The 113,934-nt window shown below is 72.1% G+C and carries 110 protein-coding genes, 2 tRNA genes and 1 pseudogene (1 of these 113 only partly in view); 50 read left to right on the plus strand and 63 right to left on the minus strand.

Annotated features, from left to right (window positions below; all coding sequences use genetic code 11):
- Positions 1-67, plus strand: partial view of an aminoglycoside phosphotransferase family protein gene (locus tag QSK15_RS13470; protein ID WP_285794563.1) — the 3' portion only. Its footprint begins 815 nt before the window's first position; only the last 67 of its 882 coding nucleotides appear in the window; the start codon falls outside the window, past its left edge; the stop codon is at positions 65-67.
- A gap of 26 nt (positions 68-93) precedes the next feature.
- Here QSK15_RS13470 and QSK15_RS13475 read toward each other — a convergent pair whose 3' ends face one another.
- Positions 94-903, minus strand: a complete 810-nt coding sequence (locus QSK15_RS13475) for an Fpg/Nei family DNA glycosylase (protein WP_285794564.1) — start codon at positions 901-903, stop codon at positions 94-96.
- A gap of 279 nt (positions 904-1,182) precedes the next feature.
- On the opposite strand from QSK15_RS13475, the gene QSK15_RS13480 reads away from it, so the two are divergent.
- The 3 genes from QSK15_RS13480 to rocD all read left to right on the plus strand — a co-directional run bounded on the left by QSK15_RS13480 (position 1,183) and on the right by rocD (position 4,645).
- A complete protein-coding gene (locus tag QSK15_RS13480; RefSeq protein ID WP_285794565.1) occupies positions 1,183-2,079 on the plus strand; it encodes a thrombospondin in 897 nt (298 codons plus the stop codon).
- Positions 2,080-2,615: 536 nt separating this feature from the next.
- The gene (gene ddaH / locus QSK15_RS13485) at positions 2,616-3,431 is read left to right on the plus strand and encodes a dimethylargininase (RefSeq protein ID WP_285795113.1); all 816 of its coding nucleotides are present in this window, start codon (positions 2,616-2,618) and stop codon (positions 3,429-3,431) included.
- Positions 3,431-4,645, plus strand: coding sequence for an ornithine--oxo-acid transaminase (gene rocD, locus QSK15_RS13490; protein WP_285795114.1), 1,215 nt, complete (start codon positions 3,431-3,433; stop codon positions 4,643-4,645). The genes ddaH and rocD overlap by 1 nt, the downstream gene beginning before the upstream one ends.
- Positions 4,646-4,733: 88 nt before the next feature.
- Here the strand turns inward: rocD and QSK15_RS13495 are convergent, their stop codons facing one another.
- From QSK15_RS13495 to QSK15_RS13520, 6 genes are all read right to left on the minus strand, one after another.
- Positions 4,734-5,888: an FHA domain-containing protein gene (locus tag QSK15_RS13495; protein WP_030333055.1), complete on the minus strand. Its 1,155-nt coding sequence runs from the start codon at positions 5,886-5,888 to the stop codon at positions 4,734-4,736.
- 222 nt (positions 5,889-6,110) lie between these two features.
- A complete protein-coding gene (locus tag QSK15_RS13500) occupies positions 6,111-7,163 on the minus strand; it encodes a fatty acid desaturase family protein (protein WP_285794566.1) in 1,053 nt (350 codons plus the stop codon).
- A 136-nt stretch (positions 7,164-7,299) separates the two neighbouring features.
- Positions 7,300-10,758 (minus strand): SCO7613 C-terminal domain-containing membrane protein, encoded by a 3,459-nt coding sequence (locus QSK15_RS13505; protein WP_285794567.1) that lies wholly within the window; start codon positions 10,756-10,758, stop codon positions 7,300-7,302.
- Between the two features lie 47 nt (positions 10,759-10,805).
- Positions 10,806-11,126, minus strand: coding sequence for a divalent-cation tolerance protein CutA (cutA, locus tag QSK15_RS13510; RefSeq protein ID WP_030336735.1), 321 nt, complete (start codon positions 11,124-11,126; stop codon positions 10,806-10,808).
- Positions 11,127-11,377: 251 nt separating this feature from the next.
- Positions 11,378-12,382, minus strand: coding sequence for a 1-acyl-sn-glycerol-3-phosphate acyltransferase (locus tag QSK15_RS13515; RefSeq protein WP_285794568.1), 1,005 nt, complete (start codon positions 12,380-12,382; stop codon positions 11,378-11,380).
- Positions 12,382-13,215, minus strand: a complete 834-nt coding sequence (locus QSK15_RS13520) for a patatin-like phospholipase family protein (protein WP_210862176.1) — start codon at positions 13,213-13,215, stop codon at positions 12,382-12,384. Before QSK15_RS13520 ends, QSK15_RS13515 begins: the two co-directional genes overlap by 1 nt.
- Positions 13,216-13,380: 165 nt before the next feature.
- On the opposite strand from QSK15_RS13520, the gene QSK15_RS13525 reads away from it, so the two are divergent.
- Positions 13,381-14,859 (plus strand): serine/threonine protein kinase, encoded by a 1,479-nt coding sequence (locus QSK15_RS13525; RefSeq protein WP_285794569.1) that lies wholly within the window; start codon positions 13,381-13,383, stop codon positions 14,857-14,859.
- A gap of 17 nt (positions 14,860-14,876) precedes the next feature.
- Here the strand turns inward: QSK15_RS13525 and QSK15_RS13530 are convergent, their stop codons facing one another.
- From QSK15_RS13530 to QSK15_RS13570, 9 genes are all read right to left on the minus strand, one after another.
- A complete protein-coding gene (locus QSK15_RS13530) occupies positions 14,877-15,932 on the minus strand; it encodes a glycosyltransferase family 4 protein (RefSeq protein ID WP_285795115.1) in 1,056 nt (351 codons plus the stop codon).
- Positions 15,933-16,089: 157 nt separating this feature from the next.
- On the minus strand, positions 16,090-16,761 hold the full coding sequence (locus QSK15_RS13535; protein WP_285794570.1) for a BON domain-containing protein: 672 nt from the start codon (positions 16,759-16,761) through the stop codon (positions 16,090-16,092).
- Positions 16,762-16,942: 181 nt separating this feature from the next.
- Entirely contained in the window at positions 16,943-18,556 is a 1,614-nt protein-coding gene (locus tag QSK15_RS13540) for a trypsin-like peptidase domain-containing protein (RefSeq protein ID WP_285794571.1), read from the minus strand.
- A gap of 62 nt (positions 18,557-18,618) precedes the next feature.
- Positions 18,619-20,181 (minus strand): sensor histidine kinase, encoded by a 1,563-nt coding sequence (locus tag QSK15_RS13545; protein ID WP_285794572.1) that lies wholly within the window; start codon positions 20,179-20,181, stop codon positions 18,619-18,621.
- Positions 20,178-20,879 carry a response regulator transcription factor gene (locus QSK15_RS13550; protein WP_030336721.1) on the minus strand — a complete coding sequence of 234 codons (702 nt, stop codon included), beginning with the start codon at positions 20,877-20,879 and terminating at the stop codon, positions 20,178-20,180. Before QSK15_RS13550 ends, QSK15_RS13545 begins: the two co-directional genes overlap by 4 nt.
- 72 nt (positions 20,880-20,951) lie before the next feature.
- Positions 20,952-21,563 carry a PadR family transcriptional regulator gene (locus tag QSK15_RS13555; RefSeq protein ID WP_285794573.1) on the minus strand — a complete coding sequence of 204 codons (612 nt, stop codon included), beginning with the start codon at positions 21,561-21,563 and terminating at the stop codon, positions 20,952-20,954.
- On the minus strand, positions 21,560-22,384 hold the full coding sequence (locus QSK15_RS13560; RefSeq protein WP_285794574.1) for a DUF4097 family beta strand repeat-containing protein: 825 nt from the start codon (positions 22,382-22,384) through the stop codon (positions 21,560-21,562). The genes QSK15_RS13555 and QSK15_RS13560 overlap by 4 nt, the downstream gene beginning before the upstream one ends.
- Positions 22,385-22,526: 142 nt before the next feature.
- Positions 22,527-23,465 (minus strand): lysophospholipid acyltransferase family protein, encoded by a 939-nt coding sequence (locus QSK15_RS13565; protein ID WP_502889582.1) that lies wholly within the window; start codon positions 23,463-23,465, stop codon positions 22,527-22,529.
- Entirely contained in the window at positions 23,462-24,253 is a 792-nt protein-coding gene (locus tag QSK15_RS13570; RefSeq protein WP_285794575.1) for a GNAT family N-acetyltransferase, read from the minus strand. The genes QSK15_RS13565 and QSK15_RS13570 overlap by 4 nt, the downstream gene beginning before the upstream one ends.
- A 160-nt stretch (positions 24,254-24,413) precedes the next feature.
- Here QSK15_RS13570 and QSK15_RS13575 point away from each other — a divergent pair, with 160 nt between their 5' ends.
- The 7 genes from QSK15_RS13575 (at position 24,414) to QSK15_RS13605 (ending at position 34,747) form a co-directional block, all read left to right on the plus strand.
- A complete protein-coding gene (locus QSK15_RS13575; protein WP_285794576.1) occupies positions 24,414-25,061 on the plus strand; it encodes a hypothetical protein in 648 nt (215 codons plus the stop codon).
- A gap of 141 nt (positions 25,062-25,202) precedes the next feature.
- The gene (locus QSK15_RS13580) at positions 25,203-26,138 is read left to right on the plus strand and encodes an ABC transporter ATP-binding protein (protein ID WP_285794577.1); all 936 of its coding nucleotides are present in this window, start codon (positions 25,203-25,205) and stop codon (positions 26,136-26,138) included.
- Positions 26,135-26,947: an ABC transporter permease gene (locus tag QSK15_RS13585; RefSeq protein ID WP_285794578.1), complete on the plus strand. Its 813-nt coding sequence runs from the start codon at positions 26,135-26,137 to the stop codon at positions 26,945-26,947. Before QSK15_RS13580 ends, QSK15_RS13585 begins: the two co-directional genes overlap by 4 nt.
- Positions 26,948-27,238: 291 nt before the next feature.
- Positions 27,239-31,027 carry a multifunctional oxoglutarate decarboxylase/oxoglutarate dehydrogenase thiamine pyrophosphate-binding subunit/dihydrolipoyllysine-residue succinyltransferase subunit gene (locus QSK15_RS13590; protein ID WP_285794579.1) on the plus strand — a complete coding sequence of 1,263 codons (3,789 nt, stop codon included), beginning with the start codon at positions 27,239-27,241 and terminating at the stop codon, positions 31,025-31,027.
- A gap of 141 nt (positions 31,028-31,168) precedes the next feature.
- Complete coding sequence (locus tag QSK15_RS13595) at positions 31,169-31,354, plus strand: DUF6104 family protein (RefSeq protein ID WP_110561692.1); 186 nt, start codon at positions 31,169-31,171, stop codon at positions 31,352-31,354.
- Positions 31,355-31,565: 211 nt separating this feature from the next.
- Complete coding sequence (pta, locus tag QSK15_RS13600) at positions 31,566-33,635, plus strand: phosphate acetyltransferase (RefSeq protein ID WP_285794580.1); 2,070 nt, start codon at positions 31,566-31,568, stop codon at positions 33,633-33,635.
- The gene (locus QSK15_RS13605; protein WP_285794581.1) at positions 33,632-34,747 is read left to right on the plus strand and encodes an acetate/propionate family kinase; all 1,116 of its coding nucleotides are present in this window, start codon (positions 33,632-33,634) and stop codon (positions 34,745-34,747) included. The genes pta and QSK15_RS13605 overlap by 4 nt, the downstream gene beginning before the upstream one ends.
- A gap of 3 nt (positions 34,748-34,750) precedes the next feature.
- Here the strand turns inward: QSK15_RS13605 and QSK15_RS13610 are convergent, their stop codons facing one another.
- A complete protein-coding gene (locus QSK15_RS13610) occupies positions 34,751-34,918 on the minus strand; it encodes a hypothetical protein (RefSeq protein ID WP_285794582.1) in 168 nt (55 codons plus the stop codon).
- A gap of 164 nt (positions 34,919-35,082) precedes the next feature.
- On the opposite strand from QSK15_RS13610, the gene QSK15_RS13615 reads away from it, so the two are divergent.
- From QSK15_RS13615 to QSK15_RS13635, 5 genes are all read left to right on the plus strand, one after another.
- Positions 35,083-35,976 (plus strand): alpha/beta hydrolase family protein, encoded by an 894-nt coding sequence (locus tag QSK15_RS13615; protein WP_502889614.1) that lies wholly within the window; start codon positions 35,083-35,085, stop codon positions 35,974-35,976.
- 215 nt (positions 35,977-36,191) lie between these two features.
- Positions 36,192-36,635, plus strand: coding sequence for a hypothetical protein (locus QSK15_RS13620; protein ID WP_285794584.1), 444 nt, complete (start codon positions 36,192-36,194; stop codon positions 36,633-36,635).
- 293 nt (positions 36,636-36,928) lie between these two features.
- On the plus strand, positions 36,929-37,474 hold the full coding sequence (locus QSK15_RS13625) for a nucleotidyltransferase domain-containing protein (RefSeq protein WP_285794585.1): 546 nt from the start codon (positions 36,929-36,931) through the stop codon (positions 37,472-37,474).
- Entirely contained in the window at positions 37,471-37,650 is a 180-nt protein-coding gene (locus QSK15_RS13630; RefSeq protein ID WP_285794586.1) for a hypothetical protein, read from the plus strand. The genes QSK15_RS13625 and QSK15_RS13630 overlap by 4 nt, the downstream gene beginning before the upstream one ends.
- 76 nt (positions 37,651-37,726) lie before the next feature.
- The gene (locus QSK15_RS13635) at positions 37,727-38,692 is read left to right on the plus strand and encodes an alpha/beta hydrolase family protein (protein WP_285794587.1); all 966 of its coding nucleotides are present in this window, start codon (positions 37,727-37,729) and stop codon (positions 38,690-38,692) included.
- 156 nt (positions 38,693-38,848) lie between these two features.
- Here QSK15_RS13635 and QSK15_RS13640 read toward each other — a convergent pair whose 3' ends face one another.
- From QSK15_RS13640 to QSK15_RS13650, 3 genes are all read right to left on the minus strand, one after another.
- Positions 38,849-39,811 carry a zinc-binding dehydrogenase gene (locus QSK15_RS13640; RefSeq protein ID WP_285794588.1) on the minus strand — a complete coding sequence of 321 codons (963 nt, stop codon included), beginning with the start codon at positions 39,809-39,811 and terminating at the stop codon, positions 38,849-38,851.
- Between the two features lie 131 nt (positions 39,812-39,942).
- Entirely contained in the window at positions 39,943-41,121 is a 1,179-nt protein-coding gene (locus tag QSK15_RS13645) for an NAD(P)-dependent malic enzyme (RefSeq protein ID WP_285794589.1), read from the minus strand.
- 145 nt (positions 41,122-41,266) lie between these two features.
- The gene (locus QSK15_RS13650) at positions 41,267-41,647 is read right to left on the minus strand and encodes a S26 family signal peptidase (RefSeq protein ID WP_377617207.1); all 381 of its coding nucleotides are present in this window, start codon (positions 41,645-41,647) and stop codon (positions 41,267-41,269) included.
- Between the two features lie 53 nt (positions 41,648-41,700).
- Here QSK15_RS13650 and sodN point away from each other — a divergent pair, with 53 nt between their 5' ends.
- The 3 genes from sodN to QSK15_RS13665 are packed head-to-tail and all read left to right on the plus strand — an operon-like array spanning position 41,701 to position 43,087.
- A complete protein-coding gene (gene sodN, locus QSK15_RS13655) occupies positions 41,701-42,105 on the plus strand; it encodes a superoxide dismutase, Ni (protein ID WP_030490383.1) in 405 nt (134 codons plus the stop codon).
- The gene (locus tag QSK15_RS13660) at positions 42,102-42,647 is read left to right on the plus strand and encodes a GNAT family N-acetyltransferase (RefSeq protein WP_285794591.1); all 546 of its coding nucleotides are present in this window, start codon (positions 42,102-42,104) and stop codon (positions 42,645-42,647) included. The genes sodN and QSK15_RS13660 overlap by 4 nt, the downstream gene beginning before the upstream one ends.
- Positions 42,648-42,679: 32 nt before the next feature.
- Positions 42,680-43,087: an ATP-binding protein gene (locus QSK15_RS13665; RefSeq protein ID WP_030336681.1), complete on the plus strand. Its 408-nt coding sequence runs from the start codon at positions 42,680-42,682 to the stop codon at positions 43,085-43,087.
- Positions 43,088-43,109: 22 nt separating this feature from the next.
- On the opposite strand, the gene QSK15_RS13670 is transcribed toward QSK15_RS13665, so the two are convergent.
- Complete coding sequence (locus QSK15_RS13670; RefSeq protein WP_210862675.1) at positions 43,110-43,499, minus strand: hypothetical protein; 390 nt, start codon at positions 43,497-43,499, stop codon at positions 43,110-43,112.
- A 43-nt stretch (positions 43,500-43,542) separates the two neighbouring features.
- Here QSK15_RS13670 and QSK15_RS13675 point away from each other — a divergent pair, with 43 nt between their 5' ends.
- The gene (locus tag QSK15_RS13675) at positions 43,543-44,493 is read left to right on the plus strand and encodes a diacylglycerol/lipid kinase family protein (RefSeq protein WP_279519135.1); all 951 of its coding nucleotides are present in this window, start codon (positions 43,543-43,545) and stop codon (positions 44,491-44,493) included.
- 447 nt (positions 44,494-44,940) lie between these two features.
- Positions 44,941-45,198: a WhiB family transcriptional regulator gene (locus QSK15_RS13680; protein WP_007072794.1), complete on the plus strand. Its 258-nt coding sequence runs from the start codon at positions 44,941-44,943 to the stop codon at positions 45,196-45,198.
- A gap of 79 nt (positions 45,199-45,277) precedes the next feature.
- Here the strand turns inward: QSK15_RS13680 and QSK15_RS13685 are convergent, their stop codons facing one another.
- From QSK15_RS13685 to QSK15_RS13705, 5 genes are all read right to left on the minus strand, one after another.
- Entirely contained in the window at positions 45,278-46,111 is an 834-nt protein-coding gene (locus tag QSK15_RS13685) for a sirohydrochlorin chelatase (protein ID WP_285794592.1), read from the minus strand.
- A complete protein-coding gene (locus QSK15_RS13690; protein WP_285794593.1) occupies positions 46,093-46,860 on the minus strand; it encodes a phosphoadenylyl-sulfate reductase in 768 nt (255 codons plus the stop codon). Before QSK15_RS13690 ends, QSK15_RS13685 begins: the two co-directional genes overlap by 19 nt.
- On the minus strand, positions 46,857-47,018 hold the full coding sequence (locus QSK15_RS13695; protein ID WP_285794594.1) for a hypothetical protein: 162 nt from the start codon (positions 47,016-47,018) through the stop codon (positions 46,857-46,859). Before QSK15_RS13695 ends, QSK15_RS13690 begins: the two co-directional genes overlap by 4 nt.
- Positions 47,015-48,727 (minus strand): nitrite/sulfite reductase, encoded by a 1,713-nt coding sequence (locus tag QSK15_RS13700; protein ID WP_285794595.1) that lies wholly within the window; start codon positions 48,725-48,727, stop codon positions 47,015-47,017. The genes QSK15_RS13695 and QSK15_RS13700 overlap by 4 nt, the downstream gene beginning before the upstream one ends.
- Before the next feature lie 292 nt (positions 48,728-49,019).
- Positions 49,020-49,931 (minus strand): ArsR/SmtB family transcription factor, encoded by a 912-nt coding sequence (locus QSK15_RS13705; RefSeq protein WP_285794596.1) that lies wholly within the window; start codon positions 49,929-49,931, stop codon positions 49,020-49,022.
- A 63-nt stretch (positions 49,932-49,994) separates the two neighbouring features.
- Here QSK15_RS13705 and QSK15_RS13710 point away from each other — a divergent pair, with 63 nt between their 5' ends.
- Both QSK15_RS13710 and QSK15_RS13715 read left to right on the plus strand, forming a co-directional pair.
- Positions 49,995-51,020, plus strand: a complete 1,026-nt coding sequence (locus tag QSK15_RS13710) for an aldo/keto reductase family protein (RefSeq protein ID WP_285794597.1) — start codon at positions 49,995-49,997, stop codon at positions 51,018-51,020.
- A 36-nt stretch (positions 51,021-51,056) separates the two neighbouring features.
- The gene (locus tag QSK15_RS13715) at positions 51,057-52,562 is read left to right on the plus strand and encodes a glycosyltransferase family 39 protein (protein WP_285794598.1); all 1,506 of its coding nucleotides are present in this window, start codon (positions 51,057-51,059) and stop codon (positions 52,560-52,562) included.
- A gap of 149 nt (positions 52,563-52,711) precedes the next feature.
- On the opposite strand, the gene QSK15_RS13720 is transcribed toward QSK15_RS13715, so the two are convergent.
- Positions 52,712-54,304 carry a PAS domain-containing sensor histidine kinase gene (locus QSK15_RS13720; RefSeq protein WP_285794599.1) on the minus strand — a complete coding sequence of 531 codons (1,593 nt, stop codon included), beginning with the start codon at positions 54,302-54,304 and terminating at the stop codon, positions 52,712-52,714.
- 25 nt (positions 54,305-54,329) lie between these two features.
- Positions 54,330-55,361: an SIS domain-containing protein gene (locus QSK15_RS13725; RefSeq protein ID WP_210858365.1), complete on the minus strand. Its 1,032-nt coding sequence runs from the start codon at positions 55,359-55,361 to the stop codon at positions 54,330-54,332.
- 187 nt (positions 55,362-55,548) lie between these two features.
- On the opposite strand from QSK15_RS13725, the gene QSK15_RS13730 reads away from it, so the two are divergent.
- Positions 55,549-57,390 (plus strand): tetratricopeptide repeat protein, encoded by a 1,842-nt coding sequence (locus QSK15_RS13730; protein WP_285794600.1) that lies wholly within the window; start codon positions 55,549-55,551, stop codon positions 57,388-57,390.
- A 28-nt stretch (positions 57,391-57,418) separates the two neighbouring features.
- Here QSK15_RS13730 and QSK15_RS13735 read toward each other — a convergent pair whose 3' ends face one another.
- Positions 57,419-59,008: an MDR family MFS transporter gene (locus QSK15_RS13735; RefSeq protein ID WP_285794601.1), complete on the minus strand. Its 1,590-nt coding sequence runs from the start codon at positions 59,006-59,008 to the stop codon at positions 57,419-57,421.
- A 111-nt stretch (positions 59,009-59,119) separates the two neighbouring features.
- Here QSK15_RS13735 and QSK15_RS13740 point away from each other — a divergent pair, with 111 nt between their 5' ends.
- The gene (locus tag QSK15_RS13740; protein ID WP_285794602.1) at positions 59,120-59,698 is read left to right on the plus strand and encodes a TetR/AcrR family transcriptional regulator; all 579 of its coding nucleotides are present in this window, start codon (positions 59,120-59,122) and stop codon (positions 59,696-59,698) included.
- Between the two features lie 69 nt (positions 59,699-59,767).
- On the opposite strand, the gene QSK15_RS13745 is transcribed toward QSK15_RS13740, so the two are convergent.
- Together QSK15_RS13745 and QSK15_RS13750 are read right to left on the minus strand one after the other, a co-directional pair.
- On the minus strand, positions 59,768-60,277 hold the full coding sequence (locus QSK15_RS13745; RefSeq protein WP_285794603.1) for a GNAT family N-acetyltransferase: 510 nt from the start codon (positions 60,275-60,277) through the stop codon (positions 59,768-59,770).
- Positions 60,274-60,495 (minus strand): biotin/lipoyl-binding carrier protein, encoded by a 222-nt coding sequence (locus tag QSK15_RS13750; protein ID WP_208648903.1) that lies wholly within the window; start codon positions 60,493-60,495, stop codon positions 60,274-60,276. Before QSK15_RS13750 ends, QSK15_RS13745 begins: the two co-directional genes overlap by 4 nt.
- 221 nt (positions 60,496-60,716) lie before the next feature.
- On the opposite strand from QSK15_RS13750, the gene QSK15_RS32610 reads away from it, so the two are divergent.
- Positions 60,717-60,791, plus strand: coding sequence for a 50S ribosomal protein bL37 (locus tag QSK15_RS32610; protein WP_369814844.1), 75 nt, complete (start codon positions 60,717-60,719; stop codon positions 60,789-60,791).
- Between the two features lie 112 nt (positions 60,792-60,903).
- Here the strand turns inward: QSK15_RS32610 and rsrA are convergent, their stop codons facing one another.
- From rsrA to QSK15_RS13780, 5 genes are all read right to left on the minus strand, one after another.
- Entirely contained in the window at positions 60,904-61,191 is a 288-nt protein-coding gene (rsrA, locus tag QSK15_RS13760) for a mycothiol system anti-sigma-R factor (RefSeq protein ID WP_030336658.1), read from the minus strand.
- Between the two features lies 1 nt (position 61,192).
- The gene (locus QSK15_RS13765) at positions 61,193-62,020 is read right to left on the minus strand and encodes a sigma-70 family RNA polymerase sigma factor (protein ID WP_030336656.1); all 828 of its coding nucleotides are present in this window, start codon (positions 62,018-62,020) and stop codon (positions 61,193-61,195) included.
- A gap of 235 nt (positions 62,021-62,255) precedes the next feature.
- A complete protein-coding gene (locus QSK15_RS13770) occupies positions 62,256-62,873 on the minus strand; it encodes an alpha/beta hydrolase family protein (protein WP_285794605.1) in 618 nt (205 codons plus the stop codon).
- Positions 62,874-62,924: 51 nt separating this feature from the next.
- Positions 62,925-63,317: a WhiB family transcriptional regulator gene (locus QSK15_RS13775; RefSeq protein WP_030336652.1), complete on the minus strand. Its 393-nt coding sequence runs from the start codon at positions 63,315-63,317 to the stop codon at positions 62,925-62,927.
- Positions 63,318-63,513: 196 nt separating this feature from the next.
- Positions 63,514-64,224, minus strand: coding sequence for an SOS response-associated peptidase (locus QSK15_RS13780; RefSeq protein WP_285794606.1), 711 nt, complete (start codon positions 64,222-64,224; stop codon positions 63,514-63,516).
- A 103-nt stretch (positions 64,225-64,327) separates the two neighbouring features.
- On the opposite strand from QSK15_RS13780, the gene aroA reads away from it, so the two are divergent.
- The 4 genes from aroA to QSK15_RS13800 are packed head-to-tail and all read left to right on the plus strand — an operon-like array spanning position 64,328 to position 68,520.
- Positions 64,328-65,629, plus strand: coding sequence for a 3-phosphoshikimate 1-carboxyvinyltransferase (aroA, locus tag QSK15_RS13785; protein WP_285794607.1), 1,302 nt, complete (start codon positions 64,328-64,330; stop codon positions 65,627-65,629).
- Positions 65,599-66,759: a ribosome small subunit-dependent GTPase A gene (rsgA, locus tag QSK15_RS13790; protein WP_285794608.1), complete on the plus strand. Its 1,161-nt coding sequence runs from the start codon at positions 65,599-65,601 to the stop codon at positions 66,757-66,759. Before aroA ends, rsgA begins: the two co-directional genes overlap by 31 nt.
- 28 nt (positions 66,760-66,787) lie before the next feature.
- Positions 66,788-67,606: a histidinol-phosphatase gene (gene hisN, locus QSK15_RS13795; protein WP_285794609.1), complete on the plus strand. Its 819-nt coding sequence runs from the start codon at positions 66,788-66,790 to the stop codon at positions 67,604-67,606.
- A 59-nt stretch (positions 67,607-67,665) separates the two neighbouring features.
- Complete coding sequence (locus QSK15_RS13800) at positions 67,666-68,520, plus strand: hypothetical protein (protein ID WP_285795117.1); 855 nt, start codon at positions 67,666-67,668, stop codon at positions 68,518-68,520.
- 173 nt (positions 68,521-68,693) lie between these two features.
- Here QSK15_RS13800 and QSK15_RS13805 read toward each other — a convergent pair whose 3' ends face one another.
- Positions 68,694-69,893 carry a glycosyltransferase gene (locus tag QSK15_RS13805; protein WP_285794610.1) on the minus strand — a complete coding sequence of 400 codons (1,200 nt, stop codon included), beginning with the start codon at positions 69,891-69,893 and terminating at the stop codon, positions 68,694-68,696.
- Positions 69,894-70,117: 224 nt separating this feature from the next.
- On the opposite strand from QSK15_RS13805, the gene QSK15_RS13810 reads away from it, so the two are divergent.
- The 3 genes from QSK15_RS13810 to QSK15_RS13820 all read left to right on the plus strand — a co-directional run bounded on the left by QSK15_RS13810 (position 70,118) and on the right by QSK15_RS13820 (position 72,646).
- A complete protein-coding gene (locus QSK15_RS13810; protein ID WP_285794611.1) occupies positions 70,118-71,116 on the plus strand; it encodes an SDR family oxidoreductase in 999 nt (332 codons plus the stop codon).
- Positions 71,116-71,937 (plus strand): ATP-binding protein, encoded by an 822-nt coding sequence (locus QSK15_RS13815; RefSeq protein WP_285794612.1) that lies wholly within the window; start codon positions 71,116-71,118, stop codon positions 71,935-71,937. Before QSK15_RS13810 ends, QSK15_RS13815 begins: the two co-directional genes overlap by 1 nt.
- A 136-nt stretch (positions 71,938-72,073) precedes the next feature.
- Positions 72,074-72,646 carry a DUF5709 domain-containing protein gene (locus tag QSK15_RS13820; protein WP_030336635.1) on the plus strand — a complete coding sequence of 191 codons (573 nt, stop codon included), beginning with the start codon at positions 72,074-72,076 and terminating at the stop codon, positions 72,644-72,646.
- A 27-nt stretch (positions 72,647-72,673) separates the two neighbouring features.
- Here the strand turns inward: QSK15_RS13820 and QSK15_RS13825 are convergent, their stop codons facing one another.
- Positions 72,674-73,321 (minus strand): response regulator, encoded by a 648-nt coding sequence (locus QSK15_RS13825; RefSeq protein WP_285795118.1) that lies wholly within the window; start codon positions 73,319-73,321, stop codon positions 72,674-72,676.
- 14 nt (positions 73,322-73,335) lie between these two features.
- Positions 73,336-74,469, minus strand: coding sequence for a MacS family sensor histidine kinase (gene macS, locus QSK15_RS13830; RefSeq protein WP_285794613.1), 1,134 nt, complete (start codon positions 74,467-74,469; stop codon positions 73,336-73,338).
- Between the two features lie 119 nt (positions 74,470-74,588).
- Here macS and QSK15_RS13835 point away from each other — a divergent pair, with 119 nt between their 5' ends.
- The gene (locus tag QSK15_RS13835) at positions 74,589-75,044 is read left to right on the plus strand and encodes an ATP-binding protein (RefSeq protein WP_285794614.1); all 456 of its coding nucleotides are present in this window, start codon (positions 74,589-74,591) and stop codon (positions 75,042-75,044) included.
- Positions 75,045-75,170: 126 nt separating this feature from the next.
- Here QSK15_RS13835 and QSK15_RS13840 read toward each other — a convergent pair whose 3' ends face one another.
- Positions 75,171-76,109: a ribose-phosphate diphosphokinase gene (locus tag QSK15_RS13840; RefSeq protein WP_030336628.1), complete on the minus strand. Its 939-nt coding sequence runs from the start codon at positions 76,107-76,109 to the stop codon at positions 75,171-75,173.
- Positions 76,110-76,210: 101 nt separating this feature from the next.
- Between QSK15_RS13840 and glpK the strand changes: the two genes are divergently transcribed.
- The gene (glpK, locus tag QSK15_RS13845) at positions 76,211-77,695 is read left to right on the plus strand and encodes a glycerol kinase GlpK (protein WP_285794615.1); all 1,485 of its coding nucleotides are present in this window, start codon (positions 76,211-76,213) and stop codon (positions 77,693-77,695) included.
- Positions 77,696-77,697: 2 nt separating this feature from the next.
- Here the strand turns inward: glpK and QSK15_RS13850 are convergent, their stop codons facing one another.
- The 3 genes and pseudogenes from QSK15_RS13850 to QSK15_RS13855 all read right to left on the minus strand — a co-directional run bounded on the left by QSK15_RS13850 (position 77,698) and on the right by QSK15_RS13855 (position 79,007).
- Positions 77,698-77,862: a DUF397 domain-containing protein gene (locus tag QSK15_RS13850; RefSeq protein ID WP_347663237.1), complete on the minus strand. Its 165-nt coding sequence runs from the start codon at positions 77,860-77,862 to the stop codon at positions 77,698-77,700.
- 97 nt (positions 77,863-77,959) lie between these two features.
- Positions 77,960-78,079 (minus strand): annotated as a pseudogene (locus QSK15_RS32530) (helix-turn-helix domain-containing protein); the annotation flags it as partial.
- Positions 78,080-78,173: 94 nt separating this feature from the next.
- Complete coding sequence (locus tag QSK15_RS13855) at positions 78,174-79,007, minus strand: phosphoribosylaminoimidazolesuccinocarboxamide synthase (protein ID WP_285794617.1); 834 nt, start codon at positions 79,005-79,007, stop codon at positions 78,174-78,176.
- Between the two features lie 138 nt (positions 79,008-79,145).
- On the opposite strand from QSK15_RS13855, the gene QSK15_RS13860 reads away from it, so the two are divergent.
- Complete coding sequence (locus QSK15_RS13860) at positions 79,146-80,465, plus strand: ABC transporter substrate-binding protein (RefSeq protein ID WP_285794618.1); 1,320 nt, start codon at positions 79,146-79,148, stop codon at positions 80,463-80,465.
- A gap of 56 nt (positions 80,466-80,521) precedes the next feature.
- Here QSK15_RS13860 and QSK15_RS13865 read toward each other — a convergent pair whose 3' ends face one another.
- Positions 80,522-80,770 (minus strand): hypothetical protein, encoded by a 249-nt coding sequence (locus QSK15_RS13865; protein ID WP_030336617.1) that lies wholly within the window; start codon positions 80,768-80,770, stop codon positions 80,522-80,524.
- Positions 80,771-80,982: 212 nt separating this feature from the next.
- On the opposite strand from QSK15_RS13865, the gene QSK15_RS13870 reads away from it, so the two are divergent.
- Entirely contained in the window at positions 80,983-84,717 is a 3,735-nt protein-coding gene (locus QSK15_RS13870) for a S8 family serine peptidase (RefSeq protein WP_285794619.1), read from the plus strand.
- 119 nt (positions 84,718-84,836) lie between these two features.
- Here QSK15_RS13870 and QSK15_RS13875 read toward each other — a convergent pair.
- From QSK15_RS13875 to QSK15_RS13900, 6 genes are all read right to left on the minus strand, one after another.
- Positions 84,837-84,913, minus strand: a tRNA-Met gene (locus QSK15_RS13875).
- 136 nt (positions 84,914-85,049) lie between these two features.
- Positions 85,050-85,123, minus strand: a tRNA-Met gene (locus QSK15_RS13880).
- A gap of 72 nt (positions 85,124-85,195) precedes the next feature.
- Entirely contained in the window at positions 85,196-86,122 is a 927-nt protein-coding gene (locus QSK15_RS13885) for a hypothetical protein (protein ID WP_285794620.1), read from the minus strand.
- A complete protein-coding gene (locus tag QSK15_RS13890; RefSeq protein ID WP_285794621.1) occupies positions 86,112-86,621 on the minus strand; it encodes an RNA polymerase sigma factor in 510 nt (169 codons plus the stop codon). Before QSK15_RS13890 ends, QSK15_RS13885 begins: the two co-directional genes overlap by 11 nt.
- Before the next feature lie 187 nt (positions 86,622-86,808).
- Entirely contained in the window at positions 86,809-89,793 is a 2,985-nt protein-coding gene (locus QSK15_RS13895) for a UPF0182 family membrane protein (protein ID WP_285794622.1), read from the minus strand.
- A 96-nt stretch (positions 89,794-89,889) separates the two neighbouring features.
- The gene (locus QSK15_RS13900) at positions 89,890-90,903 is read right to left on the minus strand and encodes a YlbL family protein (protein ID WP_285794623.1); all 1,014 of its coding nucleotides are present in this window, start codon (positions 90,901-90,903) and stop codon (positions 89,890-89,892) included.
- A gap of 184 nt (positions 90,904-91,087) precedes the next feature.
- On the opposite strand from QSK15_RS13900, the gene QSK15_RS13905 reads away from it, so the two are divergent.
- Positions 91,088-92,344, plus strand: a complete 1,257-nt coding sequence (locus tag QSK15_RS13905; RefSeq protein WP_285795119.1) for a zinc-dependent metalloprotease — start codon at positions 91,088-91,090, stop codon at positions 92,342-92,344.
- A 119-nt stretch (positions 92,345-92,463) separates the two neighbouring features.
- On the opposite strand, the gene QSK15_RS13910 is transcribed toward QSK15_RS13905, so the two are convergent.
- Positions 92,464-93,123 (minus strand): hypothetical protein, encoded by a 660-nt coding sequence (locus QSK15_RS13910; RefSeq protein WP_285794624.1) that lies wholly within the window; start codon positions 93,121-93,123, stop codon positions 92,464-92,466.
- A gap of 224 nt (positions 93,124-93,347) precedes the next feature.
- Positions 93,348-93,869, minus strand: a complete 522-nt coding sequence (locus QSK15_RS13915) for a M48 metallopeptidase family protein (RefSeq protein ID WP_285794625.1) — start codon at positions 93,867-93,869, stop codon at positions 93,348-93,350.
- A gap of 512 nt (positions 93,870-94,381) precedes the next feature.
- On the opposite strand from QSK15_RS13915, the gene QSK15_RS13920 reads away from it, so the two are divergent.
- The 3 genes from QSK15_RS13920 to QSK15_RS13930 all read left to right on the plus strand — a co-directional run bounded on the left by QSK15_RS13920 (position 94,382) and on the right by QSK15_RS13930 (position 97,232).
- A complete protein-coding gene (locus QSK15_RS13920; RefSeq protein ID WP_167457767.1) occupies positions 94,382-94,552 on the plus strand; it encodes a DUF5679 domain-containing protein in 171 nt (56 codons plus the stop codon).
- A 224-nt stretch (positions 94,553-94,776) separates the two neighbouring features.
- Positions 94,777-95,889, plus strand: coding sequence for a TOMM precursor leader peptide-binding protein (locus QSK15_RS13925; RefSeq protein ID WP_285794626.1), 1,113 nt, complete (start codon positions 94,777-94,779; stop codon positions 95,887-95,889).
- Entirely contained in the window at positions 95,886-97,232 is a 1,347-nt protein-coding gene (locus QSK15_RS13930) for an ABC1 kinase family protein (RefSeq protein ID WP_285794627.1), read from the plus strand. Before QSK15_RS13925 ends, QSK15_RS13930 begins: the two co-directional genes overlap by 4 nt.
- A 332-nt stretch (positions 97,233-97,564) precedes the next feature.
- Here the strand turns inward: QSK15_RS13930 and QSK15_RS13935 are convergent, their stop codons facing one another.
- The 3 genes from QSK15_RS13935 to QSK15_RS13945 form a co-directional block, all read right to left on the minus strand.
- Entirely contained in the window at positions 97,565-97,930 is a 366-nt protein-coding gene (locus QSK15_RS13935; protein ID WP_030337583.1) for a WhiB family transcriptional regulator, read from the minus strand.
- Between the two features lie 130 nt (positions 97,931-98,060).
- Positions 98,061-98,309 (minus strand): hypothetical protein, encoded by a 249-nt coding sequence (locus tag QSK15_RS13940; RefSeq protein WP_285794628.1) that lies wholly within the window; start codon positions 98,307-98,309, stop codon positions 98,061-98,063.
- 121 nt (positions 98,310-98,430) lie between these two features.
- Positions 98,431-100,596, minus strand: a complete 2,166-nt coding sequence (locus QSK15_RS13945; RefSeq protein ID WP_285794629.1) for an ATP-dependent DNA helicase UvrD2 — start codon at positions 100,594-100,596, stop codon at positions 98,431-98,433.
- A 92-nt stretch (positions 100,597-100,688) separates the two neighbouring features.
- Between QSK15_RS13945 and QSK15_RS13950 the strand changes: the two genes are divergently transcribed.
- The gene (locus QSK15_RS13950) at positions 100,689-100,931 is read left to right on the plus strand and encodes a mycoredoxin (RefSeq protein WP_030337579.1); all 243 of its coding nucleotides are present in this window, start codon (positions 100,689-100,691) and stop codon (positions 100,929-100,931) included.
- Here QSK15_RS13950 and QSK15_RS13955 read toward each other — a convergent pair.
- Complete coding sequence (locus QSK15_RS13955) at positions 100,921-102,294, minus strand: MFS transporter (RefSeq protein ID WP_502889586.1); 1,374 nt, start codon at positions 102,292-102,294, stop codon at positions 100,921-100,923. The genes QSK15_RS13950 and QSK15_RS13955 overlap by 11 nt on opposite strands.
- A 213-nt stretch (positions 102,295-102,507) precedes the next feature.
- Between QSK15_RS13955 and QSK15_RS13960 the strand changes: the two genes are divergently transcribed.
- The 3 genes from QSK15_RS13960 (at position 102,508) to QSK15_RS13970 (ending at position 104,312) form a co-directional block, all read left to right on the plus strand.
- Entirely contained in the window at positions 102,508-103,488 is a 981-nt protein-coding gene (locus QSK15_RS13960; RefSeq protein WP_285794630.1) for a helix-turn-helix domain-containing protein, read from the plus strand.
- A gap of 73 nt (positions 103,489-103,561) precedes the next feature.
- On the plus strand, positions 103,562-103,801 hold the full coding sequence (locus QSK15_RS13965; RefSeq protein ID WP_030337575.1) for a DUF397 domain-containing protein: 240 nt from the start codon (positions 103,562-103,564) through the stop codon (positions 103,799-103,801).
- A 235-nt stretch (positions 103,802-104,036) separates the two neighbouring features.
- On the plus strand, positions 104,037-104,312 hold the full coding sequence (locus QSK15_RS13970; protein WP_030337574.1) for a hypothetical protein: 276 nt from the start codon (positions 104,037-104,039) through the stop codon (positions 104,310-104,312).
- A gap of 126 nt (positions 104,313-104,438) precedes the next feature.
- Here QSK15_RS13970 and nudC read toward each other — a convergent pair whose 3' ends face one another.
- Genes nudC through QSK15_RS13990 form a run of 4 tightly spaced genes read right to left on the minus strand, consistent with a single transcriptional unit; the run spans position 104,439 to position 108,250 of the window.
- On the minus strand, positions 104,439-105,398 hold the full coding sequence (nudC, locus tag QSK15_RS13975; protein WP_285794631.1) for an NAD(+) diphosphatase: 960 nt from the start codon (positions 105,396-105,398) through the stop codon (positions 104,439-104,441).
- On the minus strand, positions 105,395-106,735 hold the full coding sequence (locus QSK15_RS13980) for a M16 family metallopeptidase (RefSeq protein WP_285794632.1): 1,341 nt from the start codon (positions 106,733-106,735) through the stop codon (positions 105,395-105,397). Before QSK15_RS13980 ends, nudC begins: the two co-directional genes overlap by 4 nt.
- Positions 106,732-108,042, minus strand: coding sequence for a M16 family metallopeptidase (locus QSK15_RS13985; RefSeq protein WP_285794633.1), 1,311 nt, complete (start codon positions 108,040-108,042; stop codon positions 106,732-106,734). The genes QSK15_RS13980 and QSK15_RS13985 overlap by 4 nt, the downstream gene beginning before the upstream one ends.
- Positions 108,043-108,052: 10 nt before the next feature.
- Entirely contained in the window at positions 108,053-108,250 is a 198-nt protein-coding gene (locus tag QSK15_RS13990; RefSeq protein WP_285794634.1) for a hypothetical protein, read from the minus strand.
- A gap of 145 nt (positions 108,251-108,395) precedes the next feature.
- Between QSK15_RS13990 and QSK15_RS13995 the strand changes: the two genes are divergently transcribed.
- The 4 genes from QSK15_RS13995 to QSK15_RS14010 are packed head-to-tail and all read left to right on the plus strand — an operon-like array spanning position 108,396 to position 111,558.
- Positions 108,396-109,460 (plus strand): ABC transporter substrate-binding protein, encoded by a 1,065-nt coding sequence (locus QSK15_RS13995; RefSeq protein ID WP_285794635.1) that lies wholly within the window; start codon positions 108,396-108,398, stop codon positions 109,458-109,460.
- Positions 109,457-110,236: an ABC transporter ATP-binding protein gene (locus tag QSK15_RS14000; RefSeq protein ID WP_285794636.1), complete on the plus strand. Its 780-nt coding sequence runs from the start codon at positions 109,457-109,459 to the stop codon at positions 110,234-110,236. Before QSK15_RS13995 ends, QSK15_RS14000 begins: the two co-directional genes overlap by 4 nt.
- Complete coding sequence (locus QSK15_RS14005) at positions 110,226-111,110, plus strand: ABC transporter permease (RefSeq protein WP_285794637.1); 885 nt, start codon at positions 110,226-110,228, stop codon at positions 111,108-111,110. Before QSK15_RS14000 ends, QSK15_RS14005 begins: the two co-directional genes overlap by 11 nt.
- Before the next feature lies 1 nt (position 111,111).
- Positions 111,112-111,558: an RrF2 family transcriptional regulator gene (locus QSK15_RS14010; RefSeq protein ID WP_285794638.1), complete on the plus strand. Its 447-nt coding sequence runs from the start codon at positions 111,112-111,114 to the stop codon at positions 111,556-111,558.
- 94 nt (positions 111,559-111,652) lie between these two features.
- Here QSK15_RS14010 and QSK15_RS14015 read toward each other — a convergent pair whose 3' ends face one another.
- The 3 genes from QSK15_RS14015 to cspE form a co-directional block, all read right to left on the minus strand.
- On the minus strand, positions 111,653-111,853 hold the full coding sequence (locus QSK15_RS14015) for a hypothetical protein (RefSeq protein ID WP_285794639.1): 201 nt from the start codon (positions 111,851-111,853) through the stop codon (positions 111,653-111,655).
- 227 nt (positions 111,854-112,080) lie between these two features.
- On the minus strand, positions 112,081-113,394 hold the full coding sequence (locus QSK15_RS14020) for a DEAD/DEAH box helicase (protein WP_285794640.1): 1,314 nt from the start codon (positions 113,392-113,394) through the stop codon (positions 112,081-112,083).
- 223 nt (positions 113,395-113,617) lie between these two features.
- A complete protein-coding gene (gene cspE, locus QSK15_RS14025) occupies positions 113,618-113,821 on the minus strand; it encodes a transcription antiterminator/RNA stability regulator CspE (protein ID WP_007464836.1) in 204 nt (67 codons plus the stop codon).
- Positions 113,822-113,934: the final 113 nt, after the last annotated feature.

Consider the following 113,934-nt stretch of genomic DNA (forward strand, 5'->3'; position numbering starts at 1 on the left):
CGTCGCCGACGACGTCGTCTTTGCGCAGAATATCGAGGTGGTCCGCTGGCTGCTCGACGCCGGCTGAGGCCCGGAAGCGCCGGGGCGACCGGCTCAACCCACCTGACAGGTACGACACCAGTAGAGGTTGCGCCCGGCAAGCTCACCACGGCTGACCTCGGTGCCGCAGACGTGGCAGGGCGCCCCGGGGCGGCGGTAGACGTACACCTCGCCACCGTGCCGGTCCACCCGGGCCGGGCGGCCCATCGCCTCGGGCAGGTGCGCATCGCGAACCGTGTCGATGCGGCCGTGCTCCACGGCGAGCCGCATCAGCCCGACCAGGTCGGCCCAGAGCGCGTCCCAACCGGCTCCGGTCAGCTGCCGGCCGGGCATCGTGGGCGGCAGCCCGGCCCGGAACAGCGCCTCGGTCACGAAGATCAAGCCGGTGCCGGCCACCACCGACTGGTCCAGCAGCAGCGCGGCGAGGGGTGTGGCACTGCGCGAGATCCGGGCGTACGCCCGCTCCGGGTCGGCGTCGTCGCGTAACGGATCCGGGCCGAGGCGGCCCCGCAGTGCCGCCACCTCGGGCGGCGTGAGCAGCTCACAGGCTGTGGGGCCGCGCAGGTCGAGCCAGTGCCGGTCGCTGGCCAGCCGCAGCCGCACCTGGCCGACCGGCTCCGGCGGCTCCCCCGGCCCGTCGGCGAACTTGCCGTACAGCCCGAGGTGTACGTGCAGGGTCAACTCGCCGGCGTAGTGGTGCAGCAGGTGCTTGCCGTACGCCTCGGTGGCCTCCAGCACGGTCCCGGAGAGCCGGGCCGCACCCTCGGCGAAACGACCCTGCGGGCTCGCGGCGTGCAGCTTGTCCCCGGCGAACAGCTCGGCGTGCCGGGCCGCCAGGCGGTGGATCGTGTGTCCCTCTGGCACGGGTGCCAAGGATAGCCAGTCCCGCCCGACCCGGCCGCGCGCTGATCGGCCGCGCTGTTCGGGTCGGCCCGCCCTGTTGATCGACTCGGCTTTCAGGAAACCGGGGTCTCCCCGTAGGCGGGACACCGCGACCTTCAAAAGGCCGAGTTGATCAAGGCCGGCTCGGCGCTCGTACCCAGGATTGGTGTCAGGAAACGCCCAGGTGGGTATCTGAGGTGCGAACCCGCGTGGGTGCCACCCTTTCCCGTCGGCCACCACGCATTCATCAGGAGGTGTGTAGTGGTCAGGATTCCTTCGCTGTCCCGCCGGTCCGAGCCGGCACCGACGCGGGACGAGAACCTCGACGGCCGCGTCGACGGCCGCGACACCGCGGTCACCGAGACCGGCCCGACCAGTGACGACGCCGGCCGGCCGGTGGTCACCGACCGCGACGCCGACCAGACGACGTACCGCAGCGCCGGTAAGACCGACGGCCAGACCAGCGAGGCCGAGCGGCGGGCCAACGAGCGGGCGGCGGTGGCCCGCGCCGCCACCGCACGGCCGGTGGAGCCCGAGCCCCAGGCCGGCACCGCCCGCCCCGTTGCGCCCGAACCGTCGAACGGCGCCACCCGTCCCGTCGCACCCGAGCCCGTGCACGGCACGACCCGCCCGGTCGCCTCCGAGCCCCGCACCGGCACCGCACCGGCTGTTCAGACCGACTCCCGGCCCGCCGCCGCCCCGAGCACGTCGCGCACCGCCGAGCGCGACAGCGTCACCCGGCGGCCCGACACCACCGACCGGGTCACCACGGACCGCCCCGTCGACCCGACCCCGGGCGTCGCCACGCCCGAGCCGCCGGTGACGCGTGGCCCGAAGCCGCGGGCCAGCCTGCTCGCCACCCTCGGCCTGATCGTCTCGGTCGCCGGCGCGATGTTCGTGCTGACCGGCACCCTGGCCGGGTACGGCATCGGCCTCGGCGCGTTCGGTGCGGTGCTCGCCGTGCTCGGCCTGATGGCCACCCGCCGTCGGCACGTCGCCGGCACTACCGACGCGCTCTTCGGCGTGCTGATCGGGTTGGCCGCGGTCGTGATCGGGGTGCTCGCGATGACCGGCCAGTTCGACTGGCCGACCACCGACGGCGACTGGGTGCAGCGCTTCCGGGAGTGGCTTGACTCACAGTTTGTCGATCGTTTCTAGCGGGCACTGTTCCGCTCGCCGGTGATGCACCGGCGAACAGCCGGCGGTTCGCCGGCAGCCCGACCAGTCCGGTGGTTCACCGGCCGGGAGACACCCTTTCAGGGGCGGCGGTTCGCCGCCCCTGAAGTGTGTCCGGGGTCTGGCAGTGCCTTTCCTCGGGATGGCTCGCCGGCCCGAGCTGAAGCCCTGCGGACAGCGACGGGGCCGCGCACCCCTGCCTGCCACCTTTGCTCTGCTGCCCCCAATGCGCCACTCGCAGGCCCGACGCCCGGGCCCGCGGGCTGGCGCACCTAAGGCAGCAGAGCAAAGGCCCTGCGAAGGCCCTGCGGCGGGTGGCCGGAAACACGAAACCCCAACCCGCGCTGCCACCGCGCAACGATTGGTAGCTCCGTGCCGCTCAGACGCAACGAATCTTCGGTCTGCGCAACTCTCGGTGGTGGATCCTGCCGCTGACGCCGCATAACGTTGAGCCACGGCGCCAGCCCGTGGGCCACGGTGGCCGGGCGCGCCCGACCCCTGGGAGCAGGACAATGACGATGGACGCCACCAGCCAGCGCCTGTTGATGTGCCGGCCGACGTACTTCGCCGTCGACTACGCCATCAACCCCTGGATGGACCCGAGCGCGCCGGTCGACGCCGCGCTGGCCGTGCGGCAGTGGGAGCAGCTGCGCCAGACGTACCTTGACCTGGGCCACACCGTCGAGGAGATCACTCCGGTGCCCGGCCTGCCCGACATGGTCTTCGCCGCCAACGGCGGCACCGTGATCGACGGCAAGGCGATGGCGGTGCAGTTCCGTGACCCGCAGCGCGCCGACGAGGCGCCGGCGTACCGGGCCTGGTTCGAGGCCGCCGGCTTCGAGATGTACGACCCGAAGCACGTCAACGAGGGTGAGGGCGACGTCCTACTGGCCGGTGATTACCTGCTCGCCGGCACCGGCTTCCGCACGGCACACGCCGCACACGCCCAGTTGCAGGAGGTCTTCGGCTACCCGGTGATCACCATGCAACTGGTCGACCCGCGCTTCTACCACCTGGACACCGCGCTGACAGTGCTCGACGAGCGGACCGTGGCGTACCTGCCCGAGGCGTTCTCCCCGGGCAGCCGGGCGGTGCTGCGCAGGCTCTTCCCCGACGCGGTGCACGCCACCATGGCCGACGCCGAGGTGCTCGGGCTGAACGCGGTCAGCGACGGACGGCACGTGGTGCTGCCCGCGCAGGCCACCGACCTGGCCGCCAAGCTGCGCGACCGGGGCTACGAAACCATCGGTGTCGACCTGTCCGAGCTGCGTAAGGCCGGCGGCGGACCGAAGTGCTGCACACTGCGACTCCGTCAGGGAAAGGCAAGCAAGTGATCGTGGATGACATCCTGCGGACGCCGGGAGCGGTCCGGGACGCCGAGCGCTGGACGGCGCACAACTACCACCCGCTGCCGGTGGTGATCTCGTCGGCGGAGGGCGCGTGGCTCACCGACGTGGACGGCAAGCGCTACCTGGACTGCCTCGCCGGCTACTCCGCGCTGAACTTCGGTCACCGGCACCCGCAGCTGATCGCCGCCGCGCACGCCCAACTGGACCGGCTCACGCTGACCAGCCGGGCGTTCATCCACGACCAGTTCGCCGACTTCTGCCGGGAGCTGGCCGAGCTGTGCGGCAAGGACCTCGTGCTGCCGATGAACACCGGCGCCGAGGCGGTGGAGACCGGCATCAAGGTGGCCCGCAAGTGGGGCTACCAGGTCAAGGGCGTGGCCCCCGGTCAGGCCAACATCGTGGTCGCCGAGGGCAACTTCCACGGGCGGACCACCACCATCGTCAGCTTCTCCACCGACGAGGACGCCCGCGCCGACTTCGGGCCGTACACCCCGGGGTTCACCGTCGTGCCGTACGGCGACCTGGACGCGCTGACCGCGGCGATCGACGAGAACACGGTGGCCGTGCTGCTGGAGCCGATCCAGGGTGAGCAGGGTGTGGTGGTGCCGCCGGAGGGCTACCTGCCCGGCGTACGGCAGATCTGCACCGAGCGCGACGTGCTGTTCATCGCCGACGAGATCCAGTCCGGTCTGGGGCGTACCGGCGCGACCTTCGCCTGTGACCACGAGGGCGTCGTGCCCGACATGTACCTGCTGGGCAAGGCGCTGGGCGGCGGCATCGTGCCGGTGTCCGCGGTGGCCGCGAACGCGGACGTGCTCGGCGTGCTCAAGCCGGGCCAGCACGGCTCCACCTTCGGCGGCAACCCGCTTGCCTGCGCGGTGGCGATCGAGGTGGTCCGGCTGCTGGCCACCGGCGAGTTCCAGCGCCGCTCGGCCGAGCTGGGTGAGCGGTTGCGGGCCGGCCTGGAAGGGCTGGTCGGCAAGGGCCTGGTCGGGGTTCGCGTCCGTGGCCTGTGGGCCGGTCTGGACATCGACCCGGCGCTGATGAGCGGCCGGGAGGCGTGCGAGCGCCTGATGGAGCGCGGCGTGCTGGCCAAGGACACCCACGGCTCCACCATCCGACTCGCCCCACCGCTGGTGATCACCGAGGAGGAGATCGACCTGGCGGTGACCGCCCTCGCCGAGGTGCTGGCCGGGTAACCCCACGTTGATCATGAAGTTGTTGCCCGGCACCGCGGCGTGTCGTGGCAACAACTTCATGATCAACCGGGTTGGGCGTCCGGAGGGGTTAGGGGCGGGGTAGGCGCATGGCCATCGTGGGGGCCTCGGCCATCACCGAGGTGGGGGTGAACGGGGCACCGGTGGGCAACTCCTCGGCGCGGCCGATCTGCACGCCGGGGTACAGCTCCACCATGTCGTTCTCACCGAGCACCCGGGACTGCTGCGGGGCCAGCGGAATCCGGTCCGACTCGGCCATCGAACCGGCCGGGCGGATGCCGGAACCGTTGGTGCTGACGTCGGTCACGATGACCTCGCCGACCCGCAGCTCGAAGCGGACGTGACCACGGCTGATCCAGCGTCGGGCCTCGTCGTTGAGCCACTGCCCGAGCATGATCCCGCCGTCCTGCTCGGGGGCCCGGCCAGCCACCACCGGCTGCTCCTCGCTGAGCACGAACCGCCGCCGGACGAGGCCGCCGACGCGCACCGCGAGCACCTCGGTACGCGGGCGCGGCCCGGCGTCGCCGAGCCGTGCGCCGTGCCGGGGGCAGGTCGGCACGCCGTTGCGCAGCGCGGGCGGCGGCTGCGCGGCAGGGCTGCGGTCGGCGCCGCCGGCCAGGTCGGCGAACGCGCCGCCCCCACCACCACCGCCGAACAACGCGCAGCCCGACTCCGGGCAGCGCCACTGGCGGGCCAGCAGCTTTACGCCGGTCGGCGAACGCTTGCCGGCCACCGGCGCGTGACCCCCGCCGACGTGCGCGATGAACACCGGCCCACCGGCGCCGGGCACCGGAGCGACCACCCGACCGGGCTGCTCGACCAGCCACGGGAACCGACCGCGCAACCCGTCGAAGCGGACCCGGCTGAGCACCGGCAGACCGAGTAGGTCGGCGACCTCCAACATCCGGTCACCCGGGTTGTCGAGCACCTCGACGAGCCCGTCGTCGGCCCAGCGCCGGACCACCATCCGCTCGTTGGAGGTGAGGTCCGCGTCGGAGAGCAACGCCCGGTGCACCACCGCGTAGACCTGGACGCTGTCTTCCTCCAACTCGCGGGAGAGCGCGTCGATGACCATGCCGAGGCGCAGCAGGCTGGCCGGCCGACCACCATCGATGTCCTGGTAGCGGATCACCTCGGCCAGGTCGACCACGGCCCGGGCCAGCGACGGGTCGGTGCAGACCCGCCCCTCGATGGCGTCCAGCACCTTGCTGATCTCGAATCTCATGCCGCACTCCCGACGATGTCGTCGATCCGCCGGGTCGGGGACCAGCCCGTCAGCCCGCCCAGCTCATCTCGCACCGCTCCCGCGGTGAGCAGGTCTGCCATGCGCCGACCCTACCGGGGACGACGGACGGCATCGACCAGCGGTAGCAGGGTGTCGATCGACCCGGTACGCGCAGGCGGGGGCGGTGCCACCCGGCACCGCCCCCGCCTTCCCCTGGTGTGTTCAGCCGCGCAGCGGCCGCCCCACCTCGTGCAGATGACCGAGTGCCTGCCGGTACGACTCGACCAACCCGGTCTCGGCGTACGGGATGCCCTGCTCGACGCAGTAGGCACGGACGATCGGCTGGGCCCGGCGCAGGTTGGCGCGCGGCATGTTCGGGAACAGGTGGTGCTCGATCTGGTAGTTGAGACCGCCGAGCGCAGTGTCCACCAGCCGGCTGCCCCGCACGTTGCGGGAGGTCAGCACCTGCTTACGCAGGAAGTCCAACTCGTCCTCGGCGGTCGGCATCGGCATGCCCTTGTGGTTCGGCGCGAACGCGCAGCCCATGTAGAGGCCCCACAACGCCTGGTGCACGACGGCGAAGAGCAGCGCCTTGACCGGGGACATGACGGCCAGCAGCAGCGCGATGTAGCCGACGGTGTGCGCGAGGAGCAGCGCCGCCTCGGCCGCCCGGTGCCGCATCGGGACGGTGTACCCGCCGTTCGGCTCCCGGCCGACGATCGCCCGGATGCTCGACACGTGCAGGTTCAGCCCTTCCAGCAGGAGCATCGGGAAGAAGAGGTACGCCTGCCGCTTGGCCATCCAGCGACCGATCCCCCGGGTCTCCAGCGCCTGCTCGGGCGTCCACACCAGGGCGCCCGCGCCGACGTCCGGGTCCTCGTCCTCGTGGTTCGGGTTGGCGTGGTGCCGGTTGTGCTTGTCGACCCACCAGCCGTAGCTGAGCCCGACCGCCGCGTTGCCGGCGAACAGACCCACCAGTTCGCTGGGACCACGCCGACGGAACATCTGGCGGTGCCCGGCGTCGTGGCCGAGGAACGCGACCTGGGTGGTGGCCACCGCCATCACCGCCGCCAGCGGGAGCTGCCACCAGGAGTCGCCGAGCAGGAACACGGCCACCCAGCCGGCCACGAACGCACCGAGGGTGAACACGATGCGGGTGGCGTACCAGCCGGGGCGCCGCTCCAGCAGGCCCGCCTGACTGATCCGTCGTGACAACTGTGCGTAGTCACTTCCTCGCCGTCGTACCGGCGGTTCCGCCACCGCTCCGAGCGCCATCGCTGCTCCCGTTCCGCTTGCGCCCGTACCGGGGTGGTTCGGGCTTATTGTCAAGTCTCCCGGTCGCGGTAGCGCTGAGTAACCCCGACAGCCCCCGAATGGGGGGTAGGGCAGGCCCTACCCCTAGTGGGCCGGCTCAGTCCAGCCGGCCCACCGCGGCGCGCAGTCGGGCCAGGTCACGTCGCCGCCGCTCGTAGGTCGCGGCAAGCCCGACCAGTGCCAGCCCGCCGACCCCCAGATAGATCCAGCGGGGCAGCAGATCCCACCCACGGGCCAGCTCGTGCAGCGCCAACAGCGTCAGCACCCCGCCGCCGAGCAACACCGGCGCCTGCCAGCGGCGGTTCGCGCCGGCCAGCACCACACCGACCGCCGCCGCGCCGAGGAGCAGTCGCCGCCACGGCTGCGGGTCCGGCCCGGCCAGCACCGACACGAGACTGGGCAGCAACGCCGCCACCAGCCCCGGGCCGAGAGCCGGCCAGCTGGTCAGCCCTGGCCGGGTGCGCAGCGCCAGCAGACCCGCGCCGACGGCGAGCGCCGCAGCCGGCAGCGTGTACGCCTCCAGCACCGTCACCCCACCGGCAGCCAACAGCACCCAGGCCCCGAGCAACTCGCTGCCGGCGGCGATCCCGGCGAACGCCCACCGCCGACCGGCCGGTTCACCCCGGCGCAGCAGTCGCAGCGCGACGGCGACACCCCAGAGCACGCAGACGGTGGCGAGATGCCGTGCCACCTCGACGGCGAACACCGCCGCCACCAGCGCGACAGCCTGCGCGGCGGCGTCCAGCACCCGTCCCGGCCGGGCCCGGGCCGGGGTGACCGCCGCAGCGGCCAACGTCACCGCGGCCACCGCCAGCAGTGGGTACGCGGCCACCCGCAACGGCAGCCCGCCGGCGAGCGGGGCGGTCACCGCCAACGCGGACGCCGCACCCACGGCGGCGAGAGAACCGACGACTCGTACCGCGGACCTGCGCGCCCCGACGGCGACCGCGGCCGCCGCGACCAGCAGCACCCCCTCGGCCGCGAGCGTCGCCGCCCGGGTGGCCAGCAGACCCGCCACACCGGAGGCCACCAGCACCACGCCCACCGGTACGGCGACCGGGGCGAGCGCCGGGCGGGGCGGAGCCAGCGCGGTGAACAGCAGCGCGGCCAGCCCGGCGAGCAGAACGGCGGCCGGCAGCACCGGCCAGGGCGCCCCGATCGCGATGAGCAGCACCGGCAGCGCCGCCGCGACGAACGGCAGGGCGGCCGGCACCGGCAGCCCCACCCGCCGACCGGCCAACGCCCCGGCCACCGCCAGCACGACCAGCGCGAACCCCACCGGGAGCACCGTCGGGTCGGCGACGACAGTCGGAACCCCCGACCACAGCCGGCCCCGCCCGTCGTGCGGCGATCCGAGCGCGGTCAGCACCGTCGGCAGGACCACCAGCACGGCCACCGCCGCCAGCGTTCCGCCCGCAGCCAGCGACAGTGCCGACCGGGCCGGCCCGCGCTCGGCCGCCGAAGGCGGGTCCCCGAGGGCCGCCTGACCGGAGTCGCTCACCGACGGCACCCGGCAGGCGACGAACACGACGCCCAGCGCCGCCAGCGCGGCGTACAACGCGAGCGGTTCGTCACCGGCCCCGACCAGCGGCGCGAGGGCGGGCACGGCCACCGCGACGACGGCCCCGGTCTCCGCGTACCCGATCAGCTCCACCCGGTGACGACGCGCCGCGAGCGCCGCGACCAGCGACAGCCCGGCCCCGGCCAGCGCGAGCCGGGCCTGCCACCACGGTGGGGCGCCCGCGGCGAACAGCGCCACCCCCGCGATGGCGGGCAGCGTGAGCTGCCCGACCAGCAGACCCGCACCGGCCACCGCCCGGTACGCCCCGGCCTCCCGTCGTACGCCCAGTGCCAGCCCGAGCGCGGCGAGAACGCCGAGTGCCACCAGGACGCCGGTCGGGGCGGCCAGTGCGACGAGCAACCCGTGCCCGAGCAGGACGGCACCGCCGAGCGCACGGGTGAGCAGGACGACCGGCGGGGTGGCCGGGCGGGCCAGCACGGCGAGCAGCAGCGCGACCCCGCCGACCAGGTCGACGGCGACCACCTGAGGCCAGGAGGCCGTCCAGCCGGCGGGCACGGCGAACAGCACCGCCACCGCACCGGCCGTGCCGAGCACCGCCCGCGCGTTGCGGGGCAGCAGGAGCACCGCCGCACCGACCGCCAGCGCCACGGCGGGCGCCAACTGCCAGCCCCAGCGCAGGTCCGATCCGAGTCCAGCCCCACCCCACGGTGGCAGTGACCGGCCGACGGCGGCGGCCGCCAGCCCGATGGTGATCAGCACGGTCACCTGTGCCGTGCCCGCCGCGACGAACAGCGCACCGGCCCGCGCACCGGCCCGCCAACCGTCGCCACCGCGCACCGCCGGCAGTAGCCGCACGGCAGCGGCCAACCCGAGCGCCACCGCCGCCGTGGCGAGCAGCAGCACTGACGGCCGCAGCTCGGCCACCGGACGCAGCACTGTGCCGGCGAGGACCGGCACCAGCAGCCCCGCCGCCACCGCCCGCAGCGCCCGCCCCCCGACGAGCCAGGCCGCACCGAACCCGACCAGCGCGACCAGCAACAGCGGCACACCGGCCAGCAGCGCGGAGCCCTCCGCCCGCCCGCTGACCAGCGGCACCAGCGCGCACGCCGCAGCACCCAGCAGCGCGGCGACATGGGCGATGCCGGCCAGCACCCGGCCGACGAGCTGCGCCGCCCCTTCCCGGCCGCGCAGCGCGGCAAACACGGCCAGGTTCAGCAACGCCACCCCGAGCAGGATCACCGCCCACCCGGCCGCCCCCGCCCCGGTCTCGGCGGCGAGCAGCGGCAACGCCGGCTGGGCGGCCACCAGGGCGGCGAACCACGGCCCCGTCAACCCGCTCCACCTGCCGTACGCCACGGCGACCGCCGCGCTGGCCCCCCCGACCAGCGCGGCGTACCGGCTGCCCGGCCAGCCGGCCACGCCGGCCAGGTCCACCGACCAGGCCGCGTAACCGTCCAGCACCACCAGCAGCAACCCCACCGCGGCGAACGTCTCCGCCGTACCGCGCAGCCCTCGGCGGACCGCCAGCAGCGGCACGCCCAGGGCGAGCGCGGTGAACGCGGTCAGGATCAACGCCCGCCCGCCAACCCCCACCGCCGCCCAGGCGACAGCCGTGAACACCACCGCCGCCGTGCCCAGCAGGAGTCCACCGAGGACGAAGAGCAGACCCTGGACCGCCCGCGTCGAGGTCTCCGCCGCACCCGGCCGTGAATTCGCCCCGACGCCAGGGCCCGGACCGATGGCCGGCGCCGGCCCGACGAGCGACGGCGGGCGCGCCACGACCGGGGCAGCCAACCCGGCACGGACGACCGCCGCCAGTTCGGCCCGCCGCCGCGACACGGCCGTCAGGCGTCCGGCCAGCTCGGTGTACGCGCGGCGAGCCCGCTCCACCTGCGGCTCCAGCTCGGCGACCTCCCGGCTCAGCCGGACCACCTCGGCGGCGATCGGGTCGGGCGCGCGCCGGCAGCCGGAGCAACCGGCACTCAGATCGGCCGGCGCACCGCAGGCGGGGCAGGGGTAACGGGTGTCGTCCACCCGGTCATCATCGACAGCGCCCGGGGTACGCCCCAGAGTGCGCGTACTCAGGAACGGGTGTGCTCGTACACCCAGGTGGCGTAGTCGGGGTTGCCGCTCTCCACCCTGGACACCAGGATCTCCGGCACCTCGTACGGGTGACTCACCCGGATCTGGTCCAGCAACGCGGCGAGCCGGTCCGGTGCGGTCTTGAACTGCACCGACCATTCGGTGCTCGTCTCCATTCCGGACCGCCACCAGTAGGTGCTGTCCACCTGACCACCCACCTGGGCGCAGGCGGCGAGCCTGCCGGCGACGGCCGCGGCCGCCAGCACATCGGCGACCGAACGCGCGTCAACCACAGTTGTCACCACGCAGATCTCGTCCACGCCCGCACCCTACGCGGCCGTACGCCGCTGAGCCCGCCTTTCGCTCGCGGCCTTTACGCTCCGCATCGCCGCGCTCACCAAACCTCGCTTTCGCTCGCGACTGCGGGGCTCCGCTTCGCTGCACTCCTCGCGCTCACCGGATCCTGTTTTCGTTCGCGACTGCGGGGCTCCGCTTCGCTGCACTCCTCGCGCTCACCGGATCCTGTTTTCGTTCGCGACTGCGGGGCTCCGCTTCGCTGCACTCCTCGCGCTCACCGGTTCGCGGCGATCCAGGAGTCGATCTGCGCCCACCAGTCGAAGAGCCAGTCGATGCGGTCCTGCCGCCCGGTCGGAACCTCCTCCGGCGGCACCGACCAGAACCGCATCACGATCCGCTTGTCCATCGGCAGCTCCCGCCACACGTCGGCGACGGTGAGCATCCGGTCCAGTCCGGTGTGGGCGACGAAGATGACCCCGGCGTCCGGTGCGGCCTCCAGCGCGGCGAGCATCCCACCGGGCTGCGGGGCGAGCACGTGGCGCATCCGCTCGGCGCGCAGCGCCATCCGTTCCAGGCCGAGTGAGCGCAGTCGGGCGATGGCACGCAACCGCCGCTTGGGGGTGAAGTTGCCACCCTCGGGGAAGATCACGAACGCGTCGTTGTCGTCCAGGCCGCTGGCCAGGTGCCCAACCTGGCGGACCGTCTCCTCGCCGCGCTCCGGGGTCGGCGCGATGAACCGGTTGGGCAGCCGGTTGAGCAGCACGTCGACCGCTGGATCCCACTGGAGACTGTCCTTGAGGACGATGCGTGGCTCCCGGTGGAACCAGTTGACCAGCCCGTGGATCAGGATGAACGAGTCACCCGGCCCGGCGTGCCGACAGAGCACCACCTCGGGCCGGCCGGGCAGCGCGGTGTCCGGGTCCGTGCCCACCACGTCGATGCTCAACCGCAGCGTCCACCGTGCCTGCCAGAACAACACCCGCAGGAACCAGCCGGCCAGCACGTAGTGCGCGCGCTGGAAGGCCGGCGACCGGGTGCGCCAGCCGAAGCCGGAGACGACCCAGAGCACGAAGAGGGCGAGTAGCGCCGCAGCGTCCCACACCAGGTAGAAGCAGCCGATCCAGAGCAGCCGCAGCGGGCGCAACCGGCCCGGGACCAGCGGGGACGCGGCCGCGGCGAGCAGTGCCCAGACCGGCAGCGTGGTGACCACAAGGAAGGCGAGCAGTACGACGGCGGGGGCCAGCAACAGCCGACGCAGCCACCGGGGAGGCAGCGGCATCACCGCTCCGCGTGGGTGGCGAGGTAGCGCCGGGAGGCGGTGTACGCGCGGCTGATCCGCCGTCCCACCGCCGCCATGTCCCGGTACGCCCACGGCGTGTCGTCGCGGGGGTTCAGCCCGCCGGTCGGCAGGACGTGCACCTCCACCCCCTCGGGCAGCGCCGCCATCTCCCGGAAGAACCGGTGCCGGCGGGAGATCTCGAACGCGACCTGCGCGATCTCCCACGGCCGGCGGGGCGGGGTCAGCTCCCGTTCGATCCGGCCCACCTGGAGGACGTAGATCCGACGGGCACCGACGGCCACCGCCTCGCCGATCGGGATGGAGTTGACGATCCCGCCGTCCACGTAGTGCGCGCCGTCGATCTGCATCGGCGGAAGCAGACCCGGCACCGACGCCGACGCCATCACCGCCGGGACCACCGGACCGCTGTCGAACCAGTGCTCGGCGGCTCGCTCGATGTGGGCGGCGCAGCAGCGGAACGGAACCCGCAGGTCGGCGAAGGTGGTGTCCACCCCCAGCTCGGTTTCGAGCAGACGGCGCAGCGGCCGGGGTGAGTGCAGATGGGTTCGGGCGGCGAAGCGGCGCAGTTGCCGGGCGACCGAGTCGCCGTACACCTCGCTCGCCTCCGGCGAGGCCCACAGCCGGACCAGCCGGTCGGTCACCGCCTCCGACGGGTCGGCGGCGACCAGCGCACCGTTCACCGCGCCGATCGAGGTGCCGAGCACCATGTCGGGTTGGATGCCGGCGCGGAACAGCGCGCGCAACATGCCGACCTCGACCGCGCCGAGCACTCCCCCGCCGCCGAGCACGAACGCCACCGGTCCCCCCGCCATGTCTCCCATCCTGGCACGGGCCCGCCGCCGGCCGTTGGGGCGTGGTCAGCCGACGGTCACCGCACGGCAGGGACCGTCCGCCGACGGCCGGCGGCGACGGCGTTGACAGGCCGGACACATTCGCGCAACCTGATACCGCTCCCACCCCTGAGGCAGGTGCGATCCGTGAAGGCAGCACTGCATCCGGGCCGATTGCTGGCTCGCAGATACCGACTTCTGGACCAGATCGGCGCCGGCGGCATGTCGGTCATCTGGCGTGCCCGGGACGAGGTGCTGGACCGGGTGGTGGCGCTCAAGGTGCTCGCCCCGTCACTCGCCGCCGACGCACGGTTCCGCGGCATGGTGCGCGAGGAGGCGCGGGCCGCCGCCCAGTTGGTGCACCCGCACCTGACCTCCGTGCACGACTACGGCGAGACTGTCGACCCGGACGGCTCGATCACCTCGTTCGTGGTGATGGAGCTGCTCAGCGGCGAGGAGTTGAAGCTCCGGCTCACCGAGGGGCCTTTGCCGTGGACCGAGGCGGTCCAGGTGGGCGCGCAGGTCGCGGACGCGCTGGCCGCCGCGCACCGCCTCGGCATCGTGCACCGGGACATCACCCCGGCCAACGTGATGATGACCGGGACGGGCGCCAAGGTGCTCGACTTCGGCATCGCCACCCGGATCGGCGCACCCGACGAGGATGAGGACGGCGAGACCTTCGGCACCCCGGCGTACGTCGCCCCGGAACGCCTCGACGGCGTGCCGGCCCAGCCGTCCACCGACGTCTACTCACTCGGCGTACTGCTGCACGAGGCGCTCACCGGCCGGGTTCCGTACCCGGCGGACACCTGGGAGCAACTCAGTTCCGCGTTGGCCAGCGGTCCTGCGCCGACGCTCGCCGATCTGCCGGACCTGCCCCCGACAGTGGCCCAGATCTGCCTGCGCAGCCTCGCCCGGAACCCGGCCGACCGGCCGACCGCCCGGCAGGTCGCCACCGCGCTGCGCGACCACTCGCTGCCGGCCGAGCCTCCGACCGCGGCCATCCGGGTGCCCACCGAGCCCTCGCCACCGCCGTCTCCGGCCGTGGCGACGGCCGGTTTGGCGACGGCCGACGGGGCAGGGGACGGCGGGGCCTCCGCCGCGCCGGGCGAGCCGGTGACCGGGGCCGGCTGGTCCCGGCGGCGGCTGGTGTTGTTGCTGGTGCTGGCCGTCGGGGTGACGCTGGCCGGGGTGGCTCTGCTGCCCGAAGAGCAGCCGACCCGCCGGGCGCAACCCTCCGCCGCGCCGGTGGCGACCCCGTCGGCCGACCCGTCGGCCCCCGGGTCGTCCGCGCCGACCCCACTGACCGCATCCCCGTCGGCGAAGCCGACGACCGGCGCGCCCACCTCGAACCCGGGCACCCTGGCCGAGGCCGCCAACCGGGTCGACGGGTTGATCACCGCCGGGTTGAGCGCCGGGGAGATCCGCGAGGACGTGGCCCTCGACCTGCGCAACGAGCTGCGCAACCTGACCGCGGCGGTCAGCTCCGGCCGAGAGAAGCTGGCCCCACCGGTGGCTCGGCTGCGCACGAAGGTCACCGTCCGCGTCGGTGAGGGCGGCATCAGTCCGGCGTACGCGGGTCGGCTCGACGCCGCCATCGCCGAGCTGGGCGCGACCGGGGCCTGACCGGGCGGCACGGCCGGTCAGCGCACCGGCACCCGGACCGGTTCGCGGACGTCGTGCCGGCCAAGGGCGAAGCGCCGGTAGACCTCGGCGTAGCCGCTCGCCATCCGGTCGACCGAGAAGTTCTGCGCAACGTGCGCCACGCAGTCCTCGGGGTCGAGTCGTTCCGCCGCGAGCAACGCCGCGGGCAGTTCCTCCGACCGCTCGACGACGAGCCCGGTCAGCCCCGGCCGGACCAGCTCCGGCACCGCACCCCGGTTGAGCGCGACCACCGGCGTGCCGGTCGCCATCGCCTCCAGCATCACCATGCCGAACGGCTCGTCCCACTGGATCGGCATGATCAGGCAGCGGGCGTCGACCAGCATCCGCAGCGTTGCCGCGCGGTCCGCGTTGAGCACGACTGTCACGTCATCGCCGACCATCGGCGCGACAACCTGCTCGTAGTAGCGGCGCTCGGCCGGCTCGTTGCACTTGCCGGCCAGCAGCAGCGGCAACCCGGCGGCCCGGCACGCCCGGATGGCGGTGTCCGGGCCCTTGTCCGGGCTGAACCGGGCCAGCCACAGCACCGGCCCCGCGCCGGGCGTGTGCTTACGCGGAAAGCCGCGGATGTCCAGCGCGTTATGCACCGTCCCGGCCCACTGCAGATTCGGGTTCAGCCGGCGCTGGGCGTGCGAGATCGCCACCAGGGCGACCCCCGCGTCGACGTCGCTCAGCACGTCGCCGTACTCCCCCACCGGGTTTCCGTGCACCGTCGCGACCGTCGGCACGGCCCGACGACCGGCGACCAGCGGGCCGATAGTGGTGTGGTCGTGGATCACGTCGAAGTCGGCAGCGCTGATCAACCGTCTCACCCGGGCCAGGTGAGCCAGCTCCGGCAGTGACTCGCCGAGCCGCTCGTACTGGACCTCGGCGACGGTGGAGACGAAGCCGCCGGCTGCCGTGCCGTGGTCACCGCCGGCGCCGAAGAGGGTCACCGCGTGCCCCTGCCGGCAGAGCGCGTCCACCAGGGCGGCCACGACCTGCTCAAGGCCGCCGTAACCGGGCGGAGGTACGGACAACCACGGCGGAACCACCATCGCGATACGCAGCGACCGCTCCTCCGGGCGGCCCGCAGGCGGGTGGTTCACGGCCACGAATCCTCCCCGTTGGTCCCCGGTGCGGTGACACGGCCGGTCAAGCCGGTCGGCGGCGGGTTCCCCGTGGTGTCCCCGGTAAACCGGACACGACGGACGATCACCCGCCCACCAGAAGCTGGTCGTGGACCGACCGCACCCCCGGCGCGGACCACGCCACCCGCTCCACCTGGTCGCGTTCCCACCAGGACCGGACCACTCCGGCGAGGACCAGCGTGTCGCCGTCCACCTCGACGGTCACCCGCTCGCCGCCGAGGGTGCGCGCCAACGCCCGCTGGACGTCCTGCCGCAGCCGCTCGCCGGCCGGTGGCGCCGGGGGTCGTACCTCGATCAGGTTGGTGATGCCCCGGATGCCGTCGAGGCGACGCACCTCACCCTCGGCGGCCCGTCGCTGCCACCCGAACTCGACCTCGCCGCGCAGCATCAGCCAGCCGTTGGCCACTGTCACGTCCAGCCGCTCGGCGGGCACGAAACTGTCCCACTCCAGGGCGCGGGTGGCGGCGATGGCGACCTCGGCGTCGGTACGCCCCGGGGTGCCGGGCAGCCGCACCTCCATCTCGTCGGCCACCGCCCGTACGCCGCGAACCCGCTGCGCACAGCGGGTCGCGGCCCAACCGCGAGCGGCACCGTCCACGAATCCGGTCAGGGTGACCACGCCCTGGTCGACGGTCACCCCGATCTCGTTCGGTTGCAGCTGGGCGTCCCAGGCCAGCTCGGCCAGGACGTCGCGTTGGATCCGCTGGTCGTCACGCACACCCACCACCTCGGTCATGGCACCCACCCCCGGTTCCGGTCGCCGAGACTCGCCCACCGAACCTGCCGGGCAGACGGGTGACGGCGGTTCACCCGATCCGGGTGAACCGCCGTCCGGGCGGAAAAGCGGCGGGTGACGGAGCCGACCCCCTCGGCCCCGCCACCCGCCGCCGGAGGGAGGAAGCAGGTTCAGGTAGTGATCAGGACGTCTCGGCGAGCGTGACGGTCACCGACTTCTCGGCGCCGTTGCGCTTGAACTGCACCTCGACCCGGTCGCCGACCTTGCCGGCCTGCACCGCGCCGACCAGGTCGTCCGAGTCGTTGACCGGCTTGTCGCCGAACCGGGTGACGACGTCGCCGCGCTGGAGGCCGGCCTTCTCCGCCGGGCTGCCCGGGGTGACCGACGCGACGAGCGCGCCGCCGCCCTCAGCCTGGTTGACGCCGACCCCGAGCGACGGGTGGCTGACCTTCTCGCCACGCTGGAGCTTGCCGGCGACGTCCTTGGCCTTGTTGCTGGGGATGGCGAACCCGACGCCGATGTTGCCGGTGCTCTGCCCGGAGGTCGCGATGGCGGTGTTGACGCCGATCACCTCGCCCCGGGTGTTGACCAGCGCGCCGCCGGAGTTGCCGGGGTTGATCGGCGCGTCGGTCTGGAGCAGGCCGGAGATCGAACTGACGGTCTGGCTCTGCTGCTGGCGCGGGTCCTGCGGCTGGCCCTCACCGGCGCGGATGGTGCGGTCGCGGGCGCTGAGGATGCCCGAGGTCACCGAACCCTGCAGGCCGAGCGGGCTGCCCAGGGCGAGCACCTGGTCGCCAACCTGCATGGCGTCGCTGTCACCGAACTTCGCCGGCTTGAGGTCGCTCACCCCGGTGGCCTTCACCACGGCCAGGTCGGTCTTCGGGTCGGTGCCGATGATCTTCGCGTCGGCGGTCTTGCCGTCGGCGAAGACCACCCGTACGGCGTCACCGGCGGCGGACGCGACCACGTGGTTGTTGGTCAGCACGTACCCGTCGGCGCTGAGCACCACCCCGGAGCCCTCACCGCTGTCGGTGGTGATCGAGACGACGCTGTCCTGCACCGACGCGGCGATCTTCGGCAGGTCCGCGCCATTGATCACGGGGGCTGCGGAGTAGGTGCGGGTGATGCCACCGCTGTCGCCGTCGAGGGCCAGCGCGAGCGCCCCACCGGCCACGCCGGAACCGAGCATCAGCGCGAACACCGCGACGCCGGCACCGGCGAACTTGGCGATCCGGCCCGGTCGGGGACCGCTGCCGGGCGGCGCGACCTGCGGGCCCCACGGCGGGACCGGCTGGCCGGGGTGCTGAGCGTGCAGACCGGGGTGCTGAGGGTGCTGCTGGTGCTGGTGCTGCTGGTGCTGGCCGTACGCCATGCCCGGCTGGCCCCCGCCGGCCCAGCCGGACTGCTGGCCCGCGTACCAGGGGGCACCGGGGTAGTGACCGGCGGCCGGCTGTGGGTAGCCGGGCTGGCCGGGCGCGGGGTGACCCGAGACCGGGTACGGCGGCGCAGACGGGGTGGCGGCCGGGCGCTCGTAGCCGGTCGGCGGCTCGTACCCGGTCGACGGGACGGCGGCCGGAGCACCGGCGGGCGCGGCGGCCGGGGTGGCGGCCGTGGTCTCCGGGTCAGCGGCGGTCGAGACGACCGTCGGGTCACCGTCGGTCGACACGGACTGCATGGGGGTGGTCGGGGAGTCGGACTGCACGCGCTCGTCGCGCGGCAGCTCGGCGGTGGGGTGCGACGGCTCGGCGTCGGTGGGGGCCGGCCGGCGCTGCGGGTCGGACTCGAACTCGGTCATGGCACTACCTTCTCCCCCAGCACTGCAATCAAGCTGGAACCGTCCTGGAAGTTGGCTGAAAGTCACTCGGCCGCGTCGTCGACCTGTGGCAGCAACGGCAGCCGGACCCGGAAGGTGGCCCCACCGCCGGGCGTCTCGGTCACCTCGACCGAGCCGTGGTGGGCGGCGACCAGGGCGGCCACGATGGCCAGGCCGAGACCGGTGCCGGTGTTGCCGTCGGCCCGCCGCGTACGGGCCGCGTCGGCCCGGTAGAACCGCTCGAAGACCCGCTCCGCCTGCTCAGACGAGAGACCGGGGCCGGTGTCGGCCACCTCCACGACGGCTAAGCCGCCCGGCTCGGCACGCAGGCGTACCCGGATCTCGGCCTCCGGCGGGGTGTGGGTGAGCGCGTTGGTGACCAGGTTGCCGATCACCTGCCGCAACCGCGCGTCGTCGGCGGAGACGACCAGCGGACCCGATTCGGGCTCGATCTCCAGCTCGATCCGCCGGTCCGGTGCCATCGCCCGCGCGGCCTGCACGGCGTCGGAGGCGAGCACCGGCAGCTCCACCGGGGTCAGCGCGAGCGGCCGTTCCCGGTCCAACCGGGCGAGCAGCAGCAGGTCCTCCACCAGCAGCCCCATCCGGGCCGCCTCGTCCTCGATCCGGCGCAGCAGGCCGGCGGTCTGCTCCGGCGCGCGGGCCGCACCCTGCCGGTACAGCTCGGCGAAACCACGAATGGTGGTGAGCGGGGTACGCAACTCGTGGGAGGCGTCGGCGACGAACTGCCGCATCCGCTCCTCGGAGCGGATGGCCCGCGACTCGGACGCCTGAGCGGCGGCGGCGGCGTCGCGGGCGGCGCTCTCCGCCCAGCGGGCCGAGGTTTCCGAGGCGGCCCGGGCGGTGAACGCCGCCTCGATCTGGGTGAGCATCGCGTTCAGCGCACGGGAGAGCCGGCCCAGCTCAGAGGTCGGATACTCCTGCCCCTCCTCCGGGTCGGGCACCCGGCGGGTCAGGTCACCGCCGGCGATCGCGGCGGCGGTGCGTTCGATCTCCACCAACGGTTTGAGGCTGGTCCGGACGATCGCCGCGCCGACCGAGGCCAGCATGATCAACACCGCACCGCCGACCAGTAGGTCTATCCAGGCCAGCCGTTTCACGGCGAGGTCGACGTCGGTCAGGTGCTCGCCGATCGCCGCCATCTGGCCGTTCGGCAGCTCGGTGTAGAGCACTCGCCAGCGCAGCGAACTGTCCCGCGCGCGGACGGTGCGTGGCTTGCCGTCCTGGGCCTTCTCCTGCTGCTCGAATCCGGCCGCGTTGCTCGGCCAGGGCGGCAGATCCGCCGTCGTGAAGCGGGACTTGTCGTACGCGAAGTCCATCACCTGGCCGGTTGTCGTGCTGGTCAGCACAACCACGTAATCGCTGGGCAGCGAGACGACGTTCGACGAGGGCATCATGGACTGGATGCGGCCCGCCGAGTCGCGCAGCTCAAGGTCGATCTGCTCAACCAGATAGTTGTGCAGGAAGTAGGCGGTCGAAACGCTGATCACCACCAGGGCGCCGGAGACCAGCGCCAGCACCGAGGCGACCAGCTTGATCCGCAGGGGTACGCCCCGTACCCGACCCTTCGCCTGCTGGACCGCGTTCACGCCGCCGGCTTGCGCAGCACGTATCCCACCCCGCGGAGAGTGTGGATCAGCCGGGGCTGGGTGGTGTCGACCTTGCGCCGCAGGTACGAGATGTAGGACTCGACGATGTTGTCGTCGCCCCGGAAGTCGTAGTTCCAGACGTGGTCGAGGATCTGCGCCTTGGACAGCACCCGGTTGGCGTTGAGCATCAGGTACCGCAGCAGCTTGAACTCGGTCGGCGACAGCTGCACGCGCTGGCCGGCCCGGTGCACCTCGTGGGTCTCCTCGTCCAACTCCAGGTCGGCGAAGGTGAGCCGCGACGGGGCCTGCTCGCCGGTCGTGGTGCGGCGCAGCACGGCGCGGATCCGGGCGGTCAGCTCCTCCAGGCTGAACGGCTTCGTGACGTAGTCGTCACCGCCCAGGGTCAGCCCACGGATCTTGTCGTCGGTGGCGTCCCGGGCGGTCAGGAACACCACCGGGGTACGCGTGCCGCCCTCGCGGAGCATCCGGATGACCTCGAAGCCGTCCAGGTCGGGAAGCATCACGTCGAGCACCACCAGGTCGGGCCGGTGGTCCTTGGCGGCGTTGAGCGCCGCGCTCCCGCTTGTCGCGGTGGCCACGTCGAAGCCCGCGAACCGCAGGCTCGCGGAGAGCAGTTCGAGGATGTTGGGGTCGTCCTCGACGACAAGCAGTCGCGCCTCGGTCTGGGTAGCGGGCATGTGCCCATCATCGGTGACGTCACTGCGCCAGCGCTGGACGCTTCCTGCAAAAAGGCTGTGAGTCGCCGTCGGTCAGCGCAGCAGGCGACGCAGCCCATCGAGGGCGCCGTCGAGCAGCCGGATCGCGGTGCGCAGCTGGGTGTCGCTGAACTGCCGGGCGCGCATCAGCCGGCCCACCTCGGCGGTGAACGCGGCCAACCGCTGGTCGAGTTCGTCGATCAGCCCGGCCTGCGGGCCGGTGGTCGACGTCGGGCGGGGCGGCGGCGCGGGCGCCTCCCACCGGGCTCGCCGGGTCTGCCGGGTGGCCTCGCTCAGCTCCCGTTTGAGGTCGCGCACCGATCCGCGTACCTCGCTGCGGATCTCGCCGGCCAGGCTGGAGAGATCCGCCACGGAGGCGGCGATGTCCGCCTCCAGCGCGGTCAGCTCGCCGGCCCGCTGGCGCAGCTCGGCACGCCCGGCGTCGGTGATCTCGTACGTCTTGCGGCCACCGGCCGCGGTGTGGCTGACCAGCCCTTCGACCTCCAGCCGTTGCAGCCGGGGGTAGATGGTGCCGGCGCTGGGCGCGTACAGCCCGAGGAACCGGTCCTCCAGCAGTCGGATCAGCTCGTAGCCGTGCTTCGGGCCGTCGTCGAGGAGCTTGAGCAGGTAGAGCCGGAGCCGACCGTGGCTGAACACGGCGGTCACGGCAGCTCCTCCCCGTCGTCGTCGACCGCTCGGGCGAGCAGGGCGATGCTCCCCGAGGTCGCGGAAGCCCAGAGCTTACCCTCGCCGGCGCCGAGCACCCCTTCGCTGCTGGGCAGCGGGAACGTCGAGGTGTGCACCTGCGGAAAGCCGCTGGTGATCCGGCCGGAGGCGGTGTTCAGCCGGACGGTGAGGTCGCTGTCCTCCCGGACCCGGACGGTGATGCTGCCCGAGATGGTGGTCAGGGTGATGTCGCTGCGCCGGGGATTGTCCAGGTCGCAGGTGATGGCGCCGGACACGGTCTGGGCGCGCACCCGCTCGGCGGCGCTGTCGGCGAGGATCACCTCCCCGGAGACCGTCTCGAGGCTGAGGTCGCCACGGACGCCGAGCGCCTCCACCGGCCCGGAGGTGATCGTCGCTGTGGTGTTGCCGCGCAGGGCCATCAGGGTGATCTGACCGGCGACGACGTCGACCCTGGTCTGCCGGCGCAGGCCGGACGCGACGAGCTGGCCGGCGACCAGGCTCAGGTCGGCGAGGGTGTCGGCGGGCACGGCCACGGAGACGTTCACCCGCGGGAAACGGTGCATCGACCGGAACCACCCCAGCACGCCCGACCAGCCCCGGCCGCGCTCCTGGCGGATGACGAGCCGGCCGTCGGCGTGGTCGATCAGGACCGGGCGGCGGCCGACCTGGGTGACGTCGATCCGGGCCGGACCGTCGGTGGCGACCACGTTGAGCCGTCCACTGATCAGTCGGACGTCCAGCCTGACGACCGGATCGTCCACTGTGAGCCGCTGCGGGCTCTCGATCGTCCATCCGGCCATGGCGTCCCCCTCTCGCCGACGCGCGGACGCACGCCGAACACGCGAAGAATGTAACGCGATACATCGCGACACCACAAGACAGTCGCGAGTGTCGGGCGCCTCCGCACGGAGCGGGCGCGGAGTACGGGCGCGGACCTCTCCCTCAGGCCGCCAGGTCCAGCTCCCGATCGGGGGTGTGCGTCGGCACCGGAACAGTCGGGGTCGCTGTGGGGACCGCCCGCAGCCGGGCCGGCGTCCGGGCACCCGCGACTGGCAACAGGTGTACGGCCGACTCGGCGGCCCGGGCCAGCCACCGCCGGTCGGCGCCACGGGCCGGGTGCAGCGCTCCGGCGATCGTCACCGAGACCACCAGCTCCCGCGCCGCGACCACCCGGGCCACCGAGCGCAGCAGGGTGTCCGCGCCGAGGAAGGCGGCGATCGTGGTGGTCGACCCGGTGGCCGCGCAGCGGTAGCTGAGCCGCAGCGGCACCACCGGACTGCCGGTGTCGATGGCCGCCTGGAACGTCGCGGGCCGGAAACCACCGCCGGGGCGGCAGTCGGTCGCGTTGCTTCCGGCGCACCACGTCGTACCCTCCGGAAAGACCGCCACCGACCGCCCGGCGCGCAGCGCGTCGGCGACCCGGCCGACGGTGGTCGGCAACGCCAGCGGCCGGGACCGGTCCACGAAGACGGTGCCCGCCGCCGCGGCCAGCAGCCCGAGTACCGGCCACGAGCGGACCTCCCGCTTCGCGACCATCCGGGTGGGCGCGACCGCCAGCACCGCGAGGATGTCCAGCCAGGAGACGTGGTTGGCGACCAGCAGCGCGCGCCGCCGGGGCAGCCGCCCCTTCACCACCAGGCGGACACCGAAGGCGCGCACGGTGGCGCGGGCCCAACCGCTGATCAGCGTCTGCCGCTCCCGGGTGGGAAGCACCGGCGACAGCAGCGCCACCGGGATCCCGGCCAGCAGCATGCCGAGCGCGGCGACCAGCCGGAGCACCCGGCGGGCCACCGGCACGGTGGGCACCTCTCCGGCCATCGGCAGGCAGTCGTCGTCGCAGCCCGAGGAGGGCCGCCACAGGTCACGCGGCACGCCGGTCACCGCTGCTCCCCGCCCAGGAAGTGCCGCAGGTAGCGCGGGTTCATCCGGTCCAGGGAGAAGAGGACGTAGAAGTCCGCGCAGCCGAAGTCGCTGTCGTACGACGGCTCGCCGCAGATCCACGCGCCCAGCCGGAGATAGCCCCGCAGCAGTGGCGGAATGGTGACGCGCCCGGCGGCGGTGACCGGGCCGGTGGCGGTGGGGAGCGGGCCGGCTGCGGAGGCGGCCTCGGCGAACCAGGGCCGCAACGGGCGGACCCGCAGCGGCGGCGGCGACAGGTGGCGGGCCTGGGCCTGGGCCCACACCTCGGCGACCGTCCGCCCGCCGTCGGCCACCGGCACCGACGCACAGCCGCCGAGCCAGCGCGAGCCACGCAGGTGCAGGTAACGGGTGAGGCCAGCCCACATCAGGTTGATCACCGCCCCGGAGCGATGGTCCGGGTGCACACAGGACCGGCCCGTCTCGACCAGGTCGTCACGGAGCGGGTCGAGCGCGGTGAGGTCGAACTCGTTCTCGGCGTACCGCCGAGCGGTGCGTCCCGGTGGCAGCAGCCGGTACGTGCCGACCACCTCGCCGGTGCTGTCCTCGCGGACGATCAGATGGTCGCAGTACGCGTCGAAGGGGTCCACGTCCAGCCCGGCCTCGCCGGGAAGGAGGGTGGCGCCCAACTCGGTGGCGAACACCTCGTGGCGCAGGCGTTGCGCGGCCGCGACCTGGATGGGGTCGTCGGCGATCAGCAGGGTGTATCCGCTGGTCGTCAAGGGTGCGCCAGCGGCATGCAGAACGGCCATGGGATCTGTGTAGGTGCCCGGGTTGCCATCCACGGGGACCACTGGTGTCGATCGGGTGAACGCCGGCCGGCGAGACCGCTGGCGACGCCCGGCGGAGACCGTGCGAGGCTGCCCGGGGCAGGCTGGCGACGGCGCCGACACGCACCATCGGAGGTCGACGATGCGCATCGAGTCCCGATACAACGGGCCGGCCGGTTCCGGCAACGGCGGCTGGAGCGCCGGGACCTTCGCCACCGCGGCGGGCGGCAGCGGGCCGGTCGAGGTGACGCTGCGCCGGCCACCACCGCTGGAGACCGAGCTGACCCTGATCGACGGGAAGGTCCGGGACCCGACCGGTGAACTGGTGGCCGAGGTGCGCGCGGCCGGGGTGGTCGATGCCGTCGTACCCCCGGTCGACCTGGAGACGGCGGTGGCCGCCGCGACCCGCTACCCCGGCCTGGTCGAGCATCCGTTCCCCAGCTGCTACGTGTGCGGACCGCAACGGATCGACGGGCTGCGGATCTTTCCCGGCCGGCTGCCGGACGGGCGGACCGCCGCGCCGTTCCGCGCGCCCGCGCAGGTCAGTGAGGCCACGGTCTGGGCGGCGCTGGACTGCCCCGGCGGCTGGGCGGTGCTCGCGCCGGGCCGCCCGTACCTGCTGGGCCGCATCGCCGCGGCGATCGCGGCGCTGCCGCGGCCGGGCGACGAGTGCGTGGTGACCGGGGCGTTGCTGCGCGTCGATGGCCGCAAGGCGCTCGTGCACACCAGCCTGTACGGGCCGGACGGCGCGCTGCTCGGCGCGGCGCGGGCAACCTGGATCGCCCGCTGAACCCGGCGGTAGTCCGCAGGGAGGAGTCGCCTCCGCCCTGCGACGGATCAGGACATACGGACCGCGCCTGATTGACCTTGTTGCATTGGGCCGTCACGCTGTGCCACGGCGTACCTCGACGCCACACACGGGAGGAGAACGATGACTGACGGGCAGCGAAGCCCCACCAGCGACGGTCAGATCGTGGTGTCCGGTCTGACGAAGCAGTACAAGAACGTCCGGGCGGTGAACAACCTGTCCTTCACCGTGGCACCGGGACGGGTGACCGGCTTCCTCGGCCCGAACGGCGCCGGCAAGACCACCACGCTGCGCATGCTGCTGAACCTGGTCACGCCGACCGCCGGCACGGCCACCATCAGTGGTCAGCGGTACGTCGACCTCAGCAACCCGCTGCGGCACGTCGGCGCGGTGCTGGAGGCGTCCAGCGCGCACAAGGGCCGTACCGGCGTCAACCACCTGCGGGTGATCTGCGCGGCGGCCGGGCTGCCCAAGGAGCGGGCCGACGAGGCGCTGGCCCTGGTCGGGCTGACCCCGGCGGCGAAGCGCAAGTTCAAGGGTTACTCGCTGGGCATGAAGCAGCGGCTGGGCATCGCCGCCGCGATGCTCGGTGACCCCCGGGTGCTGATTCTCGACGAGCCGGCCAACGGGCTCGACCCGGAGGGCATCCGGTGGATGCGCGGATTCCTCAAGAACCTCGCCCACGAGGGCCGTACGGTGCTGGTCTCCAGTCACCTGCTGTCGGAGATGCAACTGCTCGCCGACGACGTGGTGATCATCGCGGCCGGGCAGCTGGTCCGGCAGGGTCCGGTCGACCAGGTGCTCGGGTCGATGGCCCAGGGTGCCCGGGTTCGGGTCCGCACCCCGCAGGCCGAGGCGTTGACCGCCGCCCTGAAGGCGCAGTCGGCGACAGTGGACGTCGACGAGCACGGCGTGCTGCTGGTCGCCGGGGTGGACGCCCCGACGATCGGTCGCGCCGCCCTCACCGCCGGTGTGGAGCTGCACGAACTGACCACCGAACGGCCCGATCTGGAACGGGTCTTCCTGGAGCTGACGGCCGGAAAGGCGGGCATCCGATGAACCTGGTCCGATCCGAGCTACTCAAGATCCGCACCACCAGCACCTGGTGGTGGCTGGCTCTCGGCGCGTTCCTCTCGATCGCGCTGGCGTTCGCTGTCAACGCGTGGCTGGCCGTCACGGCGCTCGGCGGCGACGCCGACGAGATCGGCATCAGCGCCGAGCAGGCGACCGCGCCGGCGCAGGCGGCGAACCTCTACACCTCGGGCCAGTACCTCGGGCTGATGTTCGTGATGCTCATCGGCATCCTGATGGTCACCAACGAGTTCTTCCACCAGACCGCGACCACGACGTTCCTGACGACTCCGCGGCGAACGTCTGTCATCGTCAGCAAGCTCGTCGCCGCGAGCCTGCTCGGCTTCATGTTCTGGCTGGCCACCACGCTGATCGACCTGGCTGCCGGCTCGATCTTCCTGTCCGCGAACGACTACGGCACCCAGCTCGGTGAGTGGCCCGTGCAGCGGGCACTGCTGTTCAACCTGCTCGCCTACGCCATCTGGACGATCCTGGGGGTGGGCATCGGCACGCTGATCACCAACCAGCTCGGAGCGGTGATCACGGCTGCCGTGCTCTATCTGATCGGCACCCAGGTGGTGGGTCTGCTGTTCCTGCTCCTGTCGAACCTGCTCGACAGCGAGGCGGTGCTCAAGTGGCAGGTGATCTGGCCCGCTGTGGCATCCCAGGTCATGATCACGGAGGGCACCTCGGAGTTCACCCCGTCCTGGTGGGTAGGCGCCCTGGTGCTGATCGGCTACGCGCTGGTCAGCGGGGTTGTCGGTGTCCTGCTCACCCGGCGGCGCGACATCGCCTGACAGCGCACCCGACCCCGGGGTGGCCGTGACAAGCTGGCCGCTCCGGGGTCGTCACCGCCATCGGCGGCCCGGGGACATCGTGGACCTGACGCGCTACCAGCTCTCCACCAGACGCGCAGCGGTTGCCGAACTTCTGGCATCTTCTGTGAAACCGGCCACGGGACCGAGGCGGAAATGCCTGCGGGATCGGTACGGCGTAGCCTGGGAGCCGTTCAGTCCGTGCTCCTAATCGGGCGCGACAGGACACACCGCGTGCCACACAAACCCGCGTGAAAGAGGCGATTACCGGCCGTGTCGACCCAGCAGACTTCGCAGGAGAACCCACTGGCGGGTTTCGGCCCGAATGAGTGGATCGTCGAGGAGATGTACCAGCGTTACCTCGCCGACCCATCGAGCGTCGATTCGGCCTGGCACGACTTCTTCGCCGACTACCGGCCGGCACCAGGTGCGGGCACCCCGGGCGGTGCCGAATCGTCGGACAAGCCGGCCGCAGCCCCCGAGCCGGACGGTCAGCCCGAGGCCGCCGTCACCGTCGCCCAGCCGAGCGCCCCGGCCAAGCCGGCGACCGCGAGCAAGCCGGCTGCGCCGAGCAAGCCGGCCGCCGCCCAGCCGGCATCGACCAAGCCCGCCGCGCCGGCCGCGCCCAAGGCCGCCCCGGCGAAGGCGGCACCAGAGAAGGCAGCCCCGGCCAAGCCGGCCGCGAAGGCCACCGAGCCGAGCGCCGACGGCCCGCAGACCACCCCGTTGCGGGGCGTCGCCGCGAAGATCGTCCAGAACATGGACGCCTCGCTGAGCGTGCCCACCGCGACCAGCGTGCGCGCGGTTCCGGCCAAGCTGCTCGTGGACAACCGCATCGTGATCAACAACCACCTCGCCCGGGGGCGGGGTGGCAAGGTCAGCTTCACCCACCTCGTCGGTTACGCGATGGTGCGCGCGCTGGTCCAGCACCCGGAGATGAACAACTCCTTCGCCGAGGCCAACGGCAAGCCGGCGGTGGTCCGCCCGGCACACGTCAACCTCGGCATCGCGATCGACCTGGCCAAGCCGGACGGCAGCCGCAACCTGGTGGTCCCCTCCATCAAGGGCTGCGAGCAGATGGACTTCCGGCAGTTCTGGCAGGCGTACGAGGACGTGGTCCGCCGGGCCCGGCGCAACGAGCTGACCATGGAGGACTACTCCGGCACCACGATCTCGCTGACCAACCCGGGCGGCATCGGCACCGTGCACTCGATGCCGCGGCTCATGCAGGGGCAGAGCGCGATCATCGGTGTCGGCGCGATGGAGTACCCGGCCCCCTACCAGGGGATGTCCGAGGCCACCCTGGCCGAGCTGGCGGTCAGCAAGATCATCACGCTGACCAGCACGTACGACCACCGGATCATCCAGGGCGCGCAGTCCGGCGAGTTCCTCAAGGTGATGCACGAGCTGATCCTGGGCGAGCACGACTTCTACGACGAGATCTTCACCTCGCTGCGCATCCCGTACGAGCCGGTGCGGTGGATGCGCGACGTGGCGGTCAACTCCGAGGGTCAGATCAACAAGACCGCCCGGGTGCACGAGCTGATCCACGCGTACCGGGTGCGCGGTCACCTGATGGCTGACACCGACCCGCTGGAATTCAAGATCCGCAAGCACCCCGACCTGGACGTCCTCCAGCACGGGCTCACCCTGTGGGACCTGGACCGCGAGTTCCCGGTCAACGGCTTCGCCGGTCGGCAGCGGATGAAGCTGCGCGAGATCCTCGGCGTGCTGCGCGACTCGTACTGCCGCCGGGTCGGCATTGAGTACATGCACATCCAGGACCCGGAGGAGCGCCGCTGGGTCCAGGAACGGATCGAGCGCAAGTACGAGAAGCCGTCCGCCGACGAGCAGAAGCACGTGCTCAACCGGCTCAACGCCGCCGAGGCGTTCGAGACCTTCCTGCAGACGAAGTACGTCGGCCAGAAGCGCTTCTCGCTGGAGGGCGGCGAGTCGCTGATCCCGCTGCTCGGTGAGGTGCTGGAGTCGTCCGCCGAGAGCGGGCTGGACGAGGTCGTCATCGGCATGGCCCACCGGGGTCGGCTCAACGTGCTGGCCAACATCGTCGGCAAGCCGTACGAGAAGATCTTTTCCGAGTTCGAGGGCCACCTGGACCCGCGCTCGACGCAGGGCTCCGGCGACGTGAAGTACCACCTGGGTCAGAACGGCAAGTTCACCACCCCCGACGGCGAGCACGCGGTCAAGGTGTCGGTGGTGGCCAACCCGTCGCACCTGGAGGCCGTCGACCCGGTGCTGGAGGGCATCGTCCGGGCCAAGCAGGACCGGATAGACCTCAAGCTGGAGGGCTACACCGTGCTGCCGCTGGCGGTGCACGGTGACGCCGCCTTCGCCGGGCAGGGCGTGGTGGCCGAGACGCTGAACCTGTCGCAGCTGCGCGGCTACCGCACCGGCGGCACCGTGCACGTGGTGGTCAACAACCAGGTCGGCTTCACCACCGCCCCGGAGTACAGCCGGTCCAGCCTCTACAGCACCGACGTGGCCCGGATGATCCAGGCGCCGATCTTCCACGTCAACGGCGACGACCCGGAGGCCGTGGTCCGGGTGGCCCGGCTGGCGTTCGAGTACCGGCAGACGTTCAACAAGGACGTCGTGATCGACATGGTCTGCTACCGCCGGCGCGGGCACAACGAGGGCGACGACCCGTCGATGTCCAACCCGCAGATGTACAAGATCATTGACTCGAAGCGCTCGGTCCGCAAGCTCTACACCGAGGAGCTGATCGGTCGCGGCGACATCACCGTGGAGGACGCGGAGGAACTGCTGCGCGACTACCAGGCGCAGCTGGAGAAGGTCTTCAAGGCCACCCGGGACGCCGCCTCGGCACCGCGCCAACTCAACCGGCCGCGCCGCGAGGAGGAGCCGGAGCCGCAGGTCGACACCGCCACCGACGCGTCAGTGGTCAAGGCCATCGGCCAGGCGCACATCAACCTGCCGGAGGGCTTCACCCCGCACAAGCGGATCCAGCAGCTGCTGGACCGGCGGGCCAAGATGTCCGTCGAGGGCAACATCGACTGGGGCTTCGGCGAGATCATCGCGCTCGGGGCGCTGCTGCACGACGGGGTCACCGTCCGGCTCGCCGGGCAGGACTCGCGTCGCGGCACGTTCGTCCAGCGGCACGCCTCGGTGGTCGACTCCCGCACCGGCGACGACTACCTGCCGTTGAAGTCGCTCACCGGCGACGGCGACCGCTCCCGGTTCTTCGTGCACGACTCGCTGCTCAGCGAGTACGCGGCGATGGGCTTCGAGTACGGCTACTCGGTGGAGAACATCAACGCCCTCGTCGCCTGGGAGGCCCAGTTCGGCGACTTCGTCAACGGCGCCCAGTCGGTGATCGACGAGTTCATCTCGTCCGGTGAGGTGAAGTGGGGTCAGCGTTCCGCCATCACCCTGCTGCTGCCGCATGGCCACGAGGGTCAGGGCCCGGACCACACCTCCGGCCGGCCGGAGCGGTTCCTGCAGATGTGCGCCGAGGACAACATGCGGGTGTCCATCCCGACCACCCCGGCGAACTACTTCCACCTGCTGCGCCGCCAGGCCCTGTCGCCCAAGCGCAAGCCGTTGGTGGTGTTCACGCCGAAGTCGCTGCTGCGGCACAAGCTCTGCGTCTCGCCGGTGGAGGACTTCACCACCGGCACCTTCCAGCCGGTGCTGCGCGACACGGCCGCCCCGGCGCCGGAGGCGGTGAAGCGGGTGCTGCTCTGCTCCGGCAAGGTCTACTACGACCTGTTCCAGGCCCGGCAGGAGCGCGGCGTCACCGACACCGCCATCATCCGGCTCGAGCAGCTGTACCCGCTGCCGGTGGAGGAGATCCGGGCCGCCCTGGCGCAGTTCCCGAACGCGGAGGACTTCGCCTGGGTGCAGGAGGAGCCGGCCAACCAGGGCGCCTGGTCGTTCGTCGCGCTCAACCTGCTGGAGCACCTCACCGACGTTCGGCTGCGGCGGATCTCCCGCCCGGCCGCAGCCGCCCCGGCGGTCGGCTCGGCCAAGACCCACGAGGTCGAGCAGAACGCGCTGATCGAGGCGGCACTCCCGCGCCCGTGACCTGACCTGAGCACGGCAGCCGGGGCAGGGCCGTTTCACCACGGTCCTGCCCCGGCTCTCGTAGGTCCCCCGGTCGATCACCCACCCACCGGCCTACCCCACCCGCCCGGCCCGAGCCGGGCCGAGCACGAGGATGTACCCATGTACTTCACCGACCGTGGCATCGAGGAACTGGTCGAGCGCCGGGGCGAGGAGCAGGTGACCCTGGAGTGGCTCGGCGAGCGTCTGCGCGACTTCGTCGACCTCAACCCCGACTTCGAAACCCCCATCGAACGCCTCGCCACCTACCTGGCCCGCCTCGACGACCCCGACGACGACGACGCCTAACCCCCACCCCCACCCCACCCCCACCCCACCCCCGCGCCCCCCGCGCGTTGATCATGAAGTTAGCCGCGCGTGTCGTCGGCGTGTCGGGCGTTAACTTCATGATCACCGGGCGAGGGCGGGGGCGGGCGAGGGCGGGGGGCCGGGCCAGGGGGGCTGGGGGCAGGGTCGGAGGGCCCGGGTGGCGGGGTTCGCGATCTTCTAGGGTGGGGCTGTGGCCCGAAGTGTGTATCTGACTAGCGTGGGGTCCGGCGGGGGCAAGTCGACGATCGCCCTTGGGTTGGCGGAGTTGCTGTCCCGCCAGGTGGGGCGGATCGGCGTGTTCCGGCCGCTGGTCGCCGACACCGGGCAGGATCCGATCCTCGCCCTGCTCAGCGAGCGGTACCGGGTCGAGGTGCCGCTGGCCGAGCTGGCCGGGGCGAGCTACGCCGAGGCTGCCGCGCTGGTCGCGGACGGCCGACGGGAGCAGCTGATCTCCGCGATCGTCGAGCGCTACCGGGCGGTGGAACGGCAGTGCCCGGCGGTGGTCGTGGTGGGCAGCGACTTCGACGACCCGGGCGACCCGGCCCGCCCCCGCGAGCTGGCCTTCAACGCCCGGCTGGCCACCGAGTTCGGCAGCGTGGTGGTGCCCGTGGTGGACGGCTTCGGGCAGGAGCCGGCGGCCGTGGCAGCGGCGATGCGAGGGGCGTACCACGATCTGGCCGACCTGGGCGCGACAGTGCTCGCGGTGATCGCCAACCGGGTGTCCGAGCCGATGACGCTGCCCGACCTGCCGGTGCCCGCGTACGCCATCCCGGAGGTGCCGAGCGTGTCGGCGCCGACGGTGGCCGAGGTGGCGGCGGCGCTCGGCGCCACCCTGCTGGCCGGGGACGACGCCGCGCTCGGTCGCGACGTGCTGGATTTCGTGGTCGGCGCGGCGCATGTGCCGACCCTGCTGGGCCACCTCACCGAGGGCGCCCTGGTGATCACCCCCGGGGACCGGGCCGACCTGCTCGTCGCCGCGAGCGCCGCACACGTGGCCGGGCAGGTGTCGGTGGCTGGGCTGGTGCTCACCCTCGGCGAGCAACCCGACCCCCGGGTCATGCGACTGGTGGAGGGGCTCAACACCGGGCTGGCGGTGCTCTCCGTGCGCAGCGACAGCTACGACACGGTGGCCGCGTCCAGCCGCATCGAGGGCCGGCCCAGCGCGGCCAATCCCCGCAAGGTGGAGGCCGCGCTCGGCGCGTTCGAACGCTGCGTCGACACCGACGACCTGGCCCGCCGGCTGCGGGTCAGCCGGTCGGCGCGGGTCACCCCGCTGATGTTCGAGAACGAGCTGATCGACCGGGCCCGTTCGAAGCCCCGCCACCTGGTGTTGCCGGAGGGCACCGACGAGCGGATCCTGCGCGCGGCGGAGATCCTGCTACGCCGCGGAGTGGCCGAGCTGACGCTGCTCGGCAGGCCGGACGACATCGCCCGGCGCACCCGCGAGCTGGGCATCGACCTCGGCGACGCGCACCTGGTCGACCCGGTCACCAGCGGGTGGCGCGACGACTTCGCCGCCGAGTACGCCGGGCTGCGCGCCCACCGGGGCGTCACCGCCGAGTTGGCGCACGACATCGTGGCGCAGCCCAACTACTTCGGCACGCTGATGGTGGCGACCGGCCGAGCCGACGGCATGGTCTCCGGCGCGACGCACACCACCGCCGCGACCATCCGGCCCGCGTTCGAGATCATCCGTACGCTGCCGGACGTCTCGGTCGCGTCCAGCGTCTTCTTCATGCTGCTCGCCGACCGGGTGCTGGTCTACGGCGACTGCGCGGTCAACCGCGACCCGGACGCGGCCCAGCTCGCCGACATCGCGATCTCGTCGGCGGACACCGCCGCCCGGTTCGGCATCGAACCCCGGGTGGCCATGCTGTCGTACTCCACCGGCAGCTCCGGTGCCGGCGCGGACGTGGAGAAGGTCGCCGCGGCCACCGCGCTGGTCCGGGAGCGGCGGCCAGACCTGCTGGTCGAGGGGCCCATCCAGTACGACGCGGCGATCGACCCGGCGGTGGCGGCGACGAAGCTGCCGGGCAGCCCGGTCGCCGGCCACGCCACGGTCTTCATCTTCCCGGACCTGAACACCGGCAACAACACGTACAAGGCGGTGCAACGTTCCGCCGGGGCGGTCGCCGTCGGCCCGGTCATGCAGGGCCTACGCCGACCGGTGAACGACCTGTCCCGGGGCGCGGGAGTGCCGGACATCGTCAACACGGTGGCGATCACCGCCATCCAGGCGGCCACCGAGGAGGCGTCGTGAGTCAGGTGCTGGTGCTCAACTGCGGGTCGTCGTCGGTGAAGTGGCGCCGCTACGACGGTGACCGGGCACTCGACCACGGCACCGTCGAGCGGATCGGTGAGCCCGGCGGCGGCCCGAAGGACCACACCGAGGCGGTCAAGCAGATCCTGGACGGGTTGGACCTGACCGGGTTGGCGGCGGTCGGGCACCGGGTGGTGCACGGCGGCCGGAAGTTCAGCGCGCCGGTGCTGATCGACGACGCGGTGCTGGCCGCGATCCGCGAGCTGATCCCGCTCGCCCCCCTGCACAACCCGGTCAACCTGGCGGGCATCGAGGTCGCCCGCGCGGCGCTGCCGGACGTCCCGCAGGTCGCCGTCTTCGACACCGCGTTCCACCACACCCTGCCGGAGGCCGGCGCGACGTACGCGATCGACCGGGACACCGCCGAGCGGTACGGCATCCGCCGGTACGGCTTCCACGGCACCTCACACGCGTACGTGTCCCGCCGCACGGCGGAACTGCTGGGCCGGCCGTACGAGCAGGTCAACACGATCACCCTGCACCTGGGCAACGGGGCCAGCGCGTGCGCGGTCGAGAACGGTCGCAGCGTCGCCACCTCGATGGGCATGTCCCCCCTCGAAGGGCTGGTGATGGGCACCCGCAGCGGCGACATCGACCCCACCGTGATCTTCCACCTGCGCCGGGAGGGCGGGCTGTCGGTGGACGACATCGACGACCTGCTCAACCACCGCAGCGGCCTGCTCGGGCTGACGGGCGTCAACGACATGCGCGAGGTGCTTGAACGCCGGGCGGCCGGTGACCGGGCGGCGGCGCTGGCCTTCGAGGTGTACTGCCGGCGCATCACCGGCTACGTCGGGGCGTACTACGCGCTGCTCGGCCGGGTCGACGCGATCACCTTCACCGCCGGGGTCGGCGAGCACGCCGCGCCGGTGCGGGCCGCCGCGCTGGCCGGCCTGGGCCGGCTCGGCATCAGCGTGGACGACGCCCGCAACGACGGTGACGGCGACCGGGTGATCTCACCGGATGGCGCCGAGGTGAGCGTCTGCGTCATCAGCACCGACGAGGAGCGGGAGATCGCCCGGCAGACTCGGGACCTGGTGGGGAAGCTCTAGGGGCTAGGCGAGCCAGACGGCCAAGGCCACCAACAGCACCACGACCACCGCCGCGCCGACGATGAGCGGCAGCCGGGACGGCGCGTCGGCCGGGACGGTGGCCTCCGGCGTCTGGGTGAAGGCACGGAACGCCTCGGTGTTGCCGCTGGGGTCGGTGTAGTTCTCAGCCATGCCGGTGACCCTAGCGAAGCCGTACCCGATGCACCGCCCCCCACCTCCGCGATCCCATCGGTCGAACCGCCCGGCGGAGGCGACTCGACCAGGTGGGGGGGCAGAGGCAGGCCGGACGGCGGGGCCGCCGCGCAGGTCCCGACGCCTACGGTGAGAGCGTGGGCGTGGGGGCGGGGCGGCTGGTCGCCGTACTGGTGACAGCGTTGCTGGCGGGGTGCGCGCCGGTCTCCGCCGTGGCCGGCGGGTCGACCGGTTCACCGGCCGCGCGCCGAGCGCCCGAGGGGTCGTACACCGTCGGCGTGCGTACGCTCACCCTCGATCCGCGCTCGGCGCGCCCCCTGCCGGTGACCATCTGGTACCCGCTGGACGCGGACCGGGTGGCCGCCGGGCGGTTCCCGGTGGTCGTCTACGGCCACGGGCTGCACAGCCGGCCCGAGCTGCACGCCGGGTTGATCACCCGTTGGGCGGCCGCCGGTTTCGTGGTGGCCGCGCCGGCGTACCCGCACACCCGCGCGGACGCCGCGCACTTCACCCGAGCCGACGTCCGCAACCAGCCCGCCGACGGTTGGCGGGTGATCCGGCACCTGGGCCGGCTCGACCGCGACCCGGGCGACCCGCTCGCCGGCCACCTGGATCTCACGGCGGTCGCCGCCGCCGGTCACTCGGCGGGCGGCTTCACCACCTCCGGCATGTTCACCGAGGGTCATCCGAGCCAGCTGCGCGCGGGCATCGTGATCGCCGGCGGCGGCCTGCCCGGTAGCTTCGCCGGGCCGACCGCCCCGGTGCTGTTCGTGCACGGCACGGCCGATCCGGTGGTGCCGGTGACGGTCGGCCGGGCGGCGTACGCGCGCACCCGGGGTCCGGCGGCCTTCCTCAGCGTCGTCGGTCAGGGGCACGGCGAGTACCTCACGCCGGACCGCCCCGGGTTCGCGCCGGTGTTGGCCACGACGACCGACTTCCTGCGCTGGACCCTGTACGGCGACGGCGCGGCCGGCGCGCGCCTCCCCCTCGACGCCCGCACGGCGCTGACCCGCTACGAGTCACGGGCGGCCCGCTGAGGAACCCGAGCGGCGCGAGGTTGCGCGAGCCGTCGGCCACGCTGAGGCTGGCGTCTCGACCTCGACCAGGGCGCCATTTCGACGCCCCCACCGCGCACGCTAATGGTGTTAGCGTGCAGGCCTCACTGCGAGCCAGAATGAACGGGGGCCACGTGAAACCTGTCCGTGCCACTGCGAACCCACACGCCCGACGCCCATTGATACGCCTCTTAGCGATGGCAATGGCGACCCTGCTGGCGATTGTCGGCATGCCACAGGCAGCCTCCGCCTCCCCTGGATGGCAGCAATACACCGCGACGTCGAAGTGGCACTGCGGCGACTACTACGTGGTCGACCAGATTGCCGTCTTCCAGGCATGCGTCGTCGTGAACGGAAATGCTACACAGGCGGTCATCACCGTCCGCAACAACACCTCCACGACGATCCAGATCGGCCTACCGTCCTTCAACCTCTACGGAGCCGGAAGTTCGGTGTACATGGAGCACTGCAACGACAGCTGGCTGAGCCCAGGCGCCAACGCCGCCTGCTTCGGTGCCACCGTGAGCCGGGCCTGCGGCACCTACGTGCAGGCCCGGGGAACTGTGTACGCCCGTTATCCGGAAGGACGCTGGGGCTACATTAGCAACGCCTGGTCCGTATCCACCAAGATGTGCACCTGACGTCAATATAGAGTGCCGGCTGGTCGCTGCGTTCGAACGCGTTTCATCGGAGGCGCTTCAACGCAGCGTCCAGCCGTTCCTCACGGCGTGATTACCACTGCAATGATGATGCGCGGCAGCACTTCGGCAGCCGCCGCGAAGGCGCGAAACGAGCAACCTTCGACGCGCTCCCGGCCCGCGCGAATCCGTCCGCCGAGCCATTCCGGCCGAGGTTGATCCGGTTAACCGATTCGCAAGTCCACCGCATACGCGCACGGGCAGACCTGCCAGCACACCGCCGGTACGGTGGCCCGATGGACGATCTCGCGCAGCGCCAGTTGGCGAGCATCGCCGAGCTGGTCGAGGTGTCCGCGTCGGCTGGTATCGCGGTGTGGCTGCGCGGTGGCTGGGCGATGGACTTCCATCTCGGCGCGGTAACCCGCCCGCACGTCGACGTCGACTGGTACTGCTGGAGCGAGGACGCACAGCGGCTGGCCGCGCTGCTGCTGGCCCGGGGTTGGCGTCCCGACCCGAGGATGCCGCCGGAGCTACAGCTCGACCTGTTCGCGGGTGACGTGGAGGTCAGCGTCGCGTACCTGGGCCGGGACGACAGCGGTCGGCCGACTGTGGGCACCGGCCCCTGGGCGGGCACCCCTCTGCCGGTCGGGATGCTGGACGCGCCGCCGGGCCGGATCGGTTCGTTGGCCGTGCCGACGATCTCGGTGGCGGCCCAGATCGAGTTCAAGCAGATGTACCCGGTGTGGATGCCGGAGCGTCCCCGCCGTCCGAAGGACGCGGACGACCTGGCTCGACTGCGCGCTGGGCCTCGTCGAGCAGGCCCTCGTACAACCCGACCTTGAAACCGATCAGGTCCAGGCACTGCGTCACCCTCACCCTGGACGACGCGACCCTCGACCGGATCGACGAGATCGTGCCACCCGGAACCAACCGGTACGAGCCCAACGACGCCTTCCCCCCGCGCTCCCTGACCGAACCAGCGCGGCGGCGTCCACTCTCCGAACGCGCTGCGGCCTGAGACGACCGGCACCAGCGTGGCCGTGGCACGCCGGACCGCGCCGGAGTCACCGGCCCGGCAGGGCACAATTACCTTCATGTCGCGTCGTGTCACCCCCGCGCTGCTGGCCAGCGCCCTGCTCCTGGCCGGTCTGGTCGGCTGCTCCACGGACGCCCCGAAGAAGCAGACCGCGCCGGCCGCCGTCGAGCCGCCGCCGGCCGCCACGCCGACACCGCAGGTACCCGCCGGGTCCGCGCCCGAGAATGCCTTCGGCGTCGGCGTACGCCAGCTCAAGCTGAACCGGGACGGCCGTGCGCTGCCGACGACGCTCTGGTACCCGGCGGCCGGGCAGTCCGGCGGCGCGGCCAAGCGGTCGGCGACCGCGGCGGAAGGCCGGTTCCCGGTGGTCATGTTCAGTCACGGCCTGGGTGGGCGGCCGGACGACTACGCCACGCTACTGACCCGCTGGGCGGCGGCCGGTTTCGTGGTGGCCGCGCCGGCGTTCCCGCACACCTCCCGGGGCGCTGACAACAACGTCCTCGACGTGCTCAACCAGCCCGCCGACGTGTCGTACGCGTTGGATCAGGTGTTGGCGTTGGACGGCAAGGCCGGCGACGCGTTGCGCGGCCGGTTGGACGGCGAGCGGGTGGCCGCCGCCGGGCACTCGGCGGGCGGGGTGACCACCATCGGCCTGTTCACCGCGAGCCGGGACGAACGGCTGGACGCGGGGGTGGTGTTCGCCGGCACGGCGCTCGGGGTGGGCACCGCGTTCGCCGGTGCCGCCGCCCCGCAGTTGTTCGTGCACGGTGAGCTGGACGAGGTGGTCGAGTACGCGGCCGGCAAGGCCGCCTACGACAAGGTGCCCTGGCCGAAGGCGATGCTGAGCCTGCCGAAGGGGGACCACGGGCGGGCGCTGCTCAGCGACGGCGCGACGCTGCGGGTCGTCTCGGACACCTCGGTCGAGTTCCTGCGCTGGTCGCTCTACGGCGACCCGGACGCCAAGAAGCGCATCTCCACCGACGCGACGCGCGGCGACATCGCCACCTTCGACGACCACCTCTGACCCCGCACCCCGCACCCCGCACCCGGATCCGCGCCCAAGATCTGCGCAACATCGGGGATGTTGCTGCCTCGGCACGCCGGGATGCAGCAGTTTCCCCGATGTTGCGCGGATCTTGGGGCCGCGGGGCGCGCGGCGCGCGGGGCGAGCGCGGCGGCGTTAGGCCTCGTGGTCGATGACGACCTTGCCGAAGGCGTCGCCGGAGTGCAGTCGGGCGAAGGCCTCCTCGACCCGGCTGAACGGGATGACGCAGTCGACAACCGGGCGCACCTCGTTGTCGGAGCAGAACGCCAGCAGCTCGTACAGCTCACCGGGCGTGCCCATCGAGGTGCCCAGGATCTCCAGCTGCATGGCGAAGACCCGGCGCAGGTTGACCGACGGCTCGTGCCCGGCGGTCGCGCCGGAGACCACGATCCGGGCCATCGGCGCGGCCGACTTCAGCGAGTGGTCGAAGGTGGCCGCGCCGACCGTCTCGATCACCACGTCGACCCGCTCCGGCAGCCGGGCGCCGGGCTCCACGGCGGTGGCGCCGAGGGCGGAGATCCGGTCGCGCTTCACGGCGTCGCGGCTGGTCGCGTACACCCGCTTGCCCATCGCGACGGCGAGCGCGACGGCCGCGGTGGCCACCCCACCGCCCGCGCCCTGGACCAGCACGCTGTCGGCGTCCGCGACGCGGCCCTTGGTGGTCAGCATCCGCCACGCGGTCAGCCAGGCCGTGGGCAGGCACGCCGCGTCGGTCGCCGCCATGCCGTCGGGCAGCGGGATCAGATTCGACCGGGGTACGACCACCCGCTCGGCGAGCGTCCCGGCGAAGTGCTCGGAGAGGATGGAGACCCCGCGCGGGTCACCCGGGGTGACGACCACCGGGTAGACGACCACCGGGTGCCCCTCGGGGTCCACCCCGACCGCGTCGCAGCCGAGGATCATCGGCAGCTGGGCCTCGGTGAGCCCCACCCCGCGCAGCGACCAGAGGTCGTGGTGGTTGAGCGAGGTGGCCCGCAACTGCACGGTCACCCAGTCGTCCGCCGGAGGGGTCGGCTCGGGCCGCTCGCCGACGGTGAGCGCGGCGAGCGGGTCGGCGTCGTCGAAACGGGAGGCAAAGGCAGCACGCATGATCGGCACGGTAACAAGCTGAGCGCTCGTTAAGAAGACGTGCGCGTAGGCCAGCGGCCCAAGCTGCGCCGCAGCGCCCCCGGCCCAAACGTGCGCACAAGCCGGCGGCGCGAGCTGCGCCCCCGGCCGACGCGTGCGTCCTAGCGGCGGGCGACGCCGTCGCGGCGGGCGGCTTCGGCGACCGCCTCGGCCACGGCCGGCGCGACGCGCGGATCGAGCGGGGACGGCACGATCGCGTCGGCGGTCAGCGACTCGGCCACCACACCGGCGATGGCGTCCGCGGCGGCGACCTTCATCGCCTCGGTGATCCTGGTGGCACCGGCGTCCAGCGCACCGCGGAACACCCCAGGGAAGGCCAGCACGTTGTTGATCTGGTTGGGGTAGTCACTGCGCCCGGTGGCGACCACGGCGACGTGCCGGGCGGCCACTTCGGGGTGCACCTCGGGGGTGGGGTTCGCCAGCGCGAACACGATTCCGCCGGGCGCCATCTGAGCCACCGCCGCCTCGGGGATCTGCCCGCCGGAGACCCCAACCAGCACGTCCGCGTCGCGCAGCGCCTCGGTGATGTCGCCGTGCCGGCCGTCGGCGTTGGTGCTCGCCGCCAACTCGGCCTTGGTGCCGGTCAGCTCGCTGCGGTGCCGGCCGATGATTCCCTTGGAGTCACAGACCACCACCTGGTCGGGGTTGACGCCCCCGGCGATCAGCATCTTCGTCACCGCCACGCCGGCCGCGCCCGCGCCGCTCACCGCCACCCGCAGGTCACCCAGCTTACGATCGAGCAACGTCGCGGCGTTGCGCAGCGCGGCGAGCACCACGATCGCCGTGCCGTGCTGGTCGTCGTGGAAGACCGGGATGTCCAACGCCTCGTCGAGTCGGCGCTCGATCTCGAAGCAGCGCGGGGCGCTGATGTCCTCCAGGTTGATCCCACCGAACGAGGGTGCCAACGCCCGCACCACCGCCACGATCTCGTCCACGTCCTGGGTGTCCAGGCACACCGGCACCGCGTCCACGCCGCCGAACTGCTTGAACAGCACGGCCTTGCCCTCCATCACCGGCAGCGCGGCCCGGGGGCCGATGTTGCCCAGCCCGAGCACCGCCGAGCCGTCGGTGACCACCGCGACCGTGTGCGACACCCAGGTGTAGTCGTCCACCAGGGCGGGGTCGGCGGCGATCGCCTCACACACCCGGGCCACCCCCGGGGTGTACGCCAGGGAGAGGTCCTCCCGGCTGGTGAGCGGCACGGTCGAGGTGACGGCCATCTTGCCGCCCCGGTGCAGTTGGAAGACGGGATCAGCGGGGTCCACGGTGGACGAAGACATGGTGGTGACTCCAGGATCTGTCGAGCAGATGTGAGGCGGCCTGCCCCGCCGCGAGGTGGGCGGCGGGCGGTGGCACGCGGTGCGGGGGGTCACCCGGGCACTTTCCGAGCATAGTGTCGACACCACCCCTCGGATGTGAGCAGGGTCATAACTGCCGACGAGGTACCCGTCCCGGGCGCGGCCAGTAGCGGGCCACCACCCGTCCGCGCACGTCGGCCACCCCGTACGCCCGGGAGTCGTCGGTGATCAGGTCGTTGTCGCCCCGCAGCCACCAGCCGCCGTCCTGCGATCGGACCGCACGCTTCACCACCAGCAGGTCGGGCCGGGTCCGGAAGACCGCGACCACCACGTCACCGGGCCGGATCGGGCGGCCACCGACGCGAACCAGCACCGCGTCGCCGTGCCGCAGCGTCGGGGCCATGGACGGGCCGGTCACCAGAACGGCGGTCAGCGGCCTCCGCAGCCGGGGCGCCTCAGCCGGGTGATCGGCGGTCACTGGTTTCACCTCAACCGGTTGGGGGAGCATCTCCAGGAGTAATGTCGCCTTTGATCATCGCAAACTTCCCATGGAGGATCCCGATGCGACTTCCGCGCATCCTTGCGCCCCGCGTCACCGCGAGCGCTCACTGCGACCTGCCGTGCGGTGTCTACGACCCGGCCCAGGCCCGGATCGAGGCCGAGTCGGTCAAAATGATCTGCGAGAAGTACCAGTCGAACACCGACCCGGAGTTCCGCACCCGCGCCGTCATCATCAAGGAGCAGCGCGCCGAGCTGGTCAAGCACCACCTTTGGGTGCTCTGGACCGACTACTTCAAGCCCCCGCACTTCGAGAAGTACCCGAACCTGCACAGCCTGTTCAACGAGGCCACCAAGCTCGCCGGCGCCGGTGGCGTCAAGGGCAGCCTCGACCCGGCCACCGCAGACAAGCTGCTCGCGAAGATCGACGAGATCTCGAAGATCTTCTGGGAGACCAAGAAGGCGTGACCTCTCCGGTCATCCCGACGATCCGGCCGGCACGTCCCGAGGACGTGCCGGCCGTCGTCGCCATGGTGCACGAGCTGGCCGAGTACGAACGCGCGCCGGAGCAGTGCCACCTCACCGTCGAACAGTTGACCTCGGCCCTGTTCGGTCCCGGCGCGGCGTCGGAAGAGCCGAGCGCTCCGGCCCTCTTCGGTCACGTCGCGGTGGATGAGCAGGACCAACCGGTCGGCTTCGCGCTGTGGTTCCTCAACTTCTCCACCTGGGCCGGCGTGCACGGCATCTACCTGGAGGACCTGTACGTCCGGCCGGCCGCCCGGGGCACCGGCGCCGGTCGACTGCTGCTCGCCACGCTGGCCGACATCTGCGTACGACGCGGCTACCGACGGCTGGAGTGGTGGATGATCGACTGGAACCCGGCCGCCGGCTTCTACGCCTCGATCGGCGCCGAGCAGATGAGCGAGTGGGTTCCCTACCGGCTCAGCGGCGACGCGCTCCGCCAGCTGGCCGACCACGTCACCACCGCCGGCACGCGTACGGGCGACTGACCGGGTAGAGTCCCCGACCGGGGGGATGAGGCGTGACTCAACTGACTGGCCAGCCAGCGACCGACGATGACGTGGTGCACCTCACGGTGCCCGCCGACGGCGGTTACCTCGGCGTTCTTCGCACCGCCACCGCCGGTCTCGCGGCCCGGTTGCAGTTCGCGCTCGACGAGATCGAGGATCTGCGGATCGCTGTCGACGAGGCGTGCGCCATGCTGCTCGCCATCGCCACCCGCGACGCCGAACTGGAGTGCCGCTTCGCGGTCACCGAGGACGCGCTCACCGTCGAGGTGACAGTGCCGACCGTGCGCGGTGCCACCCTGCCCGCCGAGTCGTCCTTCGCCTGGAAGGTGCTCACCGCGCTGACCACGTCGGCGTCCGCCACGTCGGCCGACGGCCGGGCCACGATCGCGCTGCTCACCCGCCGCTCCGGCGGCTACTGACCGACCCGGCCCACCCTGGCGGTCACTGGAAGCCGAGGGCGCGGGTCGTCGGAGGGCAGACCAGCAGCCAGCCCACGCCCAGGCCGAGCGCCATCAGCGGCACGCCCAGCCAGCCCAGCCCCGCCTGGATCATGAACCAACCGATTGGCAGCAACATCAGCTGAAGCACGATGGCGGGGGCGCGTGCGCCCGCCTGACGGCGCAGCAGCGCGCGTCCCAGCGCCCAGAGCACGACGGCCGCGCCGATGGCGAACCCGGTCACCAGCAACGCCGCCAGCAGGTCGGTGCGGGTGGCCGTGAGGTCGGCCCAGATCAGCCAGACGGCGATCAGCCCGACGACTGCCGCCTCTGCCCACAGCAGCCGGACCGCCCAGCGGAGCGTGACGGGGATCGGGTCCGAGTCGATGGTCACGCGCGCCACGATACCCGGGCTGCCGGCAGGTACAGTGCCGCCCATGCGGGCCGTCCTGGTGGTCAATCCAAAGGCCACCACCACCAGCGAACGCAGCCGGGACGTGCTTGTCCGGGCGCTGCGCAGCGAAGTCGATCTCAACGTGCGCTACACCCGTCGGCGCGGGCACGCCGTGGCGCTCGCCCGGGAGGCAGCCGCGGAGGGGGTCGACCTGGTCGTCACCCTGGGTGGCGACGGCACGGTGAACGAGGTGGTGAACGGCCTGATGACGGCTGAGCCGCCGACTCGCGCCGGTGATGCGCCGATGGCCGAGCGACTGCCCGCGCTGGCTACCGTCCCCGGTGGTTCGACAAACGTGTTCGCCCGCGCGGTGGGACTGCCCCGGGAATGGCCGGAGGCGACCAGCATGATCCTGGAGGGGCTGCGGCTGGGCCGCAGCCGGACGGTGGGGCTGGGCCGCGCCGACGACCGCTACTTCACCTTCTGCGCCGGGTTCGGCCTGGACGCCGCGGTGATCCACCGGGTGGAGCAGGCCCGGCGCAAGGGGCGGGTGTCCACGCCGTCGCTCTACCTGCGTTCGATCATGAACCAGTACTTCCTCGCCTCCGACCGGCGGCACCCGGCGATCGTCCTGGAGCGTCCGGGCGAGCCGGCGGAGGCCGAGCTGGCCACCGTCATCATCCAGAACACCGCCCCCTGGACGTACCTGGGCGACCGGGAGGTCAACCCGAACCCGGAGGCGTCGTTCGATCTCGGGCTGGATGTGCTGGCGTTGCGTCAGCTCCGGGTGGCTAGCACAACACGGACAGTGACGCAGTTCCTGTCCCGGCAACCGAATCCGCGCGGTCGGCAGGTGTTACGACTCCATGACACGGCGGAGTTCACCCTGGTCTCCAGCCGCCCGCAGGCGTTCCAGCTGGACGGCGACTATCTCGGCGAGCGGGAGAAAGTCAGATTCACCTCCGTTCCGGCCGCACTGAGAGTAATCTGCTAGGTCTCGGGTACCGCAGTTGGTCGACACGGTGGCCACAACCGATCGGCCGGGTCGCCGCCACACCGAGGGGCAGGTGCCGGAAATGTCAGCAATGTCACGCGGACTGTACTATATTGATCCTCGACTGTGGCACGCCGGGTAACCAGGAAGGCGCGGAAACCCGGACAAACGGGTTGTGGGCTTGCTCACCGCCCGGAGTTTTTCCGAGCGTCACCCTTGACATCACGACTGTTCGTGAAAGTATTCACAAGCGAACTTGAGTTACCGGGACATTGCCTGGATATGCTCGTCAGGTTGAGCTGTTCCAGCCGGTCCCCGGCGCTAACCGCCTGCTCACGCACTGCCGAATGGACGAACGCTAACTGTCACCTCGGCACTGCGGATGCATATAGGGAAAGCACGACAAGCAATATTTGCCACCCATCCAGAATGAGGAGTGTTGCCGCCATGGACTGGCGTCACCATGCTGTCTGCCGCGACGAGGACCCGGAGCTGTTCTTCCCGATTGGGACGTCCGGACCGGCTCTCCTGCAGGTCGAGCAGGCCAAGGCCGTCTGCAGGCGCTGCTCCGTGACCGACCAGTGCCTGCAGTGGGCACTCGAGTCTGGTCAGGACGCCGGCGTCTGGGGCGGAATGAGCGAGGAGGAGCGGCGCGCTGTCAAGCGGCGCGGCGGTCTCCGGGTGCTGCGCGCTCACTCCGCCTGATCCCCAACGACACAGCTGTACGCCCCGGTGGGTTCGCCCACCGGGGCGTTCCGCTGTCCGGCACCGGGCCGGCACGGGATCAGCCCGTCGACGCCAGCACGGGCCGAGCGTCGACCCGACGCAGCACCAACTCGACCAACTCCGGGGCGTCGGTCAACGGCGCGGCAACCGCCACCGCACCCGCTGCCCCGGCCGCCTCGGCCACCGCGTCGTGGAACAACCCCGGCGCCAGGAAGTACGCGGACACCGCGACCCGGCGCGCGCCGGACGCCCGCAACCGGGACACCGCCACGTCGGCCGCCGGTGGAGCCGCCGACGCGTACGCCACCCGGCAGGGCACCCCGAACTCCACGCCGAGCGCATCGGCCACCCGGCCCACCGAGCGGCGCGCCCGCGCGTCCCGGGTGCCCGCAGCAGCCAGCACCAAGGCGTCGAACCGGCCCGGACGCGACGCGTCCAAACCACCCCGACGCGACGCGTCCAAACCACCCGGCCACGCCTCACCCAGCCGACGGCCCAGCCCGGCCAGCAGCGCCGGATCAGGGGTGTCGTCCGCCGGGCCGAGCACGTCGGTCACCCGTACCGCCAGTGGCGGCCCGGACCGGGTCGCCGCGGCGACCGCCGCGGGAATGTCCACCCGATGGTGGTACGCGGCGGTCAGCAGCAGTGGCACCAGCACCGCCCGACGGTGACCGGCCATGGCCAGCTGACGCAGCACCTCGGTCGGCCCCGGCTCGGTGTGGTCCAGCCAACTCGCCCACACCGGCGTGCCGGGCCGGGCCGCCGACACCGCCCGAGCCAGCGCCCGGGTGGCATCGGCCGCTCGCGGATCACGGCTGCCGTGCGCGACGAGCACCACCGGGTCCGCCCCGGTCACTGTCGTCCCCGGCGAGGTCAGACGTGCAGCCCGCACTCGGTCTTCTCGAACATCGCCCACCGGCCGGCCCGCGCGTCCTCGCCGGCCTTCGTACGCCGGGTGCACGGCCAGCAGCCGATCGACCCGTAGCCCTGCTTGAAGAGCTCGTTGACCGGCACGTTGAACCGGGCGATGTAGGCGTCCACATCCCGCTGCGACCAGGCCGCGATCGGGTTCACCTTGACCTTGCCGCGGCGTGCGTCGAAGGTCACCACCGGGGTGTTGGCCCGGGTGGGCGACTCGTCCCGACGCAGACCGGCGGCCCAGGCGTCGTACCCGCTCAGCGCCCGCTCCAGCGGCTCCACCTTGCGCAGCTGGCAGCAGTCGTCCGGTGACTTGTTGAACAGTCGCGGACCGTACTGGCCGTCCTGCTGGCCGACGGTGAGCCGGGGCCGGATCGACCGGACGTTCACCGGCAGAGTCCGGGCCACCTCGTCGCGGACCCGCAGCGTCTCGGGGAAGTGCAGGCCGGTGTCGAGGAAGACCACGTCCACCCCGGGGGCCACCCGGGACACCAGGTGCGCCAGCACGGCGTCGGCCATCGAGCTGGTCACGCAGAACCGGTCGCCGAAGGTCTGCGCCGCCCAGCGGGCGATCTCCAGTGCCGGGGCGCCCTCCAGGTCCCGAGCGGCCTGCTCGGCCAGGGCCCGCAGCTCGTCCGGGCTGCGCCCGCTCGGGTCGGCCGGTGCCGAGGCGCCCGGGCCCACCAGGCGCAGGCTCGTGGCCGAGACGAGACCCGCGCTCATTGGGTCACCGTCCGACTGAGCAGCCCGACGAACTTCACCGAGAAGACCCGGGCGCAGGCGTGGCACTCCCAGGTGCCGTGCCCCGCCTCGTGCGGCCGCAGGTCCTCCTCGCCGCAGTACGGGCAGTGCAGAGGTGCCGCTCGGTTCTCGCTGCTCACCGCAGTTCCTCCTCGTCGACTCTGATCACCCAGTTGGCGAACGTCTCGCCCTCGCTGCGACCGGCCAGGTAGCGAAGGGCCAGCCGTTCCACGTACTCCGGAAGCTCGTCGGCGGTGGTCTTCAGGCCGCGCAGCTTGCGGCCGAACCCCGCAGTCTGCCCCTGGGCCATGCCCAGCCCGCCACCCAGGTGCACCTGGAAACCCTCGACCTGCCGGCCGTCCGGGCCAACCACCAGTTGGCCCTTCAGCCCGATGTCGGCCACCTGGGTGCGGGCACACGCGTTCGGGCAGCCGTTGATGTGGATTGAGATGTCCGCGTCGAAGTCGCGCAGCCGCTGCTCCAGCCGGGCGACCAACTCCTCGCCGCGGGCCTTCGTCTCGACGATGGCGAGCTTGCAGTACTCGATGCCGGTGCACGCCATCGTGCCGCGCCGCCAGGCCGACGGCCGGGCCTCCAGACCGATCCCACGCAGCGCGTCGACGAGCGACTCCGTCCGCTCCGACGGCACGTCGAGCACCAGCAGCTTCTGGTACGGGGTGAGCCGCACCCGGTCGCTGCCGTGCGCCTCGACCACGTCGGCGAGCTGGCTGAGCTGCGCGCCGGAAACCCGCCCGACCACCGGGGCGGCGCCCACGTAGTGCCGCCCGTCGGCCTGCTCGTGCACACCCACGTGGTCGATCGGCTTCGACGGCAGGACCGGCGCTGGGCCGTCGAGCAGCGTACGACCGAGGTAGTCCTTCTCCAGGACCTCGCGGAAGCGCTCCACGCCCCAGTCGGCCACCAGGAACTTCAACCGGGCCCGGTTGCGCAGCCGGCGGTAGCCGTAGTCGCGGAAGATCCCGACCACGCCGGCCCACACGTCCGGCACCTCGGCCAGCGGCACCCAGACGCCGAGGCGCTTGGCGAGCATCGGGTTGGTGGAGAGGCCCCCGCCGACCCAGACGTCGAAGCCGGGCCCGTGCTCGGGGTGGTCGACACCGAGGAAGGCGATGTCGTTCGACTCGTACGGGGTGTCCACGAGCCAGGAGATCGACGTCTTGAACTTGCGGGGCAGGTTGGAGAACTGCTTGTCACCGACGTACCGCGCGACGATCTCGTCGATCGCCGGGGTCGGGTCGAGCAGCTCGTCGCGGGCCACCCCGGCGACCGGGCTGCCCAGCACGATCCGCGGGCAGTCGCCGCACGCCTCGGTGGTCTGCAGGCCGACCGACTCCAGCCGACGCCAGATCTCCGGCATGTCCTCGACCCGGATCCAGTGGTACTGGATGTTCTGCCGGTCGGTGATGTCGGCGGTGTCCCGGGCGAACTCCCGGGAGATGTCCGCGATCACCCGCAGCTGGGCCAGGCTGAGCTGGCCGCCGTCGATGCGGACCCGGAGCATGAAGAACTCGTCCTCCAGCTCGTGCGGCTCCAGCACCGCGGTGCGCCCACCGTCGATGCCCGCCTTGCGCTGGGTGTAGAGGCCCCACCAACGGAACCGGCCGCGCAGATCCTGCGGGTCGATGGAGGCGAAGCCGCGGTGCGCGTAGATGTTTTCGATGCGGGATCGAACGTTGAGCGGGTCGTCGTCCTTCTTGATCCGCTCGTTGGGGTTGAGCGGCTCACGGTGGCCGAGCGCCCACTGACCCTCACCCCGTGGCCGGCGCGGCGCTCGGGTCGGGCGAGCCGTCGGGTCCTCGGAACGGGCAGGGATGCTGCTGACCGCCATCGCGGCGTCCTCCGTTGTCTGCTGTGCCTCGGGGCACGCGGGGCGCGGCGGCCGGCCCGGCGAAGCGGGCAAGACAACGGTGTCGGAGACAGCCGGCGCGGAGCGCGCCCGAGACGGATTGGTCGGGCGTCGTCAGTAGGCCGGACAGATCGCGCTGCGCACGCGGCCGTAATCGACGTGGCGACGTGCCACGAAGCGGCGGACGACTGCGGCGGTCATGGAGTTCATGCTGCCACACCCCATGGGGGCCGGCCAATGTCCGCGTGCTGGATCCCACATCACGGGCCGGAGGTCAGCCGACCAGCTGGTCACCGAGGACAGTTCGGGCATAACACACCACCCTTCCCTGACGTACGCCGACGATCAGGCCGTTGTCCCGCAGCGTGGTGAGGTGGTGCGACGCGGTCGCCGGCGCGAGACCCAGCATCGCGGCCAGCTCACCGGTGCTCAGCGGCGCGTCGAGCAGGGACAGCACCGCCGCCCGTGTCCCGCCGAGCAGGGCGGCCAGCGCGGCGCTGGGCGGCGGGGCGGCCCACAGGTCACCGAGCCCGGCGGGCGGATAGCAGAGAGCCGGCCCGGCGTCACCTTCCCAGATCGCGTGCACCGTCGGCCCGGAGAAGGAGGTGGGCAGCAGCGTCCACGGGCGTCCGTCCAGACCGGCCGGCTTGGTCGTGCCAACGGCGACCCGCAGCGCCACGCCGTCCCACCGGATCAACGGGTGCAGCTCGCGGAGCAGGATGCGCCCACCCTGCTCGGCGGCGAGCAGCGTCCGCCGCCGGATGTCGGCCATTGCGAGCGCCCGCAGTCGGGGCCAGTCGGGTGCGATCAGCAGGGTGAAGTACCGGTGGAGCTGCGCGACCAGCTCGTCCGGGGTCAGCCGGGGTGCACCGGCCCGGTCCAGTTGCCGGCGCATCAGGGACGGGTCGGTGCCGGCGACCGCCCGCAGCTCGGCGGCCAGGTTCGGTGCCGCCCCGATCGGGGTGAGGAAATCCGGTACGTAACCGTTGGACGACCTGAGCACCGCCAGCAGCGGCTCCAGGCCGGCGTCCGGCAGCAGCCGCTCCGCGCGTTCCCGCCACGGGCGGTGCATCCAGTACTTCGTCGGCTTGCGTAACGCACAGGAGCTGGCCACCAGCTCGGCCAGCGGCGAGTGCACGAACCGGACCCGGCTCAGGTCGTCGGGCGAGAACCGAACCTCGATCACCTACAGATTCGACCACGGTCGAACGGTTCGGCGACAGCGCGGGGCGGCCCGAGGATCCTCGGTATGGAGTACAGGCAACTGGGCCGCTCGGGCCTGCGCGTCAGCGCGGTCGCGTACGGCAACTGGGTCACCCACGGCAACCAGCTCGACGACGACGCGGCGGCGGCGTGTGTGGCCGCCGCCCTGGACGCGGGCATCACCACGTTCGACACCGCCGACCGGTACGCCAACGGGCGGGCCGAGGAGGCGTTGGGCAAGGCGCTGAGCGGCGTCCGGCGCAGCTCGATCGAGCTGTGCACGAAGGTGTGCCTGCCGGTCGGGCCGGGGGCCAACGACGCCGGGCTGTCCCGCAAACACATCATCGAGGGCTGCCACGCCTCGCTGAGCCGACTGGGCACCGACTACGTCGACCTCTACCAGGCGCACCGGTACGACGACAGCGTGCCGCTGGAGGAGACGATGCTCGCCTTCGCCGACCTGGTCCGCCAGGGCAAGGTGCTCTACGTCGGTGCCTCCGAGTGGACCGCCCCGCAGCTGCGCGAGGGCCTGCGGCTCGCCGCCGAGCTGCGCATTCCGTTCATCGCCAACCAGCCGCAGTACTCGATGTTGTGGCGGGTGGTGGAGGCCGAGGTGTCGCCCGCCTGCGCGGACCTCGGCCTGGGCCAGCTCGCCTGGTCGCCACTCGCGATGGGCGTGCTGACCGGTCGGTACGAGCCTGGCCGACGTCCGCCCGCCGGCTCCCGGGCCACCGACGGCTTCGGTGGCTCGTTCATCGCCCGCTACTCGTCGGATCTGCTGCTCTCCCGGGTACGCCAGCTCCGACCGGTCGCCGAGGCGGCCGGCTGCACGATGGCCCAGTTGGCGGTGGCATGGGTGCTGGCCCGTCCGACCGTGGCGAGCGCGATCGTCGGCGCGTCCCGGCCGGAACAGCTCGCCGAGACGGCCAAGGCGGCGACGGTACGGCTCGACGACGAGCTGATCGCCCGGATCGACGCCGTGCTCGACGAACTCGTGGAGTGTGATCCGACGAAGACTGCCCGGCCAAACGACGTGATGTCCGCCTGGCGCCCGCCCCCTGCCGCTGGGTGACGCCCACGGAGGGGGTGGCCGTGGCAGGCTCGAACCGTGGGGCAATTGTCCGAGAGGTCGGCCGGGACGGCGTGGGAGCAGCTGCGCCGCCTGCCGGTCTGGCTCCCCCCGGCGCTGCTGACCCTGGCGGTGACAGCGACCGGGCTGGGCTCCGCCCAGCTCTGGCGCGACGAGCTGGCGACGTGGAGCGCGGCCACCCGCTCGCCCACCGACCTGGCCCGGCTGGCCGGCACCATCGACGCCGCCACCGGGCCGTACTACCTGCTGATGCACGGGTGGACCAGGATCGTCGGCGACTCGACGATCGCCCTGCGCACGCCGGCCGTGCTGGCGATGACGGTGGCGGCCGGGCTGCTCGGCGTGCTCGGCGCGCGGCTCGTCGACCGGCGCGCTGGCCTCTTCGCCGGGCTGCTGTTCGCGGTGCTCCCCGGCACCTCCCGCTACGGGCAGGAGGCCCGCCCGTACGCGCTGGCCACCATGCTCGCCGTGCTCGCCACACTGCTGCTGGTGACAGCGTTGCGCCGGCCGAGCTGGGCCCGCTGGGCCGGTTACGCCACCGCCGTCGCCGCGCTCGGGCTCATCCACCTGATCGCACTCACACTGCTCGCCGCGCACGCGCTGGTCGTCCTCATCGCCTGGTGGCGTGGTCCGGCTGAGGCCGGCATCGCCGCCCCGCGCCTCGACGTCGGGCGGGACCGGCGGGCATGGCGGTGGCTGGTCGCCGTGCTGCCGGCCGCGCTGTTGGCTAGCCCGTTGCTGGTCAAGGCCCGGACCCAGCAGTCCCGGCAGTTGAACTGGGTCCACCTGGTCCGGCCGGACGACCTGAGCGCGCTGCCCGGCGGCGTAGCCCAGAGCAGTGTGGTGGGTGGCCTGCTGGTCGGGGTCGCCGCGCTGGGCGCGGCGCGGCTCGGGCGGCGCGCGGTGCTGCCGGTCAGCGCGGTGCTGCTGCCCGTACTGCTGCTCTTCGCCGCCGGCGCGGTCGTGCCGCTGTGGGTGCCCCGGTACCTGGTCTTCGTGGTGCCCTTCGCCTGCCTGCTGGCGGGGGCGGCGCTCGCCGCCGTGGCCGCACCGGGCGCGCTGGTGGTGGTGGTCCTCGCCGGGCTGCTCGGCCTGCCCGACCAGGCCGCGCTGCGGCGCACCCACGAGTGGCCGCGCAGCGCCCCGGTGGACTACGCGGGGGCGGCGCGGGTGATCGCGGACGGTCAACGACCGGGGGACGCGGTGGTCTACTCGCCCCGGCACAGCTGGCTCTTCCTCGACCTCGGCATCGAGTACCACCTCGCCGACCCGCCACGCGACGTGCTGGTCACCGAGGACGAGGCACGCCGCGGCGATCTGTGGGCCGCCGAGTGCCCGCAGCCGGCACAATGCCTGGCCGGTACGACGCGGGTGTGGCTGGTCGTCTCCGGTCGGCAGGCCGACCCGCTGGCCGCCGTGCCCGACGCCAAGGGCGACGCGCTCCGCGCGGACTTCACCGTCGCCCAGGTCTGGCAGCGCCCCGGCCTCACCGTCGCCCTGCTGACCACCCGCTCCGACCGCTGACCCGGCCCCGGGGCGTCGGCCGGCGACCGGGCCCGCCCACCTCGATGCGCCTGATGCCTCTCAGTCATCCTGATGACTGAGAGGCATCACGCCCATCCCGACATCCGCTCCCGCTGCGGACCCCGCCCCACTGGAGGCGGCAGGGCGGGTCAGGGTTGGGAGCGGCCCTCCGGGGCGCTGCGGGCCAGCGGGATGACCAGCACCGCCTCGGTGCCACCGTTGGCCCCGGCCCGTAGTTCGATGGTGCCGCGCAGCTCCCCGGTGATCAGGGCGCGGACGATCTGGAGGCCGAGCCGGCTGCCGTGTTCGGCGTCGAAGTCCGGCGGTAGGCCGCGGCCGTTGTCGGTCACCGAGACGTGCAGCATCTTGCGGAACCGGTGCGCGGAGACCACCACCTCGGGCCGCAGCGACGGGTCGACCTCGGCAGCGGCGACCGGCACCATGCCAGACGCGGCGGGCACTGGGACCTCGTCCGCCTCGTCGGCCGGCGGGAAGCCGTGCTCGACGGCGTTGAGCAGCAGTTCGTTGAGGACCATCACCAGCGAGGTGGCGATCTCCGCCGGCAGCACGCCGAAGCTGCCCCGCCGCCGCATGCCGACGCTCACCTCGGTCGCCGCGACCTCGGTCGCCGCGCTGGCCACCCGGTCGACGATGCCGTCGAACTCGACCGCCTCGTCGCTGGACATGGAGAGCGTCTCGTGCACCAGGGCGATCGAGGCGACCCGTCGGACCGATTCCTCAAGCGCGACCCGGGCCTCCGGCATCGCCACCCGGCGGGCCTGCAACCGCAGCAGCGCGGCCACCGTCTGGAGGTTGTTCTTCACCCGGTGGTGGATCTCCCGGATGGTGGCGTCCTTGGTGATCAGTGCCCGGTCCCGACGGCGAACCTCGGTGATGTCCCGGACCAGCACCAGCGCCCCGATCGGCACCCCGGCCGGCATCAGCGGCAGCGCCCTGGTGAGCATCGTGGCACCCCGTGCGTCGATCTCCCGGCGGGGTGGCGCCTCACCGCGCAGCGCGGCCAGAATGCCGTTCGACGCCTCGGTGCCGTCCAGCGGGTCGCCGGCCAGCCGGCGGTGCAGCGCGGCCAGGTCCTCGCCCACGAGGTGCGCGGCGTAGCCCAGTCGGCGGTACGCGGACTGCGCGTTCGGGCTGGCGTAGGTGACCTTGCCGCCGGCATCGAGCCGGACCAGGCCGTCGCCGACCCGGGGCGCCGAGGTGGTCTCGCCCGGATGCCGTGGCGGCGGGAAGGTGCCGTCAGCGATCATCTGCGCCAGGTCGTCGGCGGTGGTGAGGTAGTTGAGCTCCAGCTGGCTGGGCGTACGCGCGGTGGAGAGGTTGGTGTCCCGCCCCACCACGGCGATCACCTCGCCGGCCTCCCCCTCGGCGGTGCGCAGCCGAACCGGGATCGCCTCGTGTCGGGCCGGCACGTCGCCGTACCAAACCGGGTCACCCTCCCGCCAGATCCGACCCTGGGAGTACGCCACCTGAAGGTGGGCCACCTCCGGTCCGCCGACGATCCGACCCACCTGGTCGTCCTGGTACGCGGTCGGCGCGGTGGTCGGACGGACCTGGGCGACGCAGAGGAACGTGCCCTCGGCGTCGACAGGCACCCAGAGCAGCAGGTCAGCGAAGGACAGATCGGAGAGCAGCTGCCAGTCGCCGGCGATCCGGTGCAGGTGGTCGATGTCGGCCGGACGGAGATGGGTGTGCTCCTCGGCGAGGTCGCGCAGCGTGGACACGGTGACCAGGGTGCCACGCCACGCCTCACATCGTCGCGGTGACCTTCTTCAACCCGCGCGGCGCGTCCGGATCCTCGCCCCGGGTGAGCGCCAGGGCCAGGGCCAGCCGCTGCATCGGCAGGATGTCCAGCAGTGGGGCGTACCGCTCGTCGACCTCGGGAACGGCCAGCCGGGTCGCGCCCGGCACGTCGGCGGAGCCGACCACCACGACGTCGGCGCGGCGTTCGCCGAGGCGGGGCAGCACCTCCCCCATCGACCGTCCACCGGGGCCGGAGCCGACCACGGCGAGCACCGGGACCTCCGGGTCGGTCATCGCGAGCGGGCCGTGCAGCAGGTCGGCACCGGAGAAGGCGAGCGCCGGCAGGTACGAGGTCTCCATCAGCTTCAGCGCGGCCTCCCGGGCGGTCGGGTAGGCGTAGCCGCGGCCGGTGGTGACCAACTGGCGGGCGAACCGGTAACGCGGGGCGAGCTGGGCCGGGGTGTCGTCGGCCAGGGTGCGGGCAGCCAGCTCGGGCAGCGCGTCGAGCGCTTCCCGTTCGGCGGTCGGCAGCACCCCGTCGCCGGCCCGGACCCCCTCCACCAGCATCAACAGGGCGAGCAGCTCGGCGGTGTACGTCTTGGTGGCGGCCACCGCCCGCTCGTGCCCGGCGGCGATGTCGACGCTCAGCTCGGCGACGTCGACCAGCGGCGAGTCGGGGGCGTTGGTCACCGCGAGGGTCAGCGCCCCGGAGGCGCGGGCGGCGCGCAGCACCTCGGCCAGGTCGGGCGAGCCACCGCTCTGGCTGACCCCGACGACCAGCGCGTCGGACAGGTCGGGGCGGGCCCCGAACAGGGTGACGACGCTGGGCGAGGCGAGCCCGGCGGGCAGGCCGAGCCGGATCTCGGTCAGGTAGGCCCCGTAGAGCGCCGCGTGGTCGGAGGTGCCCCGCGCGGTGAAGACCACGTGCCGTGGCCGCCGTTCGGCGATGACCGCCGCGACCCGGGCGATCTCCGCGGCGTTGGCCGCGGAGAGCAGGCGCGCGTAGCCAGCCGGCTGCTCGTCGATGTCGGCGGCCATTCCAGCCCCTGCACGTGTCACGGAAGCCCCTCCCCTGCGCGATTGCCGCGCGATTCTTGCTCAGTCTTGCACTTTTAACCGTATCTCAGCAATCGAACGAGCAGGACTGCGCAGCAGATCACCAGTTGATCTCAATATCAACTAAGCTTTCCCCGCCGCACCGGTCTAGCTGCCACGAGAGGACGACGTGCCTGAGGGAACAGACGATCCCGCGCTCTCCGTGACGGAGGAGCTGGCGCTGGCCCGGCTGGCCCTCGACGAGGGCGACCTGCACCACGCCGCCGGCCACCTCGCCGGTGCGTTGGCGCAGGCTCCCACCCTTCCGGAGGTGCACGAGACGCTGGCCCGGCTCGCCGCGACGAGCGGCGGCGGCCTCGACCTCTTCCCGATCAACCACCACACCTTCGTGGGCGCGGTGGTCGCCCGCGCCCACCTCCTGGCCACCGCCGGCCGCCCCGCCGAAGGGCTGGAGCTACTGGCCGCGGCGACGGCGTACGCACCCGGCACCGAATGGGCCGGCGTGCCCTGGGTGACCGCGCCCGAACTGGCCGAACGACTGGACCCGGAGCACATCGCCCGCGTCCTCATGCAGATCTGCGCCGCGCTGCCCGACCCCGTCCCCCGCATCGGCCGGGCCCCGCTGACCCCGTACCTCGCCCTCGCGCGCAACGCGGCCACCGTGCACCCCGAACACGGCCTGCTGCTGGGGGCGGCCTCCGCGCTGGCCCGACGTCTCGGCGAGACCGAGCTGGCGGTCCGCTGGGCCACCCGAGGGGTACGCGCCCAACCCTCGAAGATGGGCGAGGTGTGGCTCGGGTACGCGTACCGCAGCTCGGGCCGGACCCGAGACGGCCTCGCGGCCCTCGGTCGGGCCGTCGAGCTGGACCCCGACGACCTGGCGATCTATGCGGACATCGCCGGCACCCTGGCCGAAATCGGCCGACTGGACGAGGCGCTGGAGTGGACCGAGCGGGCGCTGGCGCGCGATCCTTCGTTCGACTGCGCGGTGCACACCGCCCACCGCCTGCGGCACCTGCGCGACGGCGACCTCGCCCATCTGGTCGCGCTCGCCGACTTCGTGCGGGACCACCCGGACGACAGCCACGAGCACGGCGACCTGGCCCAGTGCTGCCGGGGTCGTCCCTGGCTCGGCCAGCTCACCCCGGCCGGCGGGCCCCTGGTCGACGCGATGCGCCAGGCGGTGGCCGATGACGACAACGGTCTCGGCGGTGCCGTACGCCTACCCGCCGCCGCCCCGCCCAGCGCCGTCGGGACGGCGATCGCCACCGCACCGGGGCTGCGGATCGAGGTCGTCGGCGCGCCGGAGCCCGACCCGCGCGAACCCCGACGGGCGTCAGCGCAGCGGTTGTGGCACTACGCGGACGCCGTCCCCACACCCGCGCTGGCGGCACCCTCGGCGGCTGCTGTCGAACGGATCGGGCAGATCGCCCACCCGGCGTGGGCGCACCCACCGGCGGCGTACGACGCGGCGGTGGGCCTGGCCGGTCTTGAGCTGGCCGACCTGCTCGGTCTGCTGGTGCACCCGCCGGCCGCGCCGGCCAACGCGGTGGGTCGGCTGCTCGCCGCTCACGACCCGTCGGTCTGGGTCCGTGGCGTGCAGGTGTGGGTCTGTCTGGGGCTGCTGCACCACCGCACCGACGAGCCGTGGGAGGGCTCGACCCGCCGCCGGGTGCTCCTCGACCTGGTCTGGGGCGTCGAGGACTGGGTCACCGAGGCGGCGCTGTTCGCCCTCGTCACCGCGGCCTGGGTAGACCCTTCGGTCCGGCCGGACGTGGCCCGGGTGGTGGCGGAGCGGCTGGCCGACGTGGCCGACGTGGCGCGGACCCGACCGGTCCCGATCGCCGCGTCGCTGGCTCACCTGGCACTGGCCGCCCCCCAGCTGGACCCGGCGACCGCGGCCCTGGCCACCGAGCTGCTGAACACCCACTCCCCCCGACTCCCCCGCCCCCGCAACCCCCTACGCCGCCTCTGGCAACGCCTGAGCAGGGGCGCGCCGCGCCGACCGTGACGGTCGACGCGGCGCGTTCGTGGTCGGGTCAGGCGACCGGGGCGGCCTTGCCGAGGGCGACCTCGGCGTCCTCCTCCGGGGTGGCCTGCGGCGGCGCCTCGTTCGCGGTGCGCAGCGGGATCTCCTTGATGAACCAGGCGAGCACCGGGATCACGATGGTGAACAGGACCGCCCAGAGGAAGACGTGCGAGATGGCGTCGGAGAGACCGCCGAGCACCGCCTCGCGGGCCTGAGCGGGCAGCTCCCTGAGCTTCGCCAGGTCCATCCCGGCGCCGGCCTCGCCGCCACCGAAGGTCCGACCGCCCTCCGAGCTAGCCAGCCGGTTGGCGAAGATCGCGCCGAACAGCGAGATGCCGAACGAGCCGCCGATCGACCGGAAGAAGGTGGCCGCGCCGCTGGCCGCGCCGAGGTCCTTCTGCTCCACGCTGTTCTGCGCGATCAGCATCGACGTCTGCATGAGGAAGCCCATGCCGACGCCGAGCACGATCATGTACAGCGAGGACATCAGCTTGCTGGTGTCGGTGTCGAGCATGGACAGCAGCGCCATGCCCCCGGTCATCACCACACCACCGATGATCGGGTACGCCCGGTACCTGCCGTTGCGGGTGATCGCCCGGCCGATGACCAGCGAGACGACCAGCATGCCGAACATCAGGGGCAGCAGCAGCAGACCACTGTTGGTCGCCGACGCCCCCTGCACGGTCTGCTGGTAGAGCGGCAGGAAGTTCATCGCGCCGAACATCGCGAAGCCGAGCAGGAACCCGATCACCGAGATCAGCGCGAAGTTGCGGTTGGCGAAGAGCGCCAGCGGCAGGATCGGCTCCTGGACCCGGCGTTCCACGAGACCGAACACGACCAGTGCGACGACGGCCAGCACGGCCAGGCCGAGGATCTGCGGCGAGGTCCAGTCGTACTCGTTGCCACCCCAGGTGGTGATGAGCACGATCGCGGTGATGCCGACCGAGAGCAGCCCGGCGCCGAGCCAGTCGATCCGGTGCTCGGTGCGGTACTTCGGCAGGTGCATGGTGGTGATCAGCACGAGCAGCGCGACGCCGCCCAGCGGCAGGTTCACGTAGAACGCCCAGCGCCAGGAGAGGTGGTCGGTGATGAAGCCGCCGACCAGCGGGCCGGCGACCATGGCGATGGCCATGATGCCGGCGATCATGCCCTGGTAGCGCCCGCGCTCGCGGGGCGGGACCAGGTCACCGATGATCGCCATCACGCCGACCATGAGGCCACCGGCGCCGAGGCCCTGCACGGCCCGGAAGGCGATGAGCTGGACCATGCCGTCCTGCGGGCCGCCGAACATGCCGGAGCCGGCCATGCCGCAGAGGGCGGAGCCGACCAGGAAGATGACGACCGAGGTCAGGAAGACCGACTTGCGGCCGTAGAGGTCACCGAGCTTGCCCCAGATCGGGGTGGAGACGGTGGTGCCCAGGACGTACGCGGTAACCACCCAGGTGAAGTGGTTGAGCCCGCCGAACTCGCCGACGATCCGCGGCAACGCGGTGCTGACGATCATGTTGTCGAGCATCGCGAGCATCATCGCGATCATCAGCCCGAACAGCACGACCCGGATGTTGTTGGGTCGTGTGCCGACCTGGGTTGCCTGAGTCATGGATAAGCTCCCCCCGAGGATTGCCATACTTACCTGCCGCCCGGCTAGTCACCTTACTAGCCGCACGGTAAGTTGGGTACGGGCATCGGTCAAGCACATTAGGGGGCGTGGGTGAGCGAGAGCACAGGCGGCGGAACGCGGGAACGGATCAAGGCCGTCGCGCTCGAACTCTTCACCGAGCAGGGGTACGAGAAGACCTCGCTCCGGGAGATCGCCGAGCGCCTCAACGTCACCAAGGCCGCGCTCTACTACCACTTCAAGAGCAAGGACGACATCGTCGCCAGCTTCGTCGAGGACCGACTGGAGCGGATGGACGCGCTGACCGCCTGGGCCGCCACCCAGCCCGCCACCCTGGCCACCCGGCGCGAGCTGATCTCCCGGTACGCCGACACGATGTTCGACGGCACCCAGCCGTCGGTGATGCGCTTCTTCGAGCAGAACCAGACCGCGCTCAAGAGCCTCTCCTCCGGCCAGAAGATGCGCGGCCGGATGATGGAGCTGGCCGAGGCGCTCTGCCGGGGCGACGACTCTCCCGCCGCCCAACTGCGCGCCGCGCTGTCGCTGTTCGCGGTGCACACCAGTTGGTTCGCGGTCCGCGCGCCGCACATCAGCGACGACGAACGCCGCAAGCTCGCGCTGGAGGTGGCCGACGAGCTGTTGGCCGCCATCGGCACCCGGCCCGACGCCTGACCCGGGCCCGCCCGGCAGCGGCTCAGCACGGCGCGGCGGTGGGCGGTTCAGCGGGGACGGCCCGGCGGCTCAGCGGCGCGCCAGCTCCAGGCGCAGGCCGAGCAGGTCCACGCCCGGTGCCGGTGACCAGTCCTTCTCCGGGGAGCGGACGAACCCGCGCCGCGAGTAGAGCCGGTGCGCCGGATCAGCCATCCCGGCCCGGACGCAGATCACCACCGCCGTGCAACCCAACCCGGTAGCCCGGTCGACACACGCCTCGACCAACACGGCACCGACGCCACGACCCTGCGCGCCCGGGTCGACGGCGAGCATCCGGAACTCCGCCTCGCCCGGCCCGGACAGCTCCGCGAACGGGGTGCCCGGCAGCACGAACGTGACCGAGCCGAGCACCGCCCCGGTCAGCTCGTCGACAGCGACCAGCACCTCGCCGCTGACGGCCCGGGTCGCCACGTCGGCCAGCACCTCGCCGTACCCGTGCTCGCCCTTGAGTTGACCGTCCGCCTCGTACGCGGCAACGGTCAGCCGGGCCACCGCCGGAAAGTCGGCGGGCTCGGCCGGACGGACCAGCAGCCCGGTCAAGCGATCACCGCGATCAGGTCACCGTCCTGCACGACGTCGCCCTCGTGCACGGCGAGCTGCTGGAGCACACCGTCGGACTCGGCGACGACCGGGATCTCCATCTTCATCGACTCGAGGATCACCAGGGTGTCACCCTCGGCCACCGTGTCACCGGCCGTGGCGACGACCTTCCAAACGTTGGCCACCATCTCGGCGCGGATCTCCTCGGCCATGTCCAGGCCCTCCCTCTTCGCGACGTGCCTGCCGACGTATCCAATCATGCGTCGCCCGGTGGTGGGCGCGCAGCGGCACAGCCGGGACGGCAGTCCCGCCCTGGGGGAGGCGGCGGGTGCCGACCGCACTACCATCAGCGGGTCGGACCCGACGCCGGACCGCCGGTGGCCGCATCCGCGCCGAGGTCGTGCGCAGGACGGATCCGACCCATCACGAGGAGGTCAGCATGGCGAAGAAGTCCCGGAAGAAGAAGGCTCGTAAGAAGAGCGCCGCGAACCACGGCAAGCGTCCCAACTCCTGAACGGGTCGACGGGCCCGCTGCCCGTCGTCGCTCAGCCGGCCGAGGCCGGATACACCGGTGGCCCGGGTCGACATCGACCCGGGCCACCGGTCTTGCCAGCTCATGCCGACGCTCAGTCGGCCAGCTCACGGGAATCGCTGGTCTCGAAGACCACCAGCTCGGTGAGTTTGACCCGCAGCCGCTCACGCAGCTCGTCCGGCGCGGTCTCGTTGCCACAGCAACGCGCCACCAGCGCCCGCACCTCCTGCTCCAGCCCGTACTCGCGCAGGCAGGGCCCACACTCGTCCAGGTGGTGCCGGATCAGCGAGCGGCGCTCGTCCGCGCACTCCAGATCCAGGTAGAGATACACCTCCGCGAGGACTTCGCGGCAGTCCGTCTCGTGCGGCTCCCCACAGCTCACGTCACACCTCCCGGCCGGCAGCGGCGGCGGTCGAACCCTTCGCCGAGCGGGCCGCACTGAAGCCCCGCTCCCCCGCGTAGCGCTCGAGCAGCTTGCGCAGATTACGACGGCCACGGTGCAGGCGCGACATCACGGTGCCGATCGGCGTACCCATGATGTCCGCGACCTCCTTGTAGGAGAAGCCCTCGACATCGGTCAGGTAGACGGCCAGGCGGAACTCCTCCGGCAACTGCTGGAGGGCCTCCTTGACGTCACTGTCCGGCAGCCGGTCCAGTGCCTCCGTCTCGGCGGAGCGCAACCCGCTGGAGGTGTGCGACTCGGCCTCGGCGAGCTGCCAGTCGGTGATCTCCTCCGTGGGCGCCTGGATCGGCTGGCGCTGCCGCTTGCGGTAGGAGTTGATGTAGGTGTTGGTCAGGATCCGGTACAGCCAGGCCTTCAGGTTCGTGCCCTGCTCGAACTGGTGGAAGGCCGCGTACGCCTTCAGGTAGGTCTCCTGGACCAGGTCCTCGGCATCCGCCGGGTTGCGCGTCATTCGCAGCCCAGCAGCGTAGAGCTGATCGACGAATGGCATCGCGTCCCGCTCGAATCGGGCCCTGCGCTCGTCCGTCTTCTCGGTGGTCAACCGCACATCCCCTCGCGTCGGATGCTTTCCCGCCGAGGATACGCGCACGGACCTACCCACAGATTCACTTCCGGCTGGTGTGCCCGTGCTCACCGCACCCACCCCGCCCGGTCCCGCCGTCGCGGGCCACTGCGGGCCATCCAGCAGCCGCTTCAACTGCCGGGCGTCCCGTTCATCCTGTTCCAGGCTTCGTGTCTCGGTTGGCACCGGTCACCCCCCTCGCAGAAAAGTCGTCCGGGGGTAGTAACGCGAGATGACCACTGGGGCATTCCGGCCGGCTCTCCCCGTTCCTGGTCCCGGCCCCGACGGCGGCCGGCGCTGGGACCAGGAAGGGCCTGGGAGGACTGGTGTCACCGGCCCCGATCGGGCCGGCGGCACCATCGGATGCAACGACCAGTGCCCGGCACCGGAAACGGTCGCCCCGGCGAGCCGACGCGACCGGTCAGCCGGCCGCCCAGCCCTGGGCGGACAGCCAGTCGCGCACGGCGGCGGCGGTACCGGCCGGATCCCGGCGAAGATCGTGCGTCTCACCGGGACGGCTCACCACCTGAACCGCCGGCCCCGGCTCCGGCATCCCGAACGGGTCCCGGTCACCGTTGACGACAAGCGTCGGCAGACCGGTGTCCAACTCGGCGGCCCGTGAGCGTTCCGGCCGGCCGGGCGGGTGCAGCGGAAAGGCCAGGGCGACCACGCCCACCGCGCCCACCGCGCGGGCCGTCCGGCAGGCCACCCGCGCGCCACTGGAACGCCCACCGACCACCACCGTCGGCACGTCGGCGTGCCGGTCACGCAGCACGCCGAGCACCGCCACCCAGGCCTCGTCGAGGTGACCTGCCGGTGCCGGCGCCCGTCGGCCGGCGACCCGGTACGGCTGGGTCACCCGGACCACCGCCAGGCCGGCCGCGACCGACGCGTCCCGGACTGCGAGCAGGTCGGGCGCGTCGACGCTGCCGCCCGCACCGTGCCCGAGGACGAGCAGGGCGGCGGCCGGTCGAGCCGGCAGGTCGGTGTCAATCCGCGCCGGACCGCGCGGGGTGTCGATGTCGTCGCTGGGTGGCACCGCCCCATTCTGCGCCGCCGCACGAGCGACGGGTGCGAACCCGGCCGGCGATCAGCTCAGCGGGACCAGGGCGAGCAGGCGGTCGCGCACCGGCGGGCCGGCGTCGTCGATGGCGTCCGGGTCGGGATCGACCTCGCCACGCCAGGCGACGAGCATCGCCCGTCGTTCCCGGGGCGTGGTGCCGCCCCAGACGCCGTGGCAGTCGCCGACGTCGAGGGCCCAGGCCAGGCAGGACCCCTGTACGTCACAACTGCGGCACAGCGCGACGGCGGCGTCCGCCGGTTCGTTCGGTGCCGGAAAGAAGGTCTCCGGATCGACGCTCTGGCAGGTGCCCCTGGTACGCCACGCGTCGTCCTGTCGCCGTTCCCGCACTGCCCGCAGCAGTCGCGGATCTCGCCGCGCCGCCGCCACCTCGTGCGGACGCGGCATACGTGCCCGTGTCATCCGCCCACCTCCCCCGTGGGACCGGCAAGATCGGTGGACGTCGTCCGCCCCGTGCGAATCGATGTCCACTACCGGCGCTGTGTTCTATCGCACTTCGCAACATCGGGACAAGGGTCTGCCGGGAACCTGACTGAACAGTCGGGAGACGAATCACGCGGAACCCTGGCAAATCGGTGGCCGACGATGCGCGGCAGCGTCAGAAGAGAGTCAACTCCTGCGGCGTCACCGTCGGCGCCACCGGCACCCGGGCGGTCAGGTGCGGCCCGTCGTTGCGAACGTCTCCCACCGCCGCGCCCACCGGGCGGATCTCCAACCCCGCCAGCTGCTCCGCCGAAGCCGGGCTCAGCAGCCGTTGCGGCTCGTCCGTCGAGGCCAACCACGACGACCAACGCTCCGCTGGCAGCAGCACCGGCATCCGGTCGTGCACCTCGGTCAGGTCGCCGAGCGCCGCGGTCGTCAGCACGCTGAAGGTGAGCCGGGTCTCGGCGTCGGACTCCCAGACCGACCAGATGCCGGCCAGGGCGAGCACCGAACCGTCCCGGGGGGTCATGAAGTACGCCTGGCGGCCACCATCGGGCAGCCGGACCCACTCGTACCAGCCGTCGGCCGGGATCAGGCAGCGGCGACGGGCGAAGGAGCCCGCGTACGCCCGGCTGGTGGCCACCGTCTCCGCCCGCGCGTTGATCATGCGGGAGGCCGCCGAAGCGGACCGGGACCAGTGCGGCAACAGACCCCAGCGGCCGACGCAGAGGCTGCGGTGCCCCTCCGGGTTGAGCCGGACCAGCGGCACCGGGTCGGTGGGCGCGACGTTGTGATCGGCGCGGACCAGGCCGTCGGAGTCGTCGGACGACTCGAACAGCGCGCTCAGCTCGCCGGAGCTCCGGGTCGTCGCGTACCTGCCGCACATGGGGCACACGCTAACGCGTCGGGGGCGCTGTCGGCTGTCCCGACAACCGGGAGTGCGAGCGCCGGGTGCCGCCGGCCCCCCGACGACACGGCAGAATGTAACCGTGGGGAACCTGACAGCGACCCGGCCGCCGCAGCCGTGGACCGCACCGACCGCATCCGATCCGGTGGCAGCGACGTTGCGCCTGCCCGGTTCCAAATCGATGACGGCCCGGGCCCTGGTGCTCAGCGCGCTGGCGGCCGGCCCGTCGACGCTGGCCCGGCCGCTGCGCGCCCGGGACACCGAGTTGATGGCCGCCGGCCTGCGGGGGATGGGCGCGCACGTGTCGATCAGCGACGACGAGCGCTGGCTGGTCCGACCGCACCCGCTGGTCGGCCCCGCCCACGTCGACGTCGGGCTGGCCGGCACCGTGATGCGGTTCGTGCCACCGGTGGCGGGCCTGGCCGACGGGCAGGTCAGCTTCGACGGTGACCCGTACGTCCGCACCCGGCCGCTGGGCCCGCTGGTCGACGCGCTGCGCTCGCTGGGTGTCCGGATCGACGTCACCGGCACCGGCAGCCTCCCGCTGACCGTGCGCGGCACCGGCCGGGTCACCGGGGGCGAGGTCGTGATCGACGCGTCCGCCTCCAGCCAGCTCGTCTCCGGGCTGTTGCTGGCCGCACCACGCTTCGACCGGGGCGTCGTGGTGCGCCACGTCGGCCCGCCGGTGCCGTCCGCGCCGCACCTGCGGATGACGGTGCGGATGCTGCGGGCCGCCGGCGCGGCGGTCGACGACAGCACCCCCGACGTCTGGGCCGTCGAGCCCGGTCCGCTCACCGGGCGCGGCTGGGACGTCGAGCCGGATCTCTCCGGTGCCGTGCCGTTCTTCGCCGCCGCCCTGGTCACCGGCGGTGAGGTGACCCTTCAGGGCTGGCCGCACAGCAGCGCCCAGCCGGTCGAGCAGCTCCGTTCGCTGCTGCAACGGATGGGCGGCGAGGTCAGCCTCTCCACCGACGGGCTGACGGTGCGCGGCACCGGCGTGGTGCACGGTCTGACCGCCGACCTGTCCGACGTCGGCGAGCTGACCCTCGTGCTGACCGCGCTGGCCCTGCTGGCCGACTCGCCGTCGGTCTTCACCGGCGTCGGGCACATCCGGGGCCACGAGACCGACCGGCTCGCCGCGCTCACGCGGGAGTTCGGCGGGCTCGGCGCGGACATCACCGAGACCCCCGACGGGTTGGAGATCCGGCCCCGTCCGCTGCGCGGCGGGCTCTTCCGCACCTACCACGACCACCGGATGGCGCACGCCGCCGCGGTGGCCGGGCTCGCCGTTCCGGGCATCGAGGTGGACGACGTGGGGTGTACCTCCAAGACGATGCCCGAGTTCCCGGCACTATGGTCAGCGATGGTGACCGGCAAGAGCTGACGCGACGGAGGAAGGTCCTGGCGACCAAACGGCGGGAGTACGACGAGGACGACGTACGGGTCCGGCCCGGTAAGTCGTCACGCCCGCGTACGCGCACCCGCCCACGGCACGCCGACGCGGTCGACGGGTTCGTCATCGCCGTCGACCGGGGGCGCTACACCTGCGTGCTGTCCGGGGCCGAGCGCGGCGTGGTCGGCGCCGAGCTGCCCACCGTCACCGCGATGCGGGCCCGCGAGCTGGGCCGCAAGTCGGTGGTGGTGGGTGACCGGGTCAGCCTGGTCGGCGACACCTCCGGCGCGGAGGGCGCGCTCGCGCGCATCGTCCGGATCGCCGAGCGTCGTTCGGTGCTGCGGCGCACCGCCGACGACGACGAGACCACCGCCGAGGGTCGGCTGGAACGGGTGGTGGTGGCCAACGCCGACCAGTTGGTGATCGTGAGCGCGTTGGCCGACCCGCCGCCGCGTACCGGGTTCATCGACCGTTGTCTGGTGGCCGCGTACGACGCGGACGTCGAGCCGCTGCTCTGCCTCACCAAGGCCGACCTGGCCGGGCCGGAGGAGGTGCTGGGCTACTACACCGAGCTGGAGCTGCCGTACGTGCTCAACCGCCCCGACTCCGACCTCGACGCGCTCCGCGCGCTGTTGAGCGGCAAGGTGTCGGTGCTGGTCGGGCACTCCGGGGTGGGCAAGTCGACGCTCGTGAACCGGCTCGTGCCGGACGCGCTGCGCGCGGTCGGCGTGGTCAGCGCGATCGGCCGGGGCCGGCACACCTCGACCAGCGCGGTGGCACTGCGGCTGCCACCGGTGCCCGGGGTCGACACCGATCCGGGTTGGATCATCGACACCCCCGGGATCCGCAGCTTCGGGTTGGCGCACGTCTCGGCCGACAGCCTGCTGCACGGCTTTCCGGACCTGGTCGAGGGCACCGTCGACTGCCCACCGAACTGCCCGCACACGGCCGACGAGGCCGAGTGTGGGCTGGACGCCTGGGTGGCCGCCGGTAAGGCCGACCCGCGCCGGCTGGCCTCGTACCGCCGGTTGCTCGCCTCTCGCGCCGGCGAGGGTGACTCGCGCGGCGACGGTGACCAGCGCGGGCCGGGCGAGGGTGACCGGCGCGGGCCCGACGAGTGACGCGACGGGCGTGGGCTAGGTTGCCGGCATGACCGGGTACGCCGACGACCTCGCCCTCGCCCACCTGCTCGCCGACCGGGCCGACGCCATCGCCACGGCCCGGTTCCGCGCGCTCGACCTGCGCGTCGAGGCGAAGCCCGACCTGACGCCGGTCTCCGACGCGGACACCGCCGTGGAGCGGGAGATCCGCGCCGTGCTGGCCGAGCACCGTCCGGCCGACGGGCTGCTCGGTGAGGAGTACGGCGCACAGCCGTCCGCCGACGCGAACGGCCGCCGGTGGATCATCGACCCGATCGACGGCACCAAGAACTTCGTCCGGGGCGTGCCGATCTGGGCCACCCTGATCGCGCTCTACGACGGCGACCGGCCGGCGGTCGGCGTGGTGTCCGCACCGGCGCTCGGACGACGCTGGTGGGCCAGCGCGGGCGCGGGCGCGTACGCCGGGCCGGGCCCCGCCGCTGGCGAACGGATCGGCGTGTCCGCGGTGCGCGGGGTCGCGGATGCCAGCTTCTGCTACTCCTCGCTGGACGGGTGGGAGCGGGCCGGCCGGCTCGACGCGGTGCTCGACCTGATGCGGGCCAGCTGGCGCAGCCGGGCGTACGGCGACTTCTACGGCTACATGCTGTTGGCCGAGGGGGCACTGGACGTGATGGCCGAGCCGGAGCTGTCGTTGTGGGACGTGGCGGCGCTGGTGCCGATCATCACGGAGGCGGGTGGCACGGTCACTGATCTGGCCGGTCGACCGGCCCCGGCGGGCGCCCCGGGCACCGACAGCAGCGTGGTGGCCACCAACGGTGTGCTGCACGCCGACATCCTCGCCCGCCTCGATCGACCAGCCGCGCGCTGACCCCCGGCAACCTCTATCCTCGCCAGGTGGTCTCCTCCGGCTGGTGCTTCCTCGCGGCGATGATCGTCGCGTACGGCTTCGCCAACCTGCTCCAGTCGGTGGCGGCGGCCCGCACCACTGTCCACCACACCTTCGATCCGGGCCTGCTGCTGCGCCTCGCCGGGCATCGGACGTACCTGGTCGGCCTGGGCTGTCAGATCGGCGGCTTCGTGCTCGCCTTCCTGGCCCGACGGGACCTGCCACTGTTCCTCGTGCAGGCCAGCGTGGCCGCCGGGCTCGGGGTGACCGCCATCCTCGGGGTGCTGGTGTTGAAGTGGCGGCTGCCGGCGGCGGAGGTGGTGCTGCTGGCGTTGCTCTTCGCGGGGATCACCGCACTGGTGCTGTCCGCCCGGCCGGCACCGTCGAAGCAGCTCGGCACCGCCGGTTCGATAGCCCTGCTGGTGGCGCTCGGCGTGATCGCGGTGCTCGGTGTCTTCGCCGTACGGCTGCACGGGGCACCGGGTTCGGTGGCCCTCGGCTCCCTGGCCGGGCTGGCGTTCAGCTCGGCCGCTGTCGCCGCCCGGCCACTGGCGTCCGCGCCGTCCGCCGAGGCGTTCCTCGTCAACCCGTTGTTCTACCTGCTGATCGCCCACTCGATCGTCGGTCAGCTGCTGCTCGGTCTGGCCATGCAGCGCGGCTCGACGACCGCCGCGGTCGCCGCGATGGACGCCGCCGGGGCGGTGCCGGCAGCGATCGTCGGCCTGCTGCTGCTCAACGACAAGATCTGGCCGGGGCGGGAGTGGCTGGCCGCGGCCGGCTTCCTGGTCACCCTGGCCGCGGTGATCGGCCTGACCCGGTACGCGCAGCCGCAGCAGCACCCCTCGGTGACCCCCGGGCGGGACCGCGCGATGGTCGCCGCGACCCGCCCAGGCTGATACGAGCCCCGCGCCGCACCCCATGCCCCGCCCCGCGCCCTCAGATCCACGCAACTTCCCCGAAGTTGCTGCCTCCGGCGTGTGGGAGGCAGCAACATCCCCGAAGTTGCACGGATCATGGCGACGAGCATTCGGGCGGGACCGCGCGACGGTCGTCGCGATCCGCGGCTGACTCAGGCCTCGACCGGCTTGCGCCGGCTCACCACCCGCTCGTAGAGACGCTCCAACGCACCGGCGGTCCGCTCCCAGGTGTAGCTGCTGCGCACCCGGTCCACCGCGGCGTGGCCGTACGCGAATCGACCGGCGTTGTCGGCGAGCAGCCGGCGCAGTGACACGCCGAGCGCGCGTACGTCACCGGGAGGCACCAGCCGGCCGGTGACCTCGTCGACGACGGCGTCCGCCAGGCCGCCCATCGCGTAGCCGATCACCGGCACCCCGCAGGCCATCGCCTCCAGCGAGACCCGCCCGGCCGAGGAGTAGTGCGGCGTGCAGGCGACCACGTCCGCCGACCGGTACCAGGTGGCCATCTGGTCGTGCGGCACCGCCCCTACGAGGCGTACCTGGTCGACGACGCCGATCTGTTCGGCCAGCTCGCGCAGCCGGCGCGCCTCGGTGTGGTTGGCCAACTGGTCGGCCGGCGGGCCACCGGCGATCACCAACTCGGCGTCGCCGACCAGCCGCATCGCCCGGATCAGGTCCTCCTGGCCGTGCCCGGCGGCGAGCGAGCCCACCGAGAGGATGCGGGGCCGCTGTTCGCGCGGCGCGGCCTCGCCGTCGGGTTGGAACAGGTCGATGTCGACGCCGGCCGGCACCAACGCGACCGAGCTGCGTTGCAGACCCATCCGGGTCAGCTCGTCGACCTCGTCGTTGGACTGGGCCACGGCGATGTCGACGGCCCGGGTCAGCGCGCGTTCCAGCGTGATCCGCTGCCCCGGCCCGTCGTAGTGACCGCCCAGGTGACGCAACTGCTCGACGCCGAGCGAGTGGAACGTCTGCACCACCGGGATGTCGGTCTCCCGAACGGCGTGTGCGGCGGCCAGACCGCCGACCCAGTAGTGCCCGTGCACCACCTCGGGCCGCCAGGCACCGGACCACTCGTCGGCCAGCCAGCGGCCGACCTCCGTCACGTACGGGATCAGCTCGGCGGTGGGTAGTGCGGTGGGCGGGCCGGCGGGCACGTGGTGCACCTGGTAGCCGTCGACGTCCATCGTCGCCGGCAGAGCCGGGTCGTCCCGGCGGACGTAGAGCCGGACGTCATGGCCCCGCTCGGTCAGTTCCGCGGCGACCCTGGCGATGTGCTGTCGAGTGCCGACCGGTGGGCCGTCGGCGTGGCGGTACGAGCTGGCGTGCGCGCAGACGAGGCCGACGCGCATGGGTCACCTCCCTGCGATCTTTCCTCGGCGGTGGTCCTCCCGGTCAGAGCGTCCCATTAACCCCGCGACGCTGAGTCGAAACCTGGCAGATCAGGAAGAGTCCGCCCGACTTCCACCGACACTTGCGCCACGGCAAGCACACCTGCCACGCCACCCCACGATTCGACGATGATCGACAACCTGTCGCTGGTGTGACCAGGTCCGGCCGGGGGTACCGCTCAGGAATGCCGCTGACCCGCAGTCTCGACGATTCGACCGTGGTGATCACCGGCGCGTCCAGCGGGATCGGCACGGCGACCGCCTACGCACTGGCCCGCCGGGGTGCCGCCGTCGTGCTGGCCGCCCGCAGTGAACCGGCCCTGCTCCAGGTCGCGCAGCGCTGCCGGGAACTGGGCGGTCAGGCGCTCGTCGTACCGACCGACGTGACCGAGTTGGAGTCGGTGCGGCGGCTGGCCGAACAGGCGGTGGCCGAGTTCGGTCGGATCGACGCCTGGGTGAACAACGCCGCGGTCAGCGCGGTGGGTCTGTTCGACGAGATCCCGGTCGCCGAGTTCCGCCGGGTGCTGGAGGTCAACCTGCTCGGGACGGTGCACGGCATCAAGGCGGCCCTGCCCTACCTGGGCGCCGCCGGTGGCGGTGTGCTGGTCAACAACGCCTCGGTGCTGGCCGAGGTGGCCATGCCGTACCAGTCGGCGTACAACGCCACCAAGCACGGCATCCGGGGGTTGGCCGACACCGTCCGCCAGGAGCTGCGGGTCACCGGTCGGGGGCACATCTCGGTCTGCACCGTGCTGCCGGCGACCATCGACACCCCGTTCTTCCGGCACACCGGCAACCACAGCGGCCGGGAGCTGGTGCCGCCGCCTCCGATCTACCCGCCGGAGGTGGTCGCCGAGACCATCGTCCGGCTGCTGCGCCGGCCCCGCCGCGAGGCGTACGCCGGTGGCGCGGCCCGGTTGATCGGCCTGCAGTGGCGGCTGGCGCCCGCGCTGGTGGAGCGCACCCTCGGCTGGTACGCGCACCGCACCCAGTTCGGGCCGGGTGCCCGCGTGGACAGCAGCGGCAACGTGTTCCACGCCGACGCCCAGGCACGCCAGGACGGCGGCTGGCACGGTCGACGCCGGCAGTTGGTGCGGATGACCGCCGCGTTCGGTCTGGCCGCCGCCGGCACCGCTGTCGGCACCCTGGCGGCTATCAACCGCCGCTCCCGGTCGGACCGCTGATGGCGGACGTCGAGCGCCGGAATGCGCTGACCGTCTACGGCGCGCACAATGGGGCGATCATGGCGAGCTGTCTCGTGGAAGTCGACGAGTCATCGGCGGTGGTCCGGTTGACCGGTGTGCTCGACGCGGCCGGAGCCGAGGCGGTACGCGGCGCCCTGCTCACCCGCCTCGCGGACCGACCCGGCCCGGTGGTGGCGGACGTGACCGGTCTGCGGTTCGTCGAGCCGGCCGGTCGGCGCGTCTTCGCCGACATCCGCCGGGAGGTCGCCGACTGGCCCGCTGCGGATCTGCTGCTGTGTGACCCGACGGCCGCCGGGCCCGCCCACCCGGACTCCGCAGCCGCCGGGACGGCTCACCCGGATCCGGCGCTCGACGGCGTGCCGGCCTCGCCGACGCTCGACGGCGCGCTGGCCGCCGTCGCGGCCGCCCCACTGGCAGCGGTGCTCACCGCCGAACTCGCCCCGGCGGTGGGAGCCGCCCGGCAGGCCCGCGAGCTGGTCAACACCGGTTGCGAGCGCTGGGGCATGCCGACGCTCGCCGACCCGGCGTGCATCGCGGTCACCGAGATGGTCAACAACGTGGTGGCGCACGCGAAGACCCCGATGACGGTTCGGCTGGCACCTCAGGAGACCACCCTGCACCTGGCGGTGCGCGACCACTCCCCGCGCCGGCCGACATTCGCCGGGATTTCCCCGCCGACCCGGGCCGGCGGCCGGGGCCTGCTGCTGATCGACACGGTGACCCGTCGCTGGGGCAGCAGCGCCATACCGGACGGCAAGGTCGTCTGGTGTGTGCTGCACCCGGACGACGAGGCCGTCTGACCAAGCTGATCGCGACGCACCTCGCCGGCCGGTACGCGCTGCCGACCCCGGGCTTTCGCCGTCGACGCCCGGTTCGGTGTCGTTTCGCCGAAGGGTCACCCGGTTACGGCGGGAGGGCAGCGGGTAGTGATCAGACATGCGCGACAACGAGTACCCGACCCCCGTGTCCGACACCGAGGCGCAAGGGCTGCCCGACACCGCCGATGACGACTCGACCGCCAACGACGACGTCTTCACCGGGCGTGAGGCGGACGGCCCCGACCCGGCCCAGCTGCCCGGCGACCGGACGCCGGTGGCGGTGGACCGGTTCGGAACGACCGCTGAGGAGCAGCTCGACGGTGAGTCCTTGGACTACAAGCTCGACCGTGAGGTCTATGAACGCCCGGCGGACGATCCGCTGGCCGGCACGATCGACCCGAAGATCGCCTTCGAGGCGGACAATCTGGAAGCCGCGGCGGAGGCTCAGCTGGACGCCGACGTGATGGATCCCGGGCCCACCTCCGACCCGAACTCACCGGTCTCGCTCTACGACCACGGTCAGCTCGGCACGGTGGCCGACGCCACGGTGGGCCGGCTGGTGGAACCGGACGAGGGGTCGCACACCGACCAGGAGACCGACTCGGTGGCGTACGACGCGGGATCGGCCGGCGGCGGGGCGACCGCCGAGGAGCTGGCCATCCACGAGACGGAGCCACCGCGCTCGGTCTGACGTCCTCCCGGTCTGACGTCCGCCCGCTCAGTCGTCCAGGCCGCGTTCGATGGCGTACCGGGTCAGTTCGACCCGGTTGTGCAGTTGCAGCTTGCCCAGGGTGTTCTGCACGTGGTTCTGCACGGTGCGGTGCGACAGGCCGAGCCGCTGGGCGATCTGCTTGTACGACATCCCCTTCGCCACGAGCCGCAGCACCTCCGTCTCCCGTTCGGTGAGCTGGGGCGTCGCGGGTTCGGCAGCGCCGGCGCTCCCCCGCCCCGGCCCGGCGGCCAGCCGGCGGTACTCGCCGAGCACCAGTCCGGCCAGTCCGGGGGTGAAGACCGCCTCGCCGGCCGCGGTGCGGTGGACCGCCTCCAGGAACTCGGCGGGTGCTGTCGACTTCACCAGGTAGCCGGTGGCTCCGGCCTTGACCGCGTCCAGCACGCTCTGCTGCTCGCCGCTGGCGCTGAGCATCAGCACCCGTACGGCGGGAAGCGCCGCGCGCAACCCCAGGATCACCTCGACGCCGGAGATGTCCGGCAGTTGCAGGTCGAGGACGACGACGTCGGGCCGGGCGGCGGCGGCCACCCGAACGGCCTGTCGCCCCTCCCCGCTGGTCGCCACCACCAGGAACCCGGCCTCGGTCAGGTCGCGGGCCACCCCCTCCCGCCACATCGGATGGTCGTCCACCACCATCACCCGGATCTGGTTCACCGCGGGGACCTCGGCACGCTCAGCTCGATCTCGGTGCCCGCCTCGGGTGCGGACACGATCCGCACCGTCCCACCCAGGTCGGTCACCCGGCCCCGGATCGACTGGGTCACCCCGAGCCGCCCCTGGGCGGCCGCCTCGGCCAGCCGGCCGTCCGGAATGCCCGGCCCCTCGTCACGGATCGACACGGTCACCGTCTCCCCCTCGTCCTCGATCAGCACCCAGGCCCGCCCACCGGCGTGCCGTCCCACGTTGTCCAGGGCCGCACCGGTCGCCGCCGCCAACTCGCCGGCCACCCGCCGGGGCAGCGGCACCGGGGTGGCCGGGGCGGAGAGCGCCACCGCCGCCGAGGCGTACCGGCCGAGCAGGGTCCGCAGGTCCACCGCCTCGCCCCCCTCCGGAAGGCCCGCGGCGGTCGGGCTGGCACCGGTGATCAGCGCGCGCAGTGCGGCCTCCTGCTCACCGGCCAGCCGGGCCAGCTCGCCGGCCTCCCCGGGCAGGTCGGCGCCGCGCCGCTGGACCAGCGCCAACACCTGCAGAACCGAGTCGTGAATCCCCCGGGCCAGCCGTTCCCGCTCCCGGGTGGCGGCCTCCAGCTCCACAGCGCGTTGCAGCCGTTCCTCGGCGCTCGCCGCCAGCCGGGCCACGTGCCCGACCACCACTCCGGCGAGCAGCATGAGGATCACCCCGGTGAACGAGGACTGACCGATCCGCTCCCGGGTGGCCAGGTCCGCGCCGGCGACGATCAGCGCGGCGACAGTGCCCCGCCGCCGGCCGCCGGAGACGGCCCAGGCCAGCACCGGGCCGGCCATCCAGGCCACCCCGAGGGTGGGTACGCCGTGGGTGAGCGCCGTCCGACCGACCACCCACGGGGTGGCCAGCACGATGGCCACCACCACCGCGAGGTCGGCCAGCAGCAGCGGCCAGCGCCGCCAGGCCGGTCGGGCGTACCCGACAGCGGTCGCCCCGGTCCAGGCGATCATCAGCAGGATCAGGGCGCCGACGGCGTACGGGTGGGCGTACCGGTCGGCGTCGCGCACCGCGAGCGCGCAGACGTACGCCAGGGAGGCCAGCCTGAACACGGTGAGGGCACGCCACAGCGGCACCTCGAATCCACCCGGCGGTGACGGCATGGCGGTCAGGATGCCACAACGGTTCGGCCACACGGCGAGCAGCGAGTGCGGTTCGGGAAACCCTGACGTACGGTGGAAAAGCCGCGAAATACTCCGAGATGCGCCGCCGGGACGGGCCCATGACGAACGCAGATCCGCACGCACCGCGTACGGTTGTGCCCATCGAACCTGCCCTCCTGATCGCCGACGCCTTTGACCAGGCACAGGTGACCGAGATTCGACACTCGGTCGCCTCCTGCGCGCATGCCTCCGGCCTGCGCGGTCAGCGGCTGGACGACTTCGTGCTCGCGATCAACGAACTGATCACCAATGCCGTGCGCCACGGTGGCGGGCGCGGCTGGTTGCGGCTCTGGCAGGAGGCGGGGGTGTTGGTCTGCGAGATCGCCGACCACGGGCACGGGATCAGCCCGCAGCGACTGGGCGACCGCAGTCGGCCGGCAGCGGACACCGCCGGCGGCTGGGGGCTCTGGTTGGCCCGCGAGCTGACCGACGCGATGGAGGTGGCCACCGGCACCGCCGGCACCACCGTCCGCATCACCACCGGTCTGACCAGCCAGAACCCCACCCCGCGCTAACCCCCACCACGCCCCACCCCGCACGCGATCTTGCACTTGTTGTCGCGGCGAATCACCCGAAACCGCTCATCCCGGCGACGCAAACTGCAAGATCGTGGGGAAAGAGGGGCGCGGGGACGGGGTGGGTCAGGCGAAGAGGGCGGAGACGGATTCTCCGTTGTGGATTCGGCGCGTCGCCTCGGCCAGGGCAGGGGCCACCGACAGGACCCGCAACTTGGGGACCCGCTTGGCGTCCGGGATGGGCACCGTGTTGGTGCAGACGATCTCCAGGACGCCGTCCTGGTCGCTGAGCCGCTGCAACGCGTCGCCGGAGAAGAGCCCGTGCGTGCAGGCGAGCCGGATCGACCGAACCTTCAGGCCGCGCAGATGCTCCATCAACTCGACCACGGTGCTGCCCTTGGCGATCTCGTCGTCCAGCACGATGACGTCCCGGTCGGTCACGTCACCGATCACCGCGCTGATCTTGACCAGGTCGTCACTGAACCGCTGCTTCGCACCGGCCGCGACCGGTGTGCCGAGCAGCCGGGCGAAGGCTGCGGCCTCCTTGGCGTTGCCCAGGTCGGGCGAGACCACCACCGTGTTGCTGAGGTCGTAGCGCCGGAAGTGGGTGGCCAACTCCCGCAGCGCGTGCAGATGATCCACCGGGACGCTGAAGAAGCCGTGCACCTGTGGCGAGTGCAGGGTCATCGCGAGCACCCGGTCCGCCCCGGCCGAGGTGAGCAGGTCGGCGACGAGCCGCGCGCCGATCGAGATCCGCGGCGCGTCCTTCTTGTCCGAGCGGGCGTACGCGTAGTGCGGCAGCACCACGGTGATCCGACCGGCGGACGCGCCCCGGGCCGCGTCGATCATCAGCAGCAGCTCGACCAGGTGCTCCTGCACCGGCGGCACCAGCGGCTGGATCAGGAAGACGTCCCGCTCCCGGCAGTTGGCCTGCAACTGGACTTCCAGGCAGTCGTTGGCGAACCGGGAGACCCGCACCGGGTGCAGCGGCACCCCCAGGTGAGCGCAGATCTCGGCAGCCAGGTCCGGATGGGCGGTTCCACTGAAAACTGCGATGTCGCGCACGTTCGCACATCGTAGGGGACGCCGAGGACGGCCGACGGCGGTGGGCCGGAACCCACAGCGACGCCTGTCGCGCCGCGCCGCCGTCCGGGTACGGTGCTGCGGTGACCCCCCAGTACGTCGCCGCCATCGACCAGGGCACCACCTCCTCGCGGTGCATCGTCTTCGACCGGGCCGGGGACATCGTCGCCGTGGCCCAGCGCGAGCACCGGCAGGTCTTCCCCCGACCGGGTTGGGTGGAGCACGACGCCGAGGAGATCTGGGACAACGTCCAGCAGGTGGTCGCCGAGGCGCTGCGGACCGCCGGCACCGACGCGTCCGGGTTGGCCGCCGTCGGCATCACCAACCAGCGAGAGACCACTGTCGTCTGGGACCGGGCCACCGGCCGCCCGGTGGCCAACGCCATCGTCTGGCAGGACACCCGGACCGGGCCGCTGCTGCGCGAGCTCGCTTCGGCGTACGGCGAGGAGCGGTTCCGGACCCGCACCGGCCTGCCGCTGGCCACCTACTTCGCCGGGCCGAAGCTGCGCTGGCTGCTCGACGAGGTCGACGGCCTGCGCGAGCGCGCCGAGCGCGGCGAGGTGCTCTTCGGCACCATGGACAGCTGGCTGATCTGGAAGCTGACCGGCGCGCACGTCACCGACGTGACGAACGCCAGCCGGACCATGCTGATGGACCTCACGACGCTCGACTGGGACCCGGAACTGCTGGACGCGATGGGCGTACCGGCGGTGATGCTCCCGGAGATCCGCAGCTCCGCCGAGGTGTACGGCTCGGCGACCGGCGTGCTCGACGGGGTGCCGGTGGCCAGTGCGCTCGGCGACCAGCAGGCCGCCCTGTTCGGGCAGACCTGCTTCCAGCCGGGCGAGGCGAAGTGCACCTACGGCACCGGCAGTTTCCTGCTGCTCAACACCGGTGCCAGCCCGGTTTCGTCGACCCACGGCCTGCTCACCACCGTCGCCTACCGGATCAAGGACCAACCACCGGCGTACGCCCTGGAAGGTGCCATCGCGGTCACCGGCTCACTGGTGCAGTGGCTGCGGGACAACCTGGGGTTGATCTCCACGGCGGGCGAGGTGGAGGAGTTGGCCCGCACCGTTGACGACAACGGCGGCTGCTACGTGGTGCCGGCGTTCTCCGGGCTGTTCGCCCCGCACTGGCGCAGCGATGCCCGCGGGGTGATCGCCGGCCTGACCGGCTACATCACCAAGGGGCACCTGGCGCGGGCGGTGCTGGAGGCGTCGGCGTGGCAGACCCGCGAGGTGGTCGACGCGATGAACGCCGACTCGGATGTGGCGCTGCGCCGTCTGCGGGTGGACGGCGGCATGACCGCCAACGGCCTGCTCATGCAGTTCCTGGCGGACGTGCTCGACGTGCCTGTCATCCGTTCCCGGATCACCGAGACCACCTGCCTGGGTGCGGCGTACGCGGCCGGGCTGGCGGTCGGTTTCTGGCCGGATCTGGCCACCCTGCGGGCGCAGTGGCGTTCCGACGCGCAGTGGGAGCCGGCGATGGCCCCGGAGCTGCGCGATCAGGAGCTGCGCCAGTGGCACAAGGCCGTGCAGCGCACTCTGGACTGGGTGGACTGACCTCAGCGGCCGGTGCGGACCCGCGCCACGAACGCGCGCCAGGCCGCCGGCGCGAAGGTGAGGACGGCACCGGCGCGGTCGGTGGAGTCGCGGACCAGCACCTGGTCCGGCAGGTTGTCGGCCACCTCGACGCAGGTGTCGCCGCCGTTGCCGCTCCGGGTCGACACGCGCCACCGAGGGGTAGGGGCGGAGTTCACAGCTCGTTCACCAGCTTTCCGATCAGCTCGACGGACACGCTCGCCGGCAGGGCCTCGCCCAGCAGCGTGTCTCGATCGCCGCGATGGTGGACGGACTCCACCTGATCAGCTCCGCCAGGGCCTCCTGCGAGACGCCCGCACCGGCCCGGGCCGCCTTGAGCGCCCTGATCCACATGTCGCCGTTCATCCGACCGCCCCAGACTCCGCGAAGGGTGACGGGTCCATCCTCGACGGTGACGACGGTCAGGTCCAGCAGGTGCGGTGAAAGCGCGGTGTCCCGGTCAGTCCCAGCGGTTGCCGGTGAGCTTCTCGTAGACGTCGACGTAACGGGCCCGGGTCGCCTCGACCACCTCGGCCGGCACGTCCGGGGCGGGGGGCTGCTTGTCCCAGCCGCTGCCGGTGGCCCAGTCCCGCACGTACTGCTTGTCGTAGGAGAACTGCACCCGCCCCGGCTGGTACGACTCGGCCGGCCAGAACCGCGACGAGTCGGAGGTGAGCAGCTCGTCGGCGAGGACCAGCGTGCCGTCCGGCGCCCAGCCCAGCTCGATCTTGGTGTCGGCGATCAGGATGCCCCGGTCGGCGGCCAGTTCGGCACCGCGCCGGTAGATGTCGAGGGTGATCTGCCGCAGTCGCTCGGCGGTGGCCTCGCCCACCTTGTGCACCACGTCGTCGTACGTGATCGGCTCGTCGTGCTCGCCAGCCGGTGCCTTGCTCGACGGCGTAAAGATCGGCTCAGGCAGGATCGACGCCTCACCGAGCCCTCGCGGCAGCGGTACGCCGGAGACCGCGCCGGTGCGCTCGTACTCGCGCAGGCCGCCGCCGGTCAGGTAACCCCGGGCGACGCACTCGATCGGGATGATGTCCAACCGCTGGCAGCGGATGGCCCGCCCGGCGAACTCGGCGGGCACGTCGGTGGCCGAGATGACGTGGTTCGGCACCAGGTCGGCGAGCTGCTCGAACCACCAGAGCGAGAGCGCGGTGAGCAGGCGACCCTTGTCGGGGATCGGCGTCGGCAGCGGCACGTCGTAGATCGAGATGCGGTCCGAGGCCACCAGGATCAGGTCGTCGCCGTCGGCGTAGACGTCCCGGACCTTGCCCGAGTGCAGAAGTTCCACGCGCCCTAGTACACCACGCGACAGTGGCGGGCCCAGATTCGACCACCCGGCCGAGGGTGACCGGACGGACGTTGACACCTTCGTGCGCTGCCTGCGTGAATGGTCCGACCGCCACCCCCGTAGGTCCAGGAGAGCCCCGTGCCCGTTGTTCGACAGCCGCTCGACCGCCTCGGCGCCGACCCGGGCCGACGCCGACTGCTCAGCGCGCTGCTCGGTGCACCTTTGCTCGCGTCCGGCGGGCTGGCGGGTTGCAGCGACGGCGCCGCCACCTCGACCCAGGACGGGCCCGTCGAGCTGTCGGTCTTCTGGTGGGGCGACACCAACCGGGCCGCGCTCACCGAGAAGGCGCTCCAGCTCTACTCGACCCGCAACCCCCGGGTCACCTTCCGGGTCACCTGGCAGGGCGCCGACGGCTACTACGACCGGTTGGCCACCCAGGCGGGCGGCGGGAACGTTCCGGACCTGATCCAGATCGACGACGCCATGCTGACGGAGTACACCCGACGTCAGGTCATCCTCGACCTCACCGACCGGCACCTGGATCTTCGGGGCCTGCCGGAGGGCCTGATCCGCTACGGCACGGTGGAGGGGCGGACGATGGCGGTGGCCGCCGGGCAGACCCACGCCGTCGTGGTGTTCAACCGGGACCTGCTGCGGGAGCTGCAGATGCCGGAGCCACGGGCCGGAATGACCTGGGCCGACTACATCTCCTGGGCCACCGAGGTCACCGAGGTCAGCGACCGGCGGGTGGCCGGCACCATGGACGGGTCGGGCGACTACCGGGCGCTCTGGCTCTGGCTGCGGGCGCAGGGCGGCGAGTTCTACCGGGGCAACCAGCTCGGCTTCGGCGCGGACGAGCTGATCGCGTGGTTCGAGCTGTGGCAGCGGGCCCGCCGGGCACGGGCCACGCCGAGCGCGGCGCTGGTCGAGCAGGCCGACAGCGGCGAGCCGGCCCGACAGCTTGTGGTGAACGGGGCGACCGCCGCGTCCTTCGCCTGGTCGCACCAGCTACCGGAGCTGCAACGACTCACCGATTCCGAGTTGGGCATCGTCGGCTTCCCCGGCCCGCCGGGGGCCCAGTGGGCGCGGGCGTCGATGTACTGGGCGGCGTTCCGGGGCACCCGCCATCCGGACACCGTCGCCGACGTGATCAACTTTTTGACCAACAACGGTGAGGTCGGCGCCGTCCTCGGTCACGAGCGTGGGCTCAACGCCAGTTCCGCCGTGCGCCGCTATGCCGAGGGCAGCATCACCGATGCGGCCCAGCGACGTGCCGCCGCGTTCGGCACCAGCATCGCCGACCTGCTCGGGCCGGCGCCGGCGCCGCCGCCGAAGGGGCACGCCAAGGTGCGCACCCTGCTGGTCACCGCCGCCGAGCGCATCCGGGTCAAGCGCGACGGCACCCGCGAGGCCACCGCCCGCTTCCTGTCCCAGGCCATCGCAGCCCTGGCGGTCTGAACACCGGCGGCCGGCCCGGGACCGGCCGCCGGTGACCGTCGGCGCCGCCGACCCGGTCAGCGCGGCGGGCCACCCCGGCGGTTGCGCATCAGACGCAGCACCAGGAACACGACGATCGCGACCACCACCAGGCAGCAGAGCAGCGGCAGCACCCCGAACCCGCTGCGGCCGCGCCGCCGGGCGGCCTCCACCACGAGTTCGCCGGTGCCCGTGGACGCCCAGGCCGCCACGGGCACGAAGACCGCCAGTACGACAGCACCGAAGACCGCGCTCAGGCGGCCCCACCACTTACCGAATGAAGACATGCGCCCATCCTCGCCGAAGGGCGCAACCTCGGCACGTCGGTCCACGCCGAATCACCGGGGAGCGGAATGTCCGGAACGCTTCGGCCGGCGCGCAACGTGATCGCAACGCCTCGGTAAAGACGATGATCTTTACATGAATGTCTTGAGGTGATCGGATTCGCCTCATGGTCAACTCTGTACACAGTGCGCGGATCTCTCGTACCCGAAGATCTGTGGCGGCAGCGGTCGGCGTCACAGTCGTCGCCGCTCTCCTCACCCCCACGGCGGCGCACGGCGCCCCGCCGCCTCCACCGTCGCCGCCGAGCAGACCCGCGCCGAGCGGCGACGCGAACCGCACCCCTGCCACTGTCACGTTGATCACCGGCGACCGGGTGACGGTGACCCCGGGCGTCCACGGTGCAACCCCCTCGGTGGACGTCAAGCGCGCACCGGGCGCCACCGGCTCCGTGCGCATCTCCACCGAGGGCCGGGACACCTACGTGTACCCGGACGAGGCGGTCCCCTACCTCGCCACCGGCCGGCTCGACAAGCAGCTGTTCGACGTCACCCAGCTCATCGCCCAGGGCTACGACGACGCGCGCAGCGCCGAACTCCCCCTGATCGTCACCCGCACGCCGGGTTCGGCCAAGGCCAGGACCAGCAGCACGCTGCCGGGCGCGCAGACCACGCAGGAGCTTCCCTCCGTCCGTGGTGAGGCGCTGCGTACCCGCCGGTCACAGGCCGCGGACTTCTGGTCGGCCCTCACCGATGGACAGTCGCCGACCGCCCGTAGCGCTGCCACCCCGGCACCCTCCTTCGCCGCCGGCATCGACAAGGTGTGGCTCGACGGCAAGGCAACGGCCACCCTGGCCGACACCACCGCCCAGATCGGCGCGCCCGCGGCGTGGGCCGCAGGTGGCACCGGCGACGGTGTCCGGGTCGCCGTCCTGGACAGCGGCGTGGACACCACCCACCCGGACCTCGCCGACCGGGTGGTGGCCTCCCGGAGCTTCATCCCCGGCCAGGACGTGATCGACCGGAACGGGCACGGCACCCACACCGCCTCCACCGTGGCCGGGACGGGCGCCGCCTCCGGCGGCAAGGAACGGGGGGTGGCCCCCGCCGCCGACCTGGTGATCGGCAAGGTCCTCGACGAGTACGGCAGCGGATCTATCTCGGGGATCATCGCGGGCATGGAGTGGGCCGCGCGGACCGAGCACGCCAAGGTGATCAACATGAGCCTCGGCGTGAGCGCGTGGCACACCCAGGACGACCCGCTGAGCCAGGCCGTCAACCAGCTGACCGCCGAGACCGGCGCGCTCTTCGTCGTGGCCGCCGGCAACAGCGGACCAGATCCGTACACCCTCGGTGCGCCGGGCACCGCGGACGCCGCGCTGACCATCGGCGCGGTGGACACCTCCGACCACCTGGCGGGCTTCTCCAGCGTCGGGCCCCGGATGAACGACGAGGCGCTCAAGCCCGACATGACCGCTCCCGGGGTGGACGTGCTGGCGGCCCGCTCGCAGCACATCTCCTGGGGTGAGGGCTACTACTACGTCGACAGCGGCACCTCGATGGCGGCACCCCATGTCGCCGGGGCGGCCGCGCTGCTGGCGCAGAAGCACCCGACCTGGAGTGCGCGGCAGATCAAGGACGCGCTGATGAGCACCAGCGTCCGCACGCCCGACTACGACGCCTACCAGGCCGGCAGCGGTCGGTTGAACGTCGCCGCCGCCTACCACCAGGGCCAGGTCATCGCGACCGGGTCGGTGGACGCCGGACTCGTCGGGTGGTCGCCGGGCAGCACCCCACAGCCGATCAAGCGGACGATCACCTACACCAACACGACGGACAGCCCGATCACTCTGGCGCTCTCCGTCGACCAGGGCACCTCCCCCGCGCAGACGTTCACGGCAACCGCCGACCGGGTCACGGTGCCCGCTCGCGCCAGCGCGACTGTCGATGTGGTGGTGGCCCCGGCCGGCCTTCCCGCCGGCAGGTACTCCGCCCAGGTCACGGCCCGGTTCGCGACCGGCGAGGTGCACACTGCCGTCGGGCTCGCCGTGGAGTCCAAGAAGCACAACCTCACCATCCACCTGAAGGACCGCGCCGGCCGACCCATGAGCGGTGAGGTCGAGGTCGTCAACGCCGAAACCGGTTCGGCCTTCATGTGGGTGCCGGGCGGAAAGCTCACCGCCCGCCTCGCGCCCGGCTCGTACACCGTCGTGGCGGCGGCGGACGTGGAGGGCCTGCACGGGTCCCGCTCCTTCGGGCTCGCGATGCTGACCGCTCCCGAGGTCGACCTGAGCACCGACCGGGTCGTGGACCTCGACGCCGCGCGGGCCCGCCAGGTGAAGGTGGCGACACCCCAGCCGACCGCCGTCGTCAACAGTCGAATCGACGTCTACCGCTCCTTCACCGAGAGCGAGCCGACACCCACCGATTGGAACGCCCTCCGCGAGACGTTCTGGCCGGGCGCCGCCTACGACAGCCTGTGGGCCCTACCGACCGGGAACAAGGTGCGCAAGGGCAGCTTCGTCTTCACCACCCGGATCCGCGCCGCGCAGACGCCGCTGGCCATCGGCTACCCCGGCCGGCAGCTCAGTGACCCGCTCGCCCAGCCCGGTTCCCCGCCGCTGCCCGACGGCACCTCGCGCCTGGACGCCGTCTTCGCGGGTGCCGGCGGCACCGCCGACTACGTCGGCCTCGCCGCCCGCGGCAGGGCCGTGGTGATCCGCGCCAACGAATCGGTGACCCCCACGGATCAGGCAGCGGCCGCACACACCGCCGGCGCGACCATGCTCGTCGTGGTCAACGACCGCGCGGGCCGCAAGAGCGACTGGTACGGCAACCCCGACGCCGTGACGACCGGACCGATCCCGGTGGCCTCGGTGACCATGGACGAGGGCGAGGCGTTGATCCAGAAGATCAGCGCTGCCGGCCGCAAGCCGCTACGACTGGTCGTCGTCGCCCACCCCACGGCGAAGTACCTGTACGACCTGGTGGATTACCACATGGGCGGAGTGCCGAGGGACCCGTCCGCCAAGACCGACCCGAGCAACCTCGCCCGGATCGATCTCACGTTCTCCCCGCCGCCGGGCAAGCAGTCCAGCGAGACGCGGGTGGACTTCCCACCGTACGAGTACGCGGCAGCACGGCCGTTCTCGTGGGAGCCGGTCGCGCCGGGGCCGCGTACCGACTGGGTCTCCGCGGGTGGCGGCGTCAGGTGGATGCAGTACGCCGACGTCGCCGACTGGGCGCGGTCCAACACGGAGGCCATCGCCTACCGGCCGGGCAGCGTGCAGGAGGACCGCTGGTTCGGGCCCATCACCCGACCACGGCTGCTCAGCACCGAGATCCCGTTCCGGGGCGAGACCGGCATGAGCGCCTACATCCAGGGGTTCGGCGACGCGGGTGCCGCACACAGCGGCGGGGCCAGCATGCCGCAGCTCGTCACGTTCTATCAGGGCGACAAGCAGCTGACCCAGTTCAACGGCTGGCCGGAGGTCGGCGCGGGTGACCTGTCGCCGGAGAAACTGCCGTACCGGCTGGTCGTCGAGACCACGGGCAAGCCCGAGTTCAGCCCGTACTCGACCGCCACGCACACCGAGTGGAGGTTCGTCTCCGGCGGCAGCTCGGAGGTGCACGCCATCCCGCTGGTCCAGTTGGACTACGGGACGGACGTGGACTTCGCGGGTCGGACGAAGCGCCGAACCGACTTCGCGATCACGCCCGTCGTGGTGGGCAGCGCCGCGGCCCGGGACGCCGTGTCGTCGCTCCAGCTGGAGGTCTCCTACGACGACGGGGCGACCTGGCAGCGGCAGGACCTGCGGGAGAAGAAGGGCGCCTGGCAGGCGTCCTTGAACGCCCCGCAGCGGGCCGACTTCGTGTCGATCCGGGTCACCGCCACGCAACGCAACGGTGGCGGCGTCACCCAGACCGTCACCCGGGCCTTCGGCCTGCGGTAGCACCCGCCTGGGGGCCGGTGCCTGAACGGTGCCGGCCCCTCCCGGGAGCGCCCGTGTCGCAGCGGCACCAAACAAGTCCGGCCCCCACACTGTGGGGGCCGGACTCATATCACTTTCCGTGGTAGCGGGGACAGGATTTGAACCTGCGACCTCTGGGTTATGAGCCCAGCGAGCTACCGAGCTGCTCCACCCCGCGTCGACTGGTTAAGACTATCCCATCCGTCCCAGTCATGATCAGTGGGGGTCACCAACCGCCGCGGCCCCGGCGCCCCCGCAACGTCGAAGCCCGCCCCCGGTGACCCGGAGGCGGGCTTCGAACTGTGTTTCTCTCGTAGCGGGGACAGGATTTGAACCTGCGACCTCTGGGTTATGAGCCCAGCGAGCTACCGAGCTGCTCCACCCCGCGTCGGCTCGATAACCGTAGCGCACCACCCCCGGGCCCCGCAAAACGACATCCGAATCCGCCGGCACACCCCGGTCAGCCGAGCCACTTCCGGATGGCAGCGACCGCCCGGCGACTGTCCGCGTCGACCTGCGCCCGCTGGCTGGAGGTGTTCTCCCAGCCCTGCTCCCAGAGAATGGTCACCACGTCGCCGACCCGGATCGCCCGGACCAACCGGACGTCCTGCACACCGGTCGGGTCGCCGTTGACGTCCTGACCCGCGCTACGCATCTCGAACAGCACCGACCCGTCGCCGAACCCGCTGTCCGGGAGCAGCCGCTGCCGGCTCCGCGCCGCCGCGTCGCCGCCCGGCAGCCTCTGCTCGGGGCAGTCCCGCACCGCCTGCCGCAACTCGTCCAGCGCGTCGTCAGCGCGCCCGGCCCGGTAGATCGTGATCGAGTGCGTGTAGGTGCCGTCCGGGACGTACCCCTTGGGGGTCTGCGGCAGCTTGTAGATCAGCAGCCGGGTGCGGCGGTGCACGACCGACCCGCTCCCGATGTCCGCGCCGCACAGGTCCGGCAGCACGGCCTCGTCCCGGAACTGCGGCGCGATGCCGGTCTGGTTGGCCGACGGGACCGCATAGAAGGCCCGATCCGGCACGTTGGTCGGCGTCCTGGGCGGCTGTGTGCCGGTACCACCCGGAGCCGTCGACGTGCCCGGGGAGCGGCCGGGGGTCGTCGGCGAGACGGGCGGCGATGACGGAGCAACCGGCACGCTCGGAGACGCCGACACCAACGGCGTCGGCGTGCCGGCCGGCAACGGTACGGACGTCGGCGGCCGGGTGACCACCTGGGTTCCGATCACCGCGCCCACCACCACCAGCGCCACGGCGAGGGTGCTCCCGGCCGCCCGGAAACGGGCCCGGCGGTCCGCCTGGTGCCGCAGCACGTCGGGCAGGCCCAGTTCGCGAGCATCCGCGTCGGCGGCGAGGGACCGGTACAGCTCGGACAGTTCACGCGACATCGGTGGCCTCCAGTTCCACGGCAGCCAGATCGGGCAACAACGCGGCGAGTCGGGCCCGGCCCCGGGACAGCCACGACTTCACCGTGCCGACGGGCACGTCGATCTCGTGGGCGATCTCCTCGACCGGCATGTCGAACAGGTAGTGCAGCGCCAACGCCCGCCGGTGGGTCGCCGGCACCTGACGCAGCGCCTGGACCAGCAGCACGCTGTCCTCGTTGGGCGGCGACACCGGCGGCGGTGGCCCGGCCAACCGCAACGCGCCGCGCAGACCGCGCAGCCGCCGCCAGCGGTCGGTCGCCAGCCGGGACACCACCAGCCGCAGCCACGCCTCCGGCGCCGGATGCGACGACAGCCGCCCCCACTGCCGCCAGGCCCGGGTGTACGCCTCCTGCACCAGGTCCTGCGCCTCGGTGTAGTCGCCGGCGACCGCGTAGCCGTACCGCATCATCCGCCGGGCCGTGCTGCGGTAGAAGTCATCGAAGCTCTGCGCGTCCCTCACCACTGCTCCCCCTCGTCGCACCCCGTTGCAGATGAGGACGACGGGCCAGTGCCGCAGGTTGCGGGCCGTCCGCGCCTGTCAGCGACGTGACAGCCGGGCACAGCTCCGGACGCGGCGGAGCCCCCGCCGTCCGGACCGGTGCGGTCCGACGACGAGGGCTCCGAGACGTACTTCCGGGAGTGCCGGGTCAGCCGCCGGCACTCGGGCTGGCACCAGACCCACCAGCTGCCTGCTGCGCCTGCTGGAACGCGGTGAGCGCCTCGTCGAGGGCCTTCAGCGCCCGCCCGTACCGCTCGAAGTCGCCCGACGTCTGCGCGGCCCGGACCTCGGTGATCGCGGTCTGCACCCGGTCCGCGGCGGCGGCCAGGTCACCGGTCGGCGGTGGGGTGCCGGCGCTCGGGGTCGGCGTCGGCGCCGCCGTCCCCGAAGGAGTCGGCGTCGGGGTCGGTGTCGTCGGGTTGCCCCCGGTCGTCGGCGGCGGCGACGTGCCCTGCCCCGCCTTCTTACCCTGCTCGACCAACTGCTTGATGCCGTCGTTGATGTTGTCGGCGAGCGCCACGAAGGAGCCACCGTCACCGTACGAGAGCAGCACCTTCTGCAACAGCGGGTACGCGTCCTGCTGGTTGCTCTTCACGTAGACCGGCTCGACGTAGAGCATCCCGTCGGCGAAGGGCAGCGAGAGCAGGTTGCCGTACTGCACCTGCGCCTGATTGCTGGAGAGCAGGTTCAGCTGCTGACGGATGTTCGCGTTGTTCGTCATCTGCTGGTGCACCTGCACCGGGCCGGAGATCCGGGTCTGATCCGGCAACTCCAGCACCTCCAACCGGGGCTTCCCGTCGACGTACGACCCGGAGATCAGCGCGGCGAGGTTCTGCCGGCCGTTCGGGGTGACCGCCGAGGTGAGCTGGAACCGAGGGCTCTCCTGCCCCGGGAACTGGGTGAAGAGGTAGTACGGAGGCTGCTTCTGACCGCTGTCCGGGGCGTCCGGCACGTTGGGCACCTGCCAGAAGTCCTGCGCGGAGTAGAAGTCGCCGGGGTTGGTGACGTGGAACTTGGTGAGCAGGTTGCGCTGCACCTTGAACATGTCCGCCGGGTAGCGGAAGTGCTCGTTCAGCTCCACCGGGATGTCCGCCTTCGGCTTGACCAGGTCACCGCCGAACGCCTTGTTCCACGCCTTGAGCACCGGGTCGGTGTCGTCGTACTCGTAGAGCGTCACGGTGCCGTCGTACGCGTCGACAGTGGCCTTCACCGAGTTACGCATGTAGTTGACGTCCTCCCGGGCCAGCTGGAAGGTGCCCCGGTTGGTCAACTCGTCGGTGGTCTCGGTCTGCAGGTTGACCCTCTCCGCGTACGGATAGGAGGCCGCGGTGGTGTAACCGTCGACGATCCACTGCACCCGACCGTCGACCACCGCCGGGTACGGGTCGCCGTCCAGGGTGAGGAACGGCGCCACCTTCTCCACCCGGTCGCGCGGGTTACGCACGTACAGCAGCTTGGAGTCCTTGTTGACCGCCTCCGAGAGCAGGAAGTTCGACTCCTGCTCCTTGATGGCGTACAGCAGTCGCCGGGTGAAGGACCCGATCTTGACGCCGCCCTCGCCGGTGTAGGTGTAGGACTCGCCGCCACCCTCACCGACCGGCCGGTCGAACTCGGCCTTCTTGTCCGGGTCGGACTGCCCGACGATGGCGTAGTCGTCGGCCTCCATCCGCTCGCCGTAGTAGATGCGCGGCTGCTTGGCCGGGATCTGCTCGGTCTGCGAGGAACACGCCTCCTGGGTCTTCTCGCCGAGGAAGCCGGAGACGAAGAACGGCTGCCCACCGCAGACCACCTGGTTGGCCGGCGCGGCCACCAGCCCGTACCCGTGGGTGTAGACGGTGTGCCGGTTGATCCAGGTGTTCTGCTGGTCGGTCAGCTCGCCGTAGTTGATCTCCCGGACGCCGACCACGTAATCGGAGACCTTGCCGTTCACCCCGTACCGGTCGATGTCCAGCTTCGGACCGAAGTCGTAGAAGCCACGCACCTGCTGAAGCTGGGTGTACGTCTCGCTGACCAGCTGCGGGTCGAGCAGCCGTACGTTCGACACCACCGAGGTGTCGGTGGCCAGGTTCCCCGGCGGGGTGAGGTTGTTCGCCGCGTACGGGGTCGTCTCGGTGGCCGCCAGCCCGAACGCCGCCCGCGTCGCGTCGATGCTGCGCTGGATGTACGGCGCTTCCTTGTCCTTGGCGCTGGGCTTGACCTCGAAGGTCTGCACCGCCCAGGGGTAGATGCCGCCGATGGCCACCGCGGACACGCCGAGCAGCGCCAGCGAGATGCCCGGCCAGACCAGGTTCCGCATCCAGGCGTTGGAGAACACGATGATCGCGATCGCCACCACGATCGAGATGTAGGCGAGGATCTCCTTCGCCGGCAGCAACGCGTTGACGTCGGCGTAGCCGGCGCCGTACAACTTGGCGCCCTCGTTGTACTCCAGCAGCATCGCCCGCCGGTCCAGCACGTACGCGACCGCCTTCAACAGCACGAAGACCGCGACCAGGGAACTCAGGTGGGCGCGGGCTGCGTTGCTCATCCGGTCACCGACGCCCTGCAGGCGGACACCGCCGAAGAGGTAGTGCACCGCCAGCGCGCCGATCACGGCCAGCACCACAGCGGTGAAGGCGACCCCGAGCAGGTACCGCCAGAACGGCAGTTGGAACACGTAGAAGCCGATGTCGACACCGAACTCCGGGTCCTTGATCCCGAAGTCACCGCCGTTGCGGAAGAGCAGCCACTGGTTCCACCGGTTCTGCGCCGAGAGGCCGGCGAAGAGCCCGACCACCGCGGCGGTCAGCGAGATCCAGGTGCCCAGCCGCGGGGTGAGCACCATCCGGTAGCGCTCCAGGGTCGCCTGCTCCATCGAGTGCGGACGCAGTCGCGGGCGCAGCCGGTAGGCCAGCCACAGGTTGCCGCCGACGATCACCGCCATGCCGAGGCCGATGGCGAGGAACAGCACCAGCCGGGTGAGCAGGACGCCGGTGAAGACCTCGGTGTAGTTGACCTCGTCGAACCAGAGCCAGTCGGTCCACGCCTGCACACCCCAGCCGAGCAGGGTGAAGAGCACGAACACCCCGACCAGGACGGCGATCGTGACGCGCCCGCGCCGGCTCATCCTCGGAAGGGGGCTGCTGCTACGCATGACCACTGTTGGCTCCGCACGCTCGATATGATCGGCTCCGACCAGGCACCCAGAGTACGGGGTGTTCCTGAGCGTGTCGGGGCACGGTCACACCCGTCAGCAACGCGTCGGCTGACCACCCGCTCGCAACGTCTCCAGAGCAGTCATCGCCTCGTCCAACGAGCCCACCCGCAACAGCGGCAGATCGGGCTGCGGATTGCGGACCGCCTCGGCACAGTTGTCCGCCGGTACCAGGAAGACCTTGGCCCCGGCGCGCTTGGCGCCGACCAGCTTCTGGGCGATACCGCCGATCGGGCCGACGGCACCCTCGTCGTCGATGGTGCCGGTACCGGCGATGACCTGACCGCCGGTCAGGTCGGCCGGGGTCAACTTGTCCACGATCCCCAGGGCGAACATCAGACCGGCGCTCGGCCCACCGATGTCGCCCAGGTCGATGCCGAGCGTGAACGGATGCGGCTGCTGCTGATCGATCTCGACACCGATCCGCGGTCGGCCGTCCTGCTCCTGACTGGTCACCGTCGCGGTAGCCGGCACCCCGTCACGGGTGTAGCCGATGGTCAACGCCGTGCCCGCCGGCTTCGCCCGGACCAGCTCGGTGACCTTCGCGGCCACCGGCACCGGCTGGCCGTCGACCGAGGTGATCACGTCGCCCGCCTTCAACGCTCCGGCCGACGGGCCGTCCCCGGCCACCGTCTTGATCACCACCTGCACCGGAAAGCCCAACTTCCGCAGCGCGGCGGTCTCCGCGCTGGTCTGTGACGCCTTGAAGTCCTCGGCGTTGCGCTGCTCGACCTGCTCCGTCGACTCCCCCGGCGGGTAGACCAGCTCGCGCGGCACCACCGCCTCGTCGTCGGAGAACCAGCCCGCGATCGCCCCCCGCAACCGCACCGTGGGCTGCACCCCCACCGTGGTCAGCCGCAACTGGCCGGCCGAGGTCGAGGTCTCCCGACCGGAGACCTGGATGACCTCCTTACCGTCGGCCGTTCCGAGGGTGTTGACGGTCGGACCCGGGCCCAGCACCACGTACGGAATCGGCACCCGGAGCACCCCGATGCTCAGCAGGGCGGTGAACAGGGCACCGAGCAGGACCGTCAGGCCACGACGTCTCATGCCGCAGAGCGTACCGACCGGGCACGGGTCACCCGGCGAATGCGCCGCGCGACTTCGCCCTCAGCGCAACGCCAGCGGCGGCGACCTGGGGCGCGGTCCGCGTACCGTAGATGTCGTGCCTGATATTCCGTTCGGTTTCGCGCTCCCGGGTGGGCAGCCACCAGACCCCAACGATCCCGCGCAGATGCAGCAGTTCATGTCGCAGTTGCAGCACCTGCTCTCGGCGCCGGGCAGCGGGCCGGTCAACTGGGACCTGGCCCGGCAGGTTGCGGCCAGCCAGCTCGCGGCCGCCGGTGACCCGGCGGTGTCGATGTACGAACGCAACGCGGTCGAGGAGGCGCTGCGCCTGGCCGACCTGTGGTTGGAGCCCGCCTCGGCGTGGCCCTCCGGCATCCAGAACCCCGTTGCGTGGAACCGCAACGAGTGGATCTTCAAGACGCTGGACGTGTGGCGCAAGCTGTGCGACCCCGTCGCCAGCCGGATGGTCGGCGCGATGGGCGACCTGGTGCCACCGGAGGCGCGCGCCCAGCTCGGCCCGATGCAGTCGATGGTGGCCTCCCTCGGTGGCGCGCTCTTCGGCGGCCAGTTGGGCCAGGCCCTCGGTTCGCTCGCCGCGGAGGTGCTCTCCGCCGGCGACATCGGGCTCCCGCTCGGCCCGGCCGGCACGGCCGCGCTGATCCCGGCCAACATCCGGGCGTACGGCGAGGGCCTGGAACTGCCCGAGGACGAGGTCCGCCTCTACGTGGCGCTGCGCGAGGCCGCCCACCAGCGGCTGTTCCAGCACGTCCCGTGGCTGCGTGGTCACGTGCTCAGCGCGGTCGAGATGTACGCCTCGGGCATCCGGGTCAACCGGGAGGCGATCGAGGAGGCGATGGGTCGGGTCGACCCGACCGACCCCGAGTCGATGCAGGCGATCGCCCTGGAGGGCATCTTCACCCCGGAGGACACCCCGGCGCAGAAGGCCTCACTGGCCCGCCTGGAGACCGCGCTCGCCCTGGTCGAGGGGTGGGTGTGCCACGTCGTCGACAGCGCCGCCAGCGACCGGCTACCCAACGTCGTCCGGTTGGGCGAGGCTTTCCGCCGCCGTCGGGCCGCCGGCGGTCCCGCCGAGCAGACCTTCGCCGCCCTGGTCGGCTTGGAGCTGCGTCCCCGCCGGCTGCGCGAGGCCGCGGCGCTCTGGGCGGCCCTCACCCAGCACCGTGGCATCGAGGGCCGCGACGCGGTCTGGGGCCACCCGGACCTACTCCCGTCGGACGACGACTTCGCCGACCCGGTCGCCTTCGCGATGAACGACATGGACCTCAGCGAGCTGGACAACTTCGACTTCACCGCCCCCGGCGGGGTTGAGGAAAAGGCCCCCGGTCAGCCGGGGCAGCCCGGCCCCTCGGGTCAGTCCGGTCCGTCGGATGAGACCGACGGCGAGGGTGACGCCAAGTCCTGACGTCCGCGCATCAACGGCCTACGCCCGGGGTTCCCGCATGATCGACAGCGGGCGCCCCGGGCGCGTGTCCGGCAGGCCAGCGGGAGCCGCCGGATCGTGGGGCAGGCCAGGCTGACGGTTCAGGCGGGTCGGGCCGACCCGGAGAGCAGGGCGCGGGTCGCTTCCCAACCCTCGAAGGCCGGGTCCAGCGTGGCCAGATCGGCCGGGCCCCGCAGTCGTCGCCACCCGGCGGTGACCGCCACGTCACCCGGGCGCGGGGCGTTGGCGCGCGCCTCGGCCGGCGTCGCCGTGTCCAACTCCAGCGTCGGCAGCCATTCCGGCGCGGGCAGTCGTACCGCGACCCCGAGCAGGCCCGGGCCGCCGCCCTCGACCGGAGCCACCGCGACCGGTCGGGTGGTGAGTGGGCGCAGCAACTTGCCGACGGTCAGGGCGGGCAGGTCAGGCACGTCGCTGACCAGCACCGCCGCCTGGTCGTACCCCTCCAGCGCGGCGAACACGGCGTTCGGCGTCGGCTCGGCAACCTCGTACCCCTCCAGCGCGGCGAACACGGCGTTCGGCGTCGGCTCGGCAACCTCGTACACCGCCGTGCCGGGCCACACCAGCGCGTCGGCCAGAGCCCGGTCGGCCGGGGTCACCGCTACCGCGACCTCCACCTCGTTGAGCGTGGCCAGCAGGTCGATGACGTCCTCCGCGAGAGCCGCTCGCCATTCCGCCAGGTCGACGCCCGGCGGCGACCAGTGCACCGGCCCGAGTAACGCCACCACCACCCGTCGCGCCATCCCCCGACCCTAGCGCCCCACCCCGTACCGCCACCCGGCCCGGCCCGACCCGGCCACCAGGCCCGACCCACCGGCGTGATCGACTCGGCTTCGTTGAAGTCGCGGCGTCCGAGGGCCATCAATGGCGCGGTATTCAGGAACGCGAGTGGATCTAGGTCGATCGCGCCGCACCCGGCGTCCGACGGGGCGGCCTCGCGCGAAGGCCCCAGGGGCGGGCGTGTTGATCAGGGTGTGCAGGAGGCGGCGGCGACCCCTTCGAGGTAGCCGCGGGCGCGTTCCGCCTTGGGATAGCGACCGACCAGCGCCCAGAACCGGGCGTTGTGGCTGGGCACGATGAGGTGCGCCAACTCGTGGAGCAACACGTAGTCGATCACCCACTCGGGCATCTCCTGGACGCGGTGCGAGATGCGGATGCTGCGGTCGGCCGGAGTGCAGGAACCCCACCGGCCGTTCTGGTTGGTGACCCACCGGACGCTGGCCGGGACCGCTTTCGCGGGGTACTCGGCGAGATAGAGGTCGATGAGCCGGTTGGCGCGGGCCAGCAGCTCGGCGTCGGAGCGGGCCAGTCGACCCTCGCGCGCGGCGAGTCGGGCGAGCATCCGGTCGACCCACTCGCTCTCCTCGGCGCGGGAGAACTGGTCGGGGATGAGGACGACCACTCGCTCACCGTCACGGTACGCGGACACCGTGCGTCGTCGACGCTGGCTGCGCCGCACCTCGACGACAGGCTTGCGCGTCCCCGCCATCACTGGCCCGCGCAGCCTCGGCTACGTGTCACGAAGGAAAGCTAATGCCCACTGACCAGGGGTCCGCAAGAGTCAACCGCACGACACGCGCCCAGAAAATGGTGATTGGTCGCCAGGCGTCCCGAAAATTTCTTGACTGATGCGCCGTCGCGCCATCTCGTCACCCTTCGTGAACGCCGATGACGCGGGTACGCGGCACGTCCCACCGTAGGTGATCACCGTCCCGGATGCCCCTGCGGGGGCACTCGCACGGGTGGCTGTCAGGGTTTGGTCGGCGTGTCCCCGCCAAACTGACTTATCCGACCTATTTCGCCATGCACACTCTCGACGTCGACTTGCTCACAGTGTCGATGCACAGCTGACATGGAACTGCCCAGACCTGGGTAGGGTCCGCGGACCAGCGGTCACGAAGGTGGCCGCGGAGTGAGACCCAGCGCCGGCGCCCCGTGTGGCCCGCCGCCGGGCACCCCGCCGGAACGGCATTGACCGGCGGACGAGACGAGGAGGGCACCGTGGCCGACCAGGCCCAGACGACCTACAACGGTTACTGCGTGAAGTGCAAGGAGAAGCGGGACTTCGAGGGGCACGTCGAGGTCTCGAAGACCGGGATGAACATGGCCAAGGGCAAGTGTCCGGTATGCGGAACAACAGTGAACCGCATCCTGGGCAAGGCCAAGGTCTGACCCGAACGGGGTGAACGGGGGTGGGGTGGCCGGTGGCCACCCCACCCCCGTTGCCGATCGGCGACTCGACGACACCGGCGTTGGTGGCGGCCTGTCGGGTGACGGACAACACGGCTGGCAGGCTGTGGAAAACCCGCCAGATCCTGTGGATAGCGCTGGACAGCGGCCTGGCCGCCTGTGGACAACGATCGACCGAGCGCGAAGACGCGGTCACGATTCGTGACATGAGCCGCACCGCACTGCCCCGCCCCACCCTGCTGCCCGGCCTCAACCGGCTCTGGCGGGACCGGCACACCCTCCAGCTCGGCGTCGGCCCCGGTCCGGCAGTCCTGCTGGAGTTGGCCAACCCCCGCGCGGCCCACCTGCTCGACCTGCTCGACGGCACCCGCAGCGAGCGCACCGTGCTGGCCGAGGCGACGACCGCCCACGTCAGCGCCAACGACGCGCGTACCCTGCTCGACGCGCTGCGGGCCGCCGGCCTGTTGGTGCCCGCGCACAGCCTGCTCCCCCGCGACCTGACCGGCCCGGTCCGTGCCCGACTCGCGGCGGAGGCCGGCGCGCTGGCCCTGACCGCCACCCGGCTGCCCGGCACCCCGGCGCAGGTCCTGCGTCGGCGGCGAGCGGCCCGCGTCCTGCTCACCGGTGCCGGGGCGCTCGGCGGGCCCCTGGCGGTGGCGCTGGCCCAGTCCGGCGTGGGGCAGGTGATTCCCCAGCTCACCGGCCCGGTACGCGCCGTCGACCTGATCGGCACGGGCATCCCCGCCGCCGACCTGGGTCGCCCGCTGGCACCGGCGGTGCGGGCCGTTGTCGATCGCGTGGCGCCGGGCACCGGCACCCACCCGAGCCGCGCCGGGCGGGTCGAACTGGTGATCCAGCTCGGCATGGACCGGCCTCCCGCGCTGCTCGCCGCCGGTCTCGCCCAGCGCCGGCAGCCGCACCTGCTCGTCACACTCCGCGAAGGCGTACCGGTGATCGGGCCACTGGTCCGTCCGCCCGCCGGGCCCTGCCTGCACTGCGTCGAGCTGCACCGGGCCGACCGCGACCCGGACTGGCCGCGGCTCGCCGCTCAACTCGCCGCAGCCGACCCGGTGGCCGCCGGAACGACCGGCGCCCTGCTCGCCGCCTGCGGGTACGCGCTGGCCGAGGCGCTGACGCAGCTGGACGGAGGCCAGCCGGAGACGCTCGGTGGTGCCATGGAGATCGCCGGTCCCGGCCGTTTCCGTCGTCGGGGTTGGCCGCCACACCCGGCGTGCGGGTGCTCGAAGGGTCGAGTGTCCGCACCAGCCCGGCCGCAGAGCAGCAGGGGGGCCCTCCGGTCGGTAACAATGACCGGGTGACCGACATCCCGCGCCGCGCCGTGTCCCGCACCGCCAAGCTCGCCGCCCTGCCGCTCGGCTTCGCCGGCCGGACCGTTCTCGGGATGGGAAAGCGCGTCACCGGGCTCGCCTCCGACGTGATCTCGGCGGAGATCCAACAGCGCACCGCCGAGCAGCTGTTCAGCGTTCTGGGTCAGCTCAAGGGTGGGGCGATGAAGTTCGGCCAGGCGCTGTCGGTCTTCGAGGCGGCGTTGCCGGAGGAGATCGCCGCGCCCTACCGGCAGGCGTTGACGAAGTTGCAGGAGGCGGCGCCGCCGCTGCCGGCCGCCAGCGTGCACAAGGTGCTCGCCGAGCAGCTCGGCCCCGACTGGCGGGACCTGTTCGTCGAGTTCAACGACGTCCCGGCCGCCGCCGCGAGCATCGGCCAGGTGCACCGGGCGCGCTGGCGCGAGCCGGGATTCGACGCGGCGGGCGCACCGAACAGCCGCGACGTGGCGGTCAAGATCCAATATCCGGGGGCCGGCGACGCCCTGCTCGCCGACCTCAAGCAGCTCTCCCGACTGGGCGGGATGTTCCGGGCCATCCAGCCCGGCCTGGACGTCAAGCCGCTCCTGACCGAGCTGCGCGAACGGATCACCGAGGAGTTGGACTACGAGCTGGAGGCCGAGTCGCAGCGCGCCTTCGCGGCCGCGTACGCCGACGACCCGGAGATCTACATCCCGGTGGTGGTCAACGCCTCGCCCCGGGTGCTGGTCACCGAGTGGGTGACGGGCACGCCGCTGGCCGACATCATCCGGGAGGGCACCGAGGAGGATCGGAACGAGGCCGGCCGGTTGATGGCCACCCTGCACCTCTCCGCGCCGCAGCGGGCCGGGCTGCTGCACGCCGACCCGCACCCGGGAAACTTCCGGCTGCTGCCCGACGGTCGGCTCGGCGTGATCGACTTCGGGGCGGTGGCCCGGATGCCGGAGGGCACTCCGGAGCCGATCGGTCGGATCGCCGCGATGGCCCTGCGCGGCAACGCCGACGAGGTCGTGGCGGGGCTGCGGTCGGAGGGGTTCATCGGCTCGGCCGACGAGATCGACGCCGAGGGCGTGCTCGACTTCATCCGCCCCATGCTGGAGCCCATCGCGGCGGACGGCTTCCGGTTCACCCGAGCCTGGCTGCGGGCCGAGGCGGGTCGACTGGCCAGCCCTCGCTCCCCCACGTACCAGCTGAGCCGGCAGCTCAACCTGCCACCGTCGTACCTGCTGATCCACCGGGTGACGCTCGGGTCGATCGGGGTGCTCTGCCAGTTGGAGGCGAAGGCCCCCTACCGGAGCATCCTGGAGCGCTGGCTGCCCGGCTTCGCCCCGGTCGCCTGAGCAGGCCGAGGCCGGGTCGTTGAAAACATGAGGAGCTGAGAACGTGAGGAAGGGCGGGTGCCGGTCGGCACCCGCCCTTCTGAGTGGAGTGGTACTAGAGAACGCCTAGGTCGCGAGCCGCCTGATTGCGGCCGGTCATGGCGACGGTACGGGCGGATCGGTTTGCCTCAGTGCTCGTGGTGGTACGACCGGCCTGAGGCCGGCGCATTCGAGCCCTGGTCAACGCTTCGTTGAGTAGTTGCATCTCGAAGGCTCCACTCGGAATGTTCAACATCGTCTTCTCACTCACTGCCGGTACGACACCGGCGTCGTTGGAACGGGTCGGGAACATGTCAGGCTGCCAGCCGGACCGCGCCACGCACCTCGGACAGCCCACTGGCTGCCAGGCGCGCCTCGGCCTCGACCCGAAGCGCGGCGTCACGGGCGACGTCCTCCTTACGCGGACGGCCACGGGGCCGCTTACGCGGGACAACCGCGCCACGCTCGAAGATCTCGCCGCCCCAGACGCCCCAGGGCTCCGCCCGCTCAACGGCTCCGGCCAGGCACTCGACGCGCAGCGGGCAGTCCCCGCAGAGCGACTTGGCCAGCTCGAGCTCGGTGGGCGAGTCGGAGAACCACAGGTCGGGGTCGAACTTCCGGCAGGGCAGGTTCGCCTCCATCTCGACGCTCATGTCGAGGGGGGCCAACGCCAGACTCATCTCCCGGTCACCTCTCTCTCACTTCGATCTCGTGGATCGCATTCCGACGTACTTACGGCGGGCAAAAAACTGAGGCCGCGGATCCCGGTAAGCGGGTTCCGCGGCCTCGAGGTGAGCCGGAGTCTGATGGTCAGACCGGTCTACCTCGAGGTGGAACGCCGCGGACATCCATGCGCTTCTTGACGTCATTGATGTCCATGCCCGTGGTGCCACTGGTCCCCTCGACTCCGACGGGCGCGACGGTCAGGGTCAGCTCGGCCTGAACCTGGTGCACCTGCGGAACCGACGGTCGTGCAGCCGTGAGGGCCACCCGGACAGCCGACAGCGGAGCGCAGACAGACGGCATCGCCGTCAGACGCTCATAGGTGAAGATCTTCACGGTGGCCACCTCCCTCACGTTCCTCGAATCGACCGGACCGCCCCCGTGAGCAGCCGGAATGGCGCCGCTCGCGTGGTGTGTCCTGAGGCTATTCCTCGCGCCGGGGCGAGGGCAAACGAATTTACGACGAGATTTCGAAAGTTTTCTCCGGGCAGACATCGTCCACCCCGGCACCTGCCACGAGGGCCAGCACCGACTCCCCGTAGAGGCCCAGCTTGCGGGGGCCGATACCGGCGATGGCGATCAGCTCCTCCGACCGGGCCGGCCGCCGCTCGGCCAACGCGACGAGCGTCGCGTCGGTGAAGACCACGTACGCCGGCACCTTCTGCGCACCGGCCACCCGCTGCCGCCACTCGCGCAGCCGTTCGTGCAGCTCATCGTCGATGTCGGACGGGCAGGTGGGGCAGCGGCCGAGCTTTCGGTCCGGGCCGGCGAGCAGGGTGGCGCCGCAGATCCGGCAGGAGACGATCTGGGTGCGCCGCCGCTCGGGACGGCGGGCCGGACCGGTATCGCCGCTCGCCCGTTCGGTGCCGCCGGAGCGGTCCAGTTGGGGCAGGAACCGCGACGGCCGCCGGGCCCGTCCGCCCGGCGACCGCGCGGCCGCGTACGACAGCCAGAGCCACTCGCGTGCGCGGGTGATGCCGACGTAGAGCAGCCGGCGTTCCTCCTCGACCTGCTCGACGGTCTTGGCGTACGTGGTGGGCAGGGTGCCCTCGGCGAGGCCGACCAGGAAGACCGCGTCCCACTCCAGACCCTTGGCCGAGTGCAGGGACGCCAGCGTCACGCCGTCCACGGTCGGTACGTGCTGCTGGGCGGCCCGGCGGGCCAGCTCCTCGGTGAAGTCGGTGAGGGTCACCGGGCGTTCCACCGAGGCGGCCTCGCCGATCGGCACCAGCTCGGGGGTCGCCGCGTACTCCTCGGCGAGCTGGACCAGCGCGGACAGCGCCTCCCACCGCTCGCGGGCGGCACCGCCGGCCGGAGGGGTGTCCGGGGTCCAGCCGACGGCGGTGAGCGCCTCGATGACGGCGGCCGGCAACGGTGTCTCGCCCGGGATCGAGCGGGTGGCGGCACGCAGCGCGACCATCGCCTGGCGCACCTCGGCCCGTTCGAAGAACCGCTCCGCGCCCTGCACGACGTACGGCACCTCGGCCTCGGTGAGCGCCTTCTCGTACGCCTCGGACTGCGCATTGACCCGGAACAGCACGGCGATCTCCTTCGCCGGGGTGCCCGCGTCGATCAGGGACCGGCAGCGCGCGGCCACCGCGTTCGCCTCCGCCGGCTCGTCGGTGAAGATCCGCAGGTCCGGCACCGGCCCCGGGGGACGTTGCCCGATCAGTTCCAGGCGCAGGCGCGCCTCGGTGCCCCGGGCCTGCGAGATCACCGCGTTGGCCAGCCCGACCACCTGCGGGGTCGAGCGGTAGTCACGGACCAACCGGACCACCGTGGCGTGGCGGTGTCGGCGCGGGAAGTCGACCAGGTACGCCGACGTCGCCCCGGTGAACGAGTAGATCGTCTGGCTGGCGTCCCCGACCACTGTCAGGTCGTCCCGGCCGCCGAGCCAGGCGTCCAGCAACCGCTGTTGGAGGGGGTTGACGTCCTGGTACTCGTCGACGACGAAGTGCCGGTACTGGCCACGGACCTGCTCGCCGACGTCCGGGTGCTCCTCGATCCCCCACACCGCGGCCCGCAGCATGTCCTCGAAGTCGATCACGCCGTTCGCGCGCTTGAGCTGCTCGTACGCGGTGAACACGTCGGCCACCTTCGCCGGCTCGTGCGGCGTGTCGCGCAGCGCCCGGGCCGCGGCCACCACGTAGTCCGTCGGTTCGACGAGTGACGACTTCGCCCACTCGATCTCGCCGGCCAGGTCGCGGGCGGCGGCCCGGTCGGTACGCAGGCCGACCCGGGCGGCGGCGAGGGTGACCAGTCGTACCTTGCTGTCCAGCAGTTCGGGCATGGCACGCCCGGCCAGCAGCCGGGGCGCGAAGTACCGCACCTGACGCAGCGCGGCGGCGTGGAACGTCCGCGCCTGGACGCCACCCACCCCGAGCACCGTGAGACGGCTCCGCATCTCGGCGGCGGCGCGGGCGGTGAAGGTGACAGCGAGCACGTGTCGGGGGGAGATCTCCCCGGAGAGCGCCCGGTGGGCGATTCGGGAGGTGATCGCGCGGGTCTTGCCGGTGCCGGCGCCGGCCAGGATGCAGACCGGGCCGGCGGGTGCGGTCACCGCGGCGCGCTGCTCCGGGTCCAGCCCGGCGAGCACCTGTTCCGACGCTGAGTGAACCACCACAACCAGGAATCATCTCAGCTCCTCCCAGCGTTGCAGCGAACAGCCTCGGCTTGATCGGCAAGCCGCGGCCGGAGGAGTTGGAGGATCCGACCATGTTGACGATGTATTCCACCCCCTGGTGCGGCTACTGCCACCGGCTGAAGTCGCAGCTCGACCGGGAGGGCATCGGTTACGAGGTGGTCGACATCGAGCAGGACCCGAAGGCCGCGGAGTTCGTGATGAGTGTCAACGGCGGTAACCAGACGGTGCCGACGCTGCGCTTCGCCGACGGCAGCGCGCTGACGAATCCCTCGATCACCCAGGTCAAGCAGCACCTGGAAACCCTCAACGCCTGATCTGCCGGTTCATTCTCGGCGCACGGCCGCCCCACCTGGGGCGGCCGTTCGTCGTGTCCGGGCACGGGTCACGGTGGCGACGGTCGGCGGGTGCCGGAAGGCCGGGCCGGTCGGTGTCCTCAACCGGTCGGCGGGGCGCCGGGAGCGTCGGGCGGGTGGGTGGCGTCGGTGCGGGTGCCCCGGGTGGCGCGCTCAGGTGGCGACCCCGCCACAGGTAGCTGCCGGCGGCCAGGGTGGCCACCCCGACCAGCGCGAACAGCAGCCGGTAGTCCAGGAACCCGACCAGCAGGGCACCCGCCCCGATGGAGAAAGCCTGCGGCCCGCTGACCACCGCCTGGGTGGCGGCGGCGACCCGGCCGACCAGCGCGGGCGGCGTGCGGCGCTGGATCAGCGTGTGCAATCCCACCATCGTCAGCGGGAGCGAGACCCCGGCCAGCAGCACCGCCGCGAACCCGAGCCGCAGATCGGGGTACGCGAGCGCAAGCGCGGCCGGCGAGAAGAAGGCGACCCCGGCGGCGAGCGTGCCGACCTCTCCGAGCCGGCGGACCAGCGTCGGTGAGCAGAGTCCGCCGAGCAGACCGCCAACGCCCTGCACGGTGACCAGCACACCCACGAACGCGGCATCCCGGTTCAGCCCCTGGTCCACGTAGGCGAAGATGAGCGACTCGCTGAAGCCCATCACCAGTGAGCCGAGCCCGTAGCCGAGCAGGGCCCGCCGCAGGGCCGGCTCGCCGGCCAGGTGCCGCAGGCCGGCGCCCAGCTCGGCCGGCCACCGCAGCCGTACCGTCGCGGGCACCTGTTGCGGGGCGGGCAGCGCGGTCACCACCGCCGCCGCGGTCAGAAATCCGACCATGCCGATTCCGGCCAGCGCCCAGCCGCCGAGCGCCGCGTAGAGGGCCGCGCCCACCAGCGGGCCGACCAGTCGTATCCCCTGGCGTACGGTCTGCAGTACGCCGTTCGCCTCGGCCAGCAGCTTGACCGGCACCAACTCGCGGATGAGCCCGCTGAGCGCCGCGCCGAGCGTGATGGACGAGAGTCCGTAGAGGGCGGCCACCAGGTAGACGACCCAGACGTCTCCCGCGTCGTGGACGGTGAACAGCGGGGTGAGCAGGGCTGCGGTCACCACGTTCGCGGCGACGAAGAACGGTCGGCGCGGGTAGCGGTCCACGACCCAGCCGACCAGCGGTGCCAGCGTCATCGGCGCGATGACCGCGAAGATCGTGGCACCGGCCAACCCGTTCGAGCCAGTCAGATCCTTGACCCAGATCGCGAGTGCCAGCAGCAGGATCGACTCGGCGGTCATGCTGGCCAGCAGGCCGCCGAAGAGCAGACGGAAGTCGGGTCGGCGCAGGATCGTGCGCATGGGTCCCTCCGGCGGGATGGCGTGCCCAGGTGGGCGAGGTCGACGGCCGCGACCGCGGGTCCGTCGTCGTCCGGCATTCCCGTGGTCCGATTTTCGCAAGACACGCCCTCGCCGGAACCTCCGACACCGGTCGCGCCGTCCATACTGACCGTGGGGGGCGAATTTCATACAGTTACCGTCGCGTCTGCGGCGGTCGACGGGAAAGAGGACACTGTGCCTCCTGCCGCACCCAGCCCGATCCTGCGTCGTCGCCGGTTGGGCATCGAGCTGCGCCGCCTGCGTGAGGCCGCGGGTCTCACCGGCGATCAGGTCATCGAGCGTATCGGTTGGGCCTCCGCGTCCAAACTGTCCCGCCTGGAAAACGGCCGCAGCCGACCGGACCCGCAGGACGTCGGCGACCTGCTCGACCTCTACGGCGCCGACCAGGCGCTGCACGACGAGCTGCTGGGCATCACCAACGAGGCCGGCGACATGCGCGGCTGGTTGAAGAACTTCCCGGTCATGACGCAGCAGCAGCGCGGCTGGGCCGAGCTGGAGGCAGGCTGCGCGGAGATCTCCGAGTACAACCCGGTGCTGGTGCCGGGCCTGTTGCAGACCCCCGGGTACGCCCAGCTGCGGATCGTGTCGGCCCGCCAGGTGAACGCGGGCGCGGGCGAGCCGGAGCCCGGCGACGAGCCGGAGACCGAGGTGCAGGCCCGGCTGGCCCGCCAGTCGCTGCTCACCCGGGAGCCGCACGCTCCCCGCTACACCGCCGTGCTGGAGGAGGCCGCTCTCGGCCGCCGGGCCGGGCCGCCGGAGGTGCTGCACGAGCAGCTGCTCCAACTCTGCGAGCTGGCCCTGCTGCCGAACGTGACCCTGCACGTGCTGCTCCGGGACACCCAGATCGGCAGTTGGTTCCTTCCGCCGACCGCGTTCTCGGTCTATCGGTTCGCCGATCCCCTCGATCCGGAGACATTGGCCATCGAAGGTGGCTTCACCGACGTCATGTCGACCGAGGTAATCACGCTAAATCGCTATAAAGTGGTGTTCGAGTGGCTATGCACGGCGGCACTTAACGCCTCGGACACCCTCTCCTGGCTGATCGAGGCGGCGGGACGGCTGACCGAGGCGACGCCCCCATCCACAGTGGCGTTCGGGCCGGCAACGGCGCCGACCCAACGCCGCCAGGGTTCGGGGCGACTGACGGACCGGTGATCCACGGGGGACCTCCGTCGGGGCGTGCGGCACCACTCGTCCCATCGGATCGCTGCACATCAGGAGCAGAACCATGAACGACATCCGCAACACGCCGTCCGTCTCCGCCCACTCGTTGGCGGACGCCCCGTGGCGTACCAGCACCCGCAGCCAGACCTCCAACTGCGTGGAGGTCGCCCCGCTCGCCACCGGCCCGTCGGCGGTCGCCCTGCGCGACAGCAAGGACCGCGGCGGCCCGGTGCTGCTGTTCAACCGCGCGGGGTGGCTCGGTTTCATCACCGGCGCCAAGAAGGGCCAGTTCGATCTGAACTGACCCGGTGACCGGGTACGGGGCCGTCGGCGCACCGCCGGCGGCCCCGTCTCGTCGCACCCACCGACCCGTCGCCCGGTGACCCGCCAACCCTGCTGAGCAGCCATCGGCTGATCGGACGAGGCTCGAAACCGATAGGCGCGTTTCAGTTGCTGAGACGAACACGGGGCGTAACATGGCCCTCGGATACGTGGAACTTCCACACTGCTCATCCGTCGCGGTTCATCCGGAGACCCACATGCGGTTCCTGATCGTTCGCACCGACATCCGCGCCGTCGCCGACGGGGACATCGCCGCCGCCTGGGCGGACGGCCACCGACTTCGCGACGAGACGACCGCGCCCGAGCCGCGACGGCAGATCGTGCACGCCGAGGACCGGGACGCCGCGCTCCTGCTGGCCCGCGCCCTGGCCACGGTCGGCGCGGTCCGCGCCGGCAAGCAGCGGGTCAAGGTCCTCCCGCTGATCGAGCCACGGCCCGCCTTCCGACAGAGACCGGGCCGCCTCGGCACCTGACTCACAGGTCGTCCGTCGTGGTCGGACCGGCTCCCCCGCCGCGTTACTCGCACCCACCGACCACGACGGCCCGTGTTCCCGGCCCGTGACCGTCGCGGCAACGGCGGCCACGGGCCGGGACCGTGCTCAGCGGTCGGCGTCCACCCAGCCGTCCAGCCACCGGTGAATGAGGAACAGCGCGATCGACGACGGCGGCGGCAGGATCAGTCGGGCCCCGTCGCCCACGTCCACCGTCTGCCCAGCCAACGCCGCCCCGATCTCCCGGCGGGAGAACCACCGGGCGTACGCGATCTCGGACGGGTCCACCCGCACCGGCTCCGTCGGGTTCGCGGTGGCAAGGAAGCCCAGCATCAGCGAGCCGGGGAACGGCCAGGCCTGGCTGCCCACGTACCCGATGCGCTCGACCCCGATGCCCACCTCCTCGCGGACCTCGCGCAACACGGCCGCCTCCGCCGACTCGCCCGGCTCGACGTAGCCGGCCAGACAGGAGTAGCGGCGACCACCGGGGGTGCCCTGCCAGCCAGCGTTGTTGCCGAGCAGGCAGCGGCCGTCCGGGCCGTCCACCCCGTCGTGAACGAGCACGATCATCGCCGGGTCGGTACGCGGCCAGATCCGCCCACCATTGCGGTCCACCCGGGACCAACCGGCCTCGTCCATCGCGGTCGGCGCCCCGGTGCTGGTCGAGTAACCGTGCCGGGTGTGCCAGTTGACGAGTGCCAGCGCGGTGGTGAAGATGCCGGCCTCCCGGTCGGCGAGCAGGTGACCCACCTCGCGGAGGTGGACCGCCCGGGTCCCCGGAATCGGCGGCAGCGGCGCGTCGACGGCGAAGACCGGCACCCCGTCCGGCTCCACCCCCAGGAACATCGCCGCCGCCTCGGAGCCGGCGGGCACGTCACCCGCTCCGAACAGCACCAACGTCGGAGGCGACGTCTCGGTGCGGGCCAGCGTCCGACCGTCGTCGGTCGAGTCGATCAGCAGCACCCGGGCCCGCAACCACGCCTCGGTCAGCCACTGCGAGTCGCCCCGCCGGTGCGCCGCCCGATCCAGCGTGGACCGCGCCAACGGCGGCGCCGCCTCCCCGCTCACGCCTGCCGCTCGGTGTGGACTGTGGTCAGCGCGGCCAGCCCCGGGGTGACCCGCTCCGCGTCGCCGAGCACCACGATCGCCGCCCGCGCCGGTGCCAGGTACCGGGCCGCCGCCTGCGCCACATCCTCGATGCTCGCCTTCGCCAACCGCGCCGCGTACTCGGCGAGGAACTCCAGGCGCAGACCGTTGCCCGCGTACGCGCTGGTCAACGCGGCCAACCCGGCCTGGGTGGACATGCCGAGCTGAAGGGTGCCCAGGGCGTACTGCCGGGCCTGCTCCAACTCCTCGGGTTTCGGTGGCAGCGACGCCAACCGGCCCAGCTCGTACGTCGTCTCCAGCAGCGCCGGACCGGTGACCTCGGTGGCCACGTCGGCGGCGGCGACCAGCACCGACCCGGCGACGGAATGCTCGATCGCCGAGTGCGGGCCGTACGTGTAGCCCTTGTCCTCGCGGATGTTCTCCACCCACCGGGAGGAGAAGTAGCCGCCGAAGATCAGGTTGGCCAGTTGCAGCGGGGCGTGGTCCGGGTCGGTGCGCGACACCGCCGGCAGCGCGATCCGCAGCGACGACTGCACCGAGCCCGGCCGGTCGACAAGCAGCAGCGGCCCCGGCTCCAGCGGCGGGGTCGCTGGCAGGTCGGCCGTACGCCCGGCACCCGACCAGCCGCCGAGTGCCCGCTCGGCGGCGTCCAGCGCCTTCTCCGGCTGCACGTCACCGACCAGCACCAACTGCGCGCCGGTCGGGTGGACCCGCTCCGAGTGCAGGGTGCGCAGGGCCGCCGGTCGGACGGCCCGGATCTGGTCGGGCTCGGGCGTCTGCGTCGCGTACGGGTGCCGGCCGTAGATCCGCTTGAGCAGCGCCTCCCGGGCCAGGTGCGCCGGTTGACTCTGCGCCACCTGGATCCGGTCGACCAGTCGGTCCCGTTCGGTGGCCACCTCGTCGCTGGGGTAGCTGGCGCCGGTCAGCACCTCGGCCAGCAGCTCCAGCATCCGGTCCAGACCGGTGACCAGGCCGGCGCCGGAGAGCATCAGCCGGTCCGGGTCGACGCCCGCGGAGAGCCCGCCGCCCACCTTCTGCAACTCGGCGGCGATCTGCACGCTGGTCATCGACCCGGTGCCGGAGAGCATGGTCTGCGAGAGCATCGCGCCGCGGGCCAGGTGCACCCGACCGAACGGCACCCAGAGCCGCAGTTCGACCAGGGGCACGGCGGGCCGGCGTACCGCGATCACGGTGAGCCCGTTGGGCAGCGTCCGCTCGGCCTGCTTGGGCACCTTGAGCTTCCGGGTCGGCCCCAACGGGGGCAGCGTGCGCGGCGCGGCGGCCACAGTCCCGGTCATCGGGCACCTCCGGGGATGACTTCGATGGCGGCCCGACGCTCGGGGCGCAGGGTGGCCGCGGCGGCCCGGACCTGCTCCTCGGTGACCTCGCCGACCAGCCGGGGCAACTCGTTGAGCAGGCCCGGCTCGCCACGTTGCTGCTCCAGCACGGCCATCCGCAGCGCCCGACCGAGCACCGCGTCGGTGTCCCGCAACAGGTGGGTCGCCATCCGGGCCTGGGTGCGAGCCAGCTCACCGTCGGTCAGCCCGTCGGTGGCCAGCCGGTCCAGCTCCTCGTCGACGGTGCGCAGCACCTTGTCCACGTCACCCCCGGGCGGCAGGTGCGCCTGCAACAGCAGCGCGGTGGGGTCGCGGACGTCGAACGGGTCGCCCATGAAACCGAGGTATCCGCCGAGGCTGGTCACCGTGCGGTCGCGCTGCACCAGCCGCTCGACCAGCCGCGACGCGTCGCCGTCGGTGAGCACCTCGGCCAGCACCACGTACGGCAGGTAGCCGGCGAAGTCGGTGACCGGGTCGGGCACGCGCCAGGCGCCGGCCACCGCCGGAAGCGGCGCCAAGGCGTCGGTGTACGAGGTGCGCCGCTCGGCGCTCAGGTCGGGCTCGGTGAAGTCGGGCCGTTGCGGTGCCAGCCGGGCCGGCACGTCACCGAAGTGCCGGCTGACCAGCTCGGTCGCCTCGGCCACGTCGATGTCGCCGCTGATGGCGAGCACGGCATTGCCGCTGGCGTAGTAGCGGCGGAAGAAGTCCGCTGCGTCGGCGACGGTCGCCGATTCCAGGTCGTCGAAGGAGCCGTAGCCGTCGTGGGCGTTGGGGAAGGTGTCGAACATGACCGGCGGCAGGGTCAGCCAGGGGAAACCGCCGTACGGCCGGTTGAGGACGTTGACCCGGATCTCTTCCTTGACCACATCGACCTGGTTGCGCAGGTTCTCCTCGGTCAGCCGGGGACCGCGCATCCGGTCCGCCTCCAGGAACAGCGCGCGTTCCAGCGCGTTGCTCGGCAGCGTCTCGAAGTAGTCGGTGTAGTCCAGGTGGGTGGAGCCGTTGAAGGTGCCGCCCGCACCCTGCACATGCCGGAAGTGAGCCAGCTTCTCCAGGTTTTCCGAGCCCTGGAACATCAGGTGCTCGAAGAGGTGGGCGAAGCCGGTGCGCCCTTCCGGCTCGGAACGGATGCCGACGTCGTAGACCACCGCCACCCCGATCACCGGGGCACTGCGATCGGGGGTGAGCACCACCCGCAGGCCGTTGTCGAGGGTGAACCGCTCGACCGGATACTTCGTCGCTGGAATTCTGGATCTCCGCGCCGCCACGGAGTTGACCCTAGCGCGTCGGCAGGGCGGCCACCCGCGACCTTCCCGGAGCCGCCGCGACGAGGGCGGTCACCAGGGGCAGCACCTCGTTGCCGACCCGTTCGGCCTCCCGGCGGTGCGACCGGGTCCAGCCTGCGAACCGGGCCTGGGCGGCGGCGATCCGCTCCGGGCTCATCCCGGTCAGCAGCCGGTCGTTCCCCGCCCACACTTCGCGGCTTATCCCAGCAAGCTGGTAGGAGATACCGACATAACCGAGACGCGCCGTCCCGCCATGTGGATGGGTCTTGACGCTGACCGCGGCCTGGCCCACTCTTCCTACCAACTAAGTAGGAATACTGCGGATTGGATGGACGATGAGACGGCTCCCCCTGCGCCGGTTGGTCACGCTGACCACCCTCGCCGCCCTCGGCGCGGCGACCCTGGGCAGCACCGCCGGGTGCGGCGACGACAGCGAGGGCGCGGGCGGCAGCTCCGGCCCGGTGACGCTGCGCCTCGGCTACTTCCCCAACATCACCCACGCGCCGGCGGTCGTCGGCGTGGAGAAGGGCATCTTCGCGGAGAAGCTCGGCACCGACGTCAAGCTGGACCCGAAGACCTTCAACGCCGGCCCGGCCGCCATCGAAGCGGTCTTCTCCGGCGCGCTGGACGCCACCTACATCGGTCCGAATCCGACGGTGAACGCCTTCTCCAAGTCCAAGGGCGAGGCTGTCCGGGTCATCTCCGGCGCGGCGTCCGGCGGCGTGGCGCTGGTGGTCAAGCCCGGCATCGCGGACGCGCAGGGCCTGAAGGGCAAGAAGATCGCCACCCCGCAGCTGGGCAACACCCAGGACGTGGCGATCCGGTACTGGCTCAAGCAGCAGGGCCTCACCACCACCAAGGAGGGTGGCGGCGACGTCAAGATCGTGCCGCAGGAGAACGCCCAGACCATCGAGACCTTCACCAGCGGCGCGATCGACGGGGCCTGGGTGCCCGAGCCGTTCGTCTCCCGCCTGGTCAACGCCGGCGGCAAGGTGCTGGTCGACGAGCGCGACCTGTGGCCGGACAAGAAGTTCGTCATCACCAACCTGCTGGTCAGCACGAAGTTCCTCAAGGCGCACCCGGACGTGGTGCAGAAGCTGGTCGACGGTCAGGTGGCCGCCAACGAGTTCGTCAACACCAAGCCGGACGAGGCGCAGCAGGCCATCTCGGACGCGCTCGGCAAGATCACCGGCAAGCCGCTGGACCTGAAGCTGATCAAGCAGGCGTGGCCGACGTTGGAGTTCACCAACGACCCGATCCCGTCCTCCCTGAAGGCCGGGCTCGACCACGCCGTCGATGTCGGCCTGACCGAGCCGGTGGACCTCAATGGCCTGTACGACCTGACGTACCTCAACAACGCGCTCAAGGCCGCCGGCAAGCCCGAGGTCGTCCAGCCATGACGTCGACCACGACGACGCCGCAGAGCGCGACCACCGCGGTCGCGCTCTCCGGCGTGACCAAGGTGTACGGACGCGGGGCGAGCGCCGTCCTGGCCCTGGACGGCGTGTCGCTGGACGTCGCGCCCGGCGAGTTCGTCTGTCTGGTCGGCGCGTCCGGCTGCGGCAAGAGCACCCTGCTCAACCTGGTGGCCGGGCTGGACCGGGTCAGCGGTGGCCAGATCACCCTGGCCGGCGACGTCAACCCGGGCCTGATGTTCCAGGAACCGGCGCTCTTTCCCTGGCTGACCGTCGACGCCAACGTGGAGGTCCCCCTCAAGCTGCGCCGGCTCCCCCGGGCCCAACGCCGCGAGCGGGTCGCCGAGTTGCTGCGGACGGTGCACCTGGCCGACTTCGGCCGCAAGCGCCCGCACGAGCTCTCCGGCGGGATGCGACAGCGGGTCGCGCTGGCCCGCACGTTGGCTCTGGACACCCCGGTGCTGCTGATGGACGAGCCGTTCGGCGCGCTGGACGCGATGACCCGGGACATCCTGCACGACGAGCTGGAACGGATCTGGTCCGAGCGCCAGCTCTCGGTGCTCTTCGTGACGCACAACGTCCGCGAGGCGGCCCGGCTGGCCGACCGGATCATCCTGCTCTCCAGCCGACCCGGCCGGATCATCTACTCCACCGAGGTGACCATCCCGCGCCCCCGTCGGATCGACTCCCCGGAGGTCGCGGCCGTCGCCGCCGAGGTCACCGAGCGGCTCCGTACGGAGGTGGGCCGCCATGGCCAGTGACACCCTCACCAGTTCGGCGCGTACCGACGCCGAGATCACCGGCCTGGACGCGCTGGAGATCGCCGGCCGGGACAAGGAGGTCTCCCGGGGCGCCCGCCTCTGGGCGGCCACCTGGCCCAAGCTCGCCGCGCTGACCATCGCCATAGCCGCCTGGCAGATCGTGGTCTGGACGGGCTGGAAGCCGCCGTACTCGCTGCCCGGCCCGCTGGAGGTCGGGCGCGAGCTGCTGGCCCAGGCGCAGGGCCCGCAGCTCTGGGACGGCCTGGTCACCACGTTGCGCCGGGCCGCCCTCGGGTACGTCTTCTCGGTCGCGGTCGGTCTGCTGCTCGGCCTCGCGGTGGCCCGGTCCACTGTGCTGCGCGCCGCCCTCGGCTCGATGATCACCGCGTTGCAGACCATGCCGTCGATCGCCTGGTTCCCGCTGGCCATCCTGCTCTTCGAGCTGAGCGAGAAGGCGATCTTCTTCGTGGTGGTGCTCGGTGCGGCCCCGTCCATCGCCAACGGGGTGATCTCCGGCGTGGACTACGTGCCGCCGCTGCTGCTACGCGCCGGCCGCAATCTGGGCGCCCGTGGGCTCAACCTCTACCGGTACGTCATCGCCCCGGCCGCCCTGCCGGCGATCGTCGCCGGGCTCAAGCAGGGCTGGGCGTTCTCCTGGCGCAGCCTGATGGCCGGTGAGCTGCTCGTGGTCGGCATCTCGCAGACCTCACTCGGCGCCCAACTCACCTACTCCCGCGAACTGTCCGACGCGCCCTGGCTGCTCTCCACGATGATCGTCATCCTGGTCCTCGGTCTGGTCGTGGACGCCGCGTTCGGCGCTGCGGACAAGGCGATCCGGCGCCGCTGGGGCGTACTGGACCAGGCTGGTCAGTGACGTGTTCGTCTCCGCGCGCAGCGACTACGCGCTCCGGGCGATGCTCGCCGTCGCCGCCGCCGGTGGTGGCGACGGCGACAGTGCCGGCGAGTTGGTCAAGGCCGCCAGCCTGGCCGAGGTGCAGGGCATCCCGCTCAGCTTCCTGCAGGGCATCCTGCTCGACCTGCGCCGGGCCGGTCTGCTGCACAGCCACCGCGGTGCCGACGGCGGGTACGCGCTGACCCGCCCGCCCCACGAGATCACCGTCGGAGACGTGCTGCGCGCGGTCGGCGGCTCGCTCACCACGGTGCGCGGTCTGCCGGCCGAGCGCGCCGGCTATCACGGAGTGGCCGCGGGGCTCACCGACGTCTGGCTGGCGGTGCACGGGGCGATCGCCACCGTGGTCGACAGCACCACCCTCGCCAACCTGCTCACCCACGCCCCCACGACGTCTGAGCGGCGACGGTGATGTGGTCGGGCCGGTGCCCCGCCGACCCGACCACACCTCGCACCGATCCTGACCGGGCCTGCCCCTCCGCCGGCACCGGTAGGCCGGTCGCTGCTCAGCCCACGTGTGCGTCCGACGGGCCGGAGCCCGGGCCGCCAGGACTGTGCAGCTCCACCAGACCGGCGGGAGCATTGCCCGCCGGGGTGGCATGCCAGGGCGCGAAGGCCGCGACCATGGCGAGCAACAACCCGGCGAACGCGACCGCGACCACCAGGATCAGTTCACGCAGTGCGCCCGAGCCGGCTTCGCCCGCCATGGTCACCCCTCCCGTGTCGGGCCCCCCGCCCGACTTCCCCCGTCCGTCAGCCTCGACCACTGCCGGCCAGGGCGCAGTCGGCCAGCCGACCCAGCGGAGGCTGATTACCGACTCAGCCGAACGGGTCACCGCGCCGTCATCACGAGGCGGCCGGACGGCGGGCGACGCGCGGGAACGACACCGACCCGCCCAGCCGAAGCGGGACGGGTCGGTCGACGCGCAGAAGATCAGACGGTACGGGGGCGACGCGGGCGACGGGAGCGCCCCGACGCGCGGTGCGCCGGCCGGGCGCCGCCGTCGGAGGCCGAGCCACCGGAGGTACGCGTGCGAGAGGCGGGCGCCGGCGGGGCGACGATGGTCACCGGCACACCGGACGGCTCACGGGCACCGGTCACCCGGGCCAACGCCGCGTCACCGGCGCGCACCTGGACCGACTCGGGTCGGATGCCGGCGGTGGCCATCAGCCGGGACACGTCCCGGCGCTGCTCCGGCAGGACCAGGGTGACCACGGAACCGGACTCGCCGGCCCGGGCGGTACGGCCGCCCCGGTGCAGGTAGTCCTTCGCCTCGGTCGGCGGGTCCACGTTGACCACCATGTCCAGGCCATCCACGTGGATGCCACGGGCCGCCACGTCGGTGGCGACCAGGGCGGTCACCTGACCGTTGCGGAACTGCTCCAGGATGCGGGTGCGCTGCGGCTGGGACTTGCCGCCGTGCAGCGCGGCAGCGCGTACGCCCTTGGAGAGCAGTTGACGGGCCAGCCGGTCGGCGCGGTGCTTGGTGCCCATGAACAGGATGGTGCGCCCCTCACGGGCGGCGATCCGGGTCAACGCGTCGGGCTTGTCAGCGGCGTCGACGTGCAACACGTGGTGGGTCATCGCGGTGACAGTCGCGGTGCCCGGGTCCACCGAGTGGGTGACCGGGTTGCTCAGGAAGCGGCGGACCAACCGGTCCACGCCGCCGTCCAGGGTCGCGGAGAAGAGCATCCGCTGCCCCTGCGGCGCGACCTGCTCCAGCAGCTTGGTGACCTGCGGCAGGAAACCCATGTCGGCCATCTGGTCGGCCTCGTCGAGCACGGTGATCTCGACCTGGTCGAGCCGGGCGTCGCCACGGTTGATCAGGTCGTGCAGCCGGCCAGGGGTGGCGACGACCACCTCGGCGCCGGCGCGCAGCGCGTCCGCCTGCCGCTGCAGCGACAGCCCGCCGACGACGGTGGCGCAGCGCAACCCGAGCGCGCGGGCGTACGGGGCCAGCGCGGTGGTGACCTGCTGGGCCAGCTCACGGGTCGGCACCAGCACCAGGGCCAGCGGACGACCCGGCCGGGCCTTACGGCCGGCGGTACGCGACAGCAGCGGAAGCCCGAAGGCGAGGGTCTTGCCGGAGCCGGTACGACCCCGGCCCAGCACGTCCCGGCCGGCGAGCGAGTCGGGCAGCGTCGCCGACTGGATCGGGAACGGCTCGGTGATGCCCTGCGCGGTCAGCGCGCTGAGCAGCGCCGGCGCCAGACCGGTATGGGCGAACGAGGGAACAACTGTGGTCATGCGGAAGCCTTCCTCGACGCGGCACGTGTCGAGGGAGGGCGCCGAAGTCGGCGCTGTCACCAGCGGAAAGAGACCGCCAGGACTCACAAGCACGAACCGATTTGGAGTACAGGCCGGCCCGCCGCCGGGCCGCCGCCTGCGTGAGCAGGCGGCGGCGGGGCGGGCCGGTCCCGTCACCGTCACACCCGGAGGGCGCGACAGGTAATGCTGACCGATCCGAAGATCAGAGCGGGCGGATGTTCTCCGCCTGCGGGCCCTTCTGGCCCTGGGTCACCTCGAACTCGACCCGCTGGTTCTCGTCCAGGCTCCGGTAGCCGGAGGACTGGATCGCCGAGAAGTGGGCGAAGACGTCAGCGCCGCCGCCGTCCGGGGTGATGAAGCCGAAGCCCTTGTCAGCGTTGAACCACTTCACGGTGCCAATAGCCATGTGTTTCGTCTCCTTGACGGAACGTCGGACACGCACTTGTTGCGTGCCCGAAGAGGAGCGCTCCGCGCGGGGATGCGCGAATCGCCTGTCGCTTCTGGTCGCCCCGCCCGGAG

The sequence above is a fragment of the Micromonospora sp. NBRC 107095 genome, assembly GCF_030269705.1.
In the GTDB taxonomy this organism is placed as follows: domain Bacteria; phylum Actinomycetota; class Actinomycetes; order Mycobacteriales; family Micromonosporaceae; genus Micromonospora; species Micromonospora parva.

Bases quoted from the DNA above. Each gene is read 5' to 3' on its own strand.
- ddaH (WP_285795113.1), top strand. From the start codon at position 2,616: ATGGACGCCACCAGCCAGCGCCTGTTGATGTGCCGGCCGACGTACTTC.
- QSK15_RS13495 (WP_030333055.1), bottom strand. From the start codon at position 5,888: ATGAGATTCGAGATCAGCAAGGTGCTGGACGCCATCGAGGGGCGGGTC.
- QSK15_RS13500 (WP_285794566.1), bottom strand. From the start codon at position 7,163: ATGGCGCTCGGAGCGGTGGCGGAACCGCCGGTACGACGGCGAGGAAGT.
- QSK15_RS13515 (WP_285794568.1), bottom strand. From the start codon at position 12,382: ATGCCGCTGCCTCCCCGGTGGCTGCGTCGGCTGTTGCTGGCCCCCGCC.
- QSK15_RS13520 (WP_210862176.1), bottom strand. From the start codon at position 13,215: ATGGCGGGGGGACCGGTGGCGTTCGTGCTCGGCGGCGGGGGAGTGCTC.
- QSK15_RS13530 (WP_285795115.1), bottom strand. From the start codon at position 15,932: ATGGTGGTTCCGCCGTGGTTGTCCGTACCTCCGCCCGGTTACGGCGGC.
- QSK15_RS13535 (WP_285794570.1), bottom strand. From the start codon at position 16,761: ATGACCGAGGTGGTGGGTGTGCGTGACGACCAGCGGATCCAACGCGAC.
- QSK15_RS13540 (WP_285794571.1), bottom strand. From the start codon at position 18,556: ATGACCGAGTTCGAGTCCGACCCGCAGCGCCGGCCGGCCCCCACCGAC.
- QSK15_RS13550 (WP_030336721.1), bottom strand. From the start codon at position 20,879: ATGCCCGCTACCCAGACCGAGGCGCGACTGCTTGTCGTCGAGGACGAC.
- QSK15_RS13560 (WP_285794574.1), bottom strand. From the start codon at position 22,384: ATGGCCGGATGGACGATCGAGAGCCCGCAGCGGCTCACAGTGGACGAT.
- QSK15_RS13570 (WP_285794575.1), bottom strand. From the start codon at position 24,253: ATGGCCGTTCTGCATGCCGCTGGCGCACCCTTGACGACCAGCGGATAC.
- QSK15_RS13575 (WP_285794576.1), top strand. From the start codon at position 24,414: ATGCGCATCGAGTCCCGATACAACGGGCCGGCCGGTTCCGGCAACGGC.
- QSK15_RS13580 (WP_285794577.1), top strand. From the start codon at position 25,203: ATGACTGACGGGCAGCGAAGCCCCACCAGCGACGGTCAGATCGTGGTG.
- QSK15_RS13585 (WP_285794578.1), top strand. From the start codon at position 26,135: ATGAACCTGGTCCGATCCGAGCTACTCAAGATCCGCACCACCAGCACC.
- QSK15_RS13595 (WP_110561692.1), top strand. From the start codon at position 31,169: ATGTACTTCACCGACCGTGGCATCGAGGAACTGGTCGAGCGCCGGGGC.
- QSK15_RS13610 (WP_285794582.1), bottom strand. From the start codon at position 34,918: ATGGCTGAGAACTACACCGACCCCAGCGGCAACACCGAGGCGTTCCGT.
- QSK15_RS13620 (WP_285794584.1), top strand. From the start codon at position 36,192: ATGGCAATGGCGACCCTGCTGGCGATTGTCGGCATGCCACAGGCAGCC.
- QSK15_RS13625 (WP_285794585.1), top strand. From the start codon at position 36,929: ATGGACGATCTCGCGCAGCGCCAGTTGGCGAGCATCGCCGAGCTGGTC.
- QSK15_RS13635 (WP_285794587.1), top strand. From the start codon at position 37,727: ATGTCGCGTCGTGTCACCCCCGCGCTGCTGGCCAGCGCCCTGCTCCTG.
- QSK15_RS13645 (WP_285794589.1), bottom strand. From the start codon at position 41,121: ATGTCTTCGTCCACCGTGGACCCCGCTGATCCCGTCTTCCAACTGCAC.
- QSK15_RS13650 (WP_377617207.1), bottom strand. From the start codon at position 41,647: ATGCTCCCCCAACCGGTTGAGGTGAAACCAGTGACCGCCGATCACCCG.
- sodN (WP_030490383.1), top strand. From the start codon at position 41,701: ATGCGACTTCCGCGCATCCTTGCGCCCCGCGTCACCGCGAGCGCTCAC.
- QSK15_RS13675 (WP_279519135.1), top strand. From the start codon at position 43,543: ATGCGGGCCGTCCTGGTGGTCAATCCAAAGGCCACCACCACCAGCGAA.
- QSK15_RS13680 (WP_007072794.1), top strand. From the start codon at position 44,941: ATGGACTGGCGTCACCATGCTGTCTGCCGCGACGAGGACCCGGAGCTG.
- QSK15_RS13690 (WP_285794593.1), bottom strand. From the start codon at position 46,860: ATGAGCGCGGGTCTCGTCTCGGCCACGAGCCTGCGCCTGGTGGGCCCG.
- QSK15_RS13700 (WP_285794595.1), bottom strand. From the start codon at position 48,727: ATGGCGGTCAGCAGCATCCCTGCCCGTTCCGAGGACCCGACGGCTCGC.
- QSK15_RS13710 (WP_285794597.1), top strand. From the start codon at position 49,995: ATGGAGTACAGGCAACTGGGCCGCTCGGGCCTGCGCGTCAGCGCGGTC.
- QSK15_RS13725 (WP_210858365.1), bottom strand. From the start codon at position 55,361: ATGGCCGCCGACATCGACGAGCAGCCGGCTGGCTACGCGCGCCTGCTC.
- QSK15_RS13735 (WP_285794601.1), bottom strand. From the start codon at position 59,008: ATGACTCAGGCAACCCAGGTCGGCACACGACCCAACAACATCCGGGTC.
- QSK15_RS13775 (WP_030336652.1), bottom strand. From the start codon at position 63,317: ATGACACGGGCACGTATGCCGCGTCCGCACGAGGTGGCGGCGGCGCGG.
- QSK15_RS13780 (WP_285794606.1), bottom strand. From the start codon at position 64,224: ATGTGCGGCAGGTACGCGACGACCCGGAGCTCCGGCGAGCTGAGCGCG.
- rsgA (WP_285794608.1), top strand. From the start codon at position 65,599: ATGGTCAGCGATGGTGACCGGCAAGAGCTGACGCGACGGAGGAAGGTC.
- hisN (WP_285794609.1), top strand. From the start codon at position 66,788: ATGACCGGGTACGCCGACGACCTCGCCCTCGCCCACCTGCTCGCCGAC.
- QSK15_RS13800 (WP_285795117.1), top strand. From the start codon at position 67,666: ATGATCGTCGCGTACGGCTTCGCCAACCTGCTCCAGTCGGTGGCGGCG.
- QSK15_RS13805 (WP_285794610.1), bottom strand. From the start codon at position 69,893: ATGCGCGTCGGCCTCGTCTGCGCGCACGCCAGCTCGTACCGCCACGCC.
- QSK15_RS13810 (WP_285794611.1), top strand. From the start codon at position 70,118: ATGCCGCTGACCCGCAGTCTCGACGATTCGACCGTGGTGATCACCGGC.
- QSK15_RS13815 (WP_285794612.1), top strand. From the start codon at position 71,116: ATGGCGGACGTCGAGCGCCGGAATGCGCTGACCGTCTACGGCGCGCAC.
- QSK15_RS13820 (WP_030336635.1), top strand. From the start codon at position 72,074: ATGCGCGACAACGAGTACCCGACCCCCGTGTCCGACACCGAGGCGCAA.
- QSK15_RS13825 (WP_285795118.1), bottom strand. From the start codon at position 73,321: ATGGTGGTGGACGACCATCCGATGTGGCGGGAGGGGGTGGCCCGCGAC.
- macS (WP_285794613.1), bottom strand. From the start codon at position 74,469: ATGCCGTCACCGCCGGGTGGATTCGAGGTGCCGCTGTGGCGTGCCCTC.
- QSK15_RS13835 (WP_285794614.1), top strand. From the start codon at position 74,589: ATGACGAACGCAGATCCGCACGCACCGCGTACGGTTGTGCCCATCGAA.
- QSK15_RS13865 (WP_030336617.1), bottom strand. From the start codon at position 80,770: ATGTCTTCATTCGGTAAGTGGTGGGGCCGCCTGAGCGCGGTCTTCGGT.
- QSK15_RS13885 (WP_285794620.1), bottom strand. From the start codon at position 86,122: ATGTCGCGTGAACTGTCCGAGCTGTACCGGTCCCTCGCCGCCGACGCG.
- QSK15_RS13895 (WP_285794622.1), bottom strand. From the start codon at position 89,793: ATGCGTAGCAGCAGCCCCCTTCCGAGGATGAGCCGGCGCGGGCGCGTC.
- QSK15_RS13900 (WP_285794623.1), bottom strand. From the start codon at position 90,903: ATGAGACGTCGTGGCCTGACGGTCCTGCTCGGTGCCCTGTTCACCGCC.
- QSK15_RS13905 (WP_285795119.1), top strand. From the start codon at position 91,088: ATGCAGCAGTTCATGTCGCAGTTGCAGCACCTGCTCTCGGCGCCGGGC.
- QSK15_RS13910 (WP_285794624.1), bottom strand. From the start codon at position 93,123: ATGGCGCGACGGGTGGTGGTGGCGTTACTCGGGCCGGTGCACTGGTCG.
- QSK15_RS13915 (WP_285794625.1), bottom strand. From the start codon at position 93,869: ATGGCGGGGACGCGCAAGCCTGTCGTCGAGGTGCGGCGCAGCCAGCGT.
- QSK15_RS13925 (WP_285794626.1), top strand. From the start codon at position 94,777: ATGAGCCGCACCGCACTGCCCCGCCCCACCCTGCTGCCCGGCCTCAAC.
- QSK15_RS13935 (WP_030337583.1), bottom strand. From the start codon at position 97,930: ATGAGTCTGGCGTTGGCCCCCCTCGACATGAGCGTCGAGATGGAGGCG.
- QSK15_RS13950 (WP_030337579.1), top strand. From the start codon at position 100,689: ATGTTGACGATGTATTCCACCCCCTGGTGCGGCTACTGCCACCGGCTG.
- QSK15_RS13955 (WP_502889586.1), bottom strand. From the start codon at position 102,294: ATGCGCACGATCCTGCGCCGACCCGACTTCCGTCTGCTCTTCGGCGGC.
- QSK15_RS13965 (WP_030337575.1), top strand. From the start codon at position 103,562: ATGAACGACATCCGCAACACGCCGTCCGTCTCCGCCCACTCGTTGGCG.
- QSK15_RS13970 (WP_030337574.1), top strand. From the start codon at position 104,037: ATGCGGTTCCTGATCGTTCGCACCGACATCCGCGCCGTCGCCGACGGG.
- QSK15_RS13980 (WP_285794632.1), bottom strand. From the start codon at position 106,735: ATGACCGGGACTGTGGCCGCCGCGCCGCGCACGCTGCCCCCGTTGGGG.
- QSK15_RS13995 (WP_285794635.1), top strand. From the start codon at position 108,396: ATGAGACGGCTCCCCCTGCGCCGGTTGGTCACGCTGACCACCCTCGCC.
- QSK15_RS14000 (WP_285794636.1), top strand. From the start codon at position 109,457: ATGACGTCGACCACGACGACGCCGCAGAGCGCGACCACCGCGGTCGCG.
- QSK15_RS14005 (WP_285794637.1), top strand. From the start codon at position 110,226: ATGGCCAGTGACACCCTCACCAGTTCGGCGCGTACCGACGCCGAGATC.
- QSK15_RS14015 (WP_285794639.1), bottom strand. From the start codon at position 111,853: ATGGCGGGCGAAGCCGGCTCGGGCGCACTGCGTGAACTGATCCTGGTG.
- QSK15_RS14020 (WP_285794640.1), bottom strand. From the start codon at position 113,394: ATGACCACAGTTGTTCCCTCGTTCGCCCATACCGGTCTGGCGCCGGCG.
- cspE (WP_007464836.1), bottom strand. From the start codon at position 113,821: ATGGCTATTGGCACCGTGAAGTGGTTCAACGCTGACAAGGGCTTCGGC.